Annotated in this window: 86 protein-coding genes and 6 tRNA genes (2 of these 92 only partly in view); 44 read left to right on the top strand and 48 right to left on the bottom strand. The window is 59.9% G+C overall.

Going from position 1 to position 115,343, the window contains the following annotated elements; all coding sequences use genetic code 11:
- From nuoC to nuoN, 11 genes are all read left to right on the top strand, one after another.
- Nucleotides 1-219, top strand: the end of a protein-coding gene (gene nuoC / locus ASG55_RS18145; protein WP_056788887.1) for an NADH-quinone oxidoreductase subunit C/D. It extends 1,566 nt beyond the left edge of the window; only the last 219 of its 1,785 coding nucleotides appear in the window; its start codon lies off the left edge, out of view; its stop codon occupies nucleotides 217-219.
- A gap of 2 nt (nucleotides 220-221) precedes the next feature.
- Nucleotides 222-719, top strand: coding sequence for an NADH-quinone oxidoreductase subunit NuoE (gene nuoE / locus ASG55_RS18140; RefSeq protein ID WP_056788883.1), 498 nt, complete (start codon nucleotides 222-224; stop codon nucleotides 717-719).
- Nucleotides 716-2,071 (top strand): NADH-quinone oxidoreductase subunit NuoF, encoded by a 1,356-nt coding sequence (nuoF, locus tag ASG55_RS18135; protein ID WP_056788880.1) that lies wholly within the window; start codon nucleotides 716-718, stop codon nucleotides 2,069-2,071. The genes nuoE and nuoF overlap by 4 nt, the downstream gene beginning before the upstream one ends.
- A 136-nt stretch (nucleotides 2,072-2,207) precedes the next feature.
- The gene (gene nuoG / locus ASG55_RS18130) at nucleotides 2,208-4,922 is read left to right on the top strand and encodes an NADH-quinone oxidoreductase subunit NuoG (protein WP_056788877.1); all 2,715 of its coding nucleotides are present in this window, start codon (nucleotides 2,208-2,210) and stop codon (nucleotides 4,920-4,922) included.
- Nucleotides 4,919-5,926: an NADH-quinone oxidoreductase subunit NuoH gene (gene nuoH / locus ASG55_RS18125; protein ID WP_039763316.1), complete on the top strand. Its 1,008-nt coding sequence runs from the start codon at nucleotides 4,919-4,921 to the stop codon at nucleotides 5,924-5,926. The genes nuoG and nuoH overlap by 4 nt, the downstream gene beginning before the upstream one ends.
- An 11-nt stretch (nucleotides 5,927-5,937) precedes the next feature.
- Complete coding sequence (gene nuoI, locus ASG55_RS18120; protein WP_016775283.1) at nucleotides 5,938-6,486, top strand: NADH-quinone oxidoreductase subunit NuoI; 549 nt, start codon at nucleotides 5,938-5,940, stop codon at nucleotides 6,484-6,486.
- A 9-nt stretch (nucleotides 6,487-6,495) separates the two neighbouring features.
- On the top strand, nucleotides 6,496-6,996 hold the full coding sequence (nuoJ, locus tag ASG55_RS18115; RefSeq protein WP_007951462.1) for an NADH-quinone oxidoreductase subunit J: 501 nt from the start codon (nucleotides 6,496-6,498) through the stop codon (nucleotides 6,994-6,996).
- A 3-nt stretch (nucleotides 6,997-6,999) separates the two neighbouring features.
- Nucleotides 7,000-7,308, top strand: coding sequence for an NADH-quinone oxidoreductase subunit NuoK (gene nuoK, locus ASG55_RS18110; protein WP_003180046.1), 309 nt, complete (start codon nucleotides 7,000-7,002; stop codon nucleotides 7,306-7,308).
- A complete protein-coding gene (gene nuoL, locus ASG55_RS18105) occupies nucleotides 7,305-9,158 on the top strand; it encodes an NADH-quinone oxidoreductase subunit L (RefSeq protein WP_024013419.1) in 1,854 nt (617 codons plus the stop codon). Before nuoK ends, nuoL begins: the two co-directional genes overlap by 4 nt.
- Nucleotides 9,159-9,197: 39 nt before the next feature.
- Nucleotides 9,198-10,730: an NADH-quinone oxidoreductase subunit M gene (nuoM, locus tag ASG55_RS18100; RefSeq protein ID WP_016775285.1), complete on the top strand. Its 1,533-nt coding sequence runs from the start codon at nucleotides 9,198-9,200 to the stop codon at nucleotides 10,728-10,730.
- A 7-nt stretch (nucleotides 10,731-10,737) separates the two neighbouring features.
- Nucleotides 10,738-12,201 carry an NADH-quinone oxidoreductase subunit NuoN gene (nuoN, locus tag ASG55_RS18095; RefSeq protein ID WP_024013420.1) on the top strand — a complete coding sequence of 488 codons (1,464 nt, stop codon included), beginning with the start codon at nucleotides 10,738-10,740 and terminating at the stop codon, nucleotides 12,199-12,201.
- Between the two features lie 135 nt (nucleotides 12,202-12,336).
- On the opposite strand, the gene ASG55_RS18090 is transcribed toward nuoN, so the two are convergent.
- The gene (locus ASG55_RS18090; RefSeq protein WP_156388203.1) at nucleotides 12,337-16,332 is read right to left on the bottom strand and encodes a hypothetical protein; all 3,996 of its coding nucleotides are present in this window, start codon (nucleotides 16,330-16,332) and stop codon (nucleotides 12,337-12,339) included.
- A gap of 294 nt (nucleotides 16,333-16,626) precedes the next feature.
- On the opposite strand from ASG55_RS18090, the gene ASG55_RS18085 reads away from it, so the two are divergent.
- The 4 genes from ASG55_RS18085 to ASG55_RS18070 are packed head-to-tail and all read left to right on the top strand — an operon-like array spanning nucleotide 16,627 to nucleotide 32,347.
- On the top strand, nucleotides 16,627-20,205 hold the full coding sequence (locus ASG55_RS18085; protein ID WP_056788871.1) for a Tc toxin subunit A: 3,579 nt from the start codon (nucleotides 16,627-16,629) through the stop codon (nucleotides 20,203-20,205).
- 9 nt (nucleotides 20,206-20,214) lie between these two features.
- Nucleotides 20,215-25,065: a neuraminidase-like domain-containing protein gene (locus ASG55_RS18080; protein ID WP_056788868.1), complete on the top strand. Its 4,851-nt coding sequence runs from the start codon at nucleotides 20,215-20,217 to the stop codon at nucleotides 25,063-25,065.
- Nucleotides 25,062-29,672, top strand: a complete 4,611-nt coding sequence (locus ASG55_RS18075; RefSeq protein WP_056788865.1) for a SpvB/TcaC N-terminal domain-containing protein — start codon at nucleotides 25,062-25,064, stop codon at nucleotides 29,670-29,672. Before ASG55_RS18080 ends, ASG55_RS18075 begins: the two co-directional genes overlap by 4 nt.
- Entirely contained in the window at nucleotides 29,669-32,347 is a 2,679-nt protein-coding gene (locus ASG55_RS18070) for an RHS repeat-associated core domain-containing protein (RefSeq protein ID WP_082530312.1), read from the top strand. Before ASG55_RS18075 ends, ASG55_RS18070 begins: the two co-directional genes overlap by 4 nt.
- Nucleotides 32,348-32,500: 153 nt before the next feature.
- On the opposite strand, the gene ASG55_RS18065 is transcribed toward ASG55_RS18070, so the two are convergent.
- Genes ASG55_RS18065 through ASG55_RS18040 form a run of 6 tightly spaced genes read right to left on the bottom strand, consistent with a single transcriptional unit; the run spans nucleotide 32,501 to nucleotide 38,453 of the window.
- Nucleotides 32,501-34,243 carry an ABC transporter substrate-binding protein gene (locus ASG55_RS18065; protein ID WP_016775286.1) on the bottom strand — a complete coding sequence of 581 codons (1,743 nt, stop codon included), beginning with the start codon at nucleotides 34,241-34,243 and terminating at the stop codon, nucleotides 32,501-32,503.
- 47 nt (nucleotides 34,244-34,290) lie between these two features.
- Complete coding sequence (locus ASG55_RS18060) at nucleotides 34,291-34,563, bottom strand: DUF2160 domain-containing protein (RefSeq protein WP_038861868.1); 273 nt, start codon at nucleotides 34,561-34,563, stop codon at nucleotides 34,291-34,293.
- 10 nt (nucleotides 34,564-34,573) lie between these two features.
- On the bottom strand, nucleotides 34,574-35,374 hold the full coding sequence (locus ASG55_RS18055) for a carbohydrate ABC transporter permease (protein WP_024013421.1): 801 nt from the start codon (nucleotides 35,372-35,374) through the stop codon (nucleotides 34,574-34,576).
- A 9-nt stretch (nucleotides 35,375-35,383) separates the two neighbouring features.
- The gene (locus tag ASG55_RS18050; protein ID WP_007912484.1) at nucleotides 35,384-36,250 is read right to left on the bottom strand and encodes a carbohydrate ABC transporter permease; all 867 of its coding nucleotides are present in this window, start codon (nucleotides 36,248-36,250) and stop codon (nucleotides 35,384-35,386) included.
- Nucleotides 36,247-37,359 carry an ABC transporter ATP-binding protein gene (locus ASG55_RS18045; protein ID WP_016775290.1) on the bottom strand — a complete coding sequence of 371 codons (1,113 nt, stop codon included), beginning with the start codon at nucleotides 37,357-37,359 and terminating at the stop codon, nucleotides 36,247-36,249. Before ASG55_RS18045 ends, ASG55_RS18050 begins: the two co-directional genes overlap by 4 nt.
- The gene (locus ASG55_RS18040) at nucleotides 37,359-38,453 is read right to left on the bottom strand and encodes an ABC transporter ATP-binding protein (protein ID WP_016775291.1); all 1,095 of its coding nucleotides are present in this window, start codon (nucleotides 38,451-38,453) and stop codon (nucleotides 37,359-37,361) included. The genes ASG55_RS18045 and ASG55_RS18040 overlap by 1 nt, the downstream gene beginning before the upstream one ends.
- 321 nt (nucleotides 38,454-38,774) lie before the next feature.
- On the opposite strand from ASG55_RS18040, the gene ASG55_RS18035 reads away from it, so the two are divergent.
- Nucleotides 38,775-40,610: a sigma-54-dependent Fis family transcriptional regulator gene (locus tag ASG55_RS18035; protein WP_056788860.1), complete on the top strand. Its 1,836-nt coding sequence runs from the start codon at nucleotides 38,775-38,777 to the stop codon at nucleotides 40,608-40,610.
- 181 nt (nucleotides 40,611-40,791) lie between these two features.
- On the opposite strand, the gene cysS is transcribed toward ASG55_RS18035, so the two are convergent.
- Both cysS and ASG55_RS18025 read right to left on the bottom strand, forming a co-directional pair.
- Complete coding sequence (cysS, locus tag ASG55_RS18030) at nucleotides 40,792-42,174, bottom strand: cysteine--tRNA ligase (protein WP_056788857.1); 1,383 nt, start codon at nucleotides 42,172-42,174, stop codon at nucleotides 40,792-40,794.
- A gap of 18 nt (nucleotides 42,175-42,192) precedes the next feature.
- On the bottom strand, nucleotides 42,193-43,890 hold the full coding sequence (locus ASG55_RS18025; protein WP_024013424.1) for a glutamine--tRNA ligase/YqeY domain fusion protein: 1,698 nt from the start codon (nucleotides 43,888-43,890) through the stop codon (nucleotides 42,193-42,195).
- Nucleotides 43,891-44,140: 250 nt separating this feature from the next.
- On the opposite strand from ASG55_RS18025, the gene ASG55_RS18020 reads away from it, so the two are divergent.
- Nucleotides 44,141-44,647, top strand: coding sequence for a peptidylprolyl isomerase (locus tag ASG55_RS18020; protein ID WP_056788856.1), 507 nt, complete (start codon nucleotides 44,141-44,143; stop codon nucleotides 44,645-44,647).
- Entirely contained in the window at nucleotides 44,644-45,390 is a 747-nt protein-coding gene (gene lpxH, locus ASG55_RS18015; RefSeq protein ID WP_056788853.1) for a UDP-2,3-diacylglucosamine diphosphatase, read from the top strand. The genes ASG55_RS18020 and lpxH overlap by 4 nt, the downstream gene beginning before the upstream one ends.
- A gap of 179 nt (nucleotides 45,391-45,569) precedes the next feature.
- On the opposite strand, the gene ASG55_RS18010 is transcribed toward lpxH, so the two are convergent.
- The 7 genes from ASG55_RS18010 to ASG55_RS17980 all read right to left on the bottom strand — a co-directional run bounded on the left by ASG55_RS18010 (nucleotide 45,570) and on the right by ASG55_RS17980 (nucleotide 56,864).
- The gene (locus ASG55_RS18010; RefSeq protein ID WP_024013426.1) at nucleotides 45,570-47,099 is read right to left on the bottom strand and encodes a DHA2 family efflux MFS transporter permease subunit; all 1,530 of its coding nucleotides are present in this window, start codon (nucleotides 47,097-47,099) and stop codon (nucleotides 45,570-45,572) included.
- A gap of 238 nt (nucleotides 47,100-47,337) precedes the next feature.
- A complete protein-coding gene (locus ASG55_RS18005; RefSeq protein WP_016775298.1) occupies nucleotides 47,338-48,540 on the bottom strand; it encodes an HlyD family secretion protein in 1,203 nt (400 codons plus the stop codon).
- Between the two features lie 15 nt (nucleotides 48,541-48,555).
- Nucleotides 48,556-50,025: an efflux transporter outer membrane subunit gene (locus ASG55_RS18000; RefSeq protein WP_056788850.1), complete on the bottom strand. Its 1,470-nt coding sequence runs from the start codon at nucleotides 50,023-50,025 to the stop codon at nucleotides 48,556-48,558.
- The gene (locus ASG55_RS17995; protein ID WP_056788847.1) at nucleotides 50,015-50,497 is read right to left on the bottom strand and encodes a MarR family winged helix-turn-helix transcriptional regulator; all 483 of its coding nucleotides are present in this window, start codon (nucleotides 50,495-50,497) and stop codon (nucleotides 50,015-50,017) included. The genes ASG55_RS18000 and ASG55_RS17995 overlap by 11 nt, the downstream gene beginning before the upstream one ends.
- A 251-nt stretch (nucleotides 50,498-50,748) precedes the next feature.
- Complete coding sequence (locus ASG55_RS17990) at nucleotides 50,749-54,423, bottom strand: translocation/assembly module TamB domain-containing protein (protein WP_056788845.1); 3,675 nt, start codon at nucleotides 54,421-54,423, stop codon at nucleotides 50,749-50,751.
- A complete protein-coding gene (locus ASG55_RS17985; RefSeq protein ID WP_056788842.1) occupies nucleotides 54,420-56,147 on the bottom strand; it encodes an autotransporter assembly complex protein TamA in 1,728 nt (575 codons plus the stop codon). The genes ASG55_RS17990 and ASG55_RS17985 overlap by 4 nt, the downstream gene beginning before the upstream one ends.
- A 66-nt stretch (nucleotides 56,148-56,213) precedes the next feature.
- Nucleotides 56,214-56,864, bottom strand: coding sequence for a GNAT family N-acetyltransferase (locus ASG55_RS17980; protein ID WP_041477100.1), 651 nt, complete (start codon nucleotides 56,862-56,864; stop codon nucleotides 56,214-56,216).
- Between the two features lie 260 nt (nucleotides 56,865-57,124).
- Between ASG55_RS17980 and xthA the strand changes: the two genes are divergently transcribed.
- Nucleotides 57,125-57,937, top strand: coding sequence for an exodeoxyribonuclease III (gene xthA, locus ASG55_RS17975; RefSeq protein WP_041477104.1), 813 nt, complete (start codon nucleotides 57,125-57,127; stop codon nucleotides 57,935-57,937).
- A gap of 179 nt (nucleotides 57,938-58,116) precedes the next feature.
- The gene (locus ASG55_RS17970) at nucleotides 58,117-59,451 is read left to right on the top strand and encodes a substrate-binding domain-containing protein (protein ID WP_056788840.1); all 1,335 of its coding nucleotides are present in this window, start codon (nucleotides 58,117-58,119) and stop codon (nucleotides 59,449-59,451) included.
- A 121-nt stretch (nucleotides 59,452-59,572) separates the two neighbouring features.
- Here ASG55_RS17970 and ASG55_RS17965 read toward each other — a convergent pair whose 3' ends face one another.
- Nucleotides 59,573-60,802, bottom strand: a complete 1,230-nt coding sequence (locus ASG55_RS17965; RefSeq protein WP_024013435.1) for an acyl-CoA dehydrogenase — start codon at nucleotides 60,800-60,802, stop codon at nucleotides 59,573-59,575.
- A gap of 171 nt (nucleotides 60,803-60,973) precedes the next feature.
- Between ASG55_RS17965 and ASG55_RS17960 the strand changes: the two genes are divergently transcribed.
- The 3 genes from ASG55_RS17960 (at nucleotide 60,974) to ASG55_RS17950 (ending at nucleotide 63,548) form a co-directional block, all read left to right on the top strand.
- Nucleotides 60,974-61,903 (top strand): LysR family transcriptional regulator, encoded by a 930-nt coding sequence (locus ASG55_RS17960; protein WP_056788837.1) that lies wholly within the window; start codon nucleotides 60,974-60,976, stop codon nucleotides 61,901-61,903.
- Between the two features lie 198 nt (nucleotides 61,904-62,101).
- Nucleotides 62,102-62,500 (top strand): MerR family transcriptional regulator, encoded by a 399-nt coding sequence (locus ASG55_RS17955; protein WP_039763349.1) that lies wholly within the window; start codon nucleotides 62,102-62,104, stop codon nucleotides 62,498-62,500.
- A gap of 148 nt (nucleotides 62,501-62,648) precedes the next feature.
- A complete protein-coding gene (locus ASG55_RS17950) occupies nucleotides 62,649-63,548 on the top strand; it encodes a hydroxymethylglutaryl-CoA lyase (RefSeq protein ID WP_056788834.1) in 900 nt (299 codons plus the stop codon).
- Nucleotides 63,549-64,205: 657 nt separating this feature from the next.
- On the opposite strand, the gene ASG55_RS17945 is transcribed toward ASG55_RS17950, so the two are convergent.
- Entirely contained in the window at nucleotides 64,206-65,903 is a 1,698-nt protein-coding gene (locus ASG55_RS17945; protein ID WP_056788830.1) for an AMP-binding protein, read from the bottom strand.
- Between the two features lie 300 nt (nucleotides 65,904-66,203).
- On the opposite strand from ASG55_RS17945, the gene ASG55_RS17940 reads away from it, so the two are divergent.
- The 4 genes from ASG55_RS17940 to ASG55_RS17925 all read left to right on the top strand — a co-directional run bounded on the left by ASG55_RS17940 (nucleotide 66,204) and on the right by ASG55_RS17925 (nucleotide 71,954).
- Nucleotides 66,204-67,367, top strand: a complete 1,164-nt coding sequence (locus tag ASG55_RS17940; RefSeq protein ID WP_056788827.1) for an isovaleryl-CoA dehydrogenase — start codon at nucleotides 66,204-66,206, stop codon at nucleotides 67,365-67,367.
- A 100-nt stretch (nucleotides 67,368-67,467) separates the two neighbouring features.
- Complete coding sequence (locus tag ASG55_RS17935) at nucleotides 67,468-69,072, top strand: carboxyl transferase domain-containing protein (protein ID WP_056788823.1); 1,605 nt, start codon at nucleotides 67,468-67,470, stop codon at nucleotides 69,070-69,072.
- A gap of 120 nt (nucleotides 69,073-69,192) precedes the next feature.
- Complete coding sequence (locus ASG55_RS17930) at nucleotides 69,193-70,005, top strand: gamma-carboxygeranoyl-CoA hydratase (RefSeq protein WP_056788821.1); 813 nt, start codon at nucleotides 69,193-69,195, stop codon at nucleotides 70,003-70,005.
- Nucleotides 70,005-71,954 (top strand): acetyl-CoA carboxylase biotin carboxylase subunit, encoded by a 1,950-nt coding sequence (locus tag ASG55_RS17925; RefSeq protein WP_056788817.1) that lies wholly within the window; start codon nucleotides 70,005-70,007, stop codon nucleotides 71,952-71,954. Before ASG55_RS17930 ends, ASG55_RS17925 begins: the two co-directional genes overlap by 1 nt.
- 42 nt (nucleotides 71,955-71,996) lie before the next feature.
- Here the strand turns inward: ASG55_RS17925 and ASG55_RS17920 are convergent, their stop codons facing one another.
- Nucleotides 71,997-72,656: a LexA family protein gene (locus ASG55_RS17920; RefSeq protein WP_056788814.1), complete on the bottom strand. Its 660-nt coding sequence runs from the start codon at nucleotides 72,654-72,656 to the stop codon at nucleotides 71,997-71,999.
- Nucleotides 72,657-72,786: 130 nt separating this feature from the next.
- On the opposite strand from ASG55_RS17920, the gene ASG55_RS17915 reads away from it, so the two are divergent.
- Nucleotides 72,787-73,185, top strand: coding sequence for a DUF6124 family protein (locus ASG55_RS17915; protein WP_056789870.1), 399 nt, complete (start codon nucleotides 72,787-72,789; stop codon nucleotides 73,183-73,185).
- Between the two features lie 104 nt (nucleotides 73,186-73,289).
- Here the strand turns inward: ASG55_RS17915 and ASG55_RS26860 are convergent, their stop codons facing one another.
- Nucleotides 73,290-73,508 (bottom strand): hypothetical protein, encoded by a 219-nt coding sequence (locus ASG55_RS26860; RefSeq protein ID WP_143979101.1) that lies wholly within the window; start codon nucleotides 73,506-73,508, stop codon nucleotides 73,290-73,292.
- A 95-nt stretch (nucleotides 73,509-73,603) separates the two neighbouring features.
- Here ASG55_RS26860 and ASG55_RS17910 point away from each other — a divergent pair, with 95 nt between their 5' ends.
- On the top strand, nucleotides 73,604-74,755 hold the full coding sequence (locus ASG55_RS17910) for a M14 family metallopeptidase (RefSeq protein ID WP_056788813.1): 1,152 nt from the start codon (nucleotides 73,604-73,606) through the stop codon (nucleotides 74,753-74,755).
- A gap of 59 nt (nucleotides 74,756-74,814) precedes the next feature.
- Here ASG55_RS17910 and ASG55_RS17905 read toward each other — a convergent pair whose 3' ends face one another.
- The gene (locus ASG55_RS17905; protein ID WP_041477122.1) at nucleotides 74,815-75,360 is read right to left on the bottom strand and encodes a cytochrome b; all 546 of its coding nucleotides are present in this window, start codon (nucleotides 75,358-75,360) and stop codon (nucleotides 74,815-74,817) included.
- Nucleotides 75,357-76,463 carry a catalase family peroxidase gene (locus tag ASG55_RS17900; RefSeq protein ID WP_056788810.1) on the bottom strand — a complete coding sequence of 369 codons (1,107 nt, stop codon included), beginning with the start codon at nucleotides 76,461-76,463 and terminating at the stop codon, nucleotides 75,357-75,359. The genes ASG55_RS17905 and ASG55_RS17900 overlap by 4 nt, the downstream gene beginning before the upstream one ends.
- Nucleotides 76,464-76,619: 156 nt before the next feature.
- Here ASG55_RS17900 and ASG55_RS17895 point away from each other — a divergent pair, with 156 nt between their 5' ends.
- From ASG55_RS17895 to ASG55_RS17880, 4 genes are all read left to right on the top strand, one after another.
- A complete protein-coding gene (locus ASG55_RS17895; protein WP_056788806.1) occupies nucleotides 76,620-77,126 on the top strand; it encodes an RNA polymerase sigma factor in 507 nt (168 codons plus the stop codon).
- Nucleotides 77,123-77,878 carry an anti-sigma factor family protein gene (locus tag ASG55_RS17890; protein WP_056788803.1) on the top strand — a complete coding sequence of 252 codons (756 nt, stop codon included), beginning with the start codon at nucleotides 77,123-77,125 and terminating at the stop codon, nucleotides 77,876-77,878. Before ASG55_RS17895 ends, ASG55_RS17890 begins: the two co-directional genes overlap by 4 nt.
- Before the next feature lie 208 nt (nucleotides 77,879-78,086).
- Nucleotides 78,087-79,217 (top strand): cell division protein ZapE, encoded by a 1,131-nt coding sequence (zapE, locus tag ASG55_RS17885; protein WP_056788800.1) that lies wholly within the window; start codon nucleotides 78,087-78,089, stop codon nucleotides 79,215-79,217.
- Nucleotides 79,218-79,436: 219 nt separating this feature from the next.
- Complete coding sequence (locus ASG55_RS17880; protein ID WP_056788797.1) at nucleotides 79,437-80,750, top strand: protein kinase; 1,314 nt, start codon at nucleotides 79,437-79,439, stop codon at nucleotides 80,748-80,750.
- Between the two features lie 102 nt (nucleotides 80,751-80,852).
- On the opposite strand, the gene ASG55_RS17875 is transcribed toward ASG55_RS17880, so the two are convergent.
- Complete coding sequence (locus ASG55_RS17875; RefSeq protein WP_041477129.1) at nucleotides 80,853-81,557, bottom strand: YebC/PmpR family DNA-binding transcriptional regulator; 705 nt, start codon at nucleotides 81,555-81,557, stop codon at nucleotides 80,853-80,855.
- 221 nt (nucleotides 81,558-81,778) lie between these two features.
- Between ASG55_RS17875 and ASG55_RS17870 the strand changes: the two genes are divergently transcribed.
- Nucleotides 81,779-83,167 carry a type VI secretion system Vgr family protein gene (locus ASG55_RS17870; RefSeq protein ID WP_056788794.1) on the top strand — a complete coding sequence of 463 codons (1,389 nt, stop codon included), beginning with the start codon at nucleotides 81,779-81,781 and terminating at the stop codon, nucleotides 83,165-83,167.
- 8 nt (nucleotides 83,168-83,175) lie between these two features.
- Here ASG55_RS17870 and ASG55_RS17865 read toward each other — a convergent pair whose 3' ends face one another.
- Nucleotides 83,176-84,567: an FAD-dependent oxidoreductase gene (locus ASG55_RS17865; RefSeq protein WP_056788790.1), complete on the bottom strand. Its 1,392-nt coding sequence runs from the start codon at nucleotides 84,565-84,567 to the stop codon at nucleotides 83,176-83,178.
- A gap of 72 nt (nucleotides 84,568-84,639) precedes the next feature.
- A complete protein-coding gene (locus tag ASG55_RS17860) occupies nucleotides 84,640-85,965 on the bottom strand; it encodes an MFS transporter (protein ID WP_056788787.1) in 1,326 nt (441 codons plus the stop codon).
- Between the two features lie 270 nt (nucleotides 85,966-86,235).
- Here ASG55_RS17860 and ASG55_RS17855 point away from each other — a divergent pair, with 270 nt between their 5' ends.
- Nucleotides 86,236-87,108: a LysR family transcriptional regulator gene (locus ASG55_RS17855; RefSeq protein WP_056788784.1), complete on the top strand. Its 873-nt coding sequence runs from the start codon at nucleotides 86,236-86,238 to the stop codon at nucleotides 87,106-87,108.
- 96 nt (nucleotides 87,109-87,204) lie between these two features.
- On the opposite strand, the gene ASG55_RS17850 is transcribed toward ASG55_RS17855, so the two are convergent.
- A complete protein-coding gene (locus ASG55_RS17850; RefSeq protein WP_056788780.1) occupies nucleotides 87,205-88,065 on the bottom strand; it encodes a LysR substrate-binding domain-containing protein in 861 nt (286 codons plus the stop codon).
- A 113-nt stretch (nucleotides 88,066-88,178) separates the two neighbouring features.
- On the opposite strand from ASG55_RS17850, the gene ASG55_RS17845 reads away from it, so the two are divergent.
- Both ASG55_RS17845 and phnX read left to right on the top strand, forming a co-directional pair.
- Nucleotides 88,179-89,288: a 2-aminoethylphosphonate--pyruvate transaminase gene (locus ASG55_RS17845; RefSeq protein WP_056788777.1), complete on the top strand. Its 1,110-nt coding sequence runs from the start codon at nucleotides 88,179-88,181 to the stop codon at nucleotides 89,286-89,288.
- A 141-nt stretch (nucleotides 89,289-89,429) separates the two neighbouring features.
- Entirely contained in the window at nucleotides 89,430-90,257 is an 828-nt protein-coding gene (gene phnX / locus ASG55_RS17840) for a phosphonoacetaldehyde hydrolase (RefSeq protein WP_041477139.1), read from the top strand.
- An 87-nt stretch (nucleotides 90,258-90,344) separates the two neighbouring features.
- Here phnX and ASG55_RS17835 read toward each other — a convergent pair whose 3' ends face one another.
- Complete coding sequence (locus tag ASG55_RS17835; protein WP_143498023.1) at nucleotides 90,345-90,686, bottom strand: hypothetical protein; 342 nt, start codon at nucleotides 90,684-90,686, stop codon at nucleotides 90,345-90,347.
- Between ASG55_RS17835 and ASG55_RS27530 the strand changes: the two genes are divergently transcribed.
- Complete coding sequence (locus ASG55_RS27530) at nucleotides 90,664-91,170, top strand: collagen-like protein (RefSeq protein ID WP_082530311.1); 507 nt, start codon at nucleotides 90,664-90,666, stop codon at nucleotides 91,168-91,170. The genes ASG55_RS17835 and ASG55_RS27530 overlap by 23 nt on opposite strands.
- A gap of 141 nt (nucleotides 91,171-91,311) precedes the next feature.
- Here the strand turns inward: ASG55_RS27530 and ASG55_RS17825 are convergent, their stop codons facing one another.
- Entirely contained in the window at nucleotides 91,312-92,235 is a 924-nt protein-coding gene (locus ASG55_RS17825) for a 1-aminocyclopropane-1-carboxylate deaminase/D-cysteine desulfhydrase (protein ID WP_056788771.1), read from the bottom strand.
- A 125-nt stretch (nucleotides 92,236-92,360) separates the two neighbouring features.
- Nucleotides 92,361-94,400, bottom strand: coding sequence for an NADPH-dependent 2,4-dienoyl-CoA reductase (locus tag ASG55_RS17820; RefSeq protein ID WP_056788766.1), 2,040 nt, complete (start codon nucleotides 94,398-94,400; stop codon nucleotides 92,361-92,363).
- Nucleotides 94,401-94,608: 208 nt separating this feature from the next.
- Between ASG55_RS17820 and ASG55_RS17815 the strand changes: the two genes are divergently transcribed.
- Nucleotides 94,609-95,739, top strand: a complete 1,131-nt coding sequence (locus ASG55_RS17815; RefSeq protein WP_056789867.1) for a nitrilase-related carbon-nitrogen hydrolase — start codon at nucleotides 94,609-94,611, stop codon at nucleotides 95,737-95,739.
- Nucleotides 95,740-95,742: 3 nt separating this feature from the next.
- Nucleotides 95,743-96,783 (top strand): AraC family transcriptional regulator, encoded by a 1,041-nt coding sequence (locus ASG55_RS17810; RefSeq protein WP_056788764.1) that lies wholly within the window; start codon nucleotides 95,743-95,745, stop codon nucleotides 96,781-96,783.
- 386 nt (nucleotides 96,784-97,169) lie between these two features.
- On the opposite strand, the gene ASG55_RS17805 is transcribed toward ASG55_RS17810, so the two are convergent.
- The 13 genes from ASG55_RS17805 to ASG55_RS17745 form a co-directional block, all read right to left on the bottom strand.
- Nucleotides 97,170-98,030: a DUF2242 domain-containing protein gene (locus ASG55_RS17805; RefSeq protein WP_056788761.1), complete on the bottom strand. Its 861-nt coding sequence runs from the start codon at nucleotides 98,028-98,030 to the stop codon at nucleotides 97,170-97,172.
- An 818-nt stretch (nucleotides 98,031-98,848) separates the two neighbouring features.
- Nucleotides 98,849-100,720: a SurA N-terminal domain-containing protein gene (locus ASG55_RS17800; protein WP_056788760.1), complete on the bottom strand. Its 1,872-nt coding sequence runs from the start codon at nucleotides 100,718-100,720 to the stop codon at nucleotides 98,849-98,851.
- A gap of 227 nt (nucleotides 100,721-100,947) precedes the next feature.
- Nucleotides 100,948-101,220: an HU family DNA-binding protein gene (locus ASG55_RS17795; protein WP_016775333.1), complete on the bottom strand. Its 273-nt coding sequence runs from the start codon at nucleotides 101,218-101,220 to the stop codon at nucleotides 100,948-100,950.
- Between the two features lie 149 nt (nucleotides 101,221-101,369).
- Complete coding sequence (gene lon / locus ASG55_RS17790; protein ID WP_016775334.1) at nucleotides 101,370-103,766, bottom strand: endopeptidase La; 2,397 nt, start codon at nucleotides 103,764-103,766, stop codon at nucleotides 101,370-101,372.
- Between the two features lie 163 nt (nucleotides 103,767-103,929).
- Nucleotides 103,930-105,213 (bottom strand): ATP-dependent Clp protease ATP-binding subunit ClpX, encoded by a 1,284-nt coding sequence (clpX, locus tag ASG55_RS17785; protein WP_016775335.1) that lies wholly within the window; start codon nucleotides 105,211-105,213, stop codon nucleotides 103,930-103,932.
- 112 nt (nucleotides 105,214-105,325) lie between these two features.
- Nucleotides 105,326-105,961, bottom strand: a complete 636-nt coding sequence (gene clpP, locus ASG55_RS17780) for an ATP-dependent Clp endopeptidase proteolytic subunit ClpP (RefSeq protein WP_016775336.1) — start codon at nucleotides 105,959-105,961, stop codon at nucleotides 105,326-105,328.
- Nucleotides 105,962-106,053: 92 nt separating this feature from the next.
- Entirely contained in the window at nucleotides 106,054-107,364 is a 1,311-nt protein-coding gene (gene tig / locus ASG55_RS17775) for a trigger factor (RefSeq protein ID WP_016775337.1), read from the bottom strand.
- Nucleotides 107,365-107,765: 401 nt separating this feature from the next.
- Nucleotides 107,766-107,841, bottom strand: a tRNA-His gene (locus ASG55_RS17770).
- Between the two features lie 23 nt (nucleotides 107,842-107,864).
- A tRNA-His gene (locus tag ASG55_RS17765) sits at nucleotides 107,865-107,940 on the bottom strand.
- A 77-nt stretch (nucleotides 107,941-108,017) separates the two neighbouring features.
- Nucleotides 108,018-108,102, bottom strand: a tRNA-Leu gene (locus ASG55_RS17760).
- 57 nt (nucleotides 108,103-108,159) lie between these two features.
- Nucleotides 108,160-108,235, bottom strand: a tRNA-His gene (locus ASG55_RS17755).
- Between the two features lie 23 nt (nucleotides 108,236-108,258).
- Nucleotides 108,259-108,334, bottom strand: a tRNA-His gene (locus tag ASG55_RS17750).
- A gap of 32 nt (nucleotides 108,335-108,366) precedes the next feature.
- Nucleotides 108,367-108,443, bottom strand: a tRNA-Arg gene (locus ASG55_RS17745).
- 275 nt (nucleotides 108,444-108,718) lie between these two features.
- On the opposite strand from ASG55_RS17745, the gene folD reads away from it, so the two are divergent.
- Together folD and pbpG are read left to right on the top strand one after the other, a co-directional pair.
- Complete coding sequence (folD, locus tag ASG55_RS17740; RefSeq protein ID WP_016775338.1) at nucleotides 108,719-109,573, top strand: bifunctional methylenetetrahydrofolate dehydrogenase/methenyltetrahydrofolate cyclohydrolase FolD; 855 nt, start codon at nucleotides 108,719-108,721, stop codon at nucleotides 109,571-109,573.
- Between the two features lie 230 nt (nucleotides 109,574-109,803).
- Nucleotides 109,804-110,742, top strand: coding sequence for a D-alanyl-D-alanine endopeptidase (pbpG, locus tag ASG55_RS17735; protein ID WP_056788757.1), 939 nt, complete (start codon nucleotides 109,804-109,806; stop codon nucleotides 110,740-110,742).
- 54 nt (nucleotides 110,743-110,796) lie between these two features.
- Here pbpG and ASG55_RS17730 read toward each other — a convergent pair whose 3' ends face one another.
- From ASG55_RS17730 to ASG55_RS17720, 3 genes are all read right to left on the bottom strand, one after another.
- A complete protein-coding gene (locus tag ASG55_RS17730) occupies nucleotides 110,797-111,003 on the bottom strand; it encodes a hypothetical protein (protein WP_041477156.1) in 207 nt (68 codons plus the stop codon).
- Nucleotides 111,004-111,015: 12 nt separating this feature from the next.
- Nucleotides 111,016-111,222 carry a DUF6021 family protein gene (locus ASG55_RS17725; RefSeq protein ID WP_056788754.1) on the bottom strand — a complete coding sequence of 69 codons (207 nt, stop codon included), beginning with the start codon at nucleotides 111,220-111,222 and terminating at the stop codon, nucleotides 111,016-111,018.
- A gap of 90 nt (nucleotides 111,223-111,312) precedes the next feature.
- Entirely contained in the window at nucleotides 111,313-111,984 is a 672-nt protein-coding gene (locus ASG55_RS17720) for a hypothetical protein (RefSeq protein WP_056788752.1), read from the bottom strand.
- Nucleotides 111,985-112,219: 235 nt separating this feature from the next.
- Here ASG55_RS17720 and ASG55_RS27000 point away from each other — a divergent pair, with 235 nt between their 5' ends.
- Nucleotides 112,220-112,384, top strand: a complete 165-nt coding sequence (locus ASG55_RS27000; RefSeq protein ID WP_164488349.1) for a hypothetical protein — start codon at nucleotides 112,220-112,222, stop codon at nucleotides 112,382-112,384.
- A 189-nt stretch (nucleotides 112,385-112,573) separates the two neighbouring features.
- Here the strand turns inward: ASG55_RS27000 and ASG55_RS17715 are convergent, their stop codons facing one another.
- Both ASG55_RS17715 and ASG55_RS17710 read right to left on the bottom strand, forming a co-directional pair.
- Nucleotides 112,574-113,323, bottom strand: a complete 750-nt coding sequence (locus ASG55_RS17715) for a TerC family protein (RefSeq protein ID WP_056788748.1) — start codon at nucleotides 113,321-113,323, stop codon at nucleotides 112,574-112,576.
- 29 nt (nucleotides 113,324-113,352) lie between these two features.
- A complete protein-coding gene (locus ASG55_RS17710; protein ID WP_024013465.1) occupies nucleotides 113,353-113,595 on the bottom strand; it encodes a hypothetical protein in 243 nt (80 codons plus the stop codon).
- A 133-nt stretch (nucleotides 113,596-113,728) separates the two neighbouring features.
- On the opposite strand from ASG55_RS17710, the gene nhaR reads away from it, so the two are divergent.
- Complete coding sequence (nhaR, locus tag ASG55_RS17705) at nucleotides 113,729-114,628, top strand: transcriptional activator NhaR (protein WP_016775345.1); 900 nt, start codon at nucleotides 113,729-113,731, stop codon at nucleotides 114,626-114,628.
- Here nhaR and ASG55_RS17700 read toward each other — a convergent pair.
- Nucleotides 114,623-115,343: the 3' portion of an MFS transporter gene (locus tag ASG55_RS17700; RefSeq protein WP_024013467.1), read on the bottom strand. The gene runs 437 nt beyond the window's last position; the window shows 721 of its 1,158 coding nt (coding positions 438-1,158); the start codon falls outside the window, past its right edge — the gene reads right to left on this strand; its stop codon occupies nucleotides 114,623-114,625. The genes nhaR and ASG55_RS17700 overlap by 6 nt on opposite strands.

The following is a 115,343-nucleotide window of genomic DNA, read 5'->3' as shown; positions in this document are numbered from 1 at the left end:
CCGGCCAACGAATCCTTCCAGATGATCGAAGCGACCAAGGGCATCAACAGTTATTACCTGACGAGCGACGGCGGCACCATGAGCTACCGTACCCGGATCCGTACTCCGAGCTTCCCGCACCTGCAGCAGATCCCTTCGGTGATCAAAGGCAGCATGGTCGCGGACTTGATTGCGTACCTGGGTAGTATCGACTTCGTTATGGCCGACGTGGACCGCTAAGCATGAACAGCACGCTTATCCAGACAGACCGTTTCACCTTGAGTGAAACCGAGCGCTCGGCCATCGAGCACGAGCTGCATCACTACGAAGACCCGCGCGCGGCGTCGATCGAAGCCCTGAAGATCGTCCAGAAAGAACGCGGCTGGGTGCCGGATGGCGCCCTCTACGCGATCGGCGAGATCCTCGGCATCCCGGCCAGCGACGTTGAAGGCGTGGCGACGTTCTACAGCCAGATCTTCCGTCAGCCGGTCGGCCGCCACATCATTCGCGTCTGCGACAGCATGGTCTGCTACATCGGCGGCCACGAGTCGGTGGTCAGCGAAATCCAGACCAATCTGGGCATCGGCCTGGGTCAGACCACCGCCGACGGTCGTTTCACCCTGCTGCCTGTTTGCTGCCTCGGCAACTGCGACAAGGCACCGGCGCTGATGATCGACGACGACACCTTTGGCGACGTGCAGCCTGCTAGCGTGGCCAAACTGCTCGAGGGCTACGTATGACCCTGACATCTTTTGGTCCAGCCAACCGCATCCAGCGCTCGGCCGAGACTCACCCGCTGACCTGGCGTCTGCGCGATGACGGCGAAGCCGTGTGGCTCGACGAGTACCAGTCCAAGAACGGTTACGCCGCTGCGCGCAAAGCCTTCGCCGAGATGGATCAGGACGCCATCGTCCAGACCGTCAAAGACGCTGGCCTCAAGGGTCGCGGCGGTGCCGGCTTCCCCACTGGCGTGAAGTGGGGCCTGATGCCCAAGGACGAATCCATCAACATCCGCTACCTGCTGTGCAACGCGGATGAAATGGAGCCGAACACCTGGAAAGACCGCATGCTGATGGAGCAACTGCCCCATCTGCTGATCGAAGGCATGCTGATCAGTGCCCGCGCGCTGAAAACCTACCGTGGCTACATCTTCCTGCGCGGCGAATACACCACCGCCGCCAAGCACCTCAACCGCGCCGTGGAAGAAGCCAAGGCGGCCGGCCTGCTGGGCAAGAACATTCTCGGTTCGGGTTTCGATTTCGAGCTGTTCGTCCACACCGGCGCCGGGCGTTACATCTGCGGTGAAGAAACCGCACTGATCAACTCCCTCGAAGGCCGCCGCGCCAACCCGCGCTCCAAGCCGCCCTTCCCTGCCGCCGTCGGCGTGTGGGGCAAGCCGACCTGTGTGAACAACGTCGAAACCCTGTGCAACGTGCCGGCGATCATTGCCGACGGCGTTGACTGGTACAAATCGTTGGCCCGCGAAGGTTCCGAAGACATGGGCACCAAGCTCATGGGCTTCTCCGGCAAGGTCAAGAACCCGGGCCTGTGGGAACTGCCATTCGGCGTCACCGGTCGTGAACTGTTCGAAGATTACGCCGGCGGCATGCGCGACGGCTTCAAGCTCAAGGCCTGGCAGCCAGGCGGCGCCGGTACCGGTTTCCTCCTGCCCGAGCACCTCGACGCACAAATGTATGCCGGCGGTATCGCCAAGGTCGGCACCCGGATGGGTACCGGTCTGGCGATGGCGGTGGATGACAGCGTCAACATGGTCTCGCTGCTGCGCAACATGGAGCAGTTCTTCGCTCGCGAATCCTGCGGTTTCTGCACCCCGTGCCGCGATGGTCTGCCATGGAGCGTCAAGCTCCTGATGGCCATCGAACAGGGCAAGGGCCAGCCGGGCGACATCGAGACCCTGCTGGGCCTGGTCGGTTTCCTCGGCCCGGGCAAGACCTTCTGTGCTCACGCACCGGGTGCCGTGGAGCCGCTGGGCAGCGCGATCAAATACTTCCGTCCAGAGTTCGAAGCCGGTATCGCGCCTGTCAGCGCCGCCGTCCCGCCTCTGGCAAGGCCGATCGTAGTCGGCGCTTAAACGCTTAAAAAGGCGAAGGGTCCGTGCCCTTCGCCTTTCGTCCGATGACGCCCTCCGGGGCTGTTTGGATTCGGACGCATAACAAGATTCCATTAGCCACGCCCGCTGACACCGGGCCAACGAAGACCTTTGAACCATGGCCACTATCCACGTAGACGGCAAAGCGCTCGAAGTCGACGGGGCAGACAACCTGTTACAGGCATGTCTGTCGCTGGGCCTCGACATTCCATATTTCTGCTGGCATCCCGCGCTCGGTAGCGTCGGGGCCTGCCGCCAGTGCGCGGTCAAGCAGTACACCGACGAGAACGACACCCGTGGTCGCATCGTCATGTCCTGCATGACCCCTGCCACCGACAACACCTGGATCTCCATCGACGATGAAGAATCCAAGGCGTTCCGCGCCAGCGTTGTCGAATGGCTGATGACCAACCACCCGCACGACTGCCCGGTGTGCGAGGAAGGCGGTCACTGCCACCTGCAAGACATGACAGTGATGACCGGCCACAACGAGCGCCGTTATCGCTTCAGCAAACGCACCCACCAGAACCAGCAACTCGGCCCGTTCATTTCCCACGAAATGAACCGCTGCATCGCTTGCTACCGCTGCGTGCGTTTCTACAAGGACTACGCCGGCGGTACCGACCTCGGTGTATTCGGCGCCCACGACAACGTGTACTTCGGTCGCGTTGAAGACGGCACCCTCGAAAGCGAGTTCTCCGGCAACCTCACCGAGGTCTGCCCGACCGGCGTGTTCACCGACAAGACTCACTCTGAGCGCTACAACCGCAAGTGGGACATGCAGTTCGCCCCGAGCATCTGCCATGGCTGCTCGAGCGGTTGCAACATTTCCCCGGGCGAGCGTTACGGTGAACTGCGTCGCATCGAAAACCGTTTCAACGGTTCGGTGAACCAGTATTTCCTCTGCGACCGTGGCCGTTTCGGTTATGGCTACGTGAACCGCACTGACCGTCCACGTCAGCCGCTGCTGGCCGATGGCACCAAGCTCAGCCTAGACGCTGCGCTGGACAAAGCCGCCGACCTGCTGCGCGGACGCAACATCGTCGGCATCGGTTCGCCACGCGCCAGCCTCGAGAGCAACTACGCGTTGCGCGAACTGGTAGGCGCCGAGCACTTCTATTCGGGTATCGAAGCCTCCGAGCTGGAGCGCATTCGTCTGGTCCTTCAGGTGCTGAACGACAGCCCGCTGCCAGTGCCGAACATGCGCGATATCGAAGACCACGACGCGATTTTCGTCCTCGGTGAAGACCTGACCCAGACCGCTGCGCGCATGGCGCTGGCTCTGCGTCAGTCGGTCAAGGGCAAGGCTGAAGACATGGCCGAAGCCATGCGCGTCCAGCCTTGGCTCGACGCGGCGGTGAAGAACATCGGCCAGCACGCGCTGAACCCGCTGTTCATCGCCAGCCTCGCCGAAACCAAACTCGACGACGTTGCCGAAGAATGCGTACACGCCGCTCCCGACGATCTGGCGCGCATCGGTTTCGCCGTGGCTCACGCGCTGGATGCCAGCGCGCCGGCCGTTGAAGGTCTGGACACCGAAGCCCTGGAACTGGCGCAGCGCATCGCCGATGCCCTGCTCGCCGCCAAGCGCCCGCTGATCATCGCCGGTACTTCGCTGGGCTCCAAAGCCTTGATCGAAGCTGCCGCGAACATCGCCAAAGCCCTGAAGCTGCGCGAGAAGAACGGTTCGATCAGCCTGATCGTGCCGGAGGCCAACAGCCTCGGTCTGGCCATGCTCGGTGGCGAGTCGGTCGACGCCGCGCTGCAAGCGGTCATCGATGGCAAGGCCGACGCGATCGTCGTGCTGGAAAACGATCTGTACACCCGCACCGCCAAAGCCAAGGTCGATGCCGCACTGAACGCTGCAAAAGTGGTGATCGTTGCCGACCATCAGAAAACCGCCACCACCGGTCGCGCGCACCTGGTTCTGCCAGCGGCGAGCTTCGCCGAGGGCGACGGTACGCTGGTCAGCCAGGAAGGCCGCGCCCAGCGCTTCTTCCAGGTTTTCGATCCGCAATACATGGACGCGAGCATTCTGGTGCACGAAGGCTGGCGCTGGCTGCACGCCCTGCGCGCGACCCTGCTGAACCAGCCGATCGACTGGACGCAACTCGACCACGTCACCGCTGCCGTTGCCTCGAGCACCGCGCAACTGGCGCGCATCGTTGATGCTGCACCGTCGGCTGCTTTCCGCATCAAGGGTCTGAAACTGGCCCGTGAGCCGCTGCGTTACTCCGGTCGCACCGCAATGCGCGCCGACATCAGCGTTCACGAACCACGCACTCCGCAAGACCAGGACACCGCGTTCGCCTTCTCCATGGAAGGTTACTCGGGCTCCGCCGAACCGCGTCAGCAGGTGCCATTCGCCTGGTCGCCGGGCTGGAACTCGCCACAAGCGTGGAACAAGTTCCAGGACGAAGTCGGTGGTCATCTGCGCGCTGGCGATCCGGGCACGCGCCTGATCGAAAGCACTGGCGACTCGCTGAACTGGTTCGCTGCTGCTCCGCGCGCATTCAATCCGGCGCCGGGCACTTGGCAGGCCGTGCCGTTCTACCACCTGTTCGGCAGCGAAGAAAATTCTTCGAAAGCCGCGCCGGTGCAAGAGCGCATTCCGGCTCCGTACGTGGCTCTGGCGAAATCCGAAGCGGATCGCCTCGGCGTCAACGACGGTGCCCTGCTGAGCCTGAACGTGGCCGGCCAGACATTGCGTCTGCCGCTGCGCATCAATGAAGAACTGGGCGCCGGTCTGGTGGCATTGCCTGCGGGCATCGCCGGCATTCCACCGGCATTCGCCGGCGTATCCGTCGACGGTCTGCAGGAGGCAGCGCAATGACCTGGTTCACCCCTGAAGTGATCGATGTGATCCTGACGGTCATCAAAGCCATCGTGATCCTGCTGGCCGTGGTGGTCGCGGGCGCCTTGCTCAGCTTTGTCGAACGTCGCCTGCTGGGCTGGTGGCAGGACCGTTACGGTCCGAACCGCGTTGGCCCGTTCGGCATGTTCCAGATCGCCGCCGACATGCTGAAGATGTTCTTCAAGGAAGACTGGACCCCGCCGTTTGCCGACAAGGTGATCTTCACCTTGGCACCGGTGGTGGCCATGTCCGCCCTGCTGATCGCCTTCGCGATCATCCCGATCACCCCGACCTGGGGCGTGGCGGATCTGAACATCGGCCTGCTGTTCTTCTTCGCCATGGCCGGTCTGTCGGTGTATGCGGTGCTGTTCGCCGGCTGGTCGAGCAACAACAAGTTCGCCCTGCTCGGCAGCTTGCGTGCCTCGGCGCAGACCGTGTCCTACGAAGTGTTCATGGGCCTGGCCCTGATGGGCATCGTGGTGCAGGTCGGCTCGTTCAACATGCGCGACATCGTCGAATACCAGGCGCAGAACCTGTGGTTCATCATTCCGCAGTTCTTCGGCTTCTGTACCTTCTTCATCGCTGGCGTCGCCGTGACTCACCGTCACCCGTTCGACCAGCCGGAAGCGGAACAGGAACTGGCCGACGGTTACCACATTGAATACGCCGGTATGAAATGGGGCATGTTCTTCGTCGGTGAATACATCGGCATCATCCTGATCTCGGCGCTGCTGGTCACCCTGTTCTTCGGTGGCTGGCACGGTCCGTTCGGCATCCTGCCGCAACTGTCCTTCGTCTGGTTCGCACTGAAGACCGCGTTCTTCATCATGCTGTTCATCCTGCTGCGCGCTTCCATCCCGCGTCCGCGTTATGACCAGGTGATGGATTTCAGCTGGAAATTCTGCCTGCCACTGACCCTGATCAATTTGCTGGTGACCGCTGCGGTTGTGTTGTTGAACACGCCTGCGGTTGCGGTTCAGTGAGGATTTGACCCATGTTCAAATATATTGGCGACATCGTTAAGGGTACCGGTACCCAGTTGCGCAGCCTGGTCATGGTCTTCGGCCATGGCTTTCGCAAACGCGACACCCTGCAATACCCCGAAGAGCAGGTCTATCTGCCGCCGCGCTACCGTGGCCGCATCGTCCTGACCCGCGACCCCGATGGCGAAGAACGCTGCGTAGCCTGCAACCTGTGCGCCGTGGCCTGCCCGGTGGGTTGCATCTCGCTGCAGAAAGCTGAAACCGAAGACGGTCGCTGGTACCCGGACTTCTTCCGGATCAACTTCTCGCGCTGCATTTTCTGCGGTCTCTGCGAGGAAGCCTGCCCGACCACCGCGATCCAGCTGACCCCGGATTTCGAGATGGCCGAGTTCAAACGTCAGGACCTGGTGTACGAGAAAGAAGATCTGCTGATCTCCGGCCCCGGCAAAAACCCTGATTACAACTTCTATCGTGTTGCAGGTATGGCAATCGCTGGCAAGCCGAAAGGCGCTGCGCAGAACGAAGCCGAACCGATCAACGTGAAGAGCTTGCTGCCTTAAGGAAGAACGATGGAATTCGCTTTCTATTTCGCATCGGGTATTGCTGTGGTGTCCACGCTGCGTGTGGTCACCAACACCAACCCCGTGCACGCCCTGCTCTACCTGATCATCTCGTTGATTGCCGTGGCCATGACCTTCTTCGCCCTCGGCGCGCCGTTCGCCGGCGTGCTGGAAGTGATCGCCTACGCCGGTGCCATCATGGTGCTGTTCGTGTTCGTGGTGATGATGCTCAACCTCGGTCCCGCCTCGGTGCAGCAGGAACGCACCTGGCTCAAGCCCGGCATCTGGGCAGGACCGGTGATTCTTGCCGCGCTGCTGCTGGCCGAACTGCTGTATGTGCTGTTCGCTCACCAGAGCGGCCAGGCCATCGGCCACACCACCGTAGACGCGAAAGCCGTGGGCATCAGCCTGTTCGGCCCGTACCTGCTGGTGGTCGAACTCGCCTCGATGCTGCTGCTCGCCGCAGCCGTCACGGCGTTCCATTTGGGCCGTAACGAGGCGAAGGAGTAAGACATGCCTGCTATCCCTCTCGAACATGGTTTAGCCGTTGCCGGCATCCTGTTCTGCCTTGGTCTGGTCGGCCTGATGGTCCGCCGCAACATCTTGTTCGTGTTGATGAGTCTGGAAGTGATGATGAACGCCTCTGCCCTGGCCTTCATCGTTGCGGGCGCCCGCTGGGCGCAGCCGGATGGACAGATCATGTTCATCCTGGTGATCAGCCTTGCCGCAGCCGAGGCCAGTATTGGCCTGGCGATCCTGCTGCAACTGTATCGCCGCTTCCACACGCTCGATATCGACGCTGCCAGTGAGATGCGCGGATGAACCTACTCTTTCTGACTTTCGTATTCCCTCTGATCGGGTTCCTGTTGCTGTCGTTCTCGCGCGGCCGCTTCTCGGAAAACCTCTCGGCGCTGATCGGTGTCGGTTCGATCGGCCTGTCGGCCATCGTCACCGCTTACGTGATCTGGCAATTCAACGTCGCGCCGCCGGAAGGTGGCGTGTACACCCAGGTGCTGTGGCGCTGGATGTCGGTGGAAGGTTTCCAGCCGAACTTCGCGCTGTACCTGGATGGCCTGTCGGTGACCATGCTCGGCGTGGTCGTCGGCGTCGGCTTCCTGATCCACCTGTTCGCGTCCTGGTACATGCGTGGCGAAGACGGTTACTCGCGCTTCTTCTCGTACACCAACCTGTTCATCGCCAGCATGCTGTTCCTGATCCTCGGCGATAACCTGCTGTTCATCTACTTCGGCTGGGAAGGCGTGGGCCTGTGCTCGTACCTGTTGATCGGTTTCTACTACAGCAACCGCAACAACGGTAACGCGGCACTCAAGGCGTTCATCGTCACCCGCATCGGCGACGTGTTCATGGCCATCGGCCTGTTCATCCTGTTCCAGCAACTGGGCACGCTGAACGTCCAGGAACTGCTGGTACGTGCGCCGGAGCACTTCAAGGTCGGTGACTTCTGGATCGTTCTGGCAACCCTGATGCTGCTCGGCGGTGCTGTCGGTAAATCGGCGCAACTGCCGCTGCAAACCTGGCTCGCGGATGCGATGGCCGGCCCTACCCCGGTTTCGGCACTGATCCACGCCGCGACCATGGTGACCGCCGGTGTCTACCTGATTGCCCGTACCCACGGTCTGTTTGCGCTGGCGCCGGACATCCTGCACCTCGTCGGCATCGTCGGTGGCGTGACCCTGGTACTGGCCGGTTTCGCCGCGCTGGTGCAGACCGACATCAAACGTATCCTCGCCTACTCGACCATGAGCCAGATCGGCTACATGTTCCTGGCGCTGGGCGTTGGCGCCTGGGAAGGCGCGATCTTCCACCTGATGACCCACGCCTTCTTCAAGGCCCTGCTGTTCCTTGCTTCCGGTGCGGTGATCGTCGCCTGCCACCACGAGCAGAACATCTTCAAGATGGGCGGTCTGTGGAAGAAACTGCCACTGGCCTACGCCAGCTTCATCGTCGGTGGTGCCGCGCTGGCCGCTCTGCCACTGGTTACCGCAGGCTTCTACTCCAAGGACGAAATCCTCTGGGAAGCGTTCGCCAGCGGCAACCAGGGTCTGCTTTACGCAGGTCTGGTCGGTGCGTTCATGACGTCGCTGTATACCTTCCGCCTGATCTTCATCGCGTTCCACGGTGAAGCCAAGACCGAAGCCCACGCCGGCCACGGCATTGCCCACTGGCTGCCGCTGTCGGTACTGATCGTGCTGTCGACTTTCGTCGGCGCGATGATCGTGCCACCGCTGCACGGCGTACTGCCGCAAAGCGTCGGGCATGCCGGTGGCGAAGCCAAACACAGTCTGGAAATCGCCTCGGGCGCCATCGCCCTGGCCGGTATCCTGCTGGCAGCGCTGCTGTTCCTCGGCAAGCGTCGCTTCGTCACGGCGATCGCCAACAGCGGCATCGGCCGTTTCCTTTCGGCCTGGTGGTTCGCTGCCTGGGGCTTCGACTGGATCTACGACAAACTGTTCGTCAAGCCGTACCTTGCGATCAGCCATGTACTGCGCAAAGACCCGCTCGACCAGACCATCGGTCTGATCCCGCGTATGGCCAAGGGTGGTCACACTGCCCTGAGCCGCACCGAGACCGGTCAACTGCGTTGGTACGCCGCCTCGATGGCTGCTGGTGCCGTGCTGGTGATCGGCGCCATCGTGCTGGTAGCGGTCTGATATGAACCTTGCGAATTTGCGAAAGGAAACGAGCCCGTCATGATTCTGCCTTGGCTAATCCTGATCCCCTTCATCGGCGGCCTGCTGTGCTGGATGGGTGAGCGCTTCGGCGCTACCCTCCCGCGCTGGATTGCGCTGTTGACCATGACCCTGGAACTCGCGCTCGGCCTCTGGCTGTGGGCCCACGGTGACTATTCATTCGCACCGGCGCCGGGCGCCGATCCGACCTGGGCGCTTGAGTTCAAGCATGTCTGGATCCAGCGTTTCGGCATCAACGTGCACCTGGCCCTCGACGGCCTGTCGCTGTTGATGATCCTGCTGACCGGTCTGCTGGGTATCCTCTCGGTACTCTGCTCGTGGAAAGAGATTCAACGTCACGTTGGCTTCTTCCACCTGAACCTGATGTGGATCCTGGGCGGTGTGGTCGGCGTGTTCCTCGCCCTCGACCTGTTCATGTTCTTCTTCTTCTGGGAAATGATGCTGGTGCCGATGTACTTCCTCATCGCGCTCTGGGGTCACAGTTCTTCGGACGGCAAGAAAACCCGGATCTACGCAGCGACCAAGTTCTTCATCTTCACTCAGGCGTCCGGCCTGATCATGCTGGTGGCGATCCTCGGTCTGGTGCTGGTCAACTTCAACAATACCGGCGTGATCACCTTCAACTACGCCGACCTGTTGAAAACCAAGATGTCGATGACCACCGAGTACATTCTGATGCTCGGCTTCTTCATCGCCTTCGCGGTCAAGCTGCCCGTCGTACCGTTCCACTCCTGGCTGCCTGACGCTCACGCCCAGGCACCGACTGCCGGTTCCGTCGACCTCGCCGGTATCCTGCTGAAAACTGCGGCCTACGGTCTGCTGCGTTTCGCCCTGCCGCTGTTCCCGAACGCTTCGGCGGAGTTCGCGCCGATCGCCATGACCCTCGGTCTGATCGGGATCTTCTACGGCGCGTTCCTGGCGTTCGCACAAACCGACATCAAGCGTCTGATTGCCTTCTCTTCCGTTTCCCACATGGGCTTCGTGTTGATCGGCATCTACTCCGGCAGCCAACTGGCGCTGCAAGGCGCAGTGATCCAGATGCTGGCGCACGGCCTGTCGGCAGCGGCGCTGTTTATCCTCAGCGGTCAGTTGTACGAGCGTCTGCATACTCGTGACATGCGTGAGATGGGCGGTCTGTGGTCGCGTATCGCTTACCTGCCGGCGATCAGCCTGTTCTTCGCTGCGGCGTCGCTGGGCTTGCCGGGCACCGGTAACTTTGTCGGCGAGTTCCTGATCCTGATCGGTTCCTTCGCCAGCGCTCCATGGGTCACGGCGATTGCCACGTCCGGTCTGGTGTTCGGTTCGGTCTACTCGCTGATCATGATTCACCGTGCCTACTTCGGCCCGTCGAAATCCGACGCGGTGCTGCACGGCATGGATGCGCGCGAACTGATCATGGTGCTCGGTCTGGCGGTGTTGCTGATTTACCTCGGCGTCTACCCGCAACCGTTCCTCGACACCTCTGCCGCCACCATGCATGGCGTGCAGCAGTGGCTCGGCACCGCCTTCTCTCAACTCGCTTCGGCCCGGTAAGAGCGCTATGGAATTCACGATTCAACACTTTATTGCGCTTGCGCCACTGTTGATCACCAGCCTCACCATTATCGTGGTGATGCTGGCAATCGCCTGGCGCCGCAACCATTCGCAGACCTTCCTGATTTCGGTGGCGGGTCTGAACCTGGCCCTGCTGTCGATCCTGCCTGCGTTGAAAGTCGCGCCTCTGGCCGTGACCCCGTTGCTGCAGATCGACGCGTTTGCCTGCCTGTACATGGCGATGATCCTGGTCGCCACCCTCGCCTGCGTCACCCTTGCCCACGCTTATCTGGGTGATGGCGGTTCGGGCTACCCGGGCAATCGCGAAGAACTGTACCTGCTGATCCTGATGGCCGCCGCCGGTGGTCTGGTGTTGGTCAGCGCGCAGCATCTGGCCGGGTTGTTCATCGGTCTGGAACTGCTCTCGGTACCGGTCTACGGTCTGGTCGCTTACGCCTTCTTCAACAAGCGTTCGCTGGAAGCCGGCATCAAATACATGGTGCTGTCGGCCGCCGGTTCCGCGTTCCTTCTGTTCGGTATGGCGCTGCTCTACGCAGACGCCGGTTCGCTGAGTTTCGTCGGCATCGGTCAGGCCCTGGCTGCAACCGGCCTGCCAAGCCCGCTGGCGCAACTGGGCCTGGGCATGATGCTGATCGGTCTGGCGTTCAAGCTGTCGCTGGTACCGTTCCACCTGTGGACGCCCGACGTCTACGAAGGTGCTCCGGCACCAGTGGCGGCGTTCCTCGCCACCGCTTCGAAGGTCGCGGTGTTTGCGGTGATGGTGCGTCTGTTCCAGCTCTCCCCTGCTGCCAGCAGTGGTGTGCTGAGCGATGTGCTCAGCGTTATCGCGGTCGCCTCGATCCTGTTCGGTAACCTGCTGGCCCTGACCCAGAGCAACCTCAAGCGTCTGCTCGGTTACTCGTCCATCGCGCACTTCGGCTATCTGCTGATCGCACTGGTGGCGAGCAAGGGGCTGGCGGTAGAAGCCATCGGCGTCTATCTGGTGACTTATGTCATCACCAGCCTCGGCGCGTTCGGCGTGATCACCCTGATGTCCTCGCCGTACAACGGCCGCGACGCCGACGCCCTGTACGAGTACCGCGGCCTGTTCTGGCGCCGTCCGTATCTGACCGCCGTGCTCACCGTGATGATGCTGTCCCTGGCCGGCATTCCGCTGACCGCTGGCTTCATCGGCAAGTTCTACATCATCGCCAGCGGCGTCGAAACGCGTCAGTGGTGGCTGGTCGGCGCACTGGTACTGGGCAGCGCCATCGGCGTGTTCTACTACCTGCGCGTGATGGTCACCCTGTACCTGATCGAGCCAAACCTGCGTCGCCACGACGCCCAATTGCACTGGGAACAGAAGGCAGGCGGCGTAATGCTGCTGGCCATCGCCCTGGTCGCTTTCTTCCTGGGCGTGTACCCGCAGCCATTGCTGGTGCTGGTACAGCAGGCTGGTCTGGCGGGCTGATTGCTCGGCTGATCTGGCTACACATGAAAACGGCACCTTCGCAGGTGCCGTTTTTTTTGTCCGGGATTTGTTGCACAGCAAACTACCCTCGACGAGTACCGCGCCTCACTCCCCTTGTCGACGCTTGCTCAGCCACTACTTTCCATAGCGGTTACGAATGGTCAGGCTTGCAGACTCTCCGTCGTAGTAGCTGATAAATATCCAGCCATCGCGAGCAGTAACATTTTCCATGGTTGGCTTGCCAGTCACCGCGACGGTCACCGGCACTCCCCCCGCCGGCAGCCCCGTGAAAGTGGAAACCGCGCGAATGCCATATCTCCAGAACGAGGCCGAACCTCCCATTTGCTGAGGGCCGAATCTTTCAGATACCTCAGCACTGTTATGCGCCAGCGACATGGGCAACTCCAGCGAACTGAATTCCAGCGCCGGCACCTTCAACCAGACTGCGAAATCGCCGGCACTGGTACTGTCGACGCAGTTCAGCAACCAGCTCACCCCGTCCTCGCCGAGCGTTTGCGGGATGCTCGGACTCAAGGTCACGCCTAGATCGGCCGCTTGCGCACTCAACTCCAGAACCACGTCCTGGCCGAGCAAAAAACTGCTGTCCTGGGGTCGCAAAGTCAATGTATGCGTGGCCCCAAGGCAGGGGTACGCCGGGGCACCACCGAACACCTGGGGCAACCCATCCAGATCAAACCTCACGGCGTCAGCCAAATCCCCCGCTTCCACTCGCCCGGGCAGCTCCCAGTCGCGCAGTATCGAACTGGCCAGACTCAAACCATAAAAACCACTGTTCGCCTCTTCGGTAGAAATATACCAATGGATTGACGATCCTTTGTTTATAGTCAGTGGCGTGCCCAGATCAGGGTTGAAAGTCAGGCCTCGTTCCTTCGCGCCCCAGAAGTTCTGCAAAGTGACGGTAGAGCCAATCAAAACACTGTCGTCGGCAATCTTCAGCTCCAGCTTATAGGGCAGGTTTTTTCTCAACAGCACGAGTTCGCTTGCAGGGTCGACGCGCTCACCGTCCAGATAAAGCTCTGCTGCCTGCGCCCAGACATCGTCCAGTACGGCATTCACTTCATAGAGTTCGGTCAAAATCACACCGGCGTTATCCTGAGTGACGTCCGCCAGAATGTCATGCTTGCCGACTGTCTCAGGTGTATAGCGATAACTGGTCCAGCCGTTGACGTCGGTCTGCGTTGTCGCCAGCAATTCCTCCTTGCCATTGACGCGCCACTTCACCTCCACGCCAGCCGCTACCTCCCCGCTGACACCGGAGATGACCTGGATTCGCAACAGCACGCTCTGCTCGGTGCCCACCACCGGTGTACCGATGGCGGGTGTAGCGTCGCCAATGGCATACCGCGATTCGCTGACCTTGAAGGAGCGAGCCTCAGTCCAGTCGGACCAGTCGCCGTCGAATGTCTGCCGGGCCTGCACGGCGTAGTCTCCGAGGGGCCACGCTTTTTCTGCGGTCCAATTCCACCGGGTTGAACCGTCGACGATGGCAAACTCTTCCTTGGGATCAAGCGCATGACGCAGGACAATCTCACCTCCCGTTGCTCCTGTACCTCGAATCCTCGGATAGCGTGATGTTTCGGAGTTCGCCCGTGGCGCTTCGATCGATGGAGTTGACGGGGCAGCCTTGACCGTAAACCGATGCGGCGCGCTCCAATCCGAATCAGTCCCACCGCTGGCCTGTTTAGCCTCAAGGATAATGGTGCCTGGATCCAACGGTTCCACCACTGTGAATGTCAGGATCCCGTCTGCACCCGCTGTCTCTTCGTGCAACGTCGCGCCGTTCTCAAAACGAACGGTTTGCAGCGCGCCTGGCAGGCCGGCGATCTTGAGGGTGGGATACCTTGAGGTTATGCCTCCCGCCTGTGGCTGCCGGAATTGAGGGGCGTCGGGCCGGTCCTCCACCTCCACGGTGAAAGTGCACAAGTCACTGGGGTCAGAGTCCACGCCGTTTACTGTCTGGATGACGTAGACGGTGTTTTCGCCGGACGACCAATCCGCCGCCGGTGTGAAGTGGCGGTTGGCTCCGTTGCTGGCGAATTCGCCAGGCACAGCTCTATCGGGTTGGGTGAACATTTGCAGGGTGACGACGCCTGACGCGACACCGGTGATTTTCAAAGGCTGTTTCGGTGTTGCCGGGTCGGTTGGCGGCTCGATGTCAGGCGTAGCTGGCTTGATGTAGAACTCGAGGACAGCGGTTGCTTCAGACGTATCTCCATTCACACTCTGCTGCGCCTTGATATGTTTAGGACCGGGCAGCCACAGGTACTCGAAAGACCATGTCGTTGCATCGTAGGTCAGGTCGCCTTGCAGAGAGGTGCCAGCGGCACTTTGCAAGGTGATCGTCGCTCCCGCAATGCACGTTCCTTGCACCCTGACATCGGCATGATGAACGGTGTGGGGTAGAGGCTGAATGATTACGGGGGCGGGAGGCTTCTCTATTACCGAAACAGTGACCGGATCGCTTGGATCCGAGACCATCCCGTTTATCGTTTGCACGGCCCAGACGTCCGTACTGCCTGGCTTCCAGCCAGTTTTTGATACAAAGGTACGCTCCGTGCCACTACCGGCGAACTCGCCCTCTATCGGCGCACCTCCGGTGGTGGACATTTGTAGGACGGCAACGCCCGAGGAAACACCGGTAATGATCAACGGCTCTTTCGCTGCAGCCGGACTGGGTGGTGGTGTAATGGTTAGTTTGGACGGCTTCACTGCAATAGGAACCGGGGCGCTCGGGTCGGAGGCTATACCGTCAACACTCTGCACAACCGTGACCACGGTGATGCCCCCACCCCAGTTGACCGCTGGATAAAAAATGCGAGTATCGCCATTGCCGGTAAAGCTGCCAGCTACAGGGGCATTTGCGGCGGTATACATTTGCAGGCTGACCACAGCGCTCACCACACCGCTTATTTTTAGCGTTTGATTGCCCAACGCCGGTTTCGGTGGTTCGGCAATGCTTGGTCTGGAGGGTTTCACTGGCACAGAAACCGGTCCACTCGGATCAGAATGCATACCGTCTACAGTCTGCACGACCTTGACGCGGGTGATACCCGCAGCCCAGTTCGCCGTTGGGGTGAAAGTACGTTTGCTGTCACTGCCGGTAAAACTGCCGGCCACCACGCCATCGGCGGCGTTAGACATCTGCAAAGTAACGTCGCCGTTCGCAACACCGGTAATTTCCAGTGACTGGGTACTGGAAGACGGGTTGGGCGGGAGTGAGATGTAGGGTTTGAATGGCTTCACTCTAACGGAGACCGAAAGGCTTGGATCGGAAGACACACCGCCCAGGGTCTGCACAACAGATACAACGGTCGTGCCACCGCGCCATCTCTCTGTGGGCGTAAATACGCGAGTTGCGCCACTACCGGTGAAACTGCCAGCGACAAGTGCGTCTGCCTCGGTAAACATTCGCAGCGTGACGTCACCTGTCTCTACGCCGGTTATGTTTAGCGTTTGATTACCCATGGCCGGGTTCGGTGGCCAGTCAATGCTTGGTCTGGATAGCCCCACTGAAACGGAAACCAGATTGCTCGGATCCGAAGCCATGCCGTTCAGGATCTGCACAACCTTGACCCGAGTGGTACCTGCAACCCACTCCGCTGTTGGCATGAAAATGCCTGTGTTGACAACGTAAATGCCAGGCACCGGTATGTCTCTGTCGGTGTACATGTGCACCTTGGCATTAAGCAAAACGCCGCCAATGCCCAGTGACTCTCTTACTGATGCCGGCTTGGGTGGCGGATAAATGGTCGGTTTTGGCGGTTTGGCCGGATCGGGCGGTACAGGTTGCGGCACATACAAATTGTGACATTCAGCCCATTCACTCCAGACCCAGACCTGCTTGTACCTGACTTTGAAATTGAAGTACGCACCAAAGCGATCAAAAGACGTATCAGGTACCCAATGCTCCAGCTTTGCCCACTCATCTTCTGAACCATGATGGTCAGTTGCTTCTCCCCAGCATTCGATTTTCCAACTATCAGTGACTCCTCCAGGAGATAGAGCGACGATATTGAACCCGCCTGGCGAGACTGTAGAGTTGCTTAAAGGTGACAAAATCAAAGGCGCCGGCCACAGGCCATTCGGTTGCAGCTTGTTTTCGTCATCCATATCCATCGCTCCCGTTATCCCGGCGCAATTGCCGATCTTCAGATGCGATTCTTGACGTCGTGCATTCCTTGCGGCTACCTGTCAACTGTGACAGTTCGGACGGACGGTCATGCTTGAGCATGGAAAAGTCAGCATTTGCAAATTGCATAACAGCAATTCAATTGATTTCCATAAGGCCTAAAAAACTGTTGAAAACCTGTCAGGTTTGACAGGTTACCCAAGTTCATTTTGTCGTTACTTTGTTCCTGCCCAGGCATTTTTCCAATGCCCCCTTCTGGCAGGAGATCCAAAGTCATGGCCGACACCCCCTCCCTGATGAACGCCCTCATCAGTTCCGACGCCAGATTGAAGACAGACCGCAACGACTTCCCCACCGCCATGCAGCAAATGGGCTTCACGTCAGTTTTCGACATCGTCCGTCTATCCAAAGCAGCGTTCGCTCGCCAGCTCGCCCTATACAGCGACGCGAACGCCGATGTGGCCTACGACAATGCGATGAAGTATGCGGCGCTCATTTCGCGCCTGTATCGGGAATACCAGACCTCTTCCGGCACGTTGCAGCAAATGGCTCAACGCAGTGGTGTGAGCTCGCTGGTTTCGCTGGGCGCTACCTATCAACGCATGTTCAATGAAAACTGGGACGAGTTCACCAAGGTCGGAGCCATTGCCGCCAACGATAGTCCGGTGGCCTACCTGACTGAACTGCGGAGATTCTCCCTTCAACTGGAAGCCACCAGTGAGGATCCCAAGCGGCTGTTGATGGATCAACGCCGTCCTGACCTCAAGGACCTGTTGATCAGCCAGGAGAGCACCTTCACACCGAGGCCAATGCTGGAAATTGTCACGCAGGTATTGGAAAGTCATCTGCGCACCTATCTGGATGGCAATCTTCCCGACAAAAGCAAATCCACCTATCAGGTACTGGCCGAACGGAGCTACCCCTTCGAACTGCCCTACAACTTCTATCATCACCAATGCCAACTTGGGCTCGCTGATAATAAGCCGCGTCTGGGCGAGTTGAATTACCGGGCCAGTCTGTTGCTACCGATCAAACAGGTGGCAATCAATGACTATGGGCAATTGCAGCAACCGGCGCTACAGGCACAACGGTTGCTGTGCGGGTTGAGCCCACAACAACAGCAATTGCTGCTCGCCCCCCCGGTGTTCAGCCATTTTTATCTGACCCGCAGCAATCTCATCAACGGCTGGCAAAACCCTCTCACTGCCTACCTGCGGCCACATACCACACCAAGCAGATGTTACTTGCTCCTGTCCGGGCAGCCCGACGACGTGGTCGCGACTCCGTTGGCGGACGCACCAACCAATCAAGGCGGCTCCAAAACCGTTGTCTCACTGACCTTTCGTAAAGACGACAAGACCGTGCCTGCCAGTATCGATCTGAGCTCTAACGTGCCGGACCTCACAGGGACTGGCTGGCTGATAAATCGTCTGCACGCTGCGATAGATAAACCCATCGTTGTGCATTTCCAGGCTGCCACCCTTCCCACGCCGACCGAGCAGGAATACACAGCCAGATTCGATCTGATCACCGCCACCGGGACGGTGGAGCAACCGGTCCGTCTGGCCAGACAGCGCTTCGCCTTTACGCTGGATGAGCAGTACCGCCTGACGACGACAGAAAAGAACTTTTTCAAAGGCGCCTACGGTGTCGAAGTCACCAGCGATGCGCCTGTGCAGCAATTGACCTTGTTGACCGACTTCATGCAGCACACTGGCCTCACCGCTGAACAGGTCGAGCAACTTGTGGCCCGCCGCAGCTTTGCAGTGCGATTGTCGCCCAATTGTCCATACCTGCAGCCGACCCCGAACAGGATTGACCTGCTGACCGGGTCTTTTCCAAATCACTACGGTGCCTGCTACGTCAATGGCATCGGTCCCGGTGCTGAACTGTCCGACAACGCGCCGGAACCGGCCCCGGAAACAGACCTGAGCGATGAGTCAGACCACGCCATAGGACTGGAGCGGATAGCGTCGGGTGACAACACACAATGGCGTCTGACCAAAACCTCACTTGATCGTCTCGATCGTCTTCAGCGGATGATCCGCCTGCAACGCTGGAGCGGCATTCCTTTCGCCAGGCTCGACACGTTGATCTGCAGTGCCATCCGCGCCGAGGGCGAATCAAACCTGGGCATGGAACTCAACGCAAACACCCTGCGTGCGCTGGGCGTCTATCGCTACCTGAACCAGCGCTACAGCATCGAACCTGAAGAGTTCGCGGCGCTGCTGCACGACCTCAGCCCCTATGCCAGCGGCAAGGACGAGGTGCCGTTGTTCGATCAAGTGTTCAACCATGTGCAACTGTTCGACACACCGCTGATTCTTGATCAAACACCCATCGATTTGACCACCCTCGATGCCGCGACGCAGAAAACCCTGCTGCAACTCTGTGCCGGGCTCGGTGTGCAACCCACCGAAGACTCTTTGCTGTTGATTGCCCGTCAGACCGAAAAGCACGTGGGCGCGCTCAAGCGTGACTTGCCTACCGTTTCCTCGTTGTACCGCCAGGCGCGGATAGCCCGGTTGTTCGGTCACTCGGTCGAAGAACTGCTGGCGTTGGCGGGACTTCTCGGAGGCTCGTCTTACAAAACCGCACTGGCCAGCGGCCGCTTGAGTGCAACGACCGCGGATGCGAATCCGGACATCCTCGATGTGCTGATGCAACTGGATTGGGCCTTCGACTGGCTCAAAGACAGTCAGCAGACCGTGACGCAGGTATTGCAACGCCTGGGCATCGATGCCCCGCCAAATCCCGAAGAGCAGGAAAATGAACAGCAGATCAGATTGGCCGAGCAAGCTCCCCTGCCCGATGAGTTGCGGGCGCGTCTGACCACGCTGCAGAGTGATACGCGCCGCAGCCTGGCGACCGAGGCGCAAGTCAATGCGCTGGGTCTGCCACTGCAAGAGGATGGCAAACGCAAGCGAGGAGAAATCAACTGGTTTCAGTTGCTGATCGAACACCATCTGATCACTGCTGACGGCCTGCTGTCTGGCCTTGATCGCACACTGACCCTGACAGATGAACCCGTTGCCTGGTTACAGGCCGATGTCGCGCAAGCGCTCAAAGGTCTAGGGCTGGCCCAACCTGTCAAAGATGCTTGCGCAGACAGACTCGTCAAGTTCCTGCTCGATGTGCATGACCGTCAGGCCCAGTTGCTCGAAGGGCTTTTCCAGGAAACCGCGAAACTCGCGCCGGATTGCTGCCGGGCGGTCATTCACTGGGCGTGGGCCACGCCCTATAGCATTTTGCAGCAAGCACTCAAGACCCCGCTGCCCCAAGCGTTGATCGAGGATTATCAACGGGTGGCTCGCCACGCCGAGATCGCCAGAGAGCTGCGTTTGAGCAATAGCGCTCTGCGCCTGTTTGCAATCAATCCGATGTGGCTGGGTGGCGCGGCATACGAGGAAGGCAGTAACAGCATGCCTTCGCTTTCCGATCTCTATCTGCTTGAACGCTTCAGTCATTGGTTCCACAGCCAGAGCCAGTCCGAAGACCATGTCCTGAGTTATTTCAGCTGCGCCAATCCAGCCAAGGCCCAATTGAAAAACAAGGCCCTGCGCCAGCTCGCCAGCGAAACGGCCGATGCTGCCCTTGCTCGTTTGCTGAACTGGCCGCAGGCGCAAGTTGCCGAGCTGACCAGCTCGCTCCCCGATAAACGCGCCACCTCGATGGCTCAAGTCGACTGGGTCCGTCGTTGCCAGGCCGCTTGTCAGGCCAGCGGCTTGGCCGCCAAAACCCTATTGCAAGCCACCGCGCTGGGCGAACAAAGCGATCTGCTGGCCTGGAAAGCCGTCGGTGAGGGAGTCATGGCCGCCCACTCTAACGCCGCCCCATCACGTGACAATGGTTGAGGAACGATCATGACGACTGCCTTCGATGCGCCGCTTAACGAAGCACTGCGTGACGCGATGCTCGCCCTGTATCTGCACGAAGCAATACCCAGCGATCCCTACCTGATCGAGCAAGGGCTGGCTCAAACGATCAAGACCGCCAACGACCTTTATGAATTCTGGTTGCTGGATGTACTGGTCAGCCAGGATGTCCCGACCAGTCCGGTGGCCTGCGCCATTGCCAGCTACCAACAGCAAATCAACAGCATGATGCTGAACCTGGAGCCCGGTTACAGCGATGACAGCTTTACGCCTTTGCAAACCAGCACCTGGCGCGACGGCCTCAATCGCTACTCGATCTGGCCCGCCCTCCAGCAGTTGCGCACGTTCCCGGACATCTATCTGGACCCGACCCTGCGCCTGACCAAGAGCGCCAGTTTCGAGCAACTGGAGAATGACCTCAACCAGGCGCAGATTCAGCCCGAAACAGTACAAACCGCAGTGCTGGCTTACCTTGCCAGGTTCGAAGAAATTGCCAACCTGAAAATCTGCAATGGCTACATTGACGGGGAAGATTTTGCCAACAGTACTTATTATTTCATCGGCAAATCCCCTGCCGAAAATGCTTATTACTGGCGCTCACTGGACATGTCGCAGCGCGCGGTCAAAGCGCCCGCGAGTGCAGCAGGCGAAACCCCGGTCAAATATGACAAGCCGCTGCCCAATGCCTGGTCGGATTGGCAAAAAGCCAACGTGCCCATTTCGGAAAAGGCGCTGGAACACACCATTCGCCCGTGCTGGTTCAACAATCGTCTGTTCGTGATCTGGGCCGAGCTGGAGCTTCAGGATGCGGACGCCATGCAGGCCCCCGTTGACGGCAAGGCCGACCAGAGCGTCAAGGTCAATCCCAGGTTCCGCCTATATGCCAGCTACAAGAAATATGACGAGACCTGGAGTACGCCGCGGGTTTACATCGAGAGTTACTGCCAGACCAAAGCGCTGATCGAAAAACCGCAGGAAGAAATTGCGGAGCAAACCCAGACCATTGCGGTGTATGACCACTCGACGTCACCTGAGTCGATGGTGCTCATGCTGTATTCGAACTATCAGGGCGTCCCTTCCGAGATTCCGGGCGATGCAGATACCTATGATTTTCTGCGAACGGTACAGATAGACAAGAACTTCAATGTTACACCGCTGCCACCGTCATTCGGCATGGCGCCGGAGGTCAGACCGGCCTCACCTCCCTCCGTCGAGGTCCTCAAGAACGGCGAAGCCCACGTGAGGCTGATCGGCAATATTTTCGCCAATGGCAACGCTGGTCGTTTCCAATACTGGCTTCCCTCTGGCACGCCAATGTTTGGTGCAGTGGAGTACCAGACACCGGATAGCGAAAAGACCACCTGGGATTATCAGGGGTGGCAGTCGCGAATCGAGACCAGCGTGAAAGACGTCGACTTTGTCTATAACCGGGCGGCGTCCAATATCGAGTTGACCGCAAGACTGGCGGCAGGATTCAACAACCTCCTGATTTTCAAACTTTCCGTCTTCGACAAACACGACGAAAACAAGGAGCTCATCAAAGTTACGCTGGTGTTCGATCCTTCGGAAAATCACCTTGAAGTTCCGCTACTTCCAGGCTCCATCATTGAACCTGTTGGTACCGACTTCATGGATGTCGCAGATACGGCATTCTGTTTCAAGGGGTACCCTGATCGGCTGCGTAGCTTGATCGCCGACCCTGTCGGGAATCCGACCGAATTTACGGTACCCGCCACCAAGCAAGGAGAAACGGCGTGCCTTGCAGGTAAACATGCAAATCGAAGGGTGCTCTATGAACTGATCGGCTCCAGCATGGTTTTGTTTACGTCCTTTTGGCGTTCTACCACCGATCACAATGAAATCGATCTTCATCCTTCAGCAGGGCGCTATAACAGCAGCGTGGGCTACCAGTTTTTCATCGCACACCCGCTGAATGTTCTGTCAACAAAGCCGCCTGAAACATTCAGCGCAATGCGCAAGCTGGCGTCTACAGCCATCGTCAATAGCCTGTCGAAGGACTCCTCGCTGACTTATTCGTTTTCGGTCGATCAATCCACCCTCCAGCCCGACGGCTGGCCAGTGGAGTGGCCTGAGGATCCAAAGGAACTGAAAATCCCGCTGATCTATGGTGTTCTGGTTTATCACGCAGGCTCCTTGGCAACCACGCTGATTGGCGGAGCACTCAAGGCGCTGACCGTTGAATGGGCAGAAGTGCCTCCCTCAAACTTGCAAATAGCGCCCAGCATCAACAGCATGATCGACCCGTCTCTGGGGGACAGCCCTTCTTTGGGCAAGGCGCAATTCATTGACTTCAGCGGCTCCGGCATCGAGTTGAGCGACGGGCAGGAACCCGAAGGATCACGTCGGGCCGCTGTGCGCATGAACACCACCTTCGCCCGGCAACTGATCAACCTTGCCGAAGGCGGCATGGAACCTCTGCTGAGCTGGGAAACCCAGACCCAGCACACAGAACCACCTATCCCGGACGGTCAGGGATCGCAAGCCATGGATTTCTCGGGCGCTTACTACCTGTATTTCCTGGAACTGTTCCTGTACCTGCCCTGGCTGGTGGCCTACCGCTTGAACGAAGAGCAGCAGTACGACGAAGCGAAACAGTGGCTTGCGTATCTGTTTGACCCGACACGACAAAGCGCGGACCCGGGACACCCCGGTTACTGGCAGGCCGTACCGTTGGAAGAGCCGGTATGGCCCGGTCCGGTCGACCCCAGCCTGGCCATTCTGTACCCGGACGATCCGCATCAGATTGCCTTGAGTTTTCCGGTGCACTTTCGCAAGGCGCTGTGGAAACTGTTTATCGAGATCGAAAGCCGCCAGGCTGATCTGGCGTATGCAGAGTTGACGCCGGACGGCCTGGCTGAAGCCAAGATGCGCTACGTCCACATCATGGATCTGCTGGGACCGCGCCCGGATGTACGCCAGATCGACGAATGGTTGCCGCTCACGCTCGACGAATTGAGTTCGTCGAAGAATGTGCAACTGCGTCAATTCGAACAGCGCCTGATCAGCGCCCACCGGCAGCTGCAACAACAGCCACCTTTGCGTATCGGCAGGGCCCCGGCTTCGCAGCCTGCACCACTATTGTGTCTGCGGCCTGACGGCCATGACCCGCTACTGGCGAGCGCGGACACTGAGTATTTCCGTCGGCCCTTCAACCCCGAACTGATCATGCACTGGGATCGAGCCGAAAGCCGCTTGTTTAACCTGCGACATAACCTCGATATGGCCGGCGCTCCGCTGAACCTGCCGTTATTCGCCACGCCGCTGGATCCGCGCGCACTGCTCGCCGCTTGGGGCCAAGGCTTGTCCGGGGCAGCACTCAGCCGCTTGTTGAACCCGCAGATTCCCCATTGTCGCTTCAGTTTCATGTTCGCACTCGCGCAGAACGCGGTGGACAGCGTGATCGCGTTCGGCGCCACGCTACTGTCGCTGATCGAACGCAAGGAGCAGGCGCAGTACCTGGAACTGCAACAGCAGCAGGCGTGGAACCTCGCGGAGATGGCGGTGCAAATACAGGTTCAGGCCGAGAAGATTGATGAAAAAAACAAGGAGGCGTTGCTGGCGAGTCAGGACACCATTCTGGACCGAGTGAGTTATTACGAGAAATTGCTGAAAGACGGTGTCAGCACCTTGGAAATCGGCGCGGGAGCTTCTTACCTGCTGGGAAGTCTCGGCCAGACCGGAGCGACGATTGCCCACGGAATCGGCCAGGCAATGACTGTAGCACCGAACATATTTGGCATGGCGGCCGGTGGCGCACGCCTGGAAGGTGCTGCCAACGGCTTCGCGGCCCATATGCAAGCGTTTTCACACGTTGCGTATGGCGCAAGCCAAACCATGGATCGCATCGAACAATACCGGCGCCGCGCCCAGGAATGGACCCAGGCCCGCGACCAGGCAAAACTCGAAGCCGAGCAAATCAAGGCCCAGCTTGCCGTCTCCGACGAACAACATAAAGCCACGCAACTGCAACTGCGCCAGGCGCGAGCAGCACTCAACCAGGCCAAGGCCACCCACGATTTCCTGCTGAGCAGCAATCGTTTCAGCCGATCGCAGACCTACGACTGGCTCAACAGCAAATTCGCCGGTTTCTACCATACCGCCTTCACCAACGCACAATCGCTATGCCAGGCCGCTGAGGCCTGCTGGCAATACGAAATGGGCGATTTCACCCGAACCTTTGTCCATCCCGGCGCGTGGAATGCCACGTACCGCGGCCTCGGTGCCGGGGAAGAGTTGAAGATGAGCCTGCAACAGATGTACAGCCAGTACGTGCAGCACAACCGCCGCGATCTGGAAATCAGGAAAACCGTGTCACTGAAGGATTTGACCGGCAAGGACCCGAGTTCAACCATCAATAAACCGTGGGCACAGATCAAGCAATCGCTGATCGACAACGGCACGTGTGAATTGGAACTGACTCAGCAAATGTTCGACGATGATTACGCCGGGCAAAATCATTACCTGCGCCGGATCAAGACTATAAGCGTGACGCTACCGGCCGTGCTTGGGCCTTATCAAGATATTCGAGCGGTGCTGAAACAGACCTACAGCAAAGTTGAAATGGCCCCCACGGTCGGCAGCAGCGTCAAAGAAAACCTGCGATCCAGTCAACAGATCGCCCTGTCGAGTTCGCTGGAAGACAACGGCATGTTTCAGCTCAACTTCCAGGACGAACGCTATCTGCCATTCGAATACACCGGCGCGATTTCACGCTGGATCCTGACGTTTCCCAAGGGTCAGGAGCACATACTCCAGCGCTTGCCCGACATCATCCTGCATGTGTGCTACACCGCGAGATGCGAAGGCGGTTCGCTATGAACGAACAGCCGCCGCCGCAACAGTCGACAATGCAGATCAACACACCGAGCCTGCCCAAGGGCGGCGGCGCCATCCAGAGTATTGGCAAGGGATCGGCCGGCGTGGGTACCAAAGGCACTGCGTCGCTGGAACTGTCGTTGCCGATTTCCACCGGACGCGGTTTTGCCCCGCCATTGGGTCTGGGCTATAGCAGTGGCACGGGCAACAGTTCCTGCGGGATTGGCTGGCAGTTGACGGTTGACGCGGTGACCCTGCGCACGGTCAATGGCGTGCCGACTTATGACGGCACTGACCAGGTCGTGGGGCCTGACGGTGATGTATGGCTGCCCGAGCGCAATGAAAGCACCGGTGAATTGATCTTCCGCACTACTGAGCAATACAACGGCTTGCCCCTGACGACAGCGTATGACGTCGTTCGCCACTGGCCACGGGTCGAGGGTGCATTCGCCTTGATCGAACATTGGTCGAACGAGACCGACAAAGCCGGTTTCTGGCTGATTCACGGTGCCGACGGCAGCCTGCATATCTATGGCACCACCGCCAATTCACGCCGGGCCGACCCTGCCGACCCGCAGCGCGTCGGCGTCTGGATGATCGACGAAAGCCTCAATACCCGCGGCGAACACATCATCTACGAATACAAGGCGGAAACCGAGCTGCCAGTCGCTCCGCAGTATCGCGACTATCGCGCTCAGCGCTATCTCAAACGCGTGTGTTATGGCAACGAAAAAGCCTCCGCGCACCTGTATGCCTGGGACAGCGGTAGCCGGGAAAAACAGTTGTGGCACTTTCAACTGGTGTTCGACTATGGCGAACGCAGCAGCGATCTGGAACAAGTGCCAACGTTTGAAGAACAACAGCCATGGGCCGAGCGCAGCGACCCTTACTGGATCTACGCCTACGGTTTCGAGCTGGGCAACCGACGCCTGTGTCGACAAGTGCTGATGTTTCATCACTTCCCCAAAGAGTTGGGTGACCATCCGGTTCTGGTGCAACGCCTGCTCCTGCAATATCGCCTCAGCCCACTGGGTTACAGCCATCTGAGCGCGGCGCATCAGCAGGCCTATGACGGCCTCGGCCAGATCGAAAGCCGACCGCCAATGGAGTTCAGCTACAACACGTTCGACCTCGCCCCGCAGCCGCAGGGCTGGAAAGAATTCACGGCCATGCCCGGCCTCGACGATGGTCATCAATATCAGTTGGTTGACCTGTACGGTGAGGGCCTGGCGGGTGTGCTCTGCCGTTATGACCACGGCTGGTATTACCGCGAGCCGATGCGCGCAGAGACCGGCAGCGACCAGGTCGAGTACAGCGAGTGGAAACTTCTTGAAGGCGTGCCGATGTCCGACGCCGGCAAACCCGTGCATCAGTCGCTTACCGATCTGACCGGCGACGGCAAGCTCGACTGGGTGCTCGCCGCGCCGGGCATGTGCGGATTTTTCACCCTCGACCCAGATCGCAACTGGTCAGGGTTCGTGCCCTTCGATGCATTTCCCGGCGAATTTTCCCACCCGATGGCGCAGATCGCCGACTTGCTGGGTGACGGCCTGAGCGACCTGACGCTGGTCGGCCCGCGCAGCGTGCGTTTGTATGCCAATCGTCGCGCGGCCGGTTTCGCCGAGAGCGTCGACGTGCCGCATGCGGAAAAAACCGCCGCAGGCGATGATGATGAGCTGCCTGTGCTGAGCAATACACCGAGCGAAATCGTTGCATTCGCCGATCTCATCGGCAGCGGTCAGCAACATCTGGTGCGGATCCGTCATAACGAAGTCAAGTGCTGGCCGAATTTGGGACATGGTCGTTTCGGCAAAGGCTTTGTGCTGTGCACCCTGCCCTTCGCCTACGATGAATTCAACGCCTCACGGGTCTTGCTGGCGGATCTCGACGGCTCGGGTGCGGCTGACCTGATCTACATGGAAGCCGAGCGCCTGCGTATTTTCATGAACCATGCCGGCAGCGGTTTCGCCCAGACATCCATTGATCTTCCCTGGCCTGAGGGCCTCGCCCATGACGCGCTCTGGCAGGTCACCAGCGCAGATCTGCAAGGCCTGGGTTGCTCGAGCCTGGTGGTGACATTGCCGCACATGTCGCCCAGGCACTGGCGTTACGATTTCGTCGACGCCAAACCCTATCTCCTCAACAGAAGCTGCAACAACATGGGTTGCAGCGCCAGCGTGAATTACCGCAGTTCGGCGCAGGAATGGCTGGATGAAAAACGTGAGCAACAGGCAGCCGGTGTTGAAAATCCAGTGTCCGGTCTACCAATGGCCATGCACCTGGTACACGAGCAAATCCAACATGATGAGATCACCGGCAACACACTGACACAGCTCTTCAGCTATCGCGGCGGTTATTACGACCGTTTCGAGCGCGAATTCCGTGGTTTTCGCCTGCTGCTGCAAAGCGACACCGAAGCGTCAGCAACCGAGTTCACCGCGCCGATCCTCAGTAAGACCTGGTTTCACACAGGCGAAACCATCGACCCGTCAAGAACCGGTTATTACAGCCGTGACGGTGATGCGGTCGATCTCAAATCCACACTGCTGCAGCTCTATCACTTCAATGATCGCATCGCGCAACCTTTCACCGAAGCCGATGAGGAGACTGCGCGAGAGATCGCCCGCACCCTGAGCGGCCGAGTGATGCGCTCGGAAGTGTTCGCCGCCGGTGACGACGCGGCGACCGCAGTCCCCTTTGTGGTCCAGGAACATCGCTATGGCGCACGGGTGCTGCGCCCCAAAGGCAAGTACCAGCCTTATGCAGTGATCTTGCCCCTGGACGCGGAATCCATCAGTTATCAGTACGAACCGGCAATTGCCGACGATCCGATGTGCCAGCACCAGTTGAATCTGGAATGGGACCCCTACGGCCGTGTGGTGCATGCTTTCACGGTGAACTACGCGCGACGCAAAACCAGCAGCGATGCGCCGCCGTTCACTGAAGAGCATCAGCAGAACTGGTGGAAGGATGCTCATGACGATGCGCAGCAAAAATGGTACCTGACGCAGCTCCGGTCAGAATCGATTCATTTGCCCAATGACGAGGCCTGGCGCCTTGGATTGCCCTGCCGCTTGCGCAGCAATTCGCTGGTGCTGGAAAAAGCGGCGCTGAGTGCCGCAACGATCCACCATGAACATATTTTGCTAATGGCCCGCGAGGATGGCGAATGGGCGCAGCAAGCAGTGTTGTCTGCATTGACGCTGCAGCGCTACATCGACCCTCGCAGCGGTGCAACGCTGGATCCGGGCGACGCGACTTTCGAGGGTTTGCCCGCCTACATGGAGACGGCCGAACTGGACGCCGTCGCCCTCAGCGCATATGACAAACTCGAGGTGGATGGCCAATTACCCTTCAACCTGAAAGAAAAACTCGAATCGCAGGAGGTCGGTTACCACATCATGCCGCTGTTCCTGCCCGAGCAAGATCACGGTCCGATCGATGATCCTGACGATGCGAAGAACTATCTGTGGTCAGTGCACAGAGGTTTCTCCACCTACCACGCACTCGACGGCTTTCATAACGTGCAGAAATACCGTGAAACCCGCAGTCACGGCGAAACCCTGATTACCTATGACGCGTATTGGTGTGTGACAACCGCTGTGACCTTACCGGACGGCTGCACTACCCGCAGCCTCGACGTGGACTACCGCACCTTCCTCCCTGCGGCCATTGAAGATGCCAACCGCAACCTGCAGGAAGCGCGCTACAACGCTTTCGGCGAGCCGCTGGTGAGCAGTTTCCACGGCACCGAACTTGGAGAACCGGTGGGTTTTGACCCGCTGCAAACCTACGTCCCGCCGGCAGACCGCGACCCGGCCATTGCCATCGCCGATCCGAAACAAGCCATTGGCAACTTCGCCCGTGCCGCTTTCTGGGATACGTTCAGTTGGATGGGTTGCATCTCCCGCACGTCCTCACGCTCCCAAGAGTGGTGGGACTGGGCGAAAAGCCAAGGCTACATTCTGCCCGAAGGACACATTTGCGATCGCGCCCGACAGTACCTTGCCGCTGTGGAAAATCCCGATCTGAATGAAACCGAACTCCAGCAGCAAATCGATAATGCACAGCGTGAGCCCGTGTATGCCGTCTCTCTGGTGGCCGACCGCTATCCGCTTGATCCCGATCTGCAAGTGCGAGTCAGCATTGCTTGCCTGGACGGTTTCGGCCGCACTCTGCAAACCAAACATGAGGTCCCCCCGGGCGTGGCCTGGCAGGTCGATGACAACGGTGAGTTGGTCCTCGACGACAATGGCAAACCAATAGACGCCCAGGCCCAGCGACGCTGGCGTGTCAGCGAGCCAGTGGAATACAACAACAAAGGCCAGACTGTGCGGATTTACCGGCCCTACTTCGCCGATCAACCGCGCTACATCAATGATCGCTCGATGCGCAAGCATGCTTTTCACGACCAGCAGTTCTACGACGCGGTGGGCCGACCGACCGCAACCGTGCTGGCGAAGCAAATGCTGCAAGGCAATCCACCGACGCTCAAACCCCTACGCCGGGAAGTCTGGTACTGGATCTGGTGTAACGTCGCCTTCGACGAAAATGACCTGTTCGACCCGCCACCGGAACAACGGCGACGCAACTGGTGGACAGGAAGGTGAGCAAGCATGCGCAGACACCGCATCTTAGCGTCACTGATGCCCGAGGCTTACCGGTGCGGCAGGTTGCCTACTGGCGCGAAGATGGCAGCGAATCTGAAGCGCGCATCACCGCGGTTCAGCATGACGTTGCCGGGCGACGGGTGGCGCAGCGCGATCCACGATTGTTCGCCGACGCATCAGCCCCCGCCAATCTCAGGACGGTTTACTCACTGACCGGTCAGGTGCTGATCACGCTCAGCGTCGATGCCGGATGGCACGTCAGTCTGTGGGGCGAGGCGCGTCAACCGCTGCACGGTTGGGATGGCCGGGGTAGCGTGCGCAGCATCGAGTATGACGAACAGCTGCGACCACTGGCTGTGTTCGAACACGCCGATGACGGAAAACCTTTGTGCACGGAGCGATATGGTTATGCCGGCAGCAATCCGACATTTGCCACGCGGAATCAGTGCGGACAGATCATCCGCCTCGATGATCCGGCCGGCACGCAGTTGTTCGAACAGTTCGGATTGACCGGTGGAATCATCGCGCAGTCTCGACGCTTTCTGCGCTCACTCGACCCTCCTGACTGGCCGGTATCGCTCAGCGAGCGTGACAAATTGCTCGAAGACGCGCCTGCCGCCACGAGCTACTCGCGTTTCAACCCGCTCTCGGAAACCATCGAACAAATCGACGCCAGAGGACACCGACAGCTTTTCAGCCAGACCCTGGACGGCCAGTTGCGAGACGTTCGACTGCAATTGATGGGTTCCGCGCCGAAAACCCTGGTCGGCGCCATCCAGTACGATGCCCAAGGACATACCCTTCGGGAAACCGCTGACAACGGAGTGATCACCACATTGGACTACGCCGCCGAGGATGGCAGGCTGATCAGCCTGCAAAGCCAGCGCGGCAATGACATCCTGCAAGACCTGCGTTATGTCTACGACCCGGTAGGCAACGTGCTGAGTATTGAAGACGCCGCCCTCCCGATTCGATACTTTGCCAACCAGCGCATCGAACCGGTCAACCGCTACCGTTATGACAGTCTCGATCAGTTGATCGAGGCCACGGGTTGGGAGGCCGGTCAGACATCGAAGTTTTCACTGGCAGATCCCGCAGCGATCGCCAATTACACCCAGACCTATCACTATGACTGCGGTGGCAATTTGCTCAAATTGATCCACGACGGCCCACAAGGCCACGGTCACCGCCTGGTCGCCGCCAAGCACAGTAACCGCTGCTTGCCGGTGCGCGATGGCATGGACCCGGGCGAGGAAGATTTGCGCAACGGCTTCGATGCCAATGGCAATCTGCTTGGCCTGCAACCAGGACAGACTTTCAACTGGGACTTGCGTAACCGATTGCGTGAAGTCCGGCTGGTTTTGCGTGAAGACCGTTCGGCTGATAACGAGCAATACCGATACGCCGCAGACGGCATGCGCGTGCGCAAAGTGCGGCTGATGCAGACCAACGCTAAAACGCTGATGAACGAAGTGCGTTATCTGCCGAATCTGCAAATCCGTACCCACAGTGGTACGGGAGAAATACTGCAGGTGATCAGTGTCCAGGCCGGGCGCAGCAGCGTGCAGGTGTTGCACTGGGAATCCGAACCGCCCCAAGGCATCGACAACGATCAAGCGCGTTACAGCCTCAACGACCATTTGGGTTCCTGCACCCTGGAACTCGACGCCACGGGCAAGCTCATCAGTCAGGAGCGATACCACCCTTTCGGCACCACCGCGTGGTTTGCCGGGCGTAGCGAAATCGAGACAAGCTATAAAACGCTGCGCTATTCGGGCAAAGAGCGGGATGCGACCGGGCTTTATTATTACGGGTTCAGGTATTACGTGGCGGGTTGGCAGCGATGGTTGAATCCGGATCCGTCCGGGGCGATTGATGGTCTGAATCTGTTCAGCATGGTGAAAGGCAATCCGTTGGCCTACTTCGATACTGATGGGCGAATTCGTGAAGGCGTCAATGAGGAGTACCCGACTCAAGCGACCATCGGATCTTCGCCTTCGCCGCAATCATCAACGCCATTTTCAGCAAACTCTGTCATTAACGAAAGCACGAGATTTGGATTTCCTGATACACCACCATTGTCTCCAGAAGTAAAGAGCGCAAGCCACTCCATCGAAATGTTGATGGAGAAAGTGCAATTGACCGATTCTTCGCTGAAGAACAAGCCAACGTCGATTGCCGATGATATTGGTGGTCGCCCTGCTATAGGCGGCGGGGGCGAAGGAGAAATATACGAAAGCGCCGACGGAAAACATGTCTACAAAAAGTTCAGAGGAGCCGACAAGCGAAACAGTATTCCGGGGTATGTAAAAACCGAAGCCGAGGTTTTCAATGCTTACTATGGAGCAGGCTCGGCGACGGCACTTATTGAAGACAATCAGAGTTACCTCAAGATGATAAAACTCGATGGCATCCCCCTCGGCGACATCAAGAAAGGTTCCATTCCGGCAAGCGGCGCCAATGCACTTTTGGAGATGTTTAATGAAATGGAAGCAAAGGACCTATATCACCAGGATGTACAGGACCATAATTTCCTCTGGTCCGAGAAAGATACGAAAGTTTACCCCGTCGATATGGAGGCGCACCCTTTTGAGCTTGCTCAGTATTCGATAGACGTATACGACCGAAAGAAAACTACGTTGCTCAAGCAATTTGCCAACAACGTAAAACGCTGATTGCAATCCCCCGCAACTCTTCGATGGGAATTCGCGGTGTGCGAAATGCGCGCACCACGAAACACAAGGGAGCCAGACCGCTGTCGATTCAAATAAATGGGGAGAAAAGCAAACGGCACCTTCCGGTGCCGTTCGCTTCTTACATTTCCGACATCACTTGCGCGCATCCGCCCAGGACTTCAGCAGTTCGCTATAGCTCACGGTTTCGCCCTTCGGCTTCTCGTTGGCCAGTTTCGGCTTCGGTGCGCCCGGTTGATCGAACCAGTATTGCGCATCGCGTTCCGGGTTCATCTTCGGTGCGCAAGTGGCCTGGGCCTTGGAGCGTTCGAGGCGTTCCATGATGCGGTCCTGATCCTTGGCCAGGCCATCAAGCGCTTGTTGCGGTGTTTTCTCGCCGCTGGCGGCTTCGGCGATATGGCTCCACCACAGCTGAGCGAGACGTGGATAGTCGGGCACGTTGGTGCCGGTCGGCGACCATTGCACGCGGGCCGGGCTGCGATAGAACTCGACCAGACCACCGAGTTTCGGCGCCAGATCGGTCATGGCCTGCGAGTTGATGTCCGACTCGCGAATAGGTGTCAGACCGACGATGGTTTTCTTCAGCGAAACAGTTTTCGACGTGACGAACTGCGCGTACAGCCACGCCGCAAGTTTCTGTTTCTCAGGCGTGGATTTCATGAACGTCCACGACCCCACATCCTGATAGCCGAGCTTCATACCCTCTTCCCAATACGGGCCTTTAGGCGACGGCGCCATGCGCCATTTCGGCGTGCCGTCGGCGTTGACCACCGGTAGACCGGGTTTGGTCATGTCGGCGGTGAACGCGGTGTACCAGAAGATCTGCTGGGCGATGTTGCCCTGCGAGGGCACCGGGCCGGACTCGGAGAAGGTCATGCCGGCCGCTTCCGGTGGCGCATATTTCTTCAGCCAGTCGACGTATTTGGTGGTGGCAAACACCGCCGCCGGGCCGTTGGTGTCGCCGCCACGGGTCACGCTGGAACCGACCGGGTGGCAGTCCTCGACGCGGATGCCCCACTCGTCCACCGGCAAGCCGTTGGGCAGTCCCTTGTCGCCGCCACCGGCCATGGAGAACCAGGCATCGGTGAAACGCCAGCCCAGCGACGGGTCTTTCTTGCCGTAATCCATGTGGCCGTAGACGCGTTTGCCGTCGATTTCCTTGACGTCTTCGCTGAAGAATTTGGCAATGTCTTCATAGGCCGACCAGTTCACCGGCACGCCTAATTCGTAGCCGTATTTTTCCTTGAACTTGGCTTTCAGATCGGCGCGCTCGAACCAGTCGGCGCGGAACCAGTACAGGTTGGCGAACTGCTGGTCGGGCAGTTGATAGATTTTGCCGTCCGGCGCGGTGGTGAAAGAGATGCCGATGAAGTCCTTGATGTCGAGGGTTGGCGAGGTGAAGTTCTTGCCTTCGTTGGCCATCAGGTCGGTGATCGATTCGGTCTTGCCGTAGCGAAAGTGCGTGCCGATGAGGTCAGAGTCGTTGACCCAGCCGTCATAGATGTTCTTGTCCGACTGCATCACCGTCTGCATTTTCTCGACCACGTCGCCTTCCTGCAGCAGGTCGTGGGTGAGTTTGATCCCGGTGATTTCGCTGAAGGCCTTGGCCAGCACCTTGGACTCGTATTCGTGGGTGGTCAGGGTTTCGGAAACGACCTTGATGTCCATGCCGCGAAACGGCTCGGCGGCCTTGATGAACCACTTCAGTTCTTCGAGCTGCTGTTCGGCCGTCAGGGTCGAGGGCTTGAACTCGCTGCCGATCCATTTTTTCGCCGCATCTTCATAGGCGTCGGCCCAGGCAGATGCGCTCAGACCGCTGAGTGCCAGCATGGCTGCCAATGAAATGCTATGTCGCAGCTTATTGTTTTTATCGAACATAGAGACCTCCTGTTTAAGTTGTGGAGCCGCGTTGCCGAACGATTCGACTAGCCCCAACGCATCACAGCCAACAGCCACACCAGGGACAACGCGGACGCCACCCAGATGCTCCAGTCGGTGACGCCGATTACCAGCAAATGCAGGTAGGCGCTGCCGAGAAGACCGATAAACAAACGATCGCCACGGGTGGTGGCAATCGGCAGAAACCCGCGCCGCAGAATGCTCGGCGAGCGCAATTCCCAGGTGGTCATGCCCACCAGAATCAGACCGATGCCGATGAAGAACGCGGCGGTCGGTGTCGTCCAGCTCATCCATTCCATCATCAGCTCCTCAGACTCGACCGAGGGCAAAGCCCTTGGCCACGTGGTTGCGTACAAACCAGATCACCAGCATGCCCGGCAGGATGGTCAACACCCCCGCCGCTGCCAGCACGCCCCAATCGATCCCCGACGCCGACACCGTGCGTGTCATCACCGCCGCAATCGGTTTGGCGTTGACCGAGGTCAGCGTGCGCGCCAGCAGCAGCTCGACCCAGGAAAACATGAAGCAGAAAAACGCCGTGACGCCGATACCGGAGCCGATCAACGGGATGAAAATCTTCACGAAGAACTTGGGGAAACTGTAGCCGTCGATGTAGGCCGTTTCGTCGATCTCCTTGGGCACGCCAGACATGAAACCTTCCAGAATCCACACCGCCAGCGGCACGTTGAACAGGCAGTGCGCCAAAGCCACGGCGATGTGCGTGTCGAACAGGCCGATCGACGAATACAACTGAAAGAACGGCAGCAAGAACACCGCCGGCGGCGCCATGCGGTTGGTCAGCAGCCAGAAGAACAGATGCTTGTCGCCGAGGAAACGATAGCGTGAAAACGCATAAGCCGCCGGTAACGCCACGCTCAGGGAAATCACCGTGTTGAGGCTGACGTAATACAGCGAGTTCAAGTAGCCGGTGTACCAGCTCGGATCAGTGAAGATCACCTTGTAGTTCGCCAGCGTGAAGTCCTGTGGGAAAAGCGTCAGGCCGCCGAGGATTTCGGTGTTGCTCTTGAACGACATGTTCAACAGCCAGTAGATCGGCACCAGCAGGAACAGGATGTACACCAGCAACGGAATAAGCTTTTTCTTGCTCATGGCCGGGCCTCAGCGGTTGGCGTCGGAGTGCGTCATGGCGGTATAGAACAGCCACGACACCAACAGGATGATCAGGAAGTACACCAGCGAAAACGCCGCTGCCGGACCGAGGTCGAATTGCCCTACGGCCATCTGCGTCAACGTCTGACTCAAGAAGGTCGTGGCATTGCCCGGCCCGCCACCGGTGAGCACGAACGGCTCGGTGTAGATCATGAAACTGTCCATGAAGCGCAGCATCACCGCGATCAGCAGCACGCTTTTCAGCTTGGGCAACTGAATGTGGCGGAACACCGCCCACGCCGAGGCGCGATCGATGCGCGCGGCCTGGTAATAGACGTCGGGAATCGCCCGCAGGCCGGAGAAACACAGCAGCGCGACCAGAGAAGTCCAATGCCAGACGTCCATCACCAGCACCGTCACCCAGGCGTCCATGGTGTTGGCCGCGTAGTTGTAGCTGATGCCCATCGCGTTGAGGCTGGAACCGAGCAGACCGATGTCGGCGCGGCCGAAGATCTGCCAGATGGTGCCGACCACGTTCCACGGAATCAGCAGCGGAATCGCCAGAATGATCAGCACCACCGAAGACCAGCGGCCCTTGGTCGGCATGGTCAGCGCGACGGCGATGCCCAGCGGGATTTCGATCAGCAGCACGCACGCCGAGTAGATGAACTGGCGCAGCAGCGAGTCGTGCAGACGCGGATCAAGCAGCACTTGCTTGTACCAATCGGCACCGACGAAGTAGCGGCTGGACTGGTCGAAGATGTCCTGCACCGAATAGTTGACCACGGTCATCATCGGGATCACCGCACTGAACGCCACCAGCAGGAACACCGGCAACACCAGCCACCAGGCCTTGTTGTTCTGCACTTTGTTCATGGCTGCGCCTCCTCGTCGCTGACTTCCAGGAGAAATTCGTCGGCATAGACCATCAGCCATTGCGCCGGGAAACTGATGTACGCGGTGCCCTGGGGTACCGGCTTGTCTTCTGCCAGGCGCACTTTCAAAGGCGCGCCGTCGAGATTGAGAGTCATGATCTTGTAGGTGCCGAGGTCTTCGACGTGTACGACTTTGGCCTGCATCGCATCGTCAAACGGCTCGTCCCACACATGAATGAACTCCGGGCGGATGCCGACCTTGAGATTTTTCCACTGGCCGTGCTCGATATGGCGCTGCAAGGCGTCGGACAACGGCAAGTGCGTCGAGGCGAAACCGACGCCTCCGGGCTGCGGCTGCACCTCAATCAGATTCATCCCCGGGCTGCCGATGAAATAGCCGACAAAGGTGTGGCTCGGCCGTTCGAACAATTCCCGTGGCGTACCGAACTGGACGATCTGGCCGCCGTACATCACCGCGATCTTGTCAGCGAAGGTCGAGGCTTCCAGTTGATCGTGGGTGACGTAGACCATGGTGATGTTGAATTGCTCGTGGATCTGCTTGAGCTTGCGCCGCAGCTTCCACTTCAGGTGCGGGTCGATCACCGTCAGCGGCTCATCGAAGAGGATTGCCGAGACGTCATCGCGCACCAGGCCACGACCCATGGAGACTTTCTGCTTTTCGTCGGCGGTGAGATTGCGCGCCTTCTTGCTCAGCAGATTCTGCAGGTCGAGCACTTCGGCAATTTCCTGCACCTTGCTGTGCACTTTCGCCTCGGCCATGCCCTGGTTTCGCAGCGGGAAAGCGAGGTTGTCGAACACGGTCATGGTGTCGTAGACCACCGGAAACTGGAAAACCTGGGCGATGTTGCGCTTCTCCGGCGTGAGGTCGTTGACTGCTTTGCCGTCAAACAACACGTGGCCCTGGGACGGGCTGAGCAGGCCGGAAATAATGTTGAGCAAAGTCGACTTGCCGCAACCGGACGGGCCGAGCAAAGCATAGGCGCCACCCTGCTCCCAGACGTGATCCATCTCGCGGATCGCATAATCCTCCGCGCCGCTCGGGGTTTTGCTGTAGCTGTGGGCGAGGTGTTGCAAACGGATTTCGGCCATCAGGCAACCCTCGCGACACGCCGGCCCGGTGCTTGCACCAGACGGCCCTGCGCATCGAAAACGAACAGTTTGTGGGTCGGGATATAGATGCGGATCGGCGCATCGACGTCGTATTCATGAACACCCGGCAAGTGCAGCACCAGCAGGAAATGCTCGTTGCGCACATGCAGGAAGGTTTCCGAACCGCTGATTTCGGCGACCTCCACGGTCACGGCCAATTCGAGATCGTCATCGTTGCTCGGCACCAGCGAGATATGACTCGGGCGCACGCCGAAGCGGAACTCGCCCTCGCCTACCGGGCGCAGATCGACGTTCAGCGGGAAGTGGACGAAGTTGGCAAAGCTGACTTCGTTGCCGGCAATGCGTCCCGGCATCAGGTTGATCGGCGGTTCGGAGAACAATTCAGCGGCGAGCACCGACTGCGGCTGGTGATAGACCTCGGTCGACGGCCCGCTCTGGATCACCCGGCCTTCGTGCAGGATGGTGGTGGTGCCGCCGAGGGCCAGCGCTTCGTTGGGTTCGGTGGTGGCGTAGATGGCGATGGTGTGGCGGGCCTTGAACAGCTCGCGCATTTCCTGACGCAGCTCTTCGCGCAGCTTGTAGTCGAGGTTGACCAACGGCTCGTCGAAGAGGATCAGCTCAGCATCCTTGACCAGCGCGCGGGCCATGGCCGTGCGCTGTTGCTGGCCGCCGGAGAGCTCCAGCGGATAGCGCTGCAAGAACTTCTCGATGCGCAGCATGCGTGCGGTTTCCTGCACCTTGCTGTGGATGATCTCTTTCGAGATGCCGGCCTGACGCAGTGGCGAGGCGATGTTCTCGAACACCGTCATGGTCGGGTAATTGATGAACTGCTGATAGACCATCGACACGTTGCGCAGCCGCACCGGGCGCTGGGTGACGTCGACGCCGTTCATCAGCACGCGGCCGCTGTCAGGCTTGTCGAGGCCGGCCATCAGGCGCATGAGGCTGGTCTTGCCGGACAGGGTGCGCCCGAGCAGAACGTTGAAGGATCCGGGTTCGAATTTCAGGCACGCATCGTCGATCCAGATCTGGCCCTCGACGGTACGGCTGACGTGCTCCAGGGTGAGTGACATGGCTCGGCCTTTTTTATTTTTGGAGTCAAGCGACCGGAGCAACAGAGCGACATTCGTGCCAGAAATGGCAAGTGCTTGATTTGTCTTGAGAAGCAGTGTTTACGGGGGCAAGCGGCGTTCACAGCTGAACACTTTTGAACAGTCGGGGTGATTGACAATGAACAATAGTGAACAACACTCTATGCACGCTTTTGCCCAATCCTGAATGCAAAATGGATCCCCTGTGGGAGCGAGCCTGCTCGCTCCCACAGGGGATCTGTGTAGTTTTGAAGATCGGGCTCATAACAATAATAAAATCGCTGCACTCAGAGGCTCGCCCCCATGGCCGCACCTGCTTCGCCGCTGTCCCACGACGCGATCGTCCAGACCTCCTGGCAACGTTGCCGCGCGTTCGGCCTCGACCACCAGAGCGCCCCGGCCTTCGATCAATTGCCCGCCGCCGGCATTGCGCGGTTGCTCGACAGCCATCATTCGCTGGTGCAGACCACGCATCAGGAAGTCCTGCCCTACTACGAAAACATCCTCAGCAATTCCAACTGCCTGATCATGCTCGCCGACAATCAGGGCCAGGTGCTGACCTCATGGGGCACACAGCGCTTTATCGAACCGAATCTGGCCCGGGGCTTTCAGGCCGGGGCGAGCTGGATGGAGCGCAGCAGCGGCACCAACGCGATCGGCACCGCACTGGCCTGTGAGCAGGCGGTGCACATCGAACACGATGAACACTTCCTCAAGGCCAACCGCTTCATGACCGGCTCCGCCGCGCCGATTTTCGACGCCGAGCGCAAGGTCATCGCCGTGCTCGATGTCTCCAGCGACAGCTACCTGCCGCCCTCGCACACTCTGGGCATGGTCAAGATGATGAGCCAGACCGTGGAAAACCGGCTGATCCTCAACCTGTTCCATGGCCAGCATTTTCAACTGACTTTCAACACCGGGTTGAACAACCTCGACAGCCAGTGGGCCGGGTTGTTGATTTTCGATGAGAGCGGACAGGTGCTGTCGGCCAATCGCCGCGCCGATAATTTGCTCGGTGTGCGTTTGTCCCGAGTCAGCGTTGAAAGCCTGTTCAAGGTGTCGCTGCTGGAGTTGATCAATCAGCCCGAGGGTTTGCCATTCGCCCTGCAGACCTCTGGACGCAACCGTTTCCAGTGTTTGCTGAAACGGCCGAAACAGGCACTGGTGCAGGCGCGGGTGTTTGTCGCCGAGGACAAGCCTGCGTCAGCCAGTGCGATCAGTCTCAATACGCTGCATTTCGGCGACAGCCGCGTGGAAAAAGCCGTGCGCCAGGCCGAGCGTTTGCTGGAGAAAGACATTCCGCTACTGATTCACGGTGAAACCGGCGTCGGCAAGGAAGTGTTCGTCAAAGCCTTGCACCAAGCCAGCTCCCGGCAAAAACAGGCATTCATCGCGGTGAACTGTGCGGCGATCCCCGCTGAACTGGTCGAGTCTGAGTTGTTCGGTTACGAGAAAGGCGCGTTCACCGGGGCCAACCAGAAAGGCAGCATCGGCCTGATCCGCAAGGCCGACAAAGGCACGCTGTTTCTCGACGAGATCGGTGACATGCCGCTGCCGACCCAGGCGCGTTTGTTACGTGTGTTGCAGGAGCGCTGCGTGCAGCCGGTGGGCAGCAGCGAGTTGTTCCCGGTTGATTTGCGGATCATTTCCGCGACCAACCGTTCGTTGCGCGAGCAGGTGCAACTGGGCCGATTCCGCGAAGATTTGTACTACCGCATCGGCGGCCTGACCCTGGAGCTGCCGCCGTTACGCGAGCGCAGTGACAAGCAGGCGCTGTTCAAACGGCTGTGGGAGCAGCATCGCGAGCCAACGCAATGGGCAGGGCTGAGCCCGGAGGTGTTGGAGCTGTTTGAAAAGCATCCGTGGCCGGGGAATTTGCGTCAGGTCAGCAGCGTGATGCAGGTGGCGCTGGCCATGGCCGAGGAACAACCAGTGCGACCGGAGCATTTGCCGGATGATTTTTTTGTCGATCTGGAGATGGAGCCGGTGGAAACAGCGGCGCCGCTGGGGCTGGATTTGAATGATGTTGAGGCGTTGAACAGGGAGTTGAAGGCGGCCGGGGGGAATATTTCGCATCTGGCGCGGCGGCTGGGGGTTAGCCGCAATACGCTGTACAAGCGGTTGCGGCAGGCTGAATGACAAGTTGTCTGGACGGGCCTCTTCGCGAGCAGGCTCGCTCCCACAGGGGATCGATCGTTCCCACGCTCCGCGTGGGAATGCAGCCCGGGACGCTCCGCGTCCCTACAGAGCCGAACGCGGAGCGTCCGTTGAGGCATTCCCACGCAGAGCGTGGGAACGATCATGGTAGGGGCTCTGGGCCTTAGTCAGCCAGACGCCAGGTAGTCCCACCCTTGCCGTCTTCCAGCACGACACCCATCGCCGTCAGCTGATCACGGATACGATCGGACTCAGCCCAATCCTTGCCCGCCCGAGCCGCCAGACGCGCCGCGATCAGCGCATCGACTTCAGCCGCATCGACACGCCCTTCAGCGCCCGCCTGCAGGAAGTCATCGGCCTCAAGTTGCAACACCCCCAGCACACTCGCCAGTTCTTTCAGACGTGCCGCCAGCCCCGCCGCTGCATCAAGATCGCTCTCGCGCAGACGGTTGATCTCGCGCACCATCTCGAACAGCACAGCGCACGCTTCAGGGGTGCCGAAGTCGTCGTTCATCACCGTGGTGAAACGCTCGACGAACGCCTCGCCACCGGCCGGCGCCACGCTCGGCAGGCCTTTCAGCGCATGGTAGAAACGCTCCAGTGCGCCCTTGGCGTCCTTGAGGTTGTCTTCCGAATAGTTGATCGCGCTGCGGTAGTGGCTCGAGACCAACAGGTAACGCACCACTTCCGGGTGGTACTTGTCGAGCACGTCGCGGATGGTGAAGAAGTTGTTCAAGGACTTGGACATCTTCTCGCCATTGATGCGAATCATGCCGCAATGCATCCACGCGTTGGCGTAGGTCTTGCCGGTGGCCGCTTCGCTCTGGGCGATTTCGTTTTCGTGGTGCGGGAACTCCAGGTCGCTGCCGCCGCCATGAATATCGAAAGTCTCACCGAGGCAGCAGGTCGACATCACCGAGCACTCGATGTGCCAGCCCGGACGCCCGGCGCCCCATGGCGATTCCCAGCTCGGCTCGCCCGGCTTGGCGGCTTTCCACAAAACGAAATCGAGCGGGTCTTGTTTCGACTCGTCGACCTCGATGCGCGCACCGATGCGCAAATCTTCGATCTTCTTGCGCGACAGCTTGCCGTAGCCCATGAACTTGGCGACGCGATAGTACACGTCGCCATTGCCCGGCGCGTAGGCGTAGCCCTTGTCGATCAGGGTCTGGATCATCGCGTGCATGCCAGCGATGTGATCGGTGGCGCGCGGTTCCATGTCCGGCTTCTGGATGTTCAGGCGCGCTTCGTCTTCGTGCATCGCGGCGATCATGCGCTCGGTCAGCGCTTCGAACGACTCACCGTTCTCGCGGGCGCGATTGATGATCTTGTCGTCGATGTCGGTGATGTTGCGCACGTAGGTCAGGTCATAACCGCTGAAGCGCAGCCAGCGCGTCACCAGGTCGAACGCAACCATGCTGCGGCCGTGGCCGAGGTGGCAGTAGTCGTACACGGTCATCCCGCAGACGTACATGCGCACCTTGTTGCCATCCAGCGGCTTGAAGACTTCTTTGCTCTTGGTGAGCGTGTTGTAGATCGTTAGCACGTTAGTTCCTTGACTCACTCACTGGCCCCACGAATCACGCAGGGTCACGGTACGGTTGAATACCGGCTGACCGGGTTTCGAGTCCTTGAGGTCCGCGACAAAGTAGCCTTCGCGCTCGAACTGGAAACGGTCTTCCGGCTGTGCGTTGCCGAGCGATGGCTCAGCGCGACAACCGGTCAGCACTTGCAGCGAGTCAGGGTTGATGTTGTCGAGGAAGCTGGCGCTGTCTTCGGCCTTTTCCGGGTTCGGCGAACGGAACAGGCGATCGTACAGACGTACTTCGCACTCGACGCTGGCGGCGGCCGGCACCCAGTGGATCACGCCCTTGACCTTGCGCCCTTCCGGGTTCTTGCCCAGGGTATCCGGGTCGTACGAGCAACGCAGTTCGACGATGTTGCCGTCGGCGTCCTTGATCGCTTCGTCGGCGCGGATCACGTAGCTGCCACGCAGACGCACTTCACCGGCCGGTTCCAGGCGCTTGTAGCCCTTCGGCGGCTCTTCCATGAAGTCTTCACGGTCGATGTAGATTTCCCGAGCGAATGGCAACGCGCGCACGCCCATGTCTTCTTTCGGATGGCGTGGCAGTTCGAGGTTTTCGACCTGGCCTTCCGGGTAGTTGGTGATGACGACTTTCAGCGGACGCAGCACGCACATGGCGCGCGGGGCGCTGTGGTCGAGGTCGTCACGGATGCTGAATTCGAGCATGCCGAAATCGACCACGCCGTCGGACCGGTTGGTGCCGATCATTTCGCAGAAGTTGCGGATCGATTTCGGCGTGTAGCCACGGCGGCGGAAGCCCGACAGCGTGGACATGCGCGGATCGTCCCAGCCATTGACGTGCTTCTCGTCAACCAGTTGCTTGAGCTTGCGCTTGCTGGTGATCGTGTAGTTCAGGTTCAGACGGCTGAACTCGTACTGGCGCGGGTTCGCCGGCACCGGCAGGTTCTCCAGGAACCATTCGTACAGCGGGCGATGGCTTTCGAACTCGAGGGTGCAGATCGAATGCGTGATGCCTTCGATGGCGTCCGACTGACCGTGGGTGAAGTCGTAGTTCGGGTAGATGCACCACTTGTCACCGGTCTGGTGGTGATGGGCGTGGCGGATGCGATACATGATCGGGTCGCGCAGGTTCATGTTCGGCGAGGCCATGTCGATCTTCGCCCGCAGCACGCGGGCGCCGTCCGGGAATTCACCGGCCTTCATGCGCGCGAACAGGTCGAGGTTTTCCTCAACCGAACGGTCACGGAACGGGCTGTTCTTGCCCGGCTCGGTCAGGCTGCCACGGTATTCCTTGGCCTGTTCCGGCGTCAGGTCGTCGACGTAGGCCTTGCCGGCCTTGATCAGCTCGACGGCCCAGTCGTGCAACTGGTCGAAATACTGCGAGGCGTAGCGCACTTCACCGGACCATTCGAAGCCCAGCCATTTGACGTCGCTTTCGATGGCGTCGATGTATTCCTGATCTTCCTTGGCCGGGTTGGTGTCGTCGAAACGCAGGTGCGTGACGCCACCGAACTCCTGGGCCAGGCCGAAGTTGACGCAGATCGACTTGGCGTGGCCGATGTGCAGATAGCCGTTAGGCTCCGGCGGGAAGCGAGTCACGATCTGGGTGTGCTTGCCCGAGTCCAGGTCTGCCTGGATGATCGGCCGCAGGAAGTTGACCGGCACGGCAGGGCCGGACTTGGCATTCGAGGTAGGGTCGACAGTGGGCTTGCTCATAGGATCCTTGACGTACAGGTGCGCGGCCGCAAAGAGGGGCCAGACAAAACAAAGCCGCTATCATAGCCGATGCTGTCAAGGGCCTGACAGAGCAGCTCTTATAAAGGCATGCATTTAATCGCCGGGAAATGAAAAACCGCCTCGAAATTCGCGCCTGTCACGCTAAACTGCGCACCTTGGCCGAAGCAGGCTGAACCGGTTGTGGGGCTCAATGTCCCAGAACCACGAATTCCTCAGAAGAGTAGCGATCATGACTCAAGTCAAACTGACCACCAACCATGGCGACATCGTCATCGAACTGAACGCTGAAAAGGCACCGATCACCGTTGCCAACTTCATCGAGTACGTCAACGCCGGTCACTACACCAACACCGTATTCCACCGCGTCATCGGTAACTTCATGATCCAGGGCGGCGGTTTCGAGCCTGGCATGAAAGAAAAGAAAGACAAGCGTCCAAGCATCCAGAACGAAGCGGACAACGGTCTCTCCAACGACAAATACACCGTCGCCATGGCCCGCACCATGGAGCCGCATTCGGCTTCGGCGCAGTTCTTCATCAACGTCGCCGACAACACCTTCCTCAACCACAGCGGCAAGACCACTCAGGGCTGGGGCTACGCGGTATTCGGTAAAGTCACCGCCGGCACCGACGTTGTCGACAAGATCAAAGGCGTGTCGACCACTTCCAAGGCCGGCCATCAGGACGTACCAGCAGACGACGTGATCATCGAGAAAGCCGAGATCATCGCAGCGTGATATTGCTGATTTCAGACTTGCATCTGGAAGAGGAGCGCCCGGACATTACCCGGGCGTTTCTGGATTTGCTCGCCGGACGCGCCCGCTCGGCGAGTGCGTTGTACATCCTCGGCGACTTCTTCGAGGCGTGGATTGGCGACGACGCCATGACGCCCTTTCAGCGTTCCATCTGCCAGGCCCTGCGCGATTTGAGCGACAGCGGCACGGCCATATTCCTGATGCACGGCAATCGCGACTTCATGCTCGGCAAGGCCTTCTGCAAACAGGCCGGCTGCACCTTGCTGAAGGACCCGAGTGTCGTGCAGTTCTACGGCGAGCCGGTGCTGCTGATGCACGGCGACAGCCTGTGTACCCGCGACGTTGGCTATATGAAGCTGCGGCGTTATCTGCGTAACCCGATCACCCTGTTCATCCTCCGTCACCTGCCACTGCGCAGCCGCCATAAACTGGCGCGCAAGCTACGCAGCGAAAGCCGCGCACAGACGCGGATGAAGGCCAATGACATCGTCGATGTCACCCCGGAAGAGATTCCGCGAGTGATGCAGGAATTTGGCGTGAAGACTCTGATCCACGGCCACACCCACCGCCCGGCAATTCACAAGCTGCAGCTTGGTGAACAAGCGGCGAAGCGGATTGTGCTGGGAGATTGGGATCGTCAGGGTTGGGCGTTGCAGGTGGATGAGAGCGGGTATGCCTTGGCGCCATTCGATTTCGCCCCGCCGCTGGCATTGCCGCACGGCTGAAGAGCTTTACCCCCTCACCCCAGCCCTCTCCCCCAGGGGGGCGAGGGGGAAAGGGAGCTGATCGCATGCAGTTCAAAACCTGAGTTCGACTCGGTATCGCAAGTCGATGTACCTCGAACATGCACCGCGGTCAGTCCCCTCTCCCTCCGGGAGAGGGTTAGGGTGAGGGGCTCTTGATTCTAGTGCCCCGAAGCTGCCGGCCCGGCCTTGGCGGCAAACGGCGGTTTCGCCAGCCATACAATCAAAATCAGCCCCATGAATCCCCACCCTAGCAACGTGAAGTAATCCACGGTCGAAAGCATGTACGCCTGGCTGGTGAGGATCTGGTCCATCTGCGCATACGCCGACTGACTCGCTCCACCCAACTGATTCAAGGTCTCGCGGGTGGCAGGCTCAAACGTGCTGATGCTTTCGCTCATATACGCATGATGCTGATCGGCCCGGCGAATCCAGATCCAGGTGGTCAACGACGCCGCAAAGCTGCCGCCCAGTGTCCGCAGGAAAGTCGCCAGGCCTGCGCCATCAGCGATCTGGCTCGGCGGCAAGTCCGACATCAGAATACTCAGGGTCGGCATGAAGAACAGCGCCACACCGATACCCATGAACAACTGCACCAGAGCGATGTGCTGGAAGTCGACCTCGTTGGTGAACTCGGCACGCATGAAGCAGCTCAGGCCAATCGCCAAAAACGCAATGCCGGCGAGCAGACGCAGGTCGAACTTGTGCGCGTATTTGCCGACAAATGGCGACAGCAACACCGGCAGAATCCCGATCGGCGCCACGGCAAGTCCCGCCCAAGTCGCGGTGTAACCCATTTGCGTTTGCAGCCACTGCGGCAGGATCAGGTTGATGCCGAAGAACCCGGCGTAACCCAAGACCAGCACCAGCGTGCCGATGCGGAAGTTGCGATGGGCGAACAGGCGCAGGTTGACCACCGGATGGCGGTCGGTCATTTCCCAGATCACGAACACCGCCAGCGCGACCACGGAAATCGCCGCGCCGACGATGATGAAGTTCGATTCGAACCAGTCCAGGTCATTGCCCTTGTCGAGGATCACCTGCAACGCGCCGACGCCAATGATCAGGGTGATCAGGCCGACGTAATCCATCGGCTGGCGACTGGTCACCACCGGCCGTTTCGCCAGTTGCGAACGCACCACCATCACCGCAAAGATGCCGATCGGTACGTTGATGAAGAAGATCCACGGCCAGCTGTAACTGTCGGTGATCCAGCCGCCGAGAATCGGCCCGGCAATCGGCGCGACCACCGTGACCATCGCCAGCAATGCCAGGGCCATCCCGCGTTTCGCCGGCGGATACACCGCGATCAACAGGGTCTGCGTCATCGGGTACAGCGGCCCGGCCACCAGGCCTTGCAGCACACGAAAGCCGATCAGCTCAGGCATCGAAGTGGAGATACCGCAGAGAAACGACGCCAGCACAAACAGCATCGTCGCCCACAGAAACAGCTTCACCTCACCGAAGCGGCGGCTGAGCCAACCGGTCAGCGGCAGCGCAATCGCGTTGCTCACGGCAAACGAAGTGATGACCCAGGTGCCCTGCTCCGAACTCACCCCGAGGTTGCCGGAAATCGTCGGCAGCGCCACGTTGGCGATGGTCGTGTCGAGCACTTGCATGAACGTCGCCAGCGACAGGCCGATGGTGCTGAGCAACAGGCTGGGCGGCGTGAAAGAAGCGTTATTGCTCATTGTGAATCCTATGAAACCTGATGGTCGCTGCGGTCTGATGAACACAGCAGGCCCTGTGGTAACAGGCCCTTGTGGCGAGGGGATTTATCCCCGCTGGGTCGCGAAGCGGCCCCTCTTTTGGCTCAGGAAAAACGGGCCTGCTGCGCAGTCCAGCGGGGATAAATCCCCTCGCCACAGATAAATCCCCTCGCCACAGATAACCGCTCACCACAGAGCCTACTTCTGATCCGGTGTGCTCTCAGCGCTGCGCGGTCTTGCCTGCTGCTGCGCTGTTGTCGTGAATCAACTGGGCAATCATCGCGTCCGCTTCGGCCAGTTGGCGCTCGTAGACGTTGGTGCTGAACGAGGCCTTTTGCGGCGGTTGCTGGGCCAGCACCGGGCCGCTCTGGTCGTGCAGATTGACCTCGACATTGGTCGACAGACCGACACGCAGCGGGTGCTTGGCCAGCTCTTCGGCATTGATGTGGATACGCACCGGCACACGCTGAACAATCTTGATCCAGTTACCGGTGGCGTTCTGTGCCGGCAGCAGAGCAAACGCGCTACCCGTACCGGCACCGAGGCTGTCGACGGTGCCGCTGTATTTCACGTCGCTGCCATAAATATCGGCCTCGATATCGACAGGCTGACCGATGCGCATGTCACGCAGTTGGGTTTCCTTGAAGTTGGCATCGATCCACAGCTGATCCAGCGGAATCACCGCCATCAACGCGGTGCCCGGCTGCACGCGCTGACCGAGTTGCACGGTGCGCTTGGCGACGTAACCGGTGACCGGCGCGATCAAGGTGCTGCGCGCATTGGTCAGGTAGGCCTGACGCAGATCGGCAGCCGCCGACATTACGTCCGGATGGGACGAGACCACGGTGTCGTCGACCAGTGCGCTGGTGGTTTTCAGTTGCTGTTTGGCGTTAGCCAAGGCGTTCTGCGCCGAGGTCAGGTCGTCGCGGGCGTGGGACAGCTCTTCCTGGGAAATCGCCCCGCCTTGGGCGAGATTTTTCCGTCGGTTGTAGTTGTCCTGGGCTTTCTGCACTTCGGCCTGCTGCGCGTTGACCTGCGCTTTCATGCCGTCGACGTTGCTGTACAAACCGCGCACCTGACGCACGGTGCGGGCCAGTTTGGCCTTGGCACTTTGCAGGCCGACTTCGGCATCGTTGGGGTCGAAGTTGACCAGCACCTGGCCTTCCTGGACCAGATCACCGTCGTCAGCGCCGATGCTGACCACGGTGCCGGTGACCAGCGGCGTGATCTCCACGACGTTGCCATTGACGTAGGCATCGTCGGTGCTTTCGTTAAAGCGCCCGATGAACTCGTGATAGGCCCAGACGCCGGCAATGGCGAGCAGGACGACCACGGCGAGGGCCAGCAGCATCACCTTGCGTTTGCGCGGGTTGCCGGTGTCCGGGGTGTTGTCTTGAGCTTGGGTGTTTTCGGCAGTGGCCATGACAAATACCTTGAATTATGGGTGCGACGAGGCGGGGCTGGCGTTGGCTGCGCTCAGGTTTTCACCCTGAAAGCCGCCGCCCAGCGCTTGCATCAGTTGAATCGACAGGTCGATCTGCTCGGCATTGAGGGTCGCCAGCTGACGCTGTGCCTGGAGCAATTGCTGCTCGATGCTGAGCACGTCCAGGTAGTTGCCGATGCCGGAACCGTAACGCTGGACGACGGTGTTGTAAGAATCCTGAGCGATGTCGGTGGCATGTTGCTGCGCGCCGATCTGCCGGCCGATATCGCGTAACTGATTGATCGTATCGCCGACATCGCCCAGGGCTTTGACCAGACTCTTGTTGTACTGCGCCACCGCCAGATCGTAATCGGCGTCGCGGGCATCAAGGTTGGCGCGCAGGCGGCCGCCATCGAAAATCGGCAGCGATACGGTCGGCGCGATGTTGAAGAAACGGCTGGCCGAACCGAACATCGCATCACCCAGCAACGACTCGGCGCCGGCCGAGGCCGACAGGTTGAGGTTGGGATAGAAGCGGGTTTTCGCCGCATCGATGTCTTTGCTCGCCGCCTCGACCCGCCAGCGCGCCGCGACCAGATCCGGGCGGCGGCCGAGCAGTTCCGCCGGCAACACCGACGGCACCGCCACGGCGCTGGCTTGCAGAACTTTCGGTCGAGCGATTTCGTTGCCACGATCCGGGCCTTTGCCGAGCAATACCGCCAAGGCGATTTTCGCGCTGTTCAGGCGTTTTTCCGCGTCGATCAGGCTCGCTTGAGAACTGGCTTCCAGACTCTGGGTTTGCTGGAACTGGTACTGGCTATCGATCCCCGAACTCAAGCGGCGCTGACTGAGGTCGAGCATTTGCCGGGTGCGCTTGAGGTCTTCGCTGGCAAGGTCGTGAACGATGTGCGCCTGACCGAGATCGCTGTAAGCACGAGCGACGTCAGCGGCGAGGGTCAGCTGCGCGGCCTGACGGTCGACTTCAGCAGCACGAGCCTCGCCGAGTGCGGCTTCCCAGGCATCGCGCTGACCGCCCCACAAATCGAAGTTGTAATTGAAGCCGGCGCTGACATTGCGCACCGTCGCGTAAGCCCCGCCCTGCCCCAGCGGATCCTGATCACGAGCCAGCCGCGAACGGCTGATGCCGGCGCTGGCGTCGAGGGTCGGATAACGCTCGGCGTCGGCGGCATAGGCGGCGGCACTGGCCTGATGGGCGCGGGCTGCGGCGATCTGCATGTCCGGGCTGTCGTGCAGGGCTTCGCGGATCAGGCCGTCGAGCTGCGGATCGCCGAGGCTGCTCCACCAATCGCTTTTCGGCCACGCCGCTGGCGACAGGGTGACGCCGTCCAGAGACTGCGCTGTCTTCAGGCTCTTCGCGTCGAGGCGCTGGCCTTCGGTGTCGAGGCCGCTGTAATTAGCGCAACCGGCGAGGATCATCGCCGACAGCAACAGCGTCAGGCTGCTGCGCATGACTTTAGCGTTCATTGTGTTCACCCAAACGCTGGACGGTGATCGGGTCACCGGCGGCCAGGAGGATTTTCTTCAGGATGTATTCCAGGGTTTTCAACTCTTCGCGGGAGATCGCGCCGGCCAGCTCATTCATCGCATCGGCACCGATGTGCGGCAGACGATCAGCCAGTTGCTGGCCCTGCTCGGTCAGCTTCAACTGCACCTGACGCCGGTCGCCTTCGCTGCGCTGACGAAGCAGAAAAGCCTTCTGCTCGAGACGATCGAGCATGCGCGTCATCGACCCGCTGTCCAGCGACAGATGGCGGCACAGCTCGGCCGGGGTGTCGACGCCGAACTGGGCCATGATGATCAACACCTTGAACTGCGCGGCGGTGATGCCGTGGGGTTCCATGTGGGTATCGATGATCCGGTCCTTGAGCAACGCGGCACGACCGAGCAACAGGCCGAGGTGGCAATGTTTGAATTCTTCCGGGGTGAAATGCTTCATGGGTCGACCTGATGACTGCCTAGGCAGTGAATGTATGTCGAGATGTTACTGCTTAGGCAGCGAATGTCAACGCAATAGTTAGGGGGCTTTGTAATTAATCACTGACCGGCCACGCGGGATCGTTCCCACGCTCCGCGTGGGAATGCAGCCGGGGACGCTCTGCGTCCGTTTTTTTTGAGAGCCGGGACGCAGAGCGTCCCTTGAGGCATTCCCACGCAGAGCGTGGGAACGATCATTGGAGAGAACGCGCTCTAGAAATCCCGCTTGTAGAAAATATCCAGCGAACTCGCCACGCCGCTCGCCGCTTCGACGTAGACCTTCTTGCTCAGCTTGTAGCGCAAGGCGATGGTGCTGGCCGGTTCGAAGACGCCGACGCCGTAGCGCAGGCTGAGTTTCTCGGAGATGTTGCCGCTGGCGACGACGCTGGTGTCGTTGCCGCTGCCTTGGGTGTCGAGCTGGAAATCCTCAATGCCCAGATCCTTGGCCAGACCACTGGTGACCCCGGCGCTGCCCATCAGGCCCAGGCCCAGCGCGGCTTGCGCGAGCATGTTGTTATCTTCGCCGCTGGTGCTCAGCGGACGGCCCAGCACCAGGTACGACAGCGCCTGTTCCTGACTCATCGCCGGTTCGGAGAAGATCTGCGTGGTCGGCTGTTCGGCGCTGCCGCTCAGGCGAATGCCGGCGATGACGTCGTCGGTCTGGCGGATCGCTTCGATGTCCAGATACGGCTGGTCGATGGGACCGGCGAACAACAGACGCGCGCGACGCACGGTCAGGCGCTGGCCGTAGGCGCGATAGCGGCCGTCGTTGAGCCAGAGTTCGCCACGGGTGTCCATGTTGTCGCCGATGTGCACCTGACCCTGCAGATTGGCGGTCAGGCCGAAACCGGCAAAGCTCAGCTTGTCCTGGCCGACGATCACGTCGATGTCCATTTTCATCGCGATCGGTGGTTTGCCCTCTTCGGTCTGTGCGCCGACGATGATCGTGTCGTCGGAGACTTTTACCGTTGATGGCGGCAGTTCGCGCACGGTGATTTCGCCTTTCGGCACCAGCACCTTGCCGGCAACTTTCAGCTCATCGCCGGCCATGGAAATCTTCAGATCCGGGGCCATTTCCAGTTTGGCGTAGGGCTCGACGCTGACCGGCAATTGCGTGCCCTCGAGCGCCAGATCGACCACCAGCGCCTGCCCCCAGGCGACGTTGCCGTTGAGGCTGCCCTTGCCAGTCTTGCCGCTGTTCCAGCCACCGTCCAGGCGCATCGATTCGCCGGCGATCGCCGCAGTCAGTTGCAGATTCTGCAGCTCCATCGGCAGTTCGGCGCCGGACACTTCGCCATCGCTGAGCTGCACGGTGCCGTTGACCAACGGTGCGAGCAGGCCACCGGAAATAGTGCCGCTGCCGTTGAGCCGGCCGGTGAGTTTTTCCACCATCGGCACGAACGGCCGCGCCACCGACAGATCGAGGCCGGAAAGGCGGAACGAGCCGCTCAGCGGTTTGTTCTTCGGCAGCGGATTGAGCTGCGCCTGTACCAGCAATTCGCCGAGTTTGCCGCCGACAAAATTGAGCTCGGTGTCGACGCGCTTGGGCGTGAGCTTGCTGCTGAGTTTGAGGGTCTGGTAGGGGAAATCCAGCCAGCGATCCTTGTCGCGCACGCGCAGGGTGCCGCCGCTGGCGTCGACACTGACCACGCCGTTCGGGCCGCTCGCCGGCAAGTCCAGTTGCAGATCGGCGTTGAGCCGGCCCTGCCAGGCGAAGTCTTTGGGCAGCCATTGCGCAAGGCTTTCGATCGGGAATTGCTTGAGGTGATAACGCAGCTTAGGCTCGGGCATCAGGCGCTGATCTTCGCCACACAGGCTGGCATTGCCGGACAGCCAGCAATGCGCGCCGAAATTGATCTGGCCGTCCGCCAGGCGCTCCATTCTGGCCGGGCTTTGCAGCTTCCAGTCCTGACCACCGGCCTGAATGTCGCCACTGGCCAAGCGTCCGCGCCAGTTGCCCTTGTCGAGATTGCCGTCCAGCCCCAGCGCCAGTTTCAGCTTCGGTCCGATCAGGTCGAGGTTGAGTTTCTGGCTTTTGATATCGCCCTGAGCACTGGCGGTCAGGGTGCCCAGCGAGGTGTCGCCGGTCTGAATGCCGCTGCCTTTGAGATTGATCTTCGCTCGTTGCGCGCTGTCGAGCGTGGCGTCGAGGTTGAGGCTTTGCAGGCGATTGTCCTGGAAGGCCAGTTGCGAACCTTGCAGATCAAGCTTGCCCTGTGGCGCCTTCAGCGTACCGGCGACGTTGATCTGGCCGTTGATCTGCCCGCGCAATTGCGGCCACAACTGGGCCAGACGCGGCAGCTTGATGTCGATCTGTCCGCCGAGTTTGTCCTGCAGTCTGCCCTTGCCGTTGATGCTGTTGTCGCCGAGGCGGATCTGCAGAGCGTTGAGGTTCCAGCGCTCGCCCGCGCCGTCAGCCTTGGCCTGCAGGACCGCCGGCTGACCGCGCAATTTGCCTTTGAGATCGAGGTCGGCGCTGAGGCTGAGCTGATCATTCTTCATCTCGCCTTTGCTCTGCAAAGGCCCGGCCAGGGTGCCCGGCAGTTCGGCGACCCAGTACGCCGGGTTGAGCGCCGACAGGTCCAGCGCGGTATCCCAGGCGATGCCGTCGGCGAAGCGCACATTCACGTGCCCTTCGGCCTTGCCCTGCCCGGCCTGCATGACCAGTTGCGGCAAAGCGATCTGTTCCAGACTGCCGCTGAACGGACTGCTCAAGGTGAACGCCCCCGCCGGGCCATCCAGCGCGGCGTCGAAATTACCGAGGTACTGGCCGTCGGTGTAGGACACTTCGCCGGTGAAGGTGCGCAACGTCACTTGCAGCTCGTCGATTTCCGGATAGAGCCGGTGCCACGGGAAGTCTTGCCAGTTGATATTGGCCTGAGCGCTGAGGCCTTTGCTCCAGTCGACATTGCCGGTGAGCTTGAGGCTTTGCTTGTCGTTGGCATTAAGGTCGAGCCCGGCGATCTGCGCGCCGTTGGCGTCAACCTTGCCCTTGAGCAGCAGCGCCACCGGTGATTTCTCGGCGGGCAACGATGCGTTGCCGAGCAGTTGGTAACCGTTTTTCAGGTCGCCTTCGCCCGTGAGCACAAGCTGATTGAATTGCAGGGTGTCCGGCAGATCGGCGCTCGGCTTGAACGCATCGCTGGTGATGCGCAGCTTGGCCGGCAGGTTTTCCGCCAGCGCTTGCAGCTCGCCGTTCAACTGGCCGTCGAGGTAGCCGCGGCTGTCGGCGTGCAGGTTGAGGGTTTTCAGCAGATCACCTTCAACTTTCAGCGCCAGCGTCCACGGCTCGCTGCCGGGAGACGGCAAAGTCAAATCGCCCTGAATCGTCAGCGGCCAGTTGCCGCTCGGTTGCAGCAGGCCGGACAGGTTCAGGCTGAGCTCGTCGCGCTGCAATTTCACGCTGTCGATCTGCAGGCCTTGTGCGGTCCAGTGCGCCGCCAGTTGCAAGCCCTTGAGCTGTTCGCTGCCGTTGAACAACAGGCTGCCGACCTCGACGTCGCCCAATTCGATGGCCAACGGCAATTGTAGGTCCGGCAGTTTGATCGGGCCGCTCTCGGTGGTTTCTTCGCTCGGCGGGAATTGCAGGATCACCTGATCGGCCTTGAGCTGATCGATGCACAAGGTCATGCGCGTCAGGCACAGCGGCGACCAGGCGAAGATTGCCTTGTTCAGCTCGACGCGGCTGGTGTCCTGCTGCCACACCAAGTGATCGGCACTCCACTGCCCAGCGAGGCGACCGTGGAAATTCTCCACGCTCAAGCCAGGTACAAGGCCCAGCGCCCAACGGCTGCCGGCCTGCGTGCCAAGCAGTGCGGCCAGGCTCAAGACAATCAACACGACCAGCGCCAACAGCGTGAGCGCCGTTATTTTCACACCACGCTTCACAGCTCAGGCCCCATGGAAAAGTGCAGCCGGATGCCGCCGTCGTCGTCCAGCGCATGGGCCAGGTCAAGGCGGATCGGCCCGACCGGAGAGACCCAGCGCACACCTACACCGACCCCGGTCTTGAGGTCGGGCAGTTCGAGTTTGTTGAAAGAGTTGCCTTGGTCGACGAAGGTCGCGACCCGCCATTTCTCGGCGATCGAATACTGATACTCGACGCTGCCGGCAATCATGTAGCGGCCACCGATGCGGTCGCCGTCAGAGTTTTTCGGCGACAGGCTCTGATAGTCGTAACCGCGCACGCTCTGATCGCCACCGGCAAAGAAGCGCAGCGACGGCGGAATCGAGTTGTAGCCGTTGGTGGCGCTGCCGCCGACCTGCACGCGACCGAGCAAGCGGTGCTTGTCGAACACCGTAGTCAGGCCCTTGACCAGCGCGGTGCCATATAAAAGGTTGTTGTCCGAACCGAGGCCTTCCTTGGCCACTTTGCTTTCGAAGCTCAGGCGATAGCCGTTACGCGGATCGATGCGGTTGTCGCTTTTCAGATAGGAATAACTGATGCCGGGCATGAGCAACGTGCTCAGGCCGGAGTCGTCGCCGAGTTCGTATTCTTCACGTTGCCATTTCAGCGAGATCACCCGCTGCCAGCCGCTGGGCAACTTGCTGTGCCATTCCGGGCCGAAAGTCAGCAGCTTGCTGAGGGTGTCGGAGCCTTCGATGTCTTCGAACTGATAGCCGCCGGCCCAGCGCAGTTTGTCGGTCAATGGCGGGTCGAGCGGGATGTCGTAAAACAGCCCGACGTTCTGCCGGGGCGCCGAGAGCTCGGCCTCCCAGCCATAGCTGTCGCCCTGCGGGTTGACCCAGTGACGCGTCCAGTTGGCCTTGATCCGTGGGCCGACGTCGGTCGAATAACCGAGGCCCAGACCCATGGTGCGCGGCTTGCGCGTGTCGAGTTTGACGGCGACCGGAATCACATCGTTCTGCGCTGCCGTCGGTGCCGCGTCGACGCGCACGCCTTCGAAATAGCCGCTCGATTGCAGATCGCGATTGAGTTCGGCGATCAGTTCCGAATCGTAAGGCTCGCCTGCCTTGAACGGCACCATGCGTTGCAGCAGGTCTTCGTCGAACGGCGTGTCGCCCTCGAAACTGACTTTGCCCAGCGCATAGCGCGGGCCGCTGTCGTAGATCAATTCGATGTCGGCCACGCCCGCGCGGGGATCGACCATGAGTTTCTGGCTGGTGAAATGACCGCTGAAGTAACCGAAGCGCGAGGCCTGATTCTGGATCACCCGTTTGGCGTCTTCGTAACGGCCATGGTTGAGCACGGCGCCGGACTTGAGCAGGTCGCTTTTCGGTACGCGAAAGGATTTCAGCGAGGCTGCCGGGCCGTCGACGCGCACGGTGACGTTGCGCAGGCGAATCGGCTCGCCGGGATCGATGTTCAACACCAGACGCGGTTTTTCCCCGCCCTTGACGTCACTGTCGATCTGCGGCTGGTAGTAGCCCAACGCCTGCGCCGCTTTGCGCGCCTGCTCTTCGGCGCCGCGACTGAAACGCAGCAAGGCTTCTTCGTCGCGATCGCCGAGGCTGCCGATATAGCCTTCTATATTGGCCTTGAGTTCATCGTTGGACGGCTTGATCCGTACATCCAATTCACTTTGCGCCAGCGCCGCGCAGCTGGATAACAGCATCAGCACGCCGCTGGTAAATCTTCGTGGAAACTTCATAGGCGCGGATGCTATCACGGGCTCGGGAGCCTGATAGAACAGGTAATTTGTGAAGAAGTTCGATCGTTATCCCGTTGCTGTTTGTAACACCTGCGGATTGGCGTGGAAAAATACGTGTTCGCGCACCGGCCCGACGGCAACCTCGCCGATCTCCTGATAACCCTGCCTTTTATAGAATTCCAGGTAGCGCGGGTTGCCGGTGTCGAGCACCACGCCTTGCGATGTTTCATCGACGGCGCACCAGTTGTGCACGGCAGTGAGCAGCTGTTCGCCGTAATGCTTGCCCTGAAACTGCGGGTGCACACCGAGCAACGGCAGCATGTGCACCGAGTCACCCGGCACGCATGCAGCAACGGCATCGTGGTATTCCAGATAACGCCGGGTGCAGCGAAAACCGGTGCTGAGCACCATGCGCAAGCGCCACGCCCAGCTTTCGGTAACGCCCAGGCGCCGTTGCGGCGGTGCGATCAGGGCGATGCCGATCAAGCGATCGTTGACCAACAGGCCGATCGCCGGCAGGTCCTGGAGAAAATGCTGTTTGACCAGCTCGCGCACCGTGGCGCGTACGCGTTGTTCATAGCCGGGACGTTCGGCTTCGAACAGGTAGCCGAAGGTCGGCTCGTGGCGATAGGCCTGATACAGCAACGAGCGGGCTTCGCGCGAATAGCCGCGGTCGAGCATGTGGATGTCGGCAACGGCGGTCTGGGTTTCAGGCATTGCAGTGATTCTCCCCGGGGGCGCGCTCGGAGGCTGGCGCGCTTGTTGGTACGAACCTTGGGCGGGTGATGTGGTTCCCCTCACAGGTATAGACCAAGTCGGGATCTTCATCGATCTTGCCGGCCTCTTCGCGAGCAGGCTCGCTCCCACAGAGGCGCTGCATAGGGCATCACAAATCCCACAGGTGAAATTGATTTCTCCCACACTGGCCCATCTCCCCCATGTCAGCTAGCATCGCCCTTTTGCCAGGACTGCCGACCATGAAGATTGTTTCCTTCAACATCAACGGACTGCGTGCCCGTCCGCATCAGCTGGCAGCGCTGATCGAAAAACATCAGCCCGACGTGATCGGCCTGCAGGAAACCAAGGTCCACGACGACCAGTTCCCCCTCGAAGACATCCGCGCCCTCGGCTACCACGTGCACTTCCATGGCCAGAAAGGTCATTACGGGGTCGCCCTGCTCTCGCGCAACGAACCGATCGCCATCCATAAAGGCTTCGCCACCGATGAAGAAGACGCGCAACGGCGCTTTATCTGGGGCACTTTTGCCGATGCCAACGGCGTGCCGGTGACGATCATGAACGGCTATTTCCCACAAGGTGAAAGCCGCGATCACCCAACCAAATTCCCTGCCAAGGAGCGTTTCTACAGCGATCTGCAAGCGCTGCTGGAAAGCCAGTTCCACAACGAACAGCCGCTGGTGGTGATGGGCGATGTGAACATTTCCCCGGAAGACTGCGACATCGGCATCGGCCCGGACAACATGAAGCGCTGGCTGAAAACCGGCAAATGCAGCTTCCTGCCGGAAGAACGCGAGTGGATGGCGCGCCTGAAAAACTGGGGCCTGACCGACAGCTACCGTCACCTCAATCCCGACGTGAGCGACATGTTCAGCTGGTTCGACTACCGCAGCCGTGGCTTTGAAGATGAGCCCAAACGCGGCCTGCGCATCGATGTAATTCTGGCGTCCCATGGCCTGCTGCCACGGGTCAAGGATGCCGGCGTGGACTACGAACTGCGCGGCATGGAAAAGCCATCGGACCATGCGCCGATCTGGCTTGAGCTGGCCTGAGGGAATTTTCATTGTGGGAGCGAGCCTGCTCGCGAATGCGGTGGATCAGCGACGAATTTTTCGACTGACACGGCGCCTTCGCGAGCAGGCTCGCTCCCACAGGTAATCCCCTGTCATATTTCGGTCACGCGCCTGACTTAATCTCCCCGGCAATCCCCTTGGCTTGATTCGGTGCCGGCATGACCCTGCGTGTTCTCTGCGTTTTCCTGTTGAGTGGCTGGCTGTCGATCTACGCCGCCGCCCTGCCGATCCCCGAAAACGGCCCGGCATTGCGCATTCAGGGTTCCAACACCATCGGTGCCGATCTGGGTCCGGCGCTGGTCGAAGGCCTGTTGCAGCAACAAGGCCTGCTGAAAATCCACCGCGAAACCCCGGACACCGCCAACGAACAACGCATCGTCGGCCAGACCGCACAAGGGCAACGCGTGATCATCGAAGTTGCCGCTCACGGTTCCAGCACCGGTTTCGCTGCGTTGAAAAACGCCAGCGCCGATCTGGCCGCCTCTTCTCGTGAGATCAAGGACAGCGAACTGCTTGCCCTGCAAACCCTCGGCGATCTGAAAAGCCCGGCGGCCGAGCAAGTCATCGCCATCGACGGTCTGGCGATCATCCTCAACCCTTCCAATCCGTTACAGCAGTTGAACACCGAGCAACTGGCGCGGATTTTTGCCGGCGAAGTGAAAACCTGGGAAGAACTCGGTGGCCGTGGCGGCGCCATTCATTTATATGCGCGGGATGATCAGTCGGGAACATACGACACCTTCAAGGAACTGGTCCTGAGCCGGCGTGGGAAAAGTCTGAGCAGCGCGGCGAAACGTTTCGAATCCAGCGAGCAATTGTCCGATGCAGTCAGCAACGATCCGCAAGGTATCGGCTTCATCGGCTTGCCCTATGTGCGTCAAGCCAAAGCCGTGGCGATTGCCGACGGCGCGTCGCAAGCGATGCTGCCGCTGAACAGCCTGATCGCCACCGAAGACTATCCGCTGTCGCGGCGCCTGTTCTTTTATCTGCCGCCTGACACACAGAATCAGTGGGCGCAGGCGTTGGCCAGCTTTGCCCAGAGCCCAGAGGGTCAGGCGATCGTCGCGGCCAGCGGTTTTGTCAGCCAGACCGTACAAGCCATGAGCGTGGCGCCGAATGCGCTGATGCCCGAGGGTTACCAATCCCTCAGCCGGCATGCCCAGCGTCTGACAGTGAATTTCCGTTTTGCCGAGGGCAGCGCCAGTCTGGACAACAAGGCGCGGCAGGATCTGGCGCGGGTGCTCGACTATATAAAGCGCCATGGCAAGACCGAACGGGCGGTGACGCTGGTGGGGTTTGGTGATTTGAAGGATGACCCGGCGCGGGCCGATCTGCTGTCGAAGCTGCGAGCGATGGCGGTGCGGCGCGAGCTGGTCAAAAACGGTGTGGTCATGCGCGAAGTCCGTGGCTTTGGTGCGCTGATGCCGGTGGCGACCAACAGTGCGGATGAAGGGCGGATCAAGAATCGGCGGGTTGAGGTTTGGGTGTATTGATCCTGATGTCGATGTGCTGAGTGTACAGGCCCTTTCGCGAGCAGGCTCGCTCCCACATTGGATCTGTGGCGTGCACAAATCTTGTGGGAGCGAGCCTGCTCGCGAATGAGGCGACGCGGTGTTACTGGCCGCTACGCATCATCTCCTTCGGCACATACTTGCCGATCTCGAACTTGCCGATCGCCGCGCGGTGCACTTCGTCCGGGCCGTCGGCCAGACGCAGGGTGCGCTGCATCGCATACATATAGGCCAGCGGGAAATCGTTCGACACCCCTGCCCCGCCATGCATCTGGATAGCGCGGTCGATCACCCGCAGGGCGACATTCGGCGCGACGACTTTGATCTGCGCAATCTCGCTTTTCGCCACTTTGTTGCCGACGGTGTCCATCATGTACGCCGCTTTCAACGTCAGCAGGCGCGCCATGTCGATCTCCATCCGCGAGTCGGCGATCTTGTCGATGTTGCCACCCAGACGCGCCAGCGGTTTGCCGAACGCGGTGCGGCTCACCGAGCGTTTGCACATCAGTTCCAGCGCACGTTCGGCCATGCCGATCGAACGCATGCAGTGGTGAATGCGGCCTGGGCCAAGGCGACCCTGGGCGATTTCGAAGCCGCGTCCTTCACCGAGCAGGACGTTTTCGTACGGCACCCGAACGTTGTCGAACAGCACTTCGGCGTGACCGTGCGGTGCATCGTCGTAGCCGAACACCGGCAGCGGACGGACGATTTTCACCCCGGGGGTGTCGACCGGCACGAGAATCATCGAGTGCTGGGCGTGACGCGGCGCGTCGGGGTTGCTAAGGCCCATGAAAATCAGGATCTTGCAGCGCGGATCGCAGGCGCCGGAAGTCCACCATTTCTTGCCGTTGATCACCCACTGATCGCCATCACGCACAGCACGGGCGGCCATGTTGGTCGCGTCGGAAGATGCCACGTCGGGCTCGGTCATGGCGAACGCCGAACGGATCTCGCCGCGCAGCAGCGGCTCGAGCCAGCGCTGTTTCTGCTCTTCGTTGGCGTAGCGCACCAATACTTCCATGTTGCCGGTGTCCGGCGCCGAGCAGTTGAACGGCTCCGGCCCCAGCAGGGAACGGCCCATGATTTCCGCCAATGGCGCATATTCGAGGTTGCTCAGGCCGGCGCCCAGCTCGGACTCAGGCAGAAACAAATTCCACAGCCCTTCAGCCTTGGCCTTGGCCTTGAGCTCTTCCATGATTGCGGTCGGCTGCCAGCGATCGCCCTCGGCGACCTGGCGTTCGAAAACCGCTTCGGCCGGGTAAACGTAAGTGTCCATGAACGCAGTCACGCGCTCACGCAGTTCCTGAACCTTGGGCGAATAAGCGAAATCCATGGGTAGTTACCTTCTCGGGCAGAGGTTGTTCAAGTCATGCAATCGATGCTAGAACAGCGCTGATCATTTACCTAGCCTATTCTCGGCGTGTATAAACATTCATCACCAATATATGATCCGCTGATCGTCAGCCCCAAAACACTTGCACTTAATAACAAGAGAAGCCGCGTTATGAATCTGAGCAAGGTCGACCTGAACCTTTTCATCGTCTTCGACGCGATCTACACCGAAGCCAACCTGACCCGTGCCGGGCAGATTGTCGGCATCACCCAGCCGGCGGTGTCCAATGCCCTGGCGCGGTTGCGCGAAACCTTCAACGACCCGCTCTTCGTGCGTACTGCCCAAGGCATGGTGCCCACGCCGATGGCGCAAAACATCATCGGCCCGGTGCGCAACGCCCTGTCGCTGCTGCGCGTGTCGGTGCAGGAAAGCCGCATTTTCAACCCGGCGCAGGCGGCCAAGACTTACCGCATCAGCATGACCGACCTGACGGAGGCAATCATTCTGCCGCCCCTGTTCCAGCGCCTGCGCCGCCTGGCGCCGACGGTGATCATCGAAAGCTTTCTGTCCAAACGCCGGGAAACCACCAAGGAACTGGCCGCCGGGCGTCTGGATTTCGCTGTGGATGCGCCGCTCAACACCGACCCGCAGGTGCGCCACGTCAAGCTGATGGACGACCGTTACGTCTGCGCCATGCGCAAGGGCCATCCGATGGCGGGCAAGGAAAAACTCAGTCTCGATGACTATTTGTCGCTGACTCACATCCATATTTCCAGCCGCCGCAGCGGGCTGGGCTATGTCGATCTGGCGCTGGGCAAAATGGGCATCCAGCGCAAGATCGCCCTGCGCTCGCAGCACTATTTGATGGCTTCGCAAGTGATGCAGCAGACCGACATGGTCATGACCGTGCCGGAACGCTTCGCCCGCCGCCATGATCTGCAATCGTTCAATTTGCCGGTGAATGATGTGCCCTCGGTGGAAACGCACCTGTATTGGCATGAGAGCACCGACCAGGACCCGGCCAACCGCTGGATGCGCGAGCAGATGATCGAGTTGTGCCAACAGGTGACGGCGCAGGAGAAGAAGCTGGAGAAGGTGTAGGGCTTATTACCGCGTTATCGTTCTTCGCGAGCAGGCTCGCTCCCACAATGAATTGCATTTCATCTGAAGGAACGCGGTCGAATGTGGGAGCGAGCCTGCTCGCGAAGAGGCCTGTACAGACACCCCAAAACCATCCCGCTTGACGTAAACGTAAACCACCGATTAGCTTAGCGCCATGCCCCTTTTCCGAGCGCTTTCATGAGCAGTCAGACCTATAGCATTTCCGACCTCGCCCGCGAGCTGGACATCACCACCCGGGCGATCCGCTTTTATGAAGAGCAAGGCCTGCTCAGCCCCGAGCGTCGTGGCCAGGAACGTATCTATTCGCCGCGCGACAAGGTCACTCTGAAGCTGATCCTGCGCGGCAAGCGCATCGGTTTTTCCCTGGCCGAATGCCGCGAGCTGATCGAACTCTATGATCCGTCCGGCGGTAACACCAAACAGCTCAACAGCATGCTGGCAAAAATCAGCGAACGCCGCGAACAGCTCGAACAGCAGTTGCTGGATATCGAACAGATGAAACTCGAGCTGGACACTGCTGAAGAGCGCTGCGTGCAGGCATTGGAGCAGACGCTCAAGAGCCAGCAGGCGGTCTAACGAATCGCCACTTCCCCTGTGGGAGCGAGCCTGCTCGCGAATACGGTCTGACATTCAGAATATCTGTCACTGACCCTACGCTTTCGCGAGCAGGCTCGCTCCCACAAGGTTCTTCGTGAACTCAAAAAAAAACAGGCAGGTCCCACCCATGTCCCTCCCCTCCCAAGTACGCCTGATCGAAGTCGGCCCGCGCGATGGCCTGCAGAACGAAGCCCAACCGATCAGCGTCGCTGACAAGGTGCAACTGGTCGATGCCCTGAGTGCCGCCGGGCTCGGCTACATCGAAGTCGGCAGTTTCGTTTCGCCCAAATGGGTGCCGCAGATGGCCGGCTCCGCCGAGGTGTTCGCGCAAATTCAGCGCAAGCCCGGCGTGACCTACGGCGCGCTGGCGCCGAACCTGCGCGGCTTTGAAGACGCGCTCGCCGCCGGGGTCAAGGAAGTCGCGGTGTTCGCCGCCGCCTCCGAGGCGTTCTCGCAGCGCAACATCAATTGCTCGATCAACGAAAGCCTGGCGCGGTTTGCGCCGATCATGGAGGCCGCCAAACAACACGGCGTTACCGTGCGCGGTTACGTTTCCTGTGTGCTGGGCTGCCCGTATGAAGGCACGGTCGCGCCGGAGCAAGTGGCGATGGTCGCGCGCGAACTGTACGCGATGGGCTGCTATGAAGTGTCGCTGGGCGACACCATCGGCACCGGCACGGCGGGCGCGACCCGGCGCCTGTTCGAGGTGGTCTCGGCGCAGGTGCCACGGGACAGACTCGCCGGGCATTTCCACGACACCTATGGCCAGGCCATGGCCAACATCTACGCCAGCCTGCTCGAAGGCATTGCAGTGTTCGACAGCTCTATCGCCGGCCTCGGCGGCTGCCCGTACGCCAAAGGCGCGAGCGGTAACGTTGCCACCGAAGACGTGGTGTACCTGCTCAATGGCCTGGGCATCGAGACCGGTATCGATCTGAACGCCTTGATTGCCGCGGGCCAGCAGATCAGTGCAGTGCTCGGCCGCCCGAGCGGTTCGCGAGTGGCCAAGGCACGCAGCGCGCAGTGAGGTGTTACCGCTGGATCAGTGAAGTGGGCAAAAGCGAGTAACACGGAAACAAATTGTCTGGCTTTGCCCTGGGGTGAAAAAGCCCGAAAAACTTAAATCACTGATTTATAAGACTTTTTAAAAGTTGGCACGACACCTGCTATCTCTATGGCATAACAAGAATAAAAAGCCGCAAACCAATAAAAACAAGACGAAACGACTCTGACATAACAAGAACAACACGGCAGAGACGCAGCTAACAGATTTTTTTGGAGAAGGTGTGCTTTTCAGGGTGCTCTCAGGAGTGACCCGCAACCGGGCAGAGAACAATAAAACTACCTTCAGGTAGCTCCCGAATCGGTTGGATCGTTAAACGAGAAAGCAGATCAGCGCTCAAAAAAATACGTTTGCTCTTGACCCCGGATGGGGGTCGCCAAAAAGCTGTACAGGGCCACGGTTGCCAAAAACAACAACAGACCGACCCTCAATAATAAAAAGAGCACGCAACGACAAATTAAAGGGGAGCTTCGGCTCCCCTTTGTGCTTTCTGCAATTCGTCTCTCTATCACTGCATCCCTGTGGGAGCGAGCCTGCTCGCGAAAACGGTGTGCCAGACACATTTGCGCTGAATGACACACCGCATTCGCGAGCAGGCTCGCTCCCACAGAAATTTTGTGATTATCCCTCGATTGTTTTCAGCTCCTCGATACTGATCTCACGCATCCTGAATTTCTGGATCTTGCCCGTCACCGTCATCGGAAACGCGTCGACGAATTTGAAGTAACGCGGTGTCTTGAAATGGGCGATGCGTTCCTTGCACCAGGCTTGCAGCTCCAGCTCCGAGGCGCTGTGGCCGGGGTGGAATTTGATCCAGGCGACGATTTCCTCACCGTAGCGCGAGCACGGAATACCGATCACCTGCACGTCCGCCACCGCCGGATGGGTGAAGAAGAATTCCTCCAGCTCACGCGGATAAACGTTCTCCCCGCCACGAATGATCATGTCTTTGTTACGCCCGGCGATGTTGACGTAACCCTCATCGTTCATGCTCGCCAGGTCGCCGGTGTGCATCCACCCCGCCTCATCGATGGCTTCGGCGGTGGCCTGCGGATTGTTCCAGTAGCCGAGCATCACGCTGTAACCGCGCGTGCACAATTCGCCAATGGTGCCGCGCGGCACAAGGTTGCCGGCGGTGTCGATGATCTTGCTTTCCAGTTGCGGCTGGGTGCGGCCGACGGTGGTGACGCGCAACTCCAGCTCATCCGCTGGCCCGGTCTGCAGCGACACCGGACTGGTTTCGGTCATGCCGTAGGCGATCTGCACTTCGCTCATGTGCATTTCGTTGATGACCCGGCGCATGACCTCGATCGGACAGGTCGCGCCGGCCATGATCCCGGTGCGCAGGCTCGACAGGTCGAAGGTCTGCCGCTGCGGCTGATCGAGCATGGCGATAAACATGGTCGGCACACCGTACAGCGCCGTGGCTTTTTCTTCGGCGACCGCTTGCAGGGTCAGCGCCGGATCGAAAGCGTCGTTGGGGTAGATCATCGTGCTGCCATGGGTGACGCAACCGAGGTTGCCCATGACCATGCCGAAGCAGTGATACAGCGGCACCGGAATCACCAGACGATCGGCAGTCGTCAGGCCGAGGCTTTCGCCGACCATGTAGCCGTTGTTGAGAATGTTGTAGTGACTGAGGGTCGCGCCTTTGGGGAAACCGGTGGTGCCGGAGGTGTACTGGATGTTCACCGGTTGATCGAAATGCAGACTGGCGCTGCGTTCGCGCAATTGATCGGGCGAGACGCTGACGGCCAGATCGCTGAGCTGCGACCACGGCAGAAAACCCGGCGGCGGATTGGCATCGAGGCTGATCACGCCGCGCAACTCCGGCAGGCGTTCGCTACGCAGCTGACCGATGGCGTGCTCGGCCAATTCTGGCGCCAGGCCCTGGAGCATTTCATGGTAATTCGAGGTCTTGAACGCTCCGGCACAGACCAGCCACTGGCAGCCGGATTGCTTGAGCACGTACTCGAGTTCGGAGCTGCGGTAGGCGGGATTGATGTTGACCAGAATCACGCCGATCTTCGCCGTGGCGAACTGGGTGATGCACCACTGCGCGCAATTCGGTGCCCAGATACCGAGGCGATCACCGGTCTGCAAGCCCAGTGCGAGCAAGGCCCTGGCCTGCTCATCCACCGCCTCGGCCAGTTGCCGCCAGGAGTAACGCAACTGTTGATGGCGCACCACCAAAGCCTCGCCGTCCGGGTATTGCGCGACAGTCTGATCGAAGCGCTGACCGATGGTCATCGCCAGCAGGGCTTTGTCCTGAGAGCCACGGGTGTAGCTGCGCTGCGGGTTTGCACTGGGTTGATCCATGACGACCCCTATTGTCTTTATTAGTGGGTTTTCCCGGTTTTGAATCCCTGTGGGAGCGAGCCTGCTCGCGAATACGCTGCGTCATTCAGCCTTGAGGGCGACTGATACAGCGCTTTCGCGAGCAGGCTCGCTCCCACCAGAAACAAACCGATATCTGATCCTGAACTGTCCTTACTCTCGCCCAAGTTGACGCTAACGTAAAGCCGATTGACAGTCGAACTGTGGAAGCTTTACGTTAACGTAAAGCTGAACGCCGATTCGTCGTGCGCTCCACCCGATAAAAAAGCCAAAAGGTGCCTCATGAGCTATCCATCCCTGAATTTCGCCCTCGGTGAAACCATCGACATGCTGCGCGATCAGGTGCAGTCCTTCGTCGCCGATCAGATCGCCCCGCGCGCCGCGCAGATCGACCACGACAACCTGTTCCCCGCCGACATGTGGCGCAAATTCGGTGACATGGGCCTGCTCGGCATCACCGTGCCGGAGGAGTACGGCGGCGCAGGTCTGGGTTATCTGGCGCATGTGGTGGCGATGGAAGAAATCAGCCGTGGCTCGGCGTCGGTGGCGTTGTCCTATGGCGCGCACTCCAACCTTTGCGTCAACCAGATCAACCGCAACGGCAACCACGAACAGAAAACCAAATACCTGCCGAAGCTGATCAGCGGCGAGCACATCGGCGCCCTGGCGATGAGCGAGCCCAACGCCGGTTCCGACGTGGTCTCGATGAAGCTGCGCGCCGACAAACGCGGCGATCGCTTTGTACTCAACGGCAGCAAAACCTGGATCACCAACGGCCCTGACGCCAATACGTACGTGATCTACGCCAAGACCGATCTGGAAAAAGGCCCGCACGGCATTACTGCGTTCATCGTCGAGCGTGACTGGAAAGGCTTCAGCCGCAGCAACAAGTTCGACAAGCTCGGCATGCGCGGCTCCAACACCTGCGAGCTGTTTTTCGATGACGTCGAAGTACCGGAGGAAAACATTCTCGGCGTGCTCAACGGTGGCGTGAAAGTGCTGATGAGCGGCCTCGATTACGAACGCGTGGTGCTTTCCGGTGGCCCGACCGGGATCATGCAGTCGTGCATGGACCTGATCGTGCCCTACATCCACGACCGCAAGCAGTTCGGCCAGAGCATCGGCGAATTCCAGCTGATCCAGGGCAAAGTCGCCGACATGTACACCCAGCTCAATGCCAGCCGTGCCTATCTGTACGCGGTGGCCCAGGCTTGCGAGCGCGGCGAAACCACCCGTAAGGACGCTGCCGGGGTGATCCTCTACACCGCCGAACGCGCCACGCAAATGGCCCTCGACGCGATCCAGATTCTCGGCGGCAACGGCTACATCAACGAATTCCCCGCCGGCCGCCTGCTGCGCGACGCCAAGCTCTACGAAATCGGCGCCGGCACCAGCGAGATCCGCCGCATGCTGATCGGCCGTGAACTGTTCAACGAGACGAAATGAATTTCGTCAGCTGCAAGCCGCAAGCTGCAAGAGAACCACGCTCTTGCCCCAACCTGCAGCTTGCCGCTTGTAGCTAGAAGCTGCTTACGGAGTAAGCCCCATGATTCTGCACACTCAGCTCAACCCGCGTTCAGCGGAGTTCGCCGCCAACAGTGCGGCGATGCTCAAACAGGTCGACGCGCTGCACACCTTGCTCGCTCAAGTCGCGCAGGGTGGCGGTGTCAAAGCGCAGGAACGCCACACCTCGCGGGGTAAATTGCTGCCGCGCGAGCGCATCAATCGCTTGCTCGACCCCGGCTCGCCGTTTCTCGAAATCAGCCAACTGGCGGCTCACGCCGTGTATGGCGAAGACGTCCCGGCTGCCGGTGTGATCGCCGGGATCGGTCGCGTTGAAGGCGTCGAGTGCATGATCGTCGCCAACGATGCGACGGTGAAAGGTGGCTCGTATTACCCGCTCACCGTGAAAAAACACCTGCGCGCGCAGACCATCGCCCAGCAGAATCGCCTGCCGTGCATTTATCTGGTGGATTCCGGTGGGGCCAATCTGCCGCGTCAGGACGAAGTGTTTCCGGATCGCGAGCATTTCGGGCGGATATTCTTCAATCAGGCCAACATGAGCGCCATGGGCATCCCGCAGATCGCCGTGGTGATGGGCTCGTGCACCGCTGGCGGCGCGTATGTGCCGGCGATGGCGGACGAAGCGATCATGGTGCGCAACCAGGCGACGATTTTCCTCGCCGGCCCGCCGCTGGTAAAAGCCGCGACCGGCGAAGTGGTCAGCGCCGAAGACCTCGGCGGCGCCGATGTGCACTGCAAGACCTCCGGCGTGGCTGACCATTACGCCGAGAACGACGAACACGCCCTCGCCCTCGCCCGCCGCAGCGTCGCCAACCTCAACTGGCGCAAGCTCGGCGAGGTGCAGCAACGCACGCCGATTGCGCCGCTGTACGCCAGCGACGAGTTGTACGGCGTGGTTCCGGCTGACGCCAAGCAGCCATTCGATGTGCGCGAAGTGATCGCGCGGCTGGTCGACGGTTCGGTGTTCGATGAATTCAAAGCGCTGTTCGGCACCACGCTGGTCTGCGGTTTCGCGCACTTGCACGGCTACCCGATCGCGATTCTGGCGAACAACGGCATCCTCTTCGCCGAAGCCGCGCAGAAAGGCGCGCACTTCATCGAACTGGCCTGCCAGCGCGGCATCCCGCTGCTGTTTCTGCAGAACATCACCGGTTTCATGGTCGGCCAGAAGTACGAAGCCGGCGGCATCGCCAAGCACGGCGCGAAACTGGTGACCGCGGTGGCCTGCGCCAAAGTGCCGAAATTCACCGTGATCATCGGCGGCAGCTTCGGTGCCGGCAACTACGGCATGTGCGGTCGCGCTTACGATCCGCGTTTCTTGTGGATGTGGCCGAACGCGCGGATTGGCGTGATGGGCGCCGAACAGGCTGCCGGTGTGCTGGTGCAGGTCAAGCGCGAACAGGCCGAACGCAGCGGTCAGGCGTTCAGCGCCGAGCAGGAGACCGAGATCAAGCAGCCGATTCTCGACCAGTACGAAGAACAGGGTCACCCCTACTATTCCAGCGCGCGGCTGTGGGACGACGGCGTCATCGATCCGGCGCAGACCCGCGACGTACTGGCCCTGGCCTTGTCCGCGTCGCTGAACGCGCCAATCGAACCGAGCCGCTTCGGCGTGTTCCGGATGTGATGTTTTTTTGTGGGAGCGAGCCTGCTCGCGAATGCGCTCTGTCAGGCAGCGGATAGATCGACTGATACCCCGCTTTCGCGAGCAGGCTCGCTCCCACAAGAACCGTGGAGACGGATGAATATGAGCGACTTCAATACCCTCGAACTGCAAAACGACCCACGCGGTTTCGCGACGCTGTGGCTAAATCGCGCGGAGAAAAACAACGCGTTCAACGCCGAGATGATCCGCGAACTGATCCTCGCCCTCGACAAGGTCGCCAGCGATTCGAACCTGCGTTTCCTGCTGCTGCGCGGGCGTGGCAAGCATTTCAGTGCCGGTGCCGACCTGGCCTGGATGCAGCGATCGGCAGAACTCGATTACCACACCAATCTTGACGATGCCCGCGAACTGGCCGAGCTGATGTACAACCTCGCCAAGCTGAAAATCCCCACTCTGGCTGTGGTTCAGGGCGCGGCGTTTGGTGGCGCGCTGGGCTTGATCAGTTGCTGTGACATGGCGATCGGCGCCGATGACGCGCAGTTCTGCCTGTCGGAAGTGCGCATCGGTCTGGCGCCAGCGGTAATCAGCCCGTTCGTGGTGCAAGCGATCGGTGAGCGTGCGGCACGGCGCTATGCGCTGACTGCCGAGCGCTTCAGCGGGCAGCGGGCGCGGGAGATTGGCTTGCTCGCCGAAAGCTATCCTGCGGCGGAACTGGAGCAACAGGTCGAACAGTGGATCGACAACCTGTTGCTCAACAGCCCCGCGGCCATGCGCGCCAGCAAGGACTTGCTGCGCGAAGTCGGCAACGGCGCGCTGACCCCGGCCCTGCGGCGCTATACCGAAAATGCCATCGCGCGGATTCGCGTCAGCGCCGAAGGCCAGGAAGGCTTGCGCGCCTTCCTGCAAAAACGCCCACCGAACTGGCAAGCCGCATCCACCAAGGAGTCGCGTTGATGAGCGCACCTGTGATTACCACTCTGCTGGTGGCCAACCGCGGCGAAATCGCCTGCCGCGTGATGCGCACCGCCAAGGCCTTGGGCCTGACCACCGTCGCCGTGCATAGCGCCACCGACCGCGATGCGCGGCACAGCCGTGAAGCCGATATCCGCGTGGATCTGGGCGGCAGCAAGGCTGCCGAGAGTTATCTGCAAATCGATAAATTGATCGCCGCCGCCAAGGCCAGCGGTGCCCAGGCGATTCATCCCGGCTATGGCTTTCTCTCGGAAAACGCTGGATTCGCCCGCGCCATCGAAGCCGCCGGACTGATCTTCCTCGGCCCGCCCGCCTCGGCCATCGATGCGATGGGCAGCAAATCCGCCGCCAAAGCGCTGATGGAAAAGGCCGGCGTGCCACTGGTGCCGGGCTATCACGGCGAAGCGCAGGACCTCGACACCTTCCGCGAAGCCTGCGAACGCATCGGTTATCCGGTGCTGCTCAAGGCCACTGCGGGTGGTGGCGGCAAAGGCATGAAAGTCGTCGAGGATGTCAGCCAACTCGCTGAAGCCCTCGCCTCGGCGCAGCGCGAAGCGCAATCGTCGTTTGGCGACTCGCGGATGTTGGTGGAAAAGTATTTGCTCAAGCCACGTCATGTGGAAATTCAGGTGTTCGCCGATCAGCACGGCAACTGCCTGTACCTCAACGAGCGCGACTGCTCGATCCAGCGTCGGCACCAGAAAGTCGTCGAAGAGGCCCCGGCGCCGGGTCTGACGCCCGAGTTGCGCCGGGCAATGGGCGAGGCGGCTGTGCGTTCGGCGCAGGCGATCGGTTATGTCGGCGCCGGCACCGTGGAGTTTTTGCTGGATGCGCGCGGCGAGTTTTTCTTCATGGAGATGAACACGCGGCTGCAAGTCGAGCACCCGGTAACAGAAGCAATCACCGGGCTCGATCTGGTCGCCTGGCAGATTCGCGTCGCCCGTGGGGAAGCGCTGCCGATCACCCAAGCGCAGGTGCCACTCAATGGTCACGCGATCGAAGTGCGTTTGTATGCCGAAGATCCGGCGAATGATTTCCTGCCGGCCACCGGGCGTCTGGACTTGTACCGCGAATCGGCGCAGGGACCGGGGCGGCGGGTAGACAGCGGCGTTGAGGAAGGTGACGAGATTTCGCCGTTCTACGATCCGATGCTCGGCAAGCTGATTGCTTGGGGTGAAGATCGCGAGCAGGCACGCTTGCGTCTGTTGAGCATGCTCGACGAGTTTGCGATTGGCGGGCTGAGGACCAACATCAATTTCCTGCGCCGGATCATCGCGCATCCGGCGTTTGCGGCGGCAGAGCTGGATACCGGGTTTATCCCGCGCTATCAGGAGCAATTGCTGCCAGCACCAGCCGCGTTGACCGATGAGTTCTGGCAGGCGGCGGAGCAGGCGTTTGCGCAGAGTCTGCCGAAGCGTGCGCGGGCGGATGATCCCGCCTCCCCCTGGTCTTGCAGCAGTGGTTTGCGCGCAGGTTTGCCGGCGCAAATCACCGTGCATTTGAGTTGCGAGGGACAGGATCGCGCGTTGACCTTGAGAACTGCGGCCCATGCAGAACTGCTGGGCGAGGCGCTGACCATCGAGCATGACGGCGTGCGCCGCACATTGCGGGCGATTCGTCAGGGCGGCGCGTTGTATCTGGAATGGGAGGGCGAGTTGCGGCGCATCGAAGCGTTCGATCCGATCAGTGCCGTCGAAGCCAGCCACAGCCATCAGGGCGGTCTGACCGCGCCAATGAACGGCAGCATCGTGCGCGTGCTGGTCGAAACGGGACAGTCGGTTGAGGCCGGGGCGCAACTGGTGGTGCTTGAAGCCATGAAGATGGAACACAGCATCCGCGCGCCGCACGCCGGTGTGATCAAAGCGCTGTATTGCCAGGAAGGCGATATGGTCAGCGAAGGCAGCGCTTTGGTTGAACTGAAAGAGGGATGAAATAAAAGGATCGATCCTGGCCTTGAGCGAGGATCGATCCGTTCAGTAACGCGCCGTCGCCTGAACCACCACGCCGATAATCCGGCATTCATCGGTGAGCAGGGTTTTCGGCCAGGTTGGATTGAGCGGAACCAGGTAACGCTGGCCGGCCTGTTCGTCGAGTTTGCGGAAAATCGCTTCTTCGCTGTCCGGCCACTGGGCGATCACCAGTTTGCCGGGCACTGCCTCCAACTCCGGATCGACCAGAATCAGCATGCCCTCGGCAACGCTCTGGCCGCTCGGCGCGGTCATCGAATCCCCCGTCACCGTCAGCCAGAACGCCGCACCGCCGCGAGCGTGGTAATCCGTCAGTTCGAAGCGCTGCTTCGCTGATGCTCCGGGATAGCTCGCCACAGTGTCACGCACTTCGCACGGTGCACGCCAATCGCAGACCGGATAACGGAAGTACGGGTTGTACTTCTGCGCCAGCGGCATCTCGTCTTCCGGCGTCGGCTGCGGTTCGCGGATCACCAGAACGACTTCGAGGAAGTCCATTCCCAGCGCCTTGAGCACGCGGTTCATTTCGGTAACACCGGGTTCGCGACGCTTGTTCAGCCAATGACCGATCCCGCCCTGGGACATGCCGACGCGCTCTCCGAGCTCTGTTTGAGTGACTTTGAGTTCACTCATCTTGGCCTTGACCAACTCAATCCATTTATCCATGTGCCGCACCTTACGCGGACGTCTTCGACCGGCAAAACACATATTGTAGTATTTAAATCCTAGTCACAAATACAGGCGGTACTATCCTAGAGTAACGGACTTTCAATCGAACATGGAGTGACGTTTCATGATGAACATCAGCAGCAAAGACATGCCCGATCTGCAAATTGACACCAGCTTCACCTCCCCTCAGGGCAATGCCGCCGCACAGCGCGCGCTGGACTACTACTTGAAACCGACTGTTTCGAAATCCGAGACGGACGAACGTTTTTTCAATGTCAAAGGCCATCTCAGCGGCGAGGAAGCACTGGTGCATGCCTCGGATCTGTTGCGATGTGCGGCCGCCACCGCGTTCAAGGCCGCAGAAAACCTGCAAGGCACCAGTCGCGATCTGGCCTTTTCGGTGGTGCACATGGTGGATATGGCGCGGGCGATGGTCGACCATTCGATCGACAACGATGAAGTCACGGCGGACAAGGTACGGGCGGACAGGAAAGAATTTTCCCATCGCGCAGATAAAAACATTTGACTTGCAAATGATAATGATTATTATTGCAAGCAGCTGGTCGCGAGATCAGTCGATGGACCAGAGACCTTAGGTCGGTCTTCTGGACTATCTCCTCATCAGGCTAATCACGGTTTTTGACCCGGCTTTTTGCCGGGTCTTTTTTTGCCCGTTTTTCGGGCTTGTGTCTTCAGGCTAATGAAGTCTTTGGGTGCTGCAAATTCGATGGCGCGGATAATATCAAAAGAATATTGATTGGCAAGCCGAGCCCAGCCACATTGGGCGAAACTAATGGCAATCAGCACTTGAGAATCAATCGCATAGCCTCTAAGCTGCTGGCGCGTCACGGAAGACGCCCCCCGCTACACCCGCGATTCCCCTCGGTTTCAGCCCTGCCTGCGTGTAAAGTACCGGTCATAAAAATCCTGATCAGGAACCGACCATGACCGTGGCCAAATCTTCGTTCGACATCAGCGCCAATTTCGACAGCGGCAATATCCAAGTCATCGATATCAGCAACCCGCTCAGTCCCGTCCTGGCCATCCGCCCGGACACCCGCAGCGCTCATTTTCAGTGGTTCCACTTCAAGGCCAGCGGCCTGCATGTGCACCAGGAACACTGGTTTCGCCTGGTCAACGCCAGCCAATCGACCTACAGCAAAGGCTGGCCGGGCTATCAAGCGGTGGCGTCGTATGATCACGTCAACTGGTTCCGCATCCCCACCAGCTTCGAAGGCGACAGCCTGCGCTTCTGCCTCGAAGCGGAACAGACCCACGCCTGGTTCGCCTACTTCGAACCCTACAGCCGCGGCCGCCACGACTGGTTGATCGAGCAAGCGCTAAGCAAGGCTGGCACCGAATTGCTGGCGACCGGCAAAAGTGTCGAGGGCCGCGACATTCAGCTGCTGCGCAAAGGCACCGGTGCCGAAGGCCAGCGCAAAATCTGGATCATCGCCCAGCAGCATCCGGGCGAGCACATGGCTGAATGGTTCATGGAAGGTGTGATCGAGCGTCTGGAACGACAGGACGATCCGGTATTGAACAAACTGCTGGCCAGCGCCGATCTGTATCTGGTGCCGAACATGAACCCGGACGGCGCGTTCCACGGCCACCTGCGCACCAATGCCATGGGGCAGGACTTGAACCGGGCCTGGCAGAACGCCAGCCAGGACATCAGCCCGGAAGTGCTATTCGTTCAGCAGCAGATGCAAAAGTATGGCGTCGATGCGTTTATCGACGTACACGGCGACGAAACCATACCTCACGTTTTCACCGCCGGCTGTGAAGGCAATCCTGGTTTTACGCCGCGCATCGAAAAGCTTGAAGAGCATTTCCGCAGCCACTTGAAGCACACCACCAAAGACTTCCAGACCACCTATGGCTACACCCGCGACGAACCGGGACAGGCCAACATGACCCTGGCCTGCAACAGCGTCGGACAGAAATACGACTGCCTGTCGCTGACCCTGGAGATGCCGTTCAAGGACCACGACGACCACCCGGACAAGATCACCGGCTGGTCGGGCAAACGTTCCAAGCAACTGGGTAAAGACGTGTTGACCACCCTCGCCGACATGGTCGACACCCTGCGCTGATCCCCTTCCCTGCAACAACAAAAGATCGCAGCCGGCCTGCGATCTTTTGCGTTATAGGGTCAGCCGCGATCGCGCCCGCGCAACATGCTGTCGAGCACTTCGTCACGACGCACCCAGCCATGGAACAGCGCCGCCGCCAGGTGCAGCAGCACTGTCAGAAACAGCAGATACGCCAGATAGCCATGGGACTTGCGCAGCAACGCAAACAGTTGCGCATCGGCCGGCACAATCGACGGCAGATGCAGCGACGACGTCAGCATCACTGGCTCGCCCGAGGCACTGATCATCGCCCAGCCGAGCAACGGCAACACCAGCATCAACGCATACAACAAGACGTGGGAAGCCTTGGCTGCGAGCACCTGCCAGCCCGGCAGATCATCCGGCAGCGGCGGTTGGCGCGTGGTGAAGCGCACCAGCAGGCGCACGATCACCAGCGCCAGAATCGCGATGCCCAGCGGCTTGTGCAGATGAATCAGCCATTCATGGCGAGACGACACCGAAGTGACCATGCCCGCGCCGATAAACAGCATGGCGATGATCATCAGCGCCATCAGCCAGTGCAGCAGGCGCGCCAGCAAAACGAAATGCGTCGGTTGCTTGTTCATGGACGAGCCTCCTGTTTGGCGGCGGGCAACTGGCTGACTTCGCTGGTGCGACGCAGGTAGGAATCGGCATAGCCGGCAGAACGCGCGGCCAGCAGTGGATCTTCCGAGCCTTGAATCCCGGCCGGCAGCACCAGCGGATCGTAGTTGATGTCACGGCACTCGCCACTGAGTTGCGGCTGGGTCTTCTCCAGCACCAGGGTTCCGGCGTTCAGCACTTTGCGATCTGCGGGCCAGGTCTTGCTGGCATCGTTCACCGGGTCACCGGCGTTGGCCAGGGTGATGTTCAACTGAAAGCGCAAGGGTGCGGCGGCCAGGCGTTGCACCAGATCCTTCTCGAGAAAGTCCGCGCCTTCAGGAGCCGTGGCACCCGCCGCGTCCTGCGCCAGCGGCGTCATGCTCCAGCGTACGGCCTGTTTTTTACCGTTGCCATCGACCAGATAGAACGCATTGATGCTGTTATAGGTTTCGGTGGCGTAGCTGGCCGAAGGCTTGGCGGTCTTCACCCACGTCAGAAACGGCACGGCTTCCGGATGTGCGGCAAAAAACGCCGGCACCTTCGTCGGGTCTGGCTTGCCGGTGGCTGGATCCGGCGACTGCGCCTGCTGCAATTGGTAGAACGCTTCGGGCGTGCCCACCGGAAACACCGGCATGCTGTTCATCCCGGTGCGCCATTGCTGACCGTTCGCCTGGGTGAAGCGCAGCGCCAGGCTGCGGATCGGTACGGCGCTGTCCGGCGCGTAGGGATTGCCGGCCGGCAAGGCGAAACGCCCCACCACCGGTGTCTGTGGCAGGTTGAACAGCTGTGCCGTGGAGAACGCGCGCGCCTCGCCGCTGCTTTCGAAATGGCCGATCACGCAGACACCCTTGGCGTGATTGCGACGAAAGCCGGGATGCACGCCGTTGTTCTTTTCCAGCACATCGACCAACGCTTTTGGCGTCAATCGTTGCGGGTCAAGGTTGCCATGCACGTAGGCAAACGCCCCGGCCACGGCGGCGACAATCACGGCAATGCCGCCCAGACGTAAAACCAGGCTCGCGGAGCTCAGTGTCTCGCGCGGCGGCCTGCCGGGCGGTGCAGCGTTTGGGGACGAGCGATCAACCATGAATATCTCCAGGCCATCGGCCACAAGTGGAAAGAGTCAGCAAGACGCACCCCGTCCGGGTTTATTCCACGGCGCGGTATTTATTTTTGCGCACGGGGAATAACCTGCGCTGACGGGCGTCTTCCTAGTCCACAGCGTAGCGACCAGCAGACATTCATGAGCGAATTCGACGAACAGTTGAGAGAAATCATTCCCAGATTGCGCCGCTTCGCCGTGTCGTTGACGCGCAACAGCAGCAGCGCTGACGATCTGGTCCAGGCCAGCCTCGAGCGGGCACTCTCGGCGTGGGGCGAAAAACGCGCTGACGGCGACGTGCGCGCCTGGCTGTTCGCGATCCTCTATCGGCAATTTCTCGATGCGCACCGTCGTTCGCGGCGCTATGCGCGGATGCTGGAATTTTTCACCGGTCGCGACGATGCCGAGCCGTCTGTGGAACGCACGGTGATTGCCCAGTCGACCCTGCAAGCCTTCGAACGCCTGCCGACCGAACAGCGCGCTTTGCTGCTGATGGTCTCGGTGGAAGGCCTGTCCTATAAAGAGGTCGCCGAGATCCTCGGCGCCCCGATCGGCACCGTGATGTCGCGCCTGTCCCGCGCCCGCCAGGCCTTGCGCCAACTCAGCGACGGCGAAATCAGCAGCCCTTCCTTGCGGATACTCAAATGATCAGCCTGCCTCCCAACGAACGTGATTTGCACGCCTACATCGACCACCAGCTCAGCGACGCCGATCGGCGCGTGCTCGAAACCTGGCTGGCCAGCCACCCTGAAGAAGCGGCGCAGGTTCGCGCCTGGCAACGCGACGCCCAGCAATTGCGCGCAGCGCTGAGTGGCGCGTTGCAGCAACCGGCCAATCCGGCGCTTGACCCGATGATGATTCGCCAGCGCCGTCGCCAGCAGTCCCGTCGGCACCTGGCCAGCGCGGCGGTGTTGCTGATTGCCGTGAGCATTGGCGGTTTCAGTGGCTGGCAGGCGCGGGAAATGACCCTGGCGCGCCCTGCGCAATTGCCGATGACTGACGCGTTGCAAGCCTATCGCCTGATCGCCCAGCAAGGCGTACTGCCCGCCGATTACAAGGTCGACAGCGACGGCGACATGCAGCGTTGGCTCGACCGCTACTTCAGCGGCGCCGGGCGCTTGCCGGACTTGAAAGCTGCCGGATTCGAGCCGGTCAGCGGGCGTTTGCTCAGCACCGATGAAGGCGCGGCGGCGATGGTGATGTATGAGGATGGCAGCGGTCACAAGGTCAGTTTCTACCTGCGTCCACCGGGGCCGAAAAACACCCTGCTGCCGCGCGGTTCGCGCAGCGATGGCGATCTGCAGGCCGATTACTGGTCAGGGCCGGGCTACAACTATGCGGTGGTCAGCCCGACCGACTCGCCGGCAGCAGAGTTGCTCAAGCAATCGCCACCGTTCTGAAATCCGCCTCTGGTAGGAGCTGACGAGTGCAACGAGGCTGCGATCTGTTGGCGGCAACCCAGATCAAAAGATCGCAGCCTCGTTGCACTCGTCAGCTCCTACAGGGGACCGTGCACATATTTCATGGAGCCAGCCCCTGAGCTCTGGTTACACTTGGGCCACCGCGCTCCCGGTGGAGCCCGCCCGATCAACCAGGAGCCTTTCCCGCGTGCCCGCCCGAACGCCGAAACGATCACGACTGAGCCAACGCTGGCCGTTGTTGCGCCGCCTGTTCGGCAAAAGCCTGCCCGTCAGCGCCGGGCACGATGCTCATGCCGCGACCATCCGCGATTATTTCCGCGACAAGGCCAAAAGCCAGGGCTACACCCTCAGCCGCAGTCAGCAGCACGTCATCGACTGCATGGCGCAGCAGGCCAGCGTACTGCTGGGCGACAGCGGCCACACACCGCCGAGTCTGTACCTGTACGGAGCCGTCGGGCGCGGCAAGAGCTGGTTGCTCGACGGTTTTTTCCAGGCGCTGCCGATCACGCGCAAACGTCGCCTGCACTTCCATCAGTTTTTTGCCCGGCTGCACGACGGCATGTTCCGTCACCGCCTGCAGGAAGACGCGCTGGAAATCACCCTGGATGAGTTGCTGGAAGATTGCCAGGTGCTGTGTTTCGACGAATTTCATGTGCACGACATCGGCGACGCGATGCTGATCACGCGGCTGTTCAAAGCCCTGTTCAAACGGCGGATCATGTTGCTGGTAACCTCCAACTACGCGCCGGAAGGCCTGCTGCCCAATCCGCTGTATCACGCACGCTTCAAACCGGTGATCGAGCTGATCAACACGCGCATGCAGGTGATGGAAGTCGGCGGCGCCCACGACTACCGCACGCTGAACCGCCAGCATTCGCATCAAGTGTTTACCCAAGGGCATTACGTCTGGCCGGCTACAACAGCCCAGCGCCAGGCCCAGGACCTGCCACCAGCCGATGCGCCTGCCCTTGCCCTCGAAGTTGGCAAACGCCAGCTTCAGGCCCGTTTCTGCCAAGGCCGGCGAGTCGGGTTCACCTTCAACGACCTGTGCGAACAGCCAACGGCAGTGATGGATTATCTGCAACTGTGCCAGCGTTTCGACCAGTGGATCATCGATGACCTGCCGCCGCTCGGCGAGTGTCCGATCGCCGTGCAACAGCGCTTCATCAATCTGATCGACGTGCTCTACGATCAGGACAAGCACCTGACCCTGCTCGGCCAACTGCCGCTGGGCCAGAGCCTGGAAGGTCACGCCATCGACCTGGCGCGCACGCGCAGCCGGTTGGGGCAATTGCAGGAAATCCACGCTCCCAACTGACACCCTACCCTGTGGGAGCGAGCCCTGTGGGAGCGAGCCTGCTCGCGAAAGCGGTATGTCAGTCAGGGTTCATTTAACTGATACACCGCTTTCGCGAGCAGGCTCGCTCCCACAAGGTCCCGGGACAACTCAAAATCCGTTCAGCATCCGCTTTACCGCTATCATGTCGCCCATTCCCGCGCCCCCGCGTCGCTCCACCGATCAATAGCGAAACCAGACATGCACACCCTTGCTCAACTGCGCGCCGGCAAGCTGTCAGGCATTACCCGCCTCGACCTGTCCTGCGGGCTGACCGAATTCCCCCGCGAAATATTCCAACTGGCCGACACGCTGGAAGTGCTCAACCTCAGCGGCAATGCGTTATCCAGCCTGCCCGATGACCTGCATCGCCTGACCCGCCTGCGCGTGCTGTTCTGCTCCGACAACCAGTTCAGCGAACTGCCGGCGTGCCTCGGCCAATGCACCGCGCTGACGATGGTCGGCTTCAAGGCCAACCGCATCGTCAATGTCCCTGGTGACGCTCTGCCGCCGCAGCTGCGCTGGCTGATCCTCACCGATAACCGCATCGCAAGCCTGCCCAGCGAACTCGGTGAACGGCCCGCCCTGCAGAAGCTCATGCTCGCCGGCAATCGCCTGCAATCGCTGCCAGACTCCCTGCGTCACTGCCATCGGCTGGAATTGCTGCGCATCGCCGCCAACCAGCTCAACGAGCTGCCGCAATGGCTGCTGACCTTGCCGAGCCTGACCTGGCTGGCCTATGCCGGCAATCCGCTGGAGACCGAAGCCGATGCCGCTGCCCTTGAGGCCACGCCGCTGATCGACTGGTCGACGCTGCGCATGGAACAGCAACTGGGCGAAGGCGCTTCCGGGGTGATTTCCCGGGCAGTCTGGCAGCGTGACGATGGCACGGCGCAAGCGGTTGCGGTGAAGCTGTACAAAGGCGAGATGACCAGCGACGGCTCGCCGTTGCATGAGATGAACGCCTGCATCACCGCCGGTTTGCACCCCAACCTGATCCGCGTCGAGGGCCGCATCAGCGGCCACCCCGATCAGCAGCAGGGATTGGTGATGCAGTTGATAGATCCGAGCTTCGGCAATCTCGCCGGCTTGCCGAGCCTGGTCTCGTGCTCGCGGGATGTTTATGCCGAGGACTGCCGGTTCACGGCGGAGGTTGCCCTGCGCGTCGCCCAAGGCATCGCCTCAGCGGCCGAGCACCTGCACCACCAAGGCATTACCCACGGCGATCTGTATGGCCACAACATTCTGTTGAACGATCAGGGCGATTGTCTGCTGGGGGATTTCGGCGCGGCGTCGTTTCATGCCACCGGCGATGATGTGCAGACGCGCGCATTGCAGCGCCTGGAAGTCCGTGCGTTCGGTGTGTTGTTGGGGGAATTGCTGGAGCGTGTCGACTCAGGATTGAGTACGGAGCGGCGCGCGCACCTGGAGGCGCTGGAACGACGCTGCTGTCAGGCCGATGTGCTGGGGCGGCCGGGGTTCAGTGAAGTCATCGAGATGCTGGAGAATCTGTGACCGCTGCGCGGTCATTCGCGAGCAGGCTCGCTCCCACATTGGAATGCATTGCAAATGTGGGAGCCAGCCTGCTCGAGAAGAGGTCATTACTGGCGCGACGGATCAGCCAGCCAGACCAACAAACATGTCCTGCACGTCATCATGGTTGTCGAGGCCTTCGAGGAACGCCTCGACTTCAGCCATCTGCTCGTCGCTCAAGCCGCTGACCGGGTTCTTCGGCTGGTAGCCGAGCTTGGCCGAGAGCACGGTGAAGCCTTGTTCCGGCAGGGCTTTCTGCACAGCGTCGAGGTCGGTCGGGTCGGTGAGGAACAGCGTCGCGCCCTCTTCGCCCGGCTCGAAATCCTGGGCACCGGCTTCGATCGCAGCCATTTCCGGATCGGCTTCCGGGCTGTCCGGCGAGGCTTCGATCATGCCGACGTGGTTGAACATCCACGCCACCGAACCCGAAGCGCCCAACTGGCCCTTGCGGAACGCCACACGAATTTCCGCGACGGTGCGGTTGATGTTGTCGGTGACGCATTCGACGATCAGCGGCACCTGATGCGGCGCGAAGCCTTCGTAGGTCACGCGATGGTATTGCACGGTTTCACCCAGCAGACCGGCGCCTTTCTTGATCGCGCGATCGAGGGTTTCTTTTGGCATCGAGGCTTTTTTCGCCTGTTCGACCACCAGACGCAGGTGTGCGTTGGTGGCGGTATCGGCACCGTTGCGCGCAGCAATGGTGATTTCCTTCACCAGTTTGCCGAAGATCTTCCCTTTGGCGTTGGCTGCCGCTTCTTTGTGTTTAACCTTCCACTGTGCGCCCATTACTCACTCTCTTGATCTGTGGCGCCGAGACATCTATTGGCCGACGCGTGGCGGCAAGTTTATACGGCCTAAAGTCGGCAATCGACCAAAAAAACAGCCGACGGAATCGACATCTTCACCAAAGCATGTAGGGGGATTCTGAAAAGCGCCTTTGACATGACCATTCAGCCCGACGGTTTCGTACCCTTGAAACCCCGTATCGCCTGACAGGGCCTGCTCGAATGCTCAATGACAAGGAAAGTCCCTTCACCCTTACGCTGACCGACAGCGGATTGCGCCTGCCGGTGGTGCGTTTTCGCGGCGAGGAAGCGCTGAACCAGCCTTACCGTTTCGACATCGAACTGCTCGGACTGGCCCCGGCCATCGTCCCGGGATCCTTCCTGCACAGGCCAGCCTTTTTGCGGCTCAGTGAGCAGCACGGGTTCCACGGCGTCATTTCCAGCGCCAGCTGCGAACATCGCGGGACGCATCGGGTCGGCTATCGACTGATTCTGGTGCCGCATCTGCAACAACTGGCGCAAACGCATAAGCGCCGCGTGTTTACTCACCTGAGTGTGCCGCAGATCATTCAACAACTGCTCGAAGAACATGCCCTGCCAGCGCACAGCTACCGCATTGAAATGAGCGTCGGTCACTACCCGGCAAGGGCGTTTTGCATTCAGTACGAAGAAAGCGATCTGGCACTGGTGCAGCGGCTATGCGAAGAAGAAGGCATCCACTATCACTTCGAACATGGGCCGGACGGACACGTCGTGGTGTTCGCTGACGACAGCCTGAGCCTGCCGCAGGAACCGGTCGAAATCCCTTTCAGTGCTGATGAGCAACCACCGTCGCCCTGCGTCAGCGCGCTCTATCAACAGCATCGCGCGGCGCCTGTACCGATGCTGCATGCGGTGCGCAATCGCGGTCAGCCAACCGGCAATGCCGAAGCCGCCAACGAGGTCTCGACCGAGTTGCCGATGCCCGCGCGATCGCCGGAACGTCTGCACGCCGAACAACGCAGCCGACGTCATCTGCAACGCCAACGCTGCCAGTTGCGCTCCATTCACGGGCGCAGTGATTGCAGCGATTTGCTCAGTGGACGACTGCTGCTTGTGGCCGACCACCCGATTCATCATTTCAACGAACAATGGCTGATCAGCGCGGTGCGCCACCACGGGCAGCACCCTTCGATCCTTGATCCGGCGCCAAGCGTTCAGCGTTATCACAACGACTTCACTGCGCAGCCCTGGTCGACCGATTTCCGTCCGCCACTCAAACAAACTCGCCCGAATATTGCCGGTTATCACTTGGCGAAAGTGGCGGGTGCGCCTGGGCAACCTGCGCAAGTGGACGAAAACGGCTGCCTCGCTGTAAGCCTGTGGCCGGCTGAGGATAAATCCGCCAGCGACGCCCTGTGGCTGCCGATCGCCATGAGCCGGCTCAGCGGCCCCGTCGCCGTCGATCAATTACCGCGCGCCGGAAGTGAAGTGTGGGTGAGTTTCCTCGACAGCGATCCGGACCGACCGATCCTGTGCCTCAGCCACGCACGCCAGCCGCCGGAGCGCGAATCAGAGCCCGTGCGCGACAGCCTGTTGCTCGACTGGCTGAGCCACCGCGCCGAGCATTGATCGGCGCCTCAGCCTTTGTCCGCCTTGCCCGCCGCCGCCGCGAACCTGGCCAGGCGCACGTCCAGATGCCGAGGCCGGCGCCCGTGATCTTCGGCGCGCTCCTTGCGGCGGATGGCGTTGCGCACCATCAACGAGCCGAGGTAGCGGATGGGTTCCGGCGGGAAATAACCCAGCGGCCCGTTGACCAGCGGCGAGCGGGTCCACGGGTTATCCAGGCCTTGCACCAGCGCGGCGAGAATCTGCCCGCCCATGTGACACGGGCCGACGCCGCTGCCGGAATAACCGAAGCCGTAAAACACATTGCCCGCCAAGCTCATCTGGCCGAAGAACGGCAAACCGGTCACCGAACGATCCGACGGGCCGTTCCACGTCGCGTCGATTTTGACATCGGCGAACGCCGGGAAAAAATCCGCGAGACTGCGCTTGAGCAATCCGGCATAAGGCGACGGCTGATCGAACACCGGCAGCATCCGCCCGCCATAGGCAAAGGTGTTGCCGCCCTTGCCGAGCATGATCCGGCCGTCCGGGGTGTTGTGGTAGTAATGCACGAAAATCCGCGAATCGAGGACGGTGACGCCGCTGGTCAAACCGATTTGCTGCAACAGGTCCGGGCGCGGTTCGGTGATCAGCATGTCACTGGAAACGATCGCCACACTGCGCTCGAACTGAGGAAACGCGCGGGCCATCCACGCATTCATCGCCAGCACCACGCGGTCGGCGATGACCTTGCCGCCGGGCGTGTGGATGCGTGCCGGGCGGCCCTCTTCCAGCCCGGTCATCGCCGTGCCTTCATGGATCTTCACGCCCGATTGCAGCGCCACCCGGCGCAGGCCGCGCACCAGTTTGCCCGGTTGCACGCTGGCAGCCGCCGGGGAAAACCAGCCCTCCAGGTGTTTTGCTGAGCCAGCCATGCGCTGCACATCGGCGAGCGGTCGCTGGCTGAACGAGTTGATGCCGTTACGCTCCAGCGCCGCGATCACCGCGTCAGTTGCGCCGACCTGGGCGCGATTGGTCGCGGTGTACAGCGTGCCGTCGAGGCGGTAGTCGGCATCGACGCCGTACTGCTCGCAGAACTCGCCGATCGCATGGATGCTGCGCTCGGATTCCTTGACCAGACGCACCGCTTCTTCGACGCCGAACAAGCGCTCCAGGGTGAAATACTTGGCCGACCATGACAGTGCGCAACCACCATTACGGCCACTGGCGCCGGCACCGCAGATGTCAGCTTCGATCAGCAACACCTCCAGCTCGGGGTTTTGCTGCTTGAGCATGATCGCCGTCCACAATCCGGTGTAGCCGCCGCCAACGATGCACACATCGGTGCGCACCTCGCCTTGCAGCGGTGGACACTGCTCGGATGGGTCGGCCTGCAAGGCTTGCTCGAGCCAGAACGGTCGCATGGGAAATCTCCAGTCAGAAGGTCACGACGCAACCTGCCGCGCACCGCGCAGCAGGCGACGGGGCGAAGGGTTTCAGGAACGCAGCGGTTTGACGCTCAGCGGGCAGTTGGGGATCGTTGCGCGCGGCTCCATCACGCCGACCGGCCGACTGTTCCAGTGCGGAATCAGCACCAGCGCCGAGAACAGCGCGCATCCGGCGAAGACGATGAACACCGTCACCGAGTCGAAGTAGCCCGGTAGCAAACCGCCGAGCACCGCGCCTACGGAGCCGCAGCCGTTGACGAAACCGGCGGCGGTGGCACCGGCCTTGGCCTTGCCGAAATCGATGGCGGCCGCACCGCTGATCATCGAGTCCGGGCCGTACAACGTCAGGCCCATGACGAACAGCAACGCGACGACCAACAACACGCTGCCGGTGTTCAGCGCAGCCATGAACAGCGCCAGCGTTACGGTCAGCGCCAACAGACTCAGCACGCAGGCCGGCATGCGTCGGGCGCCGAAGAGTTTGTCCGAGGCCAGGCCGATCATGATCGGCCCGAGCAATCCGGCCAGTTCAAACGCGGTTGGAATGATCGCCGCGCCGACCTTGCCGACACTGGGCATCTGCTCGAAAACAATCACCGGGCCCCACAACAGAATCGCGTAGCGCGCCGGTTTCAGCAGGAAATACGCCAGGCCCAGCACCAGCACCGTGCGGTTGCGCAGGATTTCCTTTAACGGCTCCCACACGCTGAGTTTGCTGTTGGCTGCGGTTTCCTCGGCGGTCAGTTCCGGCTCGGGCTCCACCGCCGGCAAGCCGACGTCTTCCGGTTTGTTGCGCTGGAAGATAAAGAACAGCACGGCCACCACCGCGACCACCGCCGCGCTGGAAATGAATGCCGCGTGCCAGGTGCCGACCAGCGTGTAGGCCCACCAGCCGGCGAACGGCGAGGCGACCAGGCCACCAAACGCGTAACAGGAACTCCACAAGCCGAGCACCCGCCCGCGCTGCTCTGACGGGAAGAAGCTGCCAAGGTTTTTACACAGCCCGGACCAGCCAGTGGACTGCGCCAGACCTTGAATCAACATACACGTGGCGAAGATCGGCAATGTAGCGAAACTGCCCATCACCAGCGCCGCAGCGGCGGATATCAGCAAACCGCCAAGCACCACCACTCGCGGGCCAAAGCGATCGGCGAGCATGCCCCAGGTGAACTGTCCGAGGGCATACGCCGCCAGATAGATCGCGTCGAGGTTGGCCATGGCCATTTTGTCGAGGGTGAAATCAGGGTCTTCGGCGATGCCCAGTTTGGCCACCGAAAACGCTTTGCGGGTGAAGTAGAACGCGGCGTACGCGAGCCAGGTAATAGCGAAGATCTGCACGCGCCAACGCGCCAGGGTGCCGATGTGCTTGTTCATGGTGGTTCTGACCTCAGGGTGTGAGTGTGCCGGCAGAATCGTTAAGAAAAACGCCTGTGTTTTTTATTGTTGAGCACTGCGATACCGCCCCTTCCCTTCGGCGATAACGGTCAGATGAGTCTGCTGTTGCACGCACAGGCTCATGGGCCGGCGCCGCTGCTCGACCGAGCAGTCAGCGATGGCGTGAGCCGATCAAACCAATTACTGTTTAATAAATAAAATCGATTTATCGTATTTCACACATAAGCTGAGCTTGTTACTGGAGCCACCATGTCTGTCTCTCACGCCCAACTCAAAGCGTTCCACGCGGTGGCCGTCCATGGCAGCTTCACCTGCGCCGCCGAGCGGCTTTATCTGACGCAACCAGCGATTTCCGACCAAGTACGCAAACTCGAAGAACGCTTCGGCGTGCTGCTGTTTCACCGCAATAAACGTTCCGTACGCCTGACCGATCTCGGCGAGCGCCTGCTGGCGATCACTCAGCGCCTGTTCGTGATCGAAGCCGAAGCGCAGGAATTGCTGCAAGAATCCCAGGCCCTGCAGACCGGCAGCCTGATTCTCGCGGTGGACGCGCCGATCCACGTGTTGCCGCAGATCGCACGGTTCTGCGAGCGCTACCCGGGCATCAGCGTGAAAATCGAGACCGGCAATACCGATGAATCGCTGTTTCGCCTGTTCAACTATCAGGCCGATCTGGCGCTGCTCGGCCGCGACGTAACCGATGAACGCTTGCTGTGTGTGCCGTTGCGCAACGATCCGATGGTGGCGTTCGTTTCGCGCAATCATCCGTGGGCCGAGCGCGAATCGATCTGTCTGGCCGATCTGGATGACACGCCGCTGGTGCTGCGTGAGATCGGTTCGGTGACACGGCAGACCCTGGAAGAGGAAATGGCCCGCGCAGGTTTGCGCATCCGCCCGGCGATTCAGGTTGAAGGTCGGGAAGCGGCGCGCGAAGCCGTGGTGGTGGGGATCGGGGTTGGTGTGGTTTCAGCGGCGGAGTTCGGCGCCGACTCACGGGTCTGCGCGTTGCCGATCACCGATTGCACGAGGCGCCTGACCGAAACCCTGGTGTGCTTGCGCGAACAGAGTTCGCGGCGGGTGGTGGCGACGTTTCTCGATATGGTTCGCGAGAGTCTTGCGTAAACAGTATCGGCCCCTTCGCGAGCAGGCTCGCTCCCACATGGGACCGCGCTCTGCAATGTGGGAGCGAGCCTGCTCGCGAAAAAGTCGCCACGGTTTTCAGGCTGGTGCCAGATCAAAAAACGCCTGAATCAAGCGCAACTCGCGCCGGCGCTCCATGCAGCCAATCATGTGCCGGTTCATCAGCCCTTCCCCGGCAATCGGGATCGCCACCACGCGCGGGTCATGACTGACCTCCACCGATGACACCACACCGACACCCAACTCGGCCGCGACCGCTTCGGTCACCGCCTCGCGACTGTCCAGCTCCAGCAACACCCGCGGCTGAATCGAGGCCTGCGCACACGCTTGATCAAAAGTGCGCCGGGTAATCGAACTCGGCTCGCGCAGGACCATGATCACTTGGTCCAGCTCCTTGAGTTTCACGTCAGCGGAGCGATTCGCCCAGCGATGCCCCGCCGGCACCAACGCGCAGATCCGCGATTCGCTCAGCGCTTGCAGATGCAGGCCCTTGCGCGGCTCGACCTCGGTCAGCACCGCGACATCGGCGTGCTCCGACAACAGCGCCGCCAGGGTTTCCTGCGCGTTGCCCAGACGCAGGTTGACGGTGATCCCCGGATAGCGTGCGCGCAAACTCGCCAGCATCGGCATGACCATGTGCGGCCCATCCGCCGCCACCTCCAGACGCCCGGTCAGTAACTGCCGATTGGCCTCGAGCAGCGTCTGCGCTTCTTCCGCCAGGCCGAACATGGCGCGGGTGATCGCCGCCAGTTTGGTGCCCTCCTCGGTCAGTTCCACCCGTCGCGCGGTGCGCCGCAGCAAGGTGATCTGGTAGTGCTCTTCCAGTGCCTTGATGTGTCCGGTGACCGCCGGCTGGCTGATGAACAACCGCGCAGCCGCGCGGGTGAAGCTGCCTTCGCGGGCCACGGCATCGAAGGCGCGCAGCTGAAACAGATTCATGGATAACCCTCACTGATGGCTGGCATAACAACAAACAATTTGATTGATGCAGCGGCGAATTGCAACGTAGGCCCCGTAGCTTCATCCCACAGCGTTTTCGCGAGGACACCCGAATGAGTACCGCCGCACCGATTCTGCTCACTCCCGGCCCGTTGACCACTTCGGCCCGCACCCGTCAGGCCATGATGGTCGATTGGGGTTCGTGGGATGACCGCTTCAACCAGCTGACCGCCAGCCTGTGCGAGCAATTGCTGGCCATCCTCAACGGCGCCGCCAGCCACCATTGCGTACCGTTACAGGGCAGCGGCACCTTCGCCGTCGAAGCGGCGATCGGCACGCTGGTACCGCGTGATGGCAAAATCCTCGTGCTGATCAACGGCGCTTACGGCAAACGGCTGGCGAAGATCTGCGATGTGCTTGGGCGCTCGTTCAGCACCTTCGAAACCGCGGAAGACGAACCGACCACCGCCGCCGACGTCGACCGTTTGCTGCGCGCCGATGCTGACATTACGCACGTGGCGCTGATCCACTGCGAAACCAGCACCGGCATTCTCAATCCGCTGGCCGAGATCGCCGAGGTCGTTGCGCAACATGGCAAACGTCTGATCATCGACGCCATGAGCTCATTCGGCGCGTTGCCGGTGGATGCGCAAAAAGTACCGTTCGACGCGCTGATCGCCGCCTCCGGCAAATGCCTGGAAGGTGTACCGGGGATGGGTTTTGTCTTCGCCCGCAAGGAATCGCTGGCCGCATCTGCCGGTAACTCGCACTCGCTGGCGATGGACCTGTACGACCAGCACGCCTACATGATGAAAACCGGGCAATGGCGCTTCACCCCGCCCACCCATGTGGTCGCGGCGCTGCACGAAGCGCTACTGCAATACAGCGAAGAAGGCGGTCTGCCGGCGCGGCATGCGCGTTATGCGGCCAACTGTCAGGCGCTGATGGAAGAGATGAACAAGCTCGGCTTGCGCAGCTTCCTGCCGGCGGCGATTCAGGCGCCGATCATCGCCACTTTCCATGCCCCGCAGGATCCGCGTTACCAGTTCAAGGACTTCTATGAGCGGGTCAAGGCCAAGGGTTACATCCTCTACCCCGGCAAGCTGACCCAGGTCGAAACTTTCCGCGTCGGCTGCATCGGCCACGTCACCCCGGACGAAATGCGCCAGGCCGTAGCAGCAGTAGGTGAAGTGCTGCGCGAGATGGAAGTGCTCGATATCTGAGCCTCACCAAAAATCCCCTGTGGGAGCGAGCCTGCTCGCGAAAGCGTCGTCCCAGGCGACACATACGCTGATGTCAGACCGCTTTCGCGAGCAGGCTCGCTCCCACATTTTGATCTCATATTCAAATCAGGAATTCACGCCATGAACTACACCAATCCAAGCAAGCTGCAAGCCGCGATCCTCGACTGGGCCGGTACCGTGGTCGATTTCGGCTCGTTCGCGCCGACGCAGATCTTCGTCGAAGCCTTCGCCGAGTTCGATGTGCAGGTGTCGATTGAAGAGGCCCGTGGGCCGATGGGCATGGGCAAGTGGGATCACATCCGCACCCTCTGTGATCAGCCGCAAGTGGCCGAGCGTTATCGCAAGGTATTCGGTCGCACGCCGACCGACGATGATGTTACCGCTATCTACAACCGCTTCATGCCGTTGCAGATCGAGAAAATCGCCGAGCACTCGGCACTGATTCCCGGCGCGCTGGACGCCATCGCCCAACTGCGCGCGCAAGGGATCAAGATCGGTTCCTGCTCCGGCTACCCGAAAGCGGTGATGGACAAAGTCGTCGAACTCGCCGCCAGCAATGGCTACGTCGCCGACCACGTGGTCGCCACCGACGAAGTGCCAAACGGTCGTCCATGGCCGGCGCAAGCGTTGGCCAACGTGATCGCTCTGGGCATCGACGATGTTGCAGCGTGCGTGAAGATCGACGACACCGTGCCGGGCATTCTCGAAGGTCGCCGGGCCGGCATGTGGACGGTTGCGCTGATTTGCTCGGGCAACGCGCTGGGTCTGGATTATGAGGGTTTCCGCGCGCTGGGCAGCGACGAACTGGCCAGCGAGCGCAAGCGCATCCACGCGCTGTTTGAAAGCTCGCGCCCGCATTACATGATCGACACCATCAGCGATCTGCCGGAAGTGATCGCCGACATCAACAAGCGTCTGGCCAACGGTGAGATGCCGCAAAACGCCTGAGGCCGATAACCGGAACACCGCTGATCCATGACAATCAGCGGTGTTTTTTTTGCACTGTCTTGAATAAATATATTGCCCGGTTATTACTTACTCTGAAACAAGGTTGCCCTCTGCGTCGTACGCACTACCATCGGGATGTTTAACGCTTCCGTCAGGCAACTGTTCAGTTCCATCTTCCCAGACAATACGGCCATCCGGATATTCAACGGTATTATCAGACCATACGATCCGCCCGTCCGGATACTCTACCCGGCCGTCGTCATATTGAATGATGCCGTCGGGACGCTTGATCGAAGTCTTATCAACGTCAACCACGCTACCGTCAGGCAGTGTGGTCGAACCATCGACATTGACGGTCGCACCGAGTGTTTGAATCAGCGTAATCAAGGCCACCGGATCGATGTTGATGTTAAGGGTCGGCCATGGCATTGGCGGACGCTTGGTATCGACCGGCGCTACTGGTGCGGTCGGCGCAACTGGTTTGGTTGGGGCTACCGGTTTGGTTGGCGCCACTGGTTTGGTCGGTGCTACTGGCTTGGTTGGCGCCACTGGCTTGGTCGGCGCTACCGGTTTGGTTGGTGCCACTGGCTTGGTCGGCGCTACCGGTTTGGTTGGTGCTACTGGCTTGGTTGGCGCTACCGGCTTGGTCGGCGCTACCGGTTTGGTTGGTGCTACTGGCTTGGTTGGTGCCACTGGTTTGGTCGGTGCTACGGGTTTGGTCGGTGCTACGGGTTTGGTTGGCGCCACTGGCTTTGGTGTAGTGGTAGTGGGGCGAGGCTTGGAGATCGGACTTTTCATATTCACACTCAAATTTACAAATATAATTATGATCTTTAATAACAAACTAAAGAGCCGAACCAACAATAATCACGCACAACAAACTATTCAAACCAAAAGAACCTACAAGATATAAGCAACATAGAGTTACGCCCACAGTTCAACGCACACCAACAACTTTAAATAAGCAGAAATAATAAACCGTACAAATAAGACTTTTGTGTGTTGCAAATATCATTACGCCGAAACGCTGGCATGTACTGATCGCGTCCATCGGCTATGTCATTGCAAATCCGCGTCGCCCCTGCAAGCCCCCCGTGTGGATAAAGATCAGACGCGTGCCGATGGCAAATTCGCCTGCTTCGACATGCTGCTTGAGCGCCAGCAAGGCCTTGCCGGTGTACAGCGGTTCCAAAGGGATGCCGCTGGTTTGCTCGGTCTGATCGATGAAGGTCAGCAACGCCTCGTCAACTATGGCGAAACCACCACGGCTGGCGTCGATCAGTTGATAGTCCGCCGCAGGCTCGGTGGCGGGCGCGAGGATCGACTCGATGTTCGGCGCTACGCCGTGATCATCCGGTACCGCCAGAGCACCGTACACCGCGCGCTTGCCTTGCTCGGCGAGCGCCAGCCCGGCCAGTGTCGTGCCGGTGCCACAGGCCAGCCACCAGGCGTCGAAATCATCCCAGCCCAGCTTGGCCAATTGCTCTTCGGCTTGCTGCCTGATCGCTGCGCAACCCAGTGCGCCGGCCAGTCCACCACTGCCCTCGGGCACTGCACGCAGCGTCGGATATTGCGCTTGCCATGGCGTCCAGAATCCCGCTTCGTGCCGCGCGCGATAGCCGGCGTAACCCAGCCAATGCAACTGCATGCCGAACGCTTGCAGATCCCGCACTGTCGGCGTGTCCTGCGGGTGCCCGCGCAGCAGTCCCACGGTTTTGAAACCCAGCCGTTTGCCCGCCGCCGCCAGCGCGTGCAGGTGATTGGAATGTGCACCGCCGAGGCTGATGATACCCTCGGCGCCGGCACGCTCGGCGGCTTTGAGGTGTTCGACGAGTTTGAACCACTTGTTGCCGCTGATCAGCGGGTCGATGCGGTCCAGGCGCAGGATCGCAACCTCGATGCCGGCAGCTGCAAGCCAGTCCAGATGGAGCGGTTCGAGAGGGGCCGGGGGTAGCCAGTTGGGGGGAGGCAAAAGCATGGGCACTGCACAGTCTGGAAAAGACCACATACTAGTAGGAGCTGCCGCAGGCTGCGATCTTTTGATCTTGCTTTTGAAATCAGGATCAACAGATCGCAGCCTTCGGCAGCTCCTACAGAATGTGTTTACAACTCAGCCGCCAGCCGCGAACCCTGATTGATCGCGCGCTTGGCGTCCAGCTCCGCCGCCACATCCGCGCCGCCGATCAAGTGCACGTTCTGCCCGGCTTCAACCAGACCATCGTGCAACTCACGCAACGGATCCTGCCCCGCGCAGATCACGATGTTGTCCACTGCCAGCAGTTGCGGCTCGCCGGATTCGCCGATGCGAATGTGCAAGCCTTGGTCATCAATGCTCAGGTATTCGACGCTGTTGAGCATCTGCACCTGTTTGTTCTTCAGACCGGTGCGGTGAATCCAGCCGGTGGTTTTGCCCAGACCGTCGCCAACCTTGGTTTTCTTGCGCTGCAACAGGAACACCTCCCGGGCCGGCGCATGCGGTGCCGCTTTGATTCCCGCCACACCACCACGGGCCTCCAGTTGCGTGTCGATGCCCCACTCTTTCCAGAACGCCGCGCGATCCAGACTGGTGGCTACGCCTTGATGAACGAGAAATTCCGAGACATCGAAACCGATCCCGCCTGCACCGATTACCGCGACACGCTTGCCGACCGGTTTGCGCTCGAGGATCACATCCAGATAACTCAGCACCTTGGCATTTTCGATGCCCGGAATCGCCGGCACGCGCGGGGCGATACCGGTGGCAAGGATGATCTCGTCATAACCGCCTTCGACCAGTTTCGCAACGTCGACACGGGTGTTCAGGCACACCTCGACATTGGTGGTTTGCAGCTTGCGGTTGAAGTAGCGCAGGGTTTCGAAAAATTCCTCCTTGCCCGGCACGCGCTTGGCAATGTTGAACTGGCCACCGATCTCACTGGCCGAATCGAACAACGTCACCTGATGACCGCGCTCGGCGGCCACGGTGGCGGCAGACAAGCCTGCAGGGCCGGCACCGACCACGGCGATTTTCTTGATCTGCTGCACCGGCAGGTAATTGAGTTCGGTTTCGTGGCAGGCGCGCGGGTTGACCAGGCAACTGGTGAGCTTGCCGCCAAAGGTGTGGTCGAGGCACGCCTGGTTGCAGCCGATGCAGGTGTTGATTTCGTCGGCGCGGCCTTCGGCGGCTTTGTTGACGAAATCCGGATCGGCGAGGAATGGTCGGGCCATGGAGACCATGTCGGCATCGCCCTCGGCAAGAATCTGCTCGGCAATTTCCGGGGTATTGATGCGGTTGGTCGTGATCAGCGGGATGCTCACCGAGCCGCGCAACTTGGCCGTAACCTTGCTGAACGCTGCACGCGGCACCTTGGTGGCGATGGTCGGAATCCGCGCTTCGTGCCAGCCGATACCAGTGTTGATGATGGTCGCACCGGCCTGCTCGATGGCTTTGGCCAGCATGACGATTTCATCCCAGGTGCTGCCACCTTCGACCAGATCGAGCATCGACAGGCGGAAGATGATAATGAAATTCGGCCCGACCGCTTCGCGCACACGACGGACAATTTCTACCGGCAGGCGCATGCGGTTTTCGTAGCTGCCACCCCAGCGGTCGGTGCGGTGATTCGTGTGCGCGGCGAGGAACTGGTTAATGAAGTAACCTTCCGAGCCCATGATCTCGACGCCGTCGTATTCGGCGGTTTGCGCCAATACCGAGCAGGTGACGAAATCGCTGATCTGCTTTTCGATGCCCTCTTCGTCCAGCTCTTTGGGCTTGAACGGGTTGATCGGCGCCTGAATCGCGCTCGGTGCTACTTGTTTCGGGCTGTAGGCGTAACGCCCGGCGTGAAGAATCTGCATGCAGATCTTGCCGCCCGCCTCGTGCACCGCGCGGGTGACGATGCGGTGCTTGAGCGCCTCTTCTTCAGTTGTGAGCTTGGCCGCGCCGGAATACACCCCGCCCTCGTCATTCGGGCCGATGCCGCCAGTGACCATCAGGCCGACACCGCCACGGGCACGTTCGGCGAAGTACGCCGCCATGCGCTCGAAGCCACCCGGCTTTTCTTCAAGGCCAGTGTGCATCGAGCCCATCAGGGTACGGTTGCGCAGCGTGGTGAATCCCAGGTCCAGCGGGGCCAGCAGATGCGGGTAATGAGCGGCGGTCATCGGTAACTCCACAACGAGCGATCACGGAAAAATTGCGGGAGCTCTGCGTCCCCCGTCAGTCATGTTCGACAGACTAAGAGTCGCACCGCTGTCACTCAATGACCGTAACTGACAAGTTATTGATCCAAATGCGCAGCGCCCCTTGGCAACCCGGGCCATGAGCCCTACCCTAGTCGCCACATCCTGTACCCGGCTGTTGTTGGTTTTCATGCGCAAACTTCTGTATCTGTTTTTCTCCATGGCCCTCGTTGCCGCCCTGACCACCTATGCCATGTGGGCGGCAGACCGGCCGGCGGGACATTACCTGTCGGACCTGCGCATCAAGCTCGCCGTCAATCAGGGCACGCCCGGCGACCGTGGCAATCTGCTCGGCATCCAGCCCGAACTGTTCCCCACCGATTACCAAAGCTCCGCACGCCTGCACCGCAAACTCGCGGCGTATCTGCAGCAGGCCCGCGATCAGGGCTTGCTCAACGAAAAAACCGTGGTGGTGTTGCCCGAGCACGTCGGCACCTGGCTGATGATCAGCGGCGAGAAAGACGAGTTGTATCAGGCGCCAACGCTGGCGGAGGCAATGAACTGGCTGGCGGCGAGCAATCCACTGCTGTTTGCCCGAGCGTGGCTGCGGGCCAAGGGCGAGCAACGCCTGGATGACGCTTATCTGCGGATGAAAGCGAAGGCCATGGCCAAGGATTACCAGGCGCTGTTCGGAGGTCTGGCCAAGGAGTTCCAGGTCACCCTGGTGGCCGGTTCCATCGTGCTGCCGGAGCCAAGCATCCGCGACGGCCGGCTCAAGCCCGGCAGCGGCGCCCTGTTCAACAGCAGCGTGGTGTTTGGTCGCGACGGCGTACCGTTGGGCCAGCCGCAGCGGCAGATGCATCCGATCTTTGATCAGCAAGGTGTGATTCAAGCCGAAGACAAACACGCCATACAGGTCGTCGACACACCGGCCGGACGCCTGGGCATCCTGATCGGCAGTGACAGCTGGTACCCCGGCAACTACCGCACCCTCGATGAGCAAGGCGCGCAACTGGTGGCCGTGCCGGCGCAGGTTATCGGCCAAGGCGCCTGGGACAAGCCATGGCGTGGCTACAAGGGCTCGAGCACGCCGGGCTCGGTCAGCCTCAAGCCCGGCGACCTCAGCGAAGGTCAGGCCTGGCACCGATTGACCCTCACCGCACAACCACCGAGCAGCCGCGCGATTGCCGGGGTCAGTGTGTTCATGCGCGGGCAGTTCTGGGACAAGTCGAGTACCGGCACAAGCTTCCTCAGCAGCAACGGCCAGCAGTTCGCCGATGGCGAGGCCCGTGGTGCGCGCTTGCTGAACGTCTGGCTGTAAACCATGAAGCCGCAGCCGATGCGCCTCGGGGATCTGTCGGTGGGTTTCGTCCATAGTCTGGCCGACGCCGTGCGCAGCCACGACGTCGATCCGCTGCCTCTGCTTGAACAATATGGCCTTGATGCAGCGCGACTGGCCGAGGCCGGGGCGCGATTGTCGATCCCGCGTTACATGCGCCTGGGCCATGCGGCGATTCAACTCACCGGCGACCCGGCCCTGGGCCTGCGCATGGGCCGAATGATCCGCTTGAATCAGGCCGGTCTGGCCGGCATCACTGCGGCGCAAGCACCCACCGTGCGTGAAGCGGCCCGCTGCCTGACGCGCTTCGAGCCGCTTTACGGCTCGAACTATCGCGGGCAGTCCAGTTTCCACGAAGACGCCAACGGTGCGTGGCTGCGCTTCTACTCGATCAGCCCGTACAACGCCTATAACCGCTTCGTGGTCGACTCGATCCTCGCCGGCTGGCTGCATCAGTTGTCGAGCCTGTGCGGCGAAACGTTGCGCGCCGAGCGAATCGAAATCGAATTCGAAGCGCCGGATTACCGCGACGCCTACACAATGCTCGGCGACTGCCCGATCCAGTTCAGCGCCGAGCGCAACCAACTGCGCCTGAGCCTGAGCAGCCTCGCCCTGCGCAACCCTGAACATTGCCCGAGCACCTGGCGACATCTGCTGCAATTGTGCGAGCGGGAGCTGGAACAACTGACCCGCACCCGCAGCCTGCGCGAGCGCATCACTCAGTTGCTCGGCCCGCTGCTCAACGGCGGTCGCGAGCCGGATCTTGAGGAAGTCGCGGCACGCCTGAAACTGCCGACCTGGACCTTGCGGCGCAAGCTCACTGAGGAAGGCACGCAATTTCGCGCGATCCTCAATGACACACGCCGCGATCTGGCGATGACCTACATCCGCGACACCGAACTGGCATTCGGAGAAATCGCCTACCTGCTGGGCTTCGCCTCAGCTGAAGCCTTCCAACGCGCATTCAAGCGCTGGAGCGGGCAGACGCCCGGCGAATCCCGACGAAATTACCGCTCGGGAGCTTGAAGTTCAGAGCTCCGTGGCGTCGTCAGCCGGCTCTGGTTGATCCAGTTCAAAGGCCTGGTATTCGAGCAGTTCTTCCTGATACTCATCCATCGTATAAATCCCCCAACTGCTCGCTATGAAAATGGCCTGATCAATCGACCTGTGCCCCGAGCATAAAGTGCCCGTATGAAGGAAAAGTGAAACGCGGCCTTCATGAATAAAACGTAGCAGGTGGTTGGGGATTTATCGCGGCGATGATGCCGCAGGTGTGTAACCAGATTTTAAGCCAACCCGAAAACCACTGTGGGAGCGAGCCTGCTCGCGAAGCGGTGTGTCAGTCTAATCATCTGTCGACTGATACACCGCTTCGCGAGCAGGCTCGCTCCCACAGGGTTTCGCTTGGTTTCTTATTGGCCCGACGCAGGCATCGCCGGAATCGGCTCGGATGGTGGCGGAATATCCGGGTTGGTCGGCGGGGTGATGGTTTCGCTGGCCGGCGCTGGCTCTTCCACGGGCGCTGGCGCAGGCGTAATCGGCGTCGACTCCGCTGGCGGTACGACCGGCTCGGAACTCACTGGCGCGGCTTCAACCGGGGCCGGTGCAGGTTCCGCAGCCGGCGCGGGGGCCGGTTCTGCTGCAGGTGTCGGCGCCAGAGGCGCAGGTGCAGGTGCAGGTGCCGCTTTTGGTTCTGGCACACCAAGATCGGCTTTCGGCTTTTCTTCGATGTGTGCAGCTTTCTTCGCATCGGCGGGCAGGAACTGCTCCACCAGTGTGAAGAAACGCTCGTAGAACTTCTGCGCAATGACCGTCTCACTGGCGACCTTGACCATCGAGTCGTCCGAGGAGCCGATCGGCATCGACACCGAGCCCAACACACCAACCCCGAGGCTGGCCGAGTTGTTGGTCTTCTTCAGCGCATAACGGTCCTGCAAGGCGTTGGCGAACACGGTCGCATGATGCCCGGCGCTGCCATCTTCGGCGCAGACCACGTTGAAGCTGATCTCGAGGTGCGTCTCGCCGGTCTGCTGGAAGCTCTTGTGCCCGCTGACCAGTTTGGGATCACTGCTGGTAATGATGTAGCCCTGACTGAGCAACGCGCGCCGGGCCGCTTCGCAACTGGCGGTGTCGGTTACCGGGTAATTGCGCGAAAAGGTGCCGGAGTCATCGAAGTTCTCATGCTCATAGATCGGCTTGTCCTTCGAACAACCGGCCACCGCAGTCAACAAAAGCGCCAGCCCGACAACACGCATGGGAGTGGAAATCAACATTGAACATCCTGAGGGAAAACAGTCCGGGGCGTATTGTGCAACAGATCGTCGCCCCATGGCGCATGGAATAGTGTCAAGAATCGGTTACAACTTTACCGGTCATGAGCGCCGGGAAAAAGCCGCGTGGACAAATGATCGATCAACGCGCGCAATTTCGCCGTGGCTTGTCGGCTCGACGGCCATAACACCCTAGCCGCCCGAAGTGTTCTAAACGCCAAGGGACGGTGTACATCCAAGAATCAGGTCGGCTGTCAGGCCGCTTTCGCGAGCAGGCCCGCTCCCACAGAAAAGCAAAGCAGCGCAGCTGCCCGCGGCAAAGCCGCCCCACTCCACAATGAGCGCAAGCTCGAGTGCTTTTGATCTTGCTTTTGATCCACCGGCGACGTCGGAAGGCTGAGCGGAGGGATTGATCCGGGCGTGGGAGCGCAGCGACCGTCTGGCGCAGCCAGACACAGCGGAAGGAGGTGCAGCGGAGGGATTGATCCGGGCGTGGGAGCGCAGCGACCGTCTGGCGCAGCCAGACACAGCGGAAGGAGGTGCAGCGAAGCAAACCGTAGCCGCTGCGCCCGGATCAATCCCGCAACGAAGGAACCCGAGCCTGCGAGGGCCGAACGTAGGAGCAAGCCTTTTTGGGTACTTTTTCGGCGTCTGGAAAAAGTGCCTCGCCGTAAGGGCGAAACCGCCAGCCGCCGCACCCGAAGAACCGGATATTCACCCAAACCACCCAGAGCATGGCCGGCCCAAAGGCCGCCAAGCCACCAAAAACAAAAAAGCCCCGACCAACCAGGCCGGGGCTCCTTCAAACGTCAGTCAAAAGATCAGAACCGCTCGATCTCCGCCTCAGCTTCCAACTGCTTGCGATACGCCGCAAAGTCCTGCTGCCCTTCACGGGAAGCCAGGAAGCGACGATATTGCGCCTTCTCTTCATCAGTCGGCGCGGCAGCTTCGTTAACACCGTTGAGTCGCACAACCATCAGACTGCCATCCGGCAACGTAACACTGGAGAACGTCGGCTTGTCCTTGGCAGCCGGCTTCGGCATACGGAACAGTGCCTGCAGCACAGCCGGATCAACCCCTTCCTGACCACGGGTGGCCGCTTCGGTGATCTTCCAGTTCTGGCCATCGATGGCCTTGTCCAGCGGCGCCTTGCCGTCGCGCAGATCAGCGATCAGCTTCTCGGCACGGGTCTTGGCCTCGGCACTGGCGTGCTCCTTGGTCAGTTGAGTACGGATCGCCGCGCTCACACTTTCCAGCGGCAGTTGCGCAGGCTTCAGGTGCTCCTTGGAACGCAGCACGATCACGGTTTCCGGATCCAGCTCGATGGCGGTGCTGTTGGCACCTTCATCAATCACTTCCGGGCTGAACGCGGCAGTGACCACGGCACGGTTGGCGGCAACACCTTCGCCACCTTCACGGCCGAACGGCTTGGAAGTGTGCACGGTCAGTTTCAGATCCGCTGCTGGCTGCGCCAGGTCAGAGGCTTCGAACGCCGAGTCTTCCAGTTGCTTGGTCGCCTCAACAAAACGCTGCTCGACCTGAGCGGCTTTCAGCTCGCGGGTCAGCTTGTCTTTCAGGCTGGCCAGGGTCGGCACTTCAGGCGCTTCCACGCCCAACAGCTTGATCAGGTGATAACCGAAGTCGGTACGAATCGGCTCGGACACCTGGTCTTTCGACAAGGAGTACAGCGCTTTTTCGAAAGCCGGGTCGTAAACGCCAGGACCGGCATAACCGAGGTCACCACCATTGTTGGCGGAACCCGGATCCTGCGAGAACTCCTTGGCCAACGCTTCGAACTTCTCGCCCTTGGCCAGACGCGCCTGGACTTCGTCGATCTTCGCCTTGGCCTGCGCTTCGGTAGTCTTGTCGTTCACTTCGATGAGGATGTGCGCGGCACGACGCTGTTCCGACAGGTTGGCGATCTCTTTCTGGTAAGCCGCCTCAAGATCTTCATCCTTGACCGCAACCTGATCGAAGAACGACGATTTCTTCAGCTCGACGTAATCGATGATCACCTGATCCGGCGTCATGAATTCCTTGGCGTGCTCGTCGTAGTAAGCCTTGACCTCGTCATCGGTCAGCTTGACCGCAGCCGGGTCGGCCTTGACGTTCAGAGTGGCGAAATCACGGGTCTGTTTTTCCAAACGGGCAAAAGCCAGCACTTCGGCGTCGGTGACGAAACCGCTGCCGGCAACACCAGCGCGCAACTGGCCGATAAGCATTTCCTGAGCCAGCATCTGACGGAACTGCATGCGGCTGTAGCCCAGTTGACGGATCACCTGGTCGAAGCGCTCGGAGCTGAACTTGCCGTCGACCTGGAATTCAGGCGTTTGCAGGATCACTTGATCCAGCGCGGCTTCGGAGAACGAAAACTTCGCCTGTTCGGCGCCTTGCAGCAGCAACTTGCGGTCGATCAGGCCTTTAAGCGCCGATTCGCGCAGCATCTTTTCGTCGAGCAAGGAGGCATCGAAGTCCTTGCCCAGCTGTTGCATCAGCTGCCGGCGTTGCATATCAACGGCCTGGCTCAGCTCGTTCTGGCTGATTTCGTCACCATTGACCTTGGCCGCCTCGTTCTTGTGAGTCGTGGCCTGGAAAATGGCATCGAAACCGGTCAGGGCCATCAGTGCAACGATGACCCCGATAATGGTCTTGGCAATCCAGCCTTGTGAATTGTCCCTGATATTCTGCAGCATGCGTCCCCCAGAAACGGTTGAACTTCAATTTAGGCAACCGTGGAGCGTGGGTAGAATCCGGATAGAAGAAAGGCGCATCCGAGGATGCGCCTTCTCGTAACTGGCGGAGCGGACAGGGCTCGAACCCTCGATCCCGGCGTTACAGGTGCCTTTTTCAGCCACCTGCTCTACCGCTCCGCTGCCAAGTCAGGCTTGACCCCGACCCGGATGGGTAAAAACCTGGAAACTCAGTTAACAGCTTCTTTCAGCGCTTTACCGGCTTTGAAACCTGGCTTCTTGGCAGCCGGGATTTCCAGAGACTTGCCAGTTTGCGGGTTGCGACCGGTACGAGCCGGACGGTCAGTCACGGAGAAGGTACCGAAACCAACCAGAACAACGGAGTCGCCAGCCTTCAGAGCGCCAGTGACGGATTCGATTACAGCGTCCAGCGCACGGCCAGCAGCAGCTTTCGGGATATCAGCGGATGCAGCGATAGCATCAATCAGTTCCGACTTGTTCACTCTAAGTCCCCTTATATCTATTTTGAGATGTTTCTAAGTTTTTTGGTGAAAGCAAAAACGAGTGCTGAATGGCCTACAGACACTTAAGAGCCGCTTTATAACAAGGGCTCTAAAATGCTGTCAAGGAAAGCCCCCCAGGCTAAAACGTATTAATGCGTGCTAATTCTTTCCTTGGCATCAGACTCGCGTTTTTCGTCCTTGGCAACTATCTCCGGAGCCACATCCGGCAAGGGCTCCGGCGCGTATTGCAGCGCAATTTGCAGGACCTCGTCAATCCATTTAACCGGCTTGATCTGCAGATCCTGCTTGATATTGTCAGGAATCTCCTTCAGATCGCGGACGTTTTCTTCCGGAATAATCACAATCTTGATTCCGCCACGATGTGCCGCCAGCAGTTTTTCTTTCAAACCGCCAATTGCCAGCACTTGCCCACGCAGAGTGATCTCACCGGTCATGGCGACATCGGCGCGCACCGGAATACCGGTCAAAGCCGAGACCAGCGCCGTGCACATACCGACGCCAGCACTTGGGCCGTCTTTCGGCGTAGCACCTTCCGGCATGTGAATGTGCGTGTCGCGCTTCTCGTGGAAGTCCAGCGGAATGCCCAGGCTTTTCGCCCGGCTGCGCACCACGGTCTGTGCGGCAGTGATCGATTCGACCATCACATCACCCAGCGAACCGGTCTTGATCAGTTGCCCTTTACCCGGAATCACTGCGGCTTCGATAGTCAGCAATTCGCCGCCAACCTGAGTCCACGCCAGGCCAGTCACCTGCCCCACCTGATCCTGTTGCTCGGCCAGGCCGTAGCGGAACTTGCGCACGCCGAGGAAATGCTCGAGCAGATCAGCTGTCACTTTTACCGAGAAGCGTTTTTCCAGCGCATGCTCTTTGACTGCCTTGCGGCAGACCTTGGCGATCTGTCGCTCGAGGCCTCGCACGCCCGCTTCACGGGTGTAATAACGGATGATGTCGCGGATCGCTTCCTCATCGAACTCCAGCTCGCCCTTCTTCAAACCGTTAGCCGCGATCTGCTTCGGCGAGAGGTATTTCACGGCGATGTTGATCTTCTCGTCTTCGGTGTAACCCGGCAGACGGATGACTTCCATCCGGTCCAGCAGCGCTGGCGGGATATTCATCGAGTTGGAGGTGCACAGGAACATCACATCGGAGAGGTCGTAATCGACTTCCAGATAGTGATCGTTGAAGTTGTGGTTTTGCTCAGGATCAAGCACTTCCAGCAACGCCGAAGCAGGATCGCCACGCATGTCGCTGCCCATTTTGTCGATTTCATCGAGCAGGAACAGCGGGTTGCGTACGCCCACCTTTGTCATCTTTTGAATCAATCTTCCCGGCATCGAACCGATGTAGGTCCGGCGGTGACCACGAATTTCCGCTTCGTCACGCACGCCGCCCAAGGCCATACGTACGAATTTGCGATTGGTGGCGTGGGCAATCGATTCCGCCAGCGAGGTTTTACCCACACCTGGAGGACCGACCAGGCACAACACCGGGCCACGGATTTTCTTCACGCGCTTCTGCACGGCGAGGTATTCAAGGATGCGTTCCTTGACCTCTTCGAGGCCGTAGTGATCGGCGTCGAGAATGTCTTCTGCACGGGCCAGGTCGAGGCGTACTTTGCTTTGCGCCTTCCACGGCACCTGCACCAGCCAGTCGATGTAGGAGCGCACCACGGTGGCTTCAGCCGACATCGGCGACATCTGCTTGAGCTTGTTCAGCTCAGCGGTGGCCTTGGCCAGCGCGTCTTTCGGCAGGCCGGCAGCATCGATGCGCTTTTTCAGCTCTTCGATTTCGTTGTGACCTTCGTCGCCGTCACCGAGTTCTTTCTGAATGGCCTTCATTTGCTCATTCAGGTAGTACTCGCGCTGGCTGCGCTCCATTTGCTTTTTGACGCGACCGCGAATGCGTTTTTCAACCTGGAGCAGGTCGATTTCGGCATCCAGCAGTGCCAGCACGTGCTCGACACGGGCCGACAGATCGATGATCTCGAGGATTTCCTGCTTCTGCTCGATTTTCAGCGCCATGTGCGCGGCCATGGTGTCGACCAGACGACCGGGCTCATCGATGCTGTTGAGCGACGACAGGACTTCAGCCGGAACCTTCTTGCCCAGCTGGACGTATTGTTCGAACTGCGACAGCAGCGTGCGCACGAAGACTTCCGACTCGCGCTCGGCGGCGTCGACTTCTTCGATCAGAGAAACTTCGGCGCGGCAGTGGCCATCGACTTCGCTGAAGCGCTCGACAGTACCACGCTGCTCGCCTTCGACCAGAACCTTGACGGTGCCGTCAGGCAGCTTCAGCAGTTGCAGAACCGTGGCAATTGTACCTACGCGATAGAGAGCGTCTTCACCGGGATCATCGTCAGCCGGGTTTCGCTGGGCCAGCAGCAGAATCTGCTTGTCACCCGTCATCGCTGCCTCGAGGGCTTCGATGGATTTCTCGCGCCCCACGAACAGCGGGATAACCATGTGCGGATAAACCACGACATCACGCAATGGCAGGAGAGGCAATTCGATGGTTGTCTTCATGATTTCGCCTCTACGGCGGCCGTATGGCCGTAATCAGATGGAATTAAGCTTGAAACCAAGATGGGGGCTGCCTCGAAAAAAAACAAGCGCAAAGCGGAGGTAAAAAACGACTTAAAAAAAAAGAGGCCCGAAGGCCCCTTCTTTGTTGCGGCGCTGTGAACGCTTACGCGTCCGGCGCTGCCTTGGCCGTCGGCTCACTGTTTTCGTAGATATACAGTGGCTTGGACTTGCCTTCGATTACGCTTTCATCGATCACGACTTTGCTCACCTCGGACTGCGAGGGGATCTCATACATCGTGTCGAGCAGCACACCTTCGAGAATCGAACGCAGGCCACGGGCACCGGTTTTACGTTCCAGGGCACGCTTGGCGACCGATTTCAGCGCGTCGGACCGGAATTCCAGATCCACGCCTTCCATCTCGAACAGCTTGGCATACTGTTTGGTCAGAGCATTTTTCGGCTCGGTGAGGATTTGCATCAGCGCAGCCTCGTCGAGCTCATCCAGTGTCGCCAGGACCGGCAGACGACCGACGAATTCCGGGATCAGACCGAACTTGACCAGATCGTCAGGCTCGACTTCACGCAGGGATTCACCAACCTTCTTGCCCTCTTCCTTGCTGCGCACTTCGGCGTTGAAGCCGATGCCGCCTTTGGTGGAACGGTTCTGAATGACCTTTTCCAGGCCGGAGAACGCACCACCGCAGATGAACAGGATGTTACGGGTGTCGACCTGCAGGAATTCCTGCTGCGGATGCTTGCGGCCACCTTGCGGCGGTACCGAAGCGACCGTGCCTTCGATCAACTTGAGCAAGGCCTGCTGCACGCCTTCACCGGAAACATCGCGGGTGATCGACGGGTTGTCGGACTTGCGGGAAATCTTGTCGATTTCATCGATGTAGACAATGCCCATCTGGGCTTTCTCTACGTCGTAATCGCACTTCTGCAGCAGCTTCTGAATGATGTTCTCGACATCTTCACCCACGTAACCGGCCTCAGTGAGGGTGGTTGCGTCGGCAATGGTGAACGGAACGTTCAGCAAGCGGGCCAGTGTTTCGGCCAGCAGGGTTTTACCGGAGCCTGTCGGGCCGATCAGCAGAATGTTGCTCTTGCCGAGTTCGACGTCGTCAGCCTTTTTGTCACGCTGGTTCAGGCGCTTGTAGTGGTTGTACACCGCTACGGCCAAAACCTTTTTCGCACGCTCCTGACCAATGACGTACTGGTCAAGGATGCCGCTGATTTCTTTAGGCGAAGGCAATTTATGCGCGCTGCTTTCGGCCTGTGCTTCCTGCACCTCCTCGCGGATGATGTCATTGCACAGGTCGACGCACTCGTCGCAGATAAAGACCGAGGGGCCGGCAATCAATTTGCGCACTTCATGCTGGCTTTTGCCACAGAAGGAGCAATAGAGCAGCTTGCCGTTGTCCTCGCCGTTGCGGGTGTCAGTCATTCGTTCGATCCAAATCCGATAGGCTTGCAACACAAGATGAAGGCTATTGCGGGCTTTTTCAAGCCCGCCGCTGATCGGACATGCCGATCAGGCCTGTTTTGCGCTGCTTATATTAAGCTGGACGCTGGTTGATCACTTCGTCGATCAGGCCGTATTCCTTCGCAGCTTCAGCACTCATGAAGTTGTCGCGATTGGTATCGCGCTCGATTTCTTCCAGAGTACGGCCGCTGTGCTTGGCCATCAGCATGTTCAGACGCTCGCGGATGAAGAGGATTTCCTTGGCGTGGATTTCGATGTCCGACGCCTGGCCCTGGAAACCGCCCAGTGGCTGGTGAATCATCACGCGCGAGTTCGGCAGGCAGAAACGCTTGCCCGGTGCACCTGCGGTGAGCAGAAATGCGCCCATGCTGCAGGCCTGACCGATGCAGGTGGTCGATACGTTCGGCTTGATGAACTGCATGGTGTCGTAGATCGACATGCCGGCAGTCACCGAACCGCCCGGCGAGTTGATGTACAGATGGATGTCCTTGTCCGGGTTTTCCGCTTCAAGGAACAGCAGTTGCGCACAGATCAGGTTGGCCATGTAGTCCTCTACCGGGCCCACCAGAAAGATCACTCGCTCCTTGAGCAGGCGCGAGTAGATGTCGTAGGCGCGTTCGCCACGAGCGGACTGCTCGACAACCATCGGGACCAGGCCGCCGGCGGCCTGGATATCAGAGTTCTGCTGAATATAAGAATTACGGAACATGCTCTGCAGTCGCTCCCAAATAGTTATGTCTTGAATACGCATAAGCCAGCTCGAGAGCTGGCTTATGGTGTGCACTTCTAACGCAAAATCAATCAGTCGGCTGCTGGAGCTTCTACCGGCTTGACTGCTTCTTCGTAGGAGACCGATTTGTCGGTCACACTAGCTTTCTGCAGAACAGTATCCACAACTTGTTCTTCCAGCACAACCGAACGCACTTCGTTCAGTTGCTGCTCGTTTTTGTAGTACCACGACACGACCTGCTCTGGCTCCTGGTAAGCGGAAGCCATTTCCTGAATCATTTCGCGAACGCGAGCTTCATCAGGCTTGAGGTCGAACTGCTTGACTACTTCAGCAACGATCAGGCCCAGTACGACGCGGCGCTTGGCTTGCTCTTCGAACAGCTCGGCCGGGAGTTGGTCTGGCTTGATGTTGCCGCCGAACTGCTGAACAGCCTGCACGCGCAGACGGTCAACTTCGTTGGACAGCAGAGCCTTTGGCACTTCGATCGGGTTGGTGGCCAGCAGACCGTCCATTACCTGATTCTTGACCTTGGATTTGATCGCCTGACGCAGTTCACGCTCCATGTTCTTGCGAACTTCGGTGCGGAAGCCGTCGATGCCGCTTTCCTTGATGCCGAATTGAGCGAAGAACTCTTCGTTCAGCTCAGGCAGCTTAGGCTCGGACACAGTGTTGACGGTCACGGTGAACTCGGCGGTTTTGCCAGCCAGGTCCAGGTTCTGATAGTCCTCAGGGAAGGTCAGGTTCAGAACGCGTTCTTCGCCGGCTTTAGCGCCAACCAGGCCTTCTTCGAAGCCCGGGATCATACGGCCGGAACCCAGTACCAGCTGAGTGCCCTTGGCGGAGCCGCCAGCGAACACTTCGCCGTCAACCTTGCCAACGAAATCGATGTTCAGCTGGTCTTCGTTCTGGGCAGCGCGGTCGGCCACTTCGAAACGGGTGTTCTGCTTGCGCAGGATGTCGAGCATCTTGTCCAGATCAGCGTCAGCCACTTCAGCGCTCAGACGCTCAACGGTGATGCCTTCGAAGCCAGCAACGGTGAACTCAGGGAAGACTTCGAATACAGCAACGTATTCCAGATCCTTGCCCGCTTCGAGCGACTTTGGCTCGATCGAGGGCGAACCGGCAGGGTTGAGCTTCTGCTCGACCACAGCTTCGTAGAAGGAAGACTGAATGACGTCGCCTACCGCTTCCTGACGCGCATCAGCACCGAAACGGCGCTTGATTTCGCTCATTGGCACTTTGCCTGGACGGAAGCCAGCAATTTTGGCCTTTTGGGCAGTCTGCTGCAGACGCTTGTTGACCTGAGTCTCGATGCGCTCTGCCGGCACGGTGACGCTCATGCGGCGCTCGAGAGCAGTAGTATTTTCAACAGAAACTTGCATGGATATTCCTCGTTGCACAGACGTTAGCCGGCCGTTTCCGACCCCAGAATCAAGGGCATGCATTCTAGTGGGTCAAACTCAAGAAGTCACCCTACTGGAAACGGGTAAAAAAACAGCAGGCAATTTATAGGGAGCGCCGCACGAATGCCGCGCACTCCACTGGCGAATACAAGCGATCACGTCAGGGCTCTGCAACAACGCTTCTATATATAGAAGCAACTACCAGATAGGCCCCGACAGACGTTCCAGCAAAACCGGAACGACGAGCAGTTCAGCGTCATCCGATCCTTTAAAAGCGATGAAGTGCCCTGCCCAGCGCCTCGAAATCGGCCATGGCCGGATTTCGAAACCGCTAAAACAAAAAAGGCGCCAGACTGTTAAATCTGGCGCCTTTCGAAATATGGGGTGGACGATGGGGATCGAACCCACGACAACGGGAGTCACAATCCCGTGCTCTACCAACTGAGCTACGCCCACCATATNTGGCGCCTTTCGAAATATGGGGTGGACGATGGGGATCGAACCCACGACAACGGGAGTCACAATCCCGTGCTCTACCAACTGAGCTACGCCCACCATATTGCGTAACAAAAAAGCCAAACAACTTCTTTGTCGAAACTTCATCAGGCCCTAGGCACAGATGAAGCTTTATTTGGTGCGGATGAAGAGACTCGAACTCTTACGCCTCGCGGCGCTGGAACCTAAATCCAGTGTGTCTACCAATTCCACCACATCCGCGGATGAAGCTTTTAAAGCAAAGGCGCCAGACCGTTAAATCTGGCGCCTTTCGAAATATGGGGTGGACGATGGGGATCGAACCCACGACAACGGGAGTCACAATCCCGTGCTCTACCAACTGAGCTACGCCCACCATATNTGGCGCCTTTCGAAATATGGGGTGGACGATGGGGATCGAACCCACGACAACGGGAGTCACAATCCCGTGCTCTACCAACTGAGCTACGCCCACCATATCGCGTTACTTGTGCCAAAGCTGCCTAATGGCGCACCCGGCAGGACTCGAACCTGCGACCATCCGCTTAGAAGGCGGATGCTCTATCCAGCTGAGCTACGGGCGCCTTGTTAATCTGTACTCTTAAAGGACTACAAACTAAGTGCTTTCCAGTGTCGCAGAACCTTGATTCCGCCTCACCTTCTTAACCAGTGCTAGGCTGTGCCCGACAAGTGCGACGAATAGTATAGAGGGCTCCAAAGGTCGTCAAATCCTTTTTGAAAAAAATTCATTTAATTAAAGGAGTTAGAGGAATTTGCTGACCAAGCGCCTTTGCCCTCACCGCTCGACATGCGAGAATGCGTTCTCATTTTTTCCCCTCTCGATGGTTAATCACGCGCAATGACTGCACAACTAATCGACGGCAAATCGATCGCCGCCAGCCTGCGCCAGCAGATCGCCCAACGAGTTGCCGAGCGTCGCCAGCAAGGCCTGCGCACCCCCGGCCTCGCGGTGATCCTGGTCGGCAGCGATCCTGCCTCTCAGGTTTATGTCTCGCACAAGCGTAAAGACTGTGAAGAGGTTGGCTTCCTCTCTCAAGCCTACGACCTGCCCTCCGACACCACTCAGGACGCCCTGACCGATCTGATCGATCGCCTCAACGACGATCCGGCTATCGACGGCGTTCTCCTGCAGTTGCCTCTGCCCGAACACCTCGACGCGTCCAAGCTGCTGGAACGCATCCGCCCGGACAAAGACGTCGACGGTTTCCATCCCTACAACGTCGGCCGCCTGGCCCAGCGTATTCCGCTGCTGCGCCCCTGCACCCCGAAAGGCATCATGACCTTGCTGGAAAGCACTGGCGCTGATCTTTACGGGATGGACGCGGTAGTCGTGGGCGCCTCCAATATCGTCGGTCGCCCGATGGCCATGGAATTGCTGCTGGCCGGCTGCACCGTCACCGTGACTCACCGCTTCACCAAGGATCTGGCGGGCCACGTCGGCCGCGCTGATCTGGTGGTCGTTGCCGCCGGCAAGCCGGGCCTGGTCAAGGGCGAGTGGATCAAGGAAGGCGCGATCGTGATCGACGTCGGCATCAACCGTCAGGACGACGGCAAACTGGTCGGTGATGTCGTTTACGAAACCGCCCTGCCCCGCGCCGGCTGGATCACCCCGGTACCGGGCGGCGTTGGCCCGATGACCCGCGCCTGCCTGCTGGAAAACACGCTCTACGCCGCAGAAACCCTGCACGTCTGATCGAATTTTTCCGCTGCACCAGAACCCCGCCTCGTGCGGGGTTTTTAGTGCCTGAGAAAAAACTTCAACCGTTCGCCGGAAACCGCTCTTTTTACAGGCCTTTTCACGAGATTTTCAGGTCTTACAAACAACCATCGACAGTTCTTCAGCCATACTCCTAAAATGCGCCGGTTTTGAGAAATAACCCGTTACAAACTAACGGTATATCCAACCTTTTAGAGTTCGCCCGCGTGAAAATTCTGCTCTCGATTCTGAGCCTGTTGTTTGCTGTTACAGGCACATTCATCACGCCAACGATCAACGCTGCGGAAACCACCGCTGCTCCACGTGACGCTTCGACATTGAAGATCGCGTCTGGCAGCGCCCTGCTCATGGATATGCAGACCAACAAAGTCATTTATTCCAGCAACCCTGACGTGATCGTACCGATCGCTTCCGTCAGCAAGCTGATGACTGGCCTTGTCGTGGTGGAAGCTCGACAGAACATGGACGAATGGATCGATGTCGATATCAGGAACACCCCGGAAATGAAGGGTGTGTTCTCCCGCGTCAAACTCAAGAGTGAGCTGCCGCGCCGCGAGATGCTGCTGATCGCCTTGATGTCTTCGGAAAACCGTGCCGCCGCCAGCCTCGCGCACCACTATCCAGGTGGCTACGCTGCTTTTATCGCGGCAATGAACGCCAAGGCCAAGGCGCTTGGCATGACCAGCACGCACTTTGTCGAGCCGACCGGGCTGTCAGAGCGCAACGTTTCCACCGCCCGCGACCTGAGCAAATTGCTGGTGGCCGCGCACAAGCAACCGCTTCTGGTGCAACTGACCACCACCAAGGAAAAGACCGTGGCGTTCCGCAAGCCCAACTACACCTTGGGCTTCCGCAATACCGACCACTTGGTCAATAAGGCCGATTGGGACATCAAGATTACCAAGACCGGTTTTACCAACCCGGCCGGCCATTGCCTGGTGCTGGTGACGAAGATGGGCAACCGTCCGGTCGCCCTGGTGATTCTCGATGCGTTCGGCAAATACACGCATTTTGCCGACGCCAGCCGTATCCGCAGCTGGGTGGAAACCGGGCGCAGCGCCAACGTGCCTGCCGTGGCACAGCAATACAAAGCCGACAAGAACCTCAAGAGCCGTCAGAGCGGCGTGGTCGAAGCGGCAAAGTAGATCCGGCAATCATGAAGAAGCCCCGAATGTTCGGGGCTTTTTTTCGTCTGCGCGTCAGTCGTTGGGCAGTGGCATCTTGTCGTCATCAGGAATGCCATCGCCCGAGCTCGGCTCTGGCGAAACGTCCGGCGTCAGCACATTTGGCCGCGCCATCGGGTCGCGCATCGGGCTGTCCGGGTCCAGCACCGGATCAACCTCCGGCTCCGGCGTGGTCGGTACGCTGTCAGGTTTGTGGTCATCGAAGCTTGAATCGGTACTCATACGCACCTCACATCAAGGTTTCAGATCGGCTAACGGATCATAGGGCTTGGCCGGTTTCTTCGGATCTTCACCGGGCTCGACATCCTGCGGGGCCTTAGCCGGACCGACCGGATCAACTTGCGGATCCTCGAGGTCCGGCGAATCCGGATCGAAGCCCAGATCATCGCCCGAGGAATGTTCGGACGAGTGTGGGCCTTTCGGGGTTTGGGAATCTGCCATGTTGCCTCCTTGATTCACCCGCGAAGCACGGGCATTAATCTTCAGAGGCCGGCCCGGCGCAGTCGTGCCCGGCAGATGACGAACGGAGGTTTATTGCGCCGCCAGAGCCTTTCGCGCCTGCGCCGCAGCGTTTTCTTCACCGGCCTGCGCCAGTTCATCGGCGGCTTTCAGCCAACGGGAGCGGTCGACGGCTGCCGGGATCTGCGACGGTTTCTGAATCAGGATCGCCCAGCCACCGGCCTTTTCGAGCGCTGCTTGAAAGCTGCCGAAATCCATCAACTGCCGACGATTCATGCCGGCGCGCAGCAGGACCTTCTGTTTGTTGCGGTCGTAGCCGGACAGGATCGCGTAACGCGGCTCGGCCCAGAATGCCGAACCTTCACTGAAACGCACCATGACCGGGTAGCCCGCCGCGACCTGGGTCAGCAAGGCTGGCAGCTGGCTGTCGAGCGGATAAACCACCAGGCCATATTCGCGGGCGAGGTTCTGCATGTTCTGCTGCAGCTTGTCCTCAGCCCCCGGCAAGTGCAGCGGTTTTTCCAGAAGGCCCGGGGTGATGACGATGCCTTGTTGCGACAGCAGACTGGCCAGCACCTGTGGCCCACTCTGGTTGGCTTCGCCACGATAGAAGGTGCCGCTGAGTTCAACTCGCTCTGGCAAGCGTTTGACTTCTGGCGCTACGTTGCCCGCACATCCGCTCAGCAACACCGCGCAAGCGCCGGCAAGCAACGCTCCACGCACTCGAGAAAATACCTGAACCATCAATCACTCTCTTCCAGACGCCGGTCATCGTGTTCCGGCAACGCCAGCGATCATAGAGCCGCACCCGCCTGCGGTATAGCCTTAAACCGCAGAGCGGGCGATTGCATAGAGCAAACTGATTGGTCACTAACGACCTTTGGTCAATAGCTTGAAACACCCCATTGACTAGACTGTCACTGAAATAGAGCGAATTGCGAAAAGCGAGCGCCCGATGCAGGGCGAAGAGGAGGCACCAATGAGCCTGACCATGACCATTGTGATGTTGATAGCCGGCTGGCTGGCCGTGGCGACTGCCATGTTGTGGGGTGTGCTGCGGATTTCGCGGCGGCATCATCCGGTGCAGACGATGCCGGTTGAGAAAACAGAGAAGCATCCAGTGCGGCACGCTGCTGCGCATTGAAGATCAAGAGCCCCTCACCCTGGCCCTCTCCCGGAGGGAGAGGGAACTGACCGGCCCCCTCTCCCTCGGGAGAGGGCTGGGCGGGCGGCGTTCCGATGAGGGGCAAGCTCTAAACCACACCCCCAACATCAAAGCGAAAAAAAACCGCCTGAGCTCAACAGCCCAGGCGGTTTTTTGTGTTCTCAGCGATTACGCCTGCTGAACAACCTTCTTCTGCTTCGCCCGGCGCGACAGCATGTTCAACACTTCGATACCGGCCGAGAACGCCATGGCCGCGTACACATAACCTTTCGGAACATGGGCGCCGAAGCCTTCGGCGATCAGCGTCATGCCGATCATGATCAGGAAGCCCAGCGCCAGCATGACCACGGTCGGGTTGTCGTTGATGAACTTGGCCAGCGGATCAGCCGCCAGCAGCATCACCAGCACCGACACCACCACCGCGATGATCATGATCGGCAAGTGTTCGGTCATGCCGACAGCGGTAATGATGCTGTCGATCGAGAACACCATGTCGAGCATCAGGATCTGACCGATGGCCGCGGCAAAACCCAGGGTTACGGTCGAAGTCGCGGTCTTCGGGTCTTCCGGCGACGGGTCCATGCTGTGATGGATCTCGGTCGTGGCTTTCCACACCAGGAACAGGCCACCGGCGATCAGGATCATGTCCTTCCAGGAGAACGCCTGACCAAGGATTTCGATCACAGGCTCGGTCAACTGCACGATGAACGCGATGGTGCTCAACAGGGCCAGACGCAGAATCAGGGCCATGCCGATACCGATACGACGCGCCTTCTGCCGATGCTGTTCGGGCAATTTGTTGGTCAGGATCGAAATAAAGATCAGGTTATCGATGCCGAGCACGATTTCCATTACCACCAGTGTGGCCAAAGCAACCCAAGCGGTGGGGCTGGCGGCGAGTTCTAACAGATATTCCATGGGTCAGTCCTGACTCTGTGTAAGACGGTTTAGATGGTCTTGGAGGAAGATTCGGATTCTTCCGCCTGTTTTTCCGGCGTTTCTTTTTTCTCGATCAAACCACCGGTGGCATCACTGAGCGCTTGCTCGGCGGCTTTATGGGTGTCGTCGATTGCTTGTTTGGCGGTTTCAGCCGCCGCGCCCATCAGTTGCTGGGCGCTTTTTTCCGCCTGATCACAACCGGCCAGAACCAGTAAAGACGCAAACATCACTGCGGGAAATGTGTATTTCATAAGGTTTCCTTCGAATGAACAGACAGGCGCACACACCGGCCGTCGATGGCTGGGCATTCTAGGGAGATGAACACTTCAGGAAAATTCGTATTTTTAGCGGCTATACTTCGGTTTTCACGAAGTGGCCATCACTATGCTCAATTACCGACAACTGCATTACTTCTGGGTTGTAGCCAAAACCGGCAGCATCGTCCGGGCGTGCGAGCAGCTGAACCTGACGCCACAGACGATCAGCGGACAGATTTCACTGCTCGAACAAACCTATGGCGTGGAATTGTTTCGCCGGGTTGGCCGACAGCTGGAGCTCACGGAAGCCGGGCGCCAGGCCCTGCCCTACGCCGAGCAGATGTTTCAACTGGGCGGCGAGCTGGAGCTGATGCTGCGAGCGCAGCCCAACGAGCAGCAGATCCTCTTTCGCGTCGGCGTGGCCGACGTGGTGCCCAAATCCATTGTTTATCGCCTGATCGCGCCGACCATGGAATTGAGCGAGCCGCTGCGCATCACCTGTCGCGAAGACAAACTCGAACGTCTGCTCGCTGATCTGGCCATCCAGCGTCTGGATCTGGTGATTTCCGACAGCCCGATGCCTTCGCATCTGGACATCAAAGGCTACAGCCAGAAGCTCGGTGAGTGCGGGATCAGCTTCTTTGCCACCGCCGAACTTGCCGCGCAGTATGGCCAGGATTTCCCGCGCAGCCTGCACGGCGCACCGTTGCTGATTCCCGGCGCGGAAACCGTGGTGCGCAGCCGTTTGCAGCGCTGGTTCGCCGAACAGCAGATCCAGCCGCAGATTGTCGGCGAGTTCGATGACAGTGCTTTGATGCAGGCCTTCGGCCAATCCGGCAGCGGGATTTTTATTGGCCCGAGCGTGATTGCCGAGGAAGTGAAGCGCCAGTACGGCGTCGAGTTGATCGGCCAGACCGACGCCGTGAGCGAGTCGTTCTATGCCATCTCGGTGGAGCGCAAGGTCAAGCACCCTGGCATCGTAGCGATTACCGAGGGCGCCCGACGCGAGCTGTTTACCGGGTTATGAAGCGCAGACTTCACGCGGCTTCAGCGTCATCAGCACCATGGCGAGGAACACCGAAAGCAAAATGAAGCCGGCAGCGGCAAAGCCGAGAAAGCCCAGCCCGGCACTGTCGATCACCCGGCCGCCGACCATCGCGCCCAGGCCGATGCCGAGATTGGCCCCGGCGATGTTCAGCGACGCGGCGAAGGCCGGCGCTTCCGGCGCGGCTTTCATCAGGCGCACATGGCTGACCAGGAACAACGCCGCCTGGGTCACGCCCCAAATGCCCATCGCCACCGCCAGGCCGACTGGCGAATGAATGTTCGGCACCAGCGAGACCATGCCCGCGATCATGAACGCACAGAACAACACCGACGCCCCCAGCGGATGCCGATCCACCGCACGCCCGCCAAGCGAGTTGCCGATCAGCCCGACTGCGCCAAACGCCATCAGGCACCAGCCGACCACGGTGCCGTTGAATCCGGCAAGTCGTTCGAGGATGTCGGCAAGGTAGGTGTAAGCGGTGAACATGCCGCTGAACACCAGAATCGACAACAAGATATGGCCGAGCATCAGCGGGCTGCGCAGGATCTTGAACTGCGAACGGAAGCTGACCTGATGCTGGTGCAGACTGGTTTTCGGCAGATAGACAAACAGCAGCAAGGCTTTGGCAAACGCGATCAACGCCAGAATGCCGAATGCGCTGCGCCAGCCGAACGCATCGGAAATCAGCGTGCCG

It is taken from the genome of Pseudomonas sp. Leaf434 (genome assembly GCF_001425545.1).
GTDB classification, from domain to species: domain Bacteria; phylum Pseudomonadota; class Gammaproteobacteria; order Pseudomonadales; family Pseudomonadaceae; genus Aquipseudomonas; species Aquipseudomonas siliginis.
This window is presented reverse-complemented; position numbering and strand designations above follow the sequence as displayed.

Excerpts from the sequence above, each read along its gene's own strand:
- nuoN (WP_024013420.1), top strand. The coding sequence starts at position 10,738 with ATGGAATTCACGATTCAACACTTTATTGCGCTTGCGCCACTGTTGATC.
- ASG55_RS17955 (WP_039763349.1), top strand. The coding sequence starts at position 62,102 with ATGAGCAGTCAGACCTATAGCATTTCCGACCTCGCCCGCGAGCTGGAC.
- nuoG (WP_056788877.1), top strand. The coding sequence starts at position 2,208 with ATGGCCACTATCCACGTAGACGGCAAAGCGCTCGAAGTCGACGGGGCA.
- ASG55_RS17900 (WP_056788810.1), bottom strand. The coding sequence starts at position 76,463 with ATGGTTGATCGCTCGTCCCCAAACGCTGCACCGCCCGGCAGGCCGCCG.
- ASG55_RS18020 (WP_056788856.1), top strand. The coding sequence starts at position 44,141 with ATGACTCAAGTCAAACTGACCACCAACCATGGCGACATCGTCATCGAA.
- phnX (WP_041477139.1), top strand. The coding sequence starts at position 89,430 with ATGAACTACACCAATCCAAGCAAGCTGCAAGCCGCGATCCTCGACTGG.
- ASG55_RS17835 (WP_143498023.1), bottom strand. The coding sequence starts at position 90,686 with ATGCCATGGCCGACCCTTAACATCAACATCGATCCGGTGGCCTTGATT.
- nuoI (WP_016775283.1), top strand. The coding sequence starts at position 5,938 with ATGTTCAAATATATTGGCGACATCGTTAAGGGTACCGGTACCCAGTTG.
- xthA (WP_041477104.1), top strand. The coding sequence starts at position 57,125 with ATGAAGATTGTTTCCTTCAACATCAACGGACTGCGTGCCCGTCCGCAT.
- nuoJ (WP_007951462.1), top strand. The coding sequence starts at position 6,496 with ATGGAATTCGCTTTCTATTTCGCATCGGGTATTGCTGTGGTGTCCACG.
- ASG55_RS18080 (WP_056788868.1), top strand. The coding sequence starts at position 20,215 with ATGACGACTGCCTTCGATGCGCCGCTTAACGAAGCACTGCGTGACGCG.
- ASG55_RS17995 (WP_056788847.1), bottom strand. The coding sequence starts at position 50,497 with ATGAAGCATTTCACCCCGGAAGAATTCAAACATTGCCACCTCGGCCTG.
- ASG55_RS17850 (WP_056788780.1), bottom strand. The coding sequence starts at position 88,065 with ATGAATCTGTTTCAGCTGCGCGCCTTCGATGCCGTGGCCCGCGAAGGC.
- ASG55_RS17945 (WP_056788830.1), bottom strand. The coding sequence starts at position 65,903 with ATGGATCAACCCAGTGCAAACCCGCAGCGCAGCTACACCCGTGGCTCT.
- ASG55_RS18040 (WP_016775291.1), bottom strand. The coding sequence starts at position 38,453 with ATGTCACTCACCCTGGAGCACGTCAGCCGTACCGTCGAGGGCCAGATC.
- ASG55_RS17890 (WP_056788803.1), top strand. The coding sequence starts at position 77,123 with ATGATCAGCCTGCCTCCCAACGAACGTGATTTGCACGCCTACATCGAC.
- ASG55_RS18050 (WP_007912484.1), bottom strand. The coding sequence starts at position 36,250 with ATGAACAAAGTGCAGAACAACAAGGCCTGGTGGCTGGTGTTGCCGGTG.
- ASG55_RS17715 (WP_056788748.1), bottom strand. The coding sequence starts at position 113,323 with ATGGAATATCTGTTAGAACTCGCCGCCAGCCCCACCGCTTGGGTTGCT.
- ASG55_RS17725 (WP_056788754.1), bottom strand. The coding sequence starts at position 111,222 with ATGGCAGATTCCCAAACCCCGAAAGGCCCACACTCGTCCGAACATTCC.
- folD (WP_016775338.1), top strand. The coding sequence starts at position 108,719 with ATGACTGCACAACTAATCGACGGCAAATCGATCGCCGCCAGCCTGCGC.
- ASG55_RS18085 (WP_056788871.1), top strand. The coding sequence starts at position 16,627 with ATGGCCGACACCCCCTCCCTGATGAACGCCCTCATCAGTTCCGACGCC.
- ASG55_RS18010 (WP_024013426.1), bottom strand. The coding sequence starts at position 47,099 with ATGAGCAATAACGCTTCTTTCACGCCGCCCAGCCTGTTGCTCAGCACC.
- nuoF (WP_056788880.1), top strand. The coding sequence starts at position 716 with ATGACCCTGACATCTTTTGGTCCAGCCAACCGCATCCAGCGCTCGGCC.
- ASG55_RS18075 (WP_056788865.1), top strand. The coding sequence starts at position 25,062 with ATGAACGAACAGCCGCCGCCGCAACAGTCGACAATGCAGATCAACACA.
- ASG55_RS17920 (WP_056788814.1), bottom strand. The coding sequence starts at position 72,656 with ATGGATAAATGGATTGAGTTGGTCAAGGCCAAGATGAGTGAACTCAAA.
- ASG55_RS17875 (WP_041477129.1), bottom strand. The coding sequence starts at position 81,557 with ATGGGCGCACAGTGGAAGGTTAAACACAAAGAAGCGGCAGCCAACGCC.
- ASG55_RS17805 (WP_056788761.1), bottom strand. The coding sequence starts at position 98,030 with ATGTTGATTTCCACTCCCATGCGTGTTGTCGGGCTGGCGCTTTTGTTG.
- ASG55_RS18090 (WP_156388203.1), bottom strand. The coding sequence starts at position 16,332 with ATGGATGACGAAAACAAGCTGCAACCGAATGGCCTGTGGCCGGCGCCT.
- ASG55_RS27530 (WP_082530311.1), top strand. The coding sequence starts at position 90,664 with ATGTTAAGGGTCGGCCATGGCATTGGCGGACGCTTGGTATCGACCGGC.
- ASG55_RS17930 (WP_056788821.1), top strand. The coding sequence starts at position 69,193 with ATGAGCGACTTCAATACCCTCGAACTGCAAAACGACCCACGCGGTTTC.
- lon (WP_016775334.1), bottom strand. The coding sequence starts at position 103,766 with ATGAAGACAACCATCGAATTGCCTCTCCTGCCATTGCGTGATGTCGTG.
- ASG55_RS17860 (WP_056788787.1), bottom strand. The coding sequence starts at position 85,965 with ATGAACAAGCACATCGGCACCCTGGCGCGTTGGCGCGTGCAGATCTTC.
- ASG55_RS17820 (WP_056788766.1), bottom strand. The coding sequence starts at position 94,400 with ATGACCGCCGCTCATTACCCGCATCTGCTGGCCCCGCTGGACCTGGGA.
- ASG55_RS17895 (WP_056788806.1), top strand. The coding sequence starts at position 76,620 with ATGAGCGAATTCGACGAACAGTTGAGAGAAATCATTCCCAGATTGCGC.
- ASG55_RS17970 (WP_056788840.1), top strand. The coding sequence starts at position 58,117 with ATGACCCTGCGTGTTCTCTGCGTTTTCCTGTTGAGTGGCTGGCTGTCG.
- ASG55_RS17810 (WP_056788764.1), top strand. The coding sequence starts at position 95,743 with ATGAAGCCGCAGCCGATGCGCCTCGGGGATCTGTCGGTGGGTTTCGTC.
- ASG55_RS17910 (WP_056788813.1), top strand. The coding sequence starts at position 73,604 with ATGACCGTGGCCAAATCTTCGTTCGACATCAGCGCCAATTTCGACAGC.
- ASG55_RS17880 (WP_056788797.1), top strand. The coding sequence starts at position 79,437 with ATGCACACCCTTGCTCAACTGCGCGCCGGCAAGCTGTCAGGCATTACC.
- ASG55_RS17985 (WP_056788842.1), bottom strand. The coding sequence starts at position 56,147 with ATGAAGTTTCCACGAAGATTTACCAGCGGCGTGCTGATGCTGTTATCC.
- clpP (WP_016775336.1), bottom strand. The coding sequence starts at position 105,961 with ATGTTCCGTAATTCTTATATTCAGCAGAACTCTGATATCCAGGCCGCC.
- nuoH (WP_039763316.1), top strand. The coding sequence starts at position 4,919 with ATGACCTGGTTCACCCCTGAAGTGATCGATGTGATCCTGACGGTCATC.
- ASG55_RS17825 (WP_056788771.1), bottom strand. The coding sequence starts at position 92,235 with ATGCTTTTGCCTCCCCCCAACTGGCTACCCCCGGCCCCTCTCGAACCG.
- ASG55_RS17730 (WP_041477156.1), bottom strand. The coding sequence starts at position 111,003 with ATGAGTACCGATTCAAGCTTCGATGACCACAAACCTGACAGCGTACCG.
- ASG55_RS27000 (WP_164488349.1), top strand. The coding sequence starts at position 112,220 with ATGAGCCTGACCATGACCATTGTGATGTTGATAGCCGGCTGGCTGGCC.
- ASG55_RS18045 (WP_016775290.1), bottom strand. The coding sequence starts at position 37,359 with ATGGCCGAAATCCGTTTGCAACACCTCGCCCACAGCTACAGCAAAACC.
- ASG55_RS18035 (WP_056788860.1), top strand. The coding sequence starts at position 38,775 with ATGGCCGCACCTGCTTCGCCGCTGTCCCACGACGCGATCGTCCAGACC.
- clpX (WP_016775335.1), bottom strand. The coding sequence starts at position 105,213 with ATGACTGACACCCGCAACGGCGAGGACAACGGCAAGCTGCTCTATTGC.
- ASG55_RS17815 (WP_056789867.1), top strand. The coding sequence starts at position 94,609 with ATGCGCAAACTTCTGTATCTGTTTTTCTCCATGGCCCTCGTTGCCGCC.
- ASG55_RS17870 (WP_056788794.1), top strand. The coding sequence starts at position 81,779 with ATGCTCAATGACAAGGAAAGTCCCTTCACCCTTACGCTGACCGACAGC.
- ASG55_RS17855 (WP_056788784.1), top strand. The coding sequence starts at position 86,236 with ATGTCTGTCTCTCACGCCCAACTCAAAGCGTTCCACGCGGTGGCCGTC.
- ASG55_RS17965 (WP_024013435.1), bottom strand. The coding sequence starts at position 60,802 with ATGGATTTCGCTTATTCGCCCAAGGTTCAGGAACTGCGTGAGCGCGTG.
- ASG55_RS17925 (WP_056788817.1), top strand. The coding sequence starts at position 70,005 with ATGAGCGCACCTGTGATTACCACTCTGCTGGTGGCCAACCGCGGCGAA.
- tig (WP_016775337.1), bottom strand. The coding sequence starts at position 107,364 with ATGCAAGTTTCTGTTGAAAATACTACTGCTCTCGAGCGCCGCATGAGC.
- nuoK (WP_003180046.1), top strand. The coding sequence starts at position 7,000 with ATGCCTGCTATCCCTCTCGAACATGGTTTAGCCGTTGCCGGCATCCTG.
- ASG55_RS17980 (WP_041477100.1), bottom strand. The coding sequence starts at position 56,864 with ATGCCTGAAACCCAGACCGCCGTTGCCGACATCCACATGCTCGACCGC.
- ASG55_RS17915 (WP_056789870.1), top strand. The coding sequence starts at position 72,787 with ATGAACATCAGCAGCAAAGACATGCCCGATCTGCAAATTGACACCAGC.
- ASG55_RS17905 (WP_041477122.1), bottom strand. The coding sequence starts at position 75,360 with ATGAACAAGCAACCGACGCATTTCGTTTTGCTGGCGCGCCTGCTGCAC.
- ASG55_RS17720 (WP_056788752.1), bottom strand. The coding sequence starts at position 111,984 with ATGGTTCAGGTATTTTCTCGAGTGCGTGGAGCGTTGCTTGCCGGCGCT.
- nhaR (WP_016775345.1), top strand. The coding sequence starts at position 113,729 with ATGCTCAATTACCGACAACTGCATTACTTCTGGGTTGTAGCCAAAACC.
- ASG55_RS18065 (WP_016775286.1), bottom strand. The coding sequence starts at position 34,243 with ATGTTCGATAAAAACAATAAGCTGCGACATAGCATTTCATTGGCAGCC.
- ASG55_RS18055 (WP_024013421.1), bottom strand. The coding sequence starts at position 35,374 with ATGAGCAAGAAAAAGCTTATTCCGTTGCTGGTGTACATCCTGTTCCTG.
- ASG55_RS17865 (WP_056788790.1), bottom strand. The coding sequence starts at position 84,567 with ATGCGACCGTTCTGGCTCGAGCAAGCCTTGCAGGCCGACCCATCCGAG.
- ASG55_RS18005 (WP_016775298.1), bottom strand. The coding sequence starts at position 48,540 with ATGGCCACTGCCGAAAACACCCAAGCTCAAGACAACACCCCGGACACC.
- ASG55_RS17950 (WP_056788834.1), top strand. The coding sequence starts at position 62,649 with ATGTCCCTCCCCTCCCAAGTACGCCTGATCGAAGTCGGCCCGCGCGAT.
- ASG55_RS17800 (WP_056788760.1), bottom strand. The coding sequence starts at position 100,720 with ATGCTGCAGAATATCAGGGACAATTCACAAGGCTGGATTGCCAAGACC.
- ASG55_RS17935 (WP_056788823.1), top strand. The coding sequence starts at position 67,468 with ATGATTCTGCACACTCAGCTCAACCCGCGTTCAGCGGAGTTCGCCGCC.
- ASG55_RS18060 (WP_038861868.1), bottom strand. The coding sequence starts at position 34,563 with ATGGAATGGATGAGCTGGACGACACCGACCGCCGCGTTCTTCATCGGC.
- ASG55_RS17960 (WP_056788837.1), top strand. The coding sequence starts at position 60,974 with ATGAATCTGAGCAAGGTCGACCTGAACCTTTTCATCGTCTTCGACGCG.
- ASG55_RS18000 (WP_056788850.1), bottom strand. The coding sequence starts at position 50,025 with ATGAACGCTAAAGTCATGCGCAGCAGCCTGACGCTGTTGCTGTCGGCG.
- nuoE (WP_056788883.1), top strand. The coding sequence starts at position 222 with ATGAACAGCACGCTTATCCAGACAGACCGTTTCACCTTGAGTGAAACC.
- nuoL (WP_024013419.1), top strand. The coding sequence starts at position 7,305 with ATGAACCTACTCTTTCTGACTTTCGTATTCCCTCTGATCGGGTTCCTG.
- ASG55_RS17845 (WP_056788777.1), top strand. The coding sequence starts at position 88,179 with ATGAGTACCGCCGCACCGATTCTGCTCACTCCCGGCCCGTTGACCACT.
- ASG55_RS17710 (WP_024013465.1), bottom strand. The coding sequence starts at position 113,595 with ATGAAATACACATTTCCCGCAGTGATGTTTGCGTCTTTACTGGTTCTG.
- nuoM (WP_016775285.1), top strand. The coding sequence starts at position 9,198 with ATGATTCTGCCTTGGCTAATCCTGATCCCCTTCATCGGCGGCCTGCTG.
- ASG55_RS18025 (WP_024013424.1), bottom strand. The coding sequence starts at position 43,890 with ATGAGCAAGCCCACTGTCGACCCTACCTCGAATGCCAAGTCCGGCCCT.
- ASG55_RS17940 (WP_056788827.1), top strand. The coding sequence starts at position 66,204 with ATGAGCTATCCATCCCTGAATTTCGCCCTCGGTGAAACCATCGACATG.